Raw genomic sequence first — 110747 nt, 5'->3', positions numbered from 1 at the left:
GCGCGCGTCGATCAGCGCGAGCGACAACAACTCGCGACCGGCGCGGCGCATCGACGGCGAGTCGATCGAGTCAGGCAGGTCGGTGTAGGACGTGGGCATGGTGGGCCTGGCAATCAGGGCTGCATTCTGGACACGAACGCTTCCATGCGACCGCCGCCGAGGCGCGACAAGCGCAGTTGCGCGCGCTGGAAGCCCAGGTAGTCCGCATGGATCCTTTTCCACTCGGGGTTTTTCTGGTCGTTGTCGTCATGGACCTCCCTGGCCGCCGCGAACACGGCCCGGATCACCGCTGGCGGGATCGTCTGGACAACGACGCCGCGCGCCGCAAGGTCCTTCAGCGCAGCGGCGTTCGATACGTCATAGCGCGCCCGCATCGCCGCGCTCGCCTGCGCCGCGGCGGCGTCGACGATCGCCTTGTTTTCGGCCGACAACGTGGCCAGCGACTTCTGGTTGATCAGGAAACTCATGTTCAGGCCGCCCGGCCACCAGGCCGGCGCGTAGTAGTAGGGCACCGAGCCCGGCAGGCCCAGGGCCAGGTCGTCGGTCGGCCCCAGCCACTCTGCCGCATCGATGCGCCGCTTTGCCAGCGCCTGGCGCAGGTCGGCCGCGGCAACGGGCTGGGAAGCGGCGCCCAGGCGGGACATGACTGCGTCCATCGGCCCGCCGGTGGCGCGAACCTTGAGTTGCTGGAAGTCGCCCGCGCCACGGATCGGGCGGCGATACCAGCCGCTCATCTGCACGCCCGTGTTGCCTGCGTCGAACCCCACCATCGAATAGGCCGCGTAGAACCCGTTCATGAGCTTGCGGCCATTGCCCGCCTGCATCCAGGCGACCGTTTGCGCCGCGTCGAGCCCGAATGGCAGCCCCGCGCCGATCGCGAAGGCGGGGTCCTTCGCATAGAAGTACGACGGCAAGGTATGGGCCATCTCGATCGAGCCCCGCTGCACCGCGTCGAGCACGCCCAGCGGCGTCATGAGTTCGCCCCCCGCGTGCACCGAGATGTCGAAGCGGCCGCCCGACATGGCCCGCACCGCATCGGCGAACGCGACCGCTGCGCCGAAAAGGTTGGCGTTCGAGTTCGGAAAGCTCGATGCCAGGCGCCAGCGCACGGCCACCTGCGCATGGACGGCTGGCGCCAGTCCTGCGGCCAGCACGCCCGCCACCCCTGCGTTTCTCATCAGCCCGCGACGGTCCATTGAATCGTTCTCCAAGAATGTGGTTCGGGGCATTGCAGCACGCCGCATCATGAACGCTGCCCCGGCGGCGACGAGGGGATACCCCTGCAAGCCAATGCGCACTGGCGGACTTTGGCCCTGCAGGCCCGTCTTAAAATGTCAACCCGCTTATCTTCCAACTCTATCCAAAGTGCCTTCAAAGATGAACTCAACCCGATTCAGACCTGCGCTTCTCGCGGCCTTCGCTGCCACCGCATTCGTTGGCGCAGCGCAGGCTGCCGACATCAAGATCGGTGTCGCGGAAGCGCTGTCCGGCGGCGCCGCCCAGTACGGCACGGCCATCCGCAACGGCTTCCAGCTGGCCACCGACGAGATCAATGCCGCCGGCGGCATCAACGGCAACAAGATCGTGCTGGTGGTCGAGGATGAGCAGGGCAAGAAGGAAGACGCGATCAACGTCTTCAAGAAGCTGATCTTCCAGGACAACGTGCTGATGGTCTTCGGCCCCACGCTGTCGAACTCGGCCCAGGCCGCCGACCCGATCGCGCAAGCCGCCAAGACCGTGGCCTTCGGCACCTCCAACACCGCCGACGGCATCACCTCCATCGGCGACTACGTGTTCCGCAACTCGGTCACCGAAGCCGACGTGCTGCCCGAGACGCTGCGCGTGGCCGTCAAGCATGCCAACGTGAAGAAGGTCGCGGTGCTCTACGGCAACGACGACGTGTTCACCAAGAGCGGCTACGACAACTTCAAGAAGGCCCTCGAAGACGCGAAGATGCCGGTGACCACCACCGAGACCTTCGCCAAGGGCGACGTCGACTTCAAGGCGCAGCTGACCAAGATCAAGGCCACCAACCCTGACGCGATCGTGCTGTCGGCCCTGCTGGCCGAAGGCGCACCGATCATGGTGCAGGCACGCCAGCTGGGCATCAACGTGCCCTTCATCGGCGGCAACGGCATGAATTCGGTCAAGGTCTTCGAGCTGGCCAAGGGCGCTTCGGACAACCTGTACGTCGGCAGCCCCTGGTCGTCCAGCAACGCGACGCCGGAGAACAGCAAGTTCATCAAGGCCTACACCGCCAAGTACAGCACCGCGCCCGACCAGTTCGCGGCGCAGGCCTACGACGCCATGTACATCGCCACGCAGGCGCTGAAGACGGTCAAGCTGACCGGTACGCTGCCGGCCGACCGTGCCGCCCTGCGCGATGCGCTGCCCAACGCCAAGTGGACCGGCGCCACCGGCGCCTTCAGCTTCACGCGCGCCAACGACAAGGCCGGCAAGCCTGCTGGCTATGATGCAAAGCAGCAAGCCATCGTCAGCGTGACCAAGGGCACGCAGTTCGAAATCGAAAAGTAAGCCGCCCGTTTCGCAGGGTCGCACACGCGGCCTTGCGTTTCGCCCTTGCTTCTGGCGCAGACATCTGCGCCGTTTTCTTTTTTGTCAGGCCGCGGCGCGGTGCCGTGGCAGTCAGGAGCCCATCGTGCTCGATCAGCAACTCGTCAACGCCTTGTCGCTAGGGTGCGTCTACGCACTCTTTGCGCTGGGCTTCACCCTCATCTTCGGCGTGCTCGGCGTCATCAACCTGTCGCATGGCGCCATCTTCATGGTGGGCGCCTATGCGGCGGCCACCTTCATGCGCGTGTTCTCGCTGCCGCTGTGGACCGGCCTGCTCGCTGCGTTCCTGTTCAGCGGCCTGTTCGGCCTGTTGATCGACGTGCTGGTGCTCAAGCCGCTGCGCAAGCGCAACGCGCCCCACCTGATCCCGATGATCGCGACCATCGGCGTGGCGATCGTCCTCAACAACGGCGTGCAAGCCATCTTCGGCGCGGAGAACGTGCGCTTCCCGGCCGGCACCATTCCCGACAACGCGCTGGAGTTCGCGGGCATCCACGTCACCGTGCTGGAACTCGGCATCGTGCTGGTGTCCTTCGTGCTGATGGGCGTGCTGATGCTGGCGCTCAAGCGCACGCAGATGGGACGCGCGTTGCGCGCGATCGCGGAGTCGCCCAAGGCGGCGTACCTCGTCGGCGTGAACGTCGAAGGGCTGTTCTACCTGACGTCGTTCATCGCAGCCGGCCTCGGCGGCCTGGCCGGCGTGCTGATCGGCCTGTATTCGAACGCGCTGTTCCCGCTGATGGGCCAGCCGATGCTCGAGAAGGGCATCGCCGTGATCATCCTGGGCGGCATGGGCGACATCCGCGGCGCGATGCTGGCGGGCCTGTTCCTCGGCTTTGCGGAGGTGCTGTCGGTGGCGTACATCGGTTCCAGCATGCGCGACGCGGTGGCCTTCGGCTTGCTGTTCCTCGTGTTGCTGGTGCGGCCGAAAGGGTTGTTCGGCTCCTTGCAGGAGCGCAAGGTCTGATATGGCTTCACTCGACAACTTCTGGGCCGTCTACAGCAACCTGGTGCTCTCGCTGGGCATCAACGGACTGCTGGCGCTTTCGATCTGGCTGACGCTGGCCTGCGGCATGCTGTCCGTGGCCAACGCGGCCTTCATGGGCATCGGGGCGTACACCGCGTCCATCCTCACGATGAACTACGGCATGCCGTTCCCGGTCGCCATCCTCGGCGGCATGGCGGCGCCCGCGCTGGTCGCGGCCATCATGGGCGGGCCGACGCTGCGGCTGTCGGGCGTGTACCTGGCGATGGCCACCCTGGCCTTCGGCGAGGTGGTCCGCATCGCGGTGCTCAACACCGAATCCATCACCGGCGGCGCGCTGGGCCTCAATGGCATTCCGCAACTCACGCAGTGGTGGCATGTGCTGCTGGCGCTGGTGCTCACGCTGCTGCTGCTGTGGCGCCTGCGCCGCTCCAAGGTGGGCCGCGCTTTCGAGGCCATCAAGGAGGATGAGACGGCCGCCGGCCTGATGGGCATCGACGTGGCGCGCCACAAGATGCTGGCCTTCGTGCTCGGCGCCGCGATCGCGGGGCTGGCCGGCACGCTGAACGCGCACCTGACCTTCTTCATCGGCCCCGGCGAATACGGCTTCAACCGCGCGGTGGACATCCTCACGATGACCATCCTCGGCGGCATCAACGGCCTGACCGGCCCGGTGCTCGGCGGCGTGATCCTGACGATCCTGCCCGAGGTGCTGCGCGGACTCGGCGGCTTCCGCCTCGTGGTCAACGGGCTGGTGCTGGTGCTGATCGTGCTGTTCCTGCCCAAGGGCATCTGGGATCCGGCGCGCTTCCGCCAATGGTTCGGCCGCAAGGGAGAAGCCGCATGAGCGCAGCGCCAGCACCCATGACCGCTTCAAAGAACCTGCTCGAACTCACGAGCGTCTCGCGCCACTTCGGCGGCCTCAAGGTCCTGCAGGACGTGAACCTGGCCGTGCCCGACAAGGGCGTGTTCGGGCTGATCGGCCCCAACGGCGCCGGCAAGACGACCGTGTTCAACCTGATCACCGGCCTGCTTCCGCCCACCAGCGGCAGCATCCGTTTCGACGGGCAGGACCTGGTCGGCCGCAAGCCCTTCGAGATCACCCGTGGCGGCATCGCGCGCACCTTCCAGAACATCCGGGTGTTCAAGGAAATGTCGCTGACCGAGAACGTCATCGTCGGCATGGATGCGCACCTGCGCTACGGCGCCTTCGGGCTGCTGGCCAGCACGGGCATGTTCCGCAGCGAGGAGCGCCGCGCGCGCGACCGGGCGCGCGAACTGCTGAGCTGGGTCAAGCTCGACCACAAGGCCGACCAGCTCGCCGACAACCTCTCGTACGGTGACCAGCGCAAGCTCGAACTGGCCCGCGCCCTCGCCACCGAGCCCCGCCTGCTGCTGCTCGACGAACCCGTCGCCGGCATGAACAGCACCGAGAAAACGGATCTCATGCGCGAGATCGAGAACATTGCCCAACGCGGCTACACCATCTTCATGATCGAGCACGACATGCGCTTCGTGATGGGCTTGTGCGAGCAGATCGCCGTGCTCAACTTCGGCCGCATCATCGCGCGCGGCGGACCGGACCAGATCCGCAACGATCCGCAAGTCATCGAGGCCTACCTGGGCCGCGAGGACGACGAAGCGACCAACGACGAAGGAGCCGCCGCATGAGCGCACCCCTGCTGCAGGTCCAGGGCCTGAAGGTTTCCTTCGGCCACGTCGAGGCCGTCAAGGGCATCGACTTCCAGTTGCACGAGGGCCAGATCACCACGCTGGTCGGCGCCAATGGCGCGGGGAAGTCGACCACCCTCCTCGCGCTCTCGGGCCTGGTGAAGAAGACCGCGGGCCGCGTGACGTTCGATGGACACGACATCACCGGATTGGCACCGCACAAGATCGTCTCAGGCGGCGTGGTGCAGGTGGCCGAGGGCCGCGCCACGCTCACCACGCTGACGGTACGCGAGAACCTGGAGCTCGGGGCCTACACGCGTCGCGACGGGGCCGGCGCGCGTGCCGCGGACATGGAGCGCATCTTCACGCTGTTCCCGGTGCTGAAGGACCGGTCCGAAGGCCTGGCCGGCAACCTCTCCGGCGGCGAGCAGCAGATGCTGGCCATCGGCCGCGCCATGATGGCCAGGCCGCGCGTGCTGTTGCTTGACGAACCGTCGATGGGTCTGGCGCCGATCATCGTGCAGGACATCTTCCGCACGCTGCGCGAGATCAACAAGCAGGGCCTGACGATCTTCCTGGTGGAGCAGAACGTGCGCCAGGCGCTGAAGATCGCCGACCGCGCCTATGTCATCGAGACCGGCGCGATCGTGCTGGAAGGCAGTGGGCGCGAACTCCTCGGCAACCCGAGGGTCCAGGACGCCTACCTGGGCAGTTGAGCCGCAACCGGAGCCACTGATTCAAGGCGCGCTTTCGGGAAGCGCGCGCGGATGCTGGCTTCGATGCCCGCTGCATCCAGCCCCTGGAGGGCCAGCAACTTGGCCGGGTCGCCGTGCTCGATGAACTGGTCCGGCAGGCCCAGTTGCAGCACCGGCTTGAGCAGGCCGGCGGCGTTCAGCGCCTCGGTCACCGCACTGCCGGCGCCGCCCATGACCGCGCCCTCTTCCACCGTGACGATGGCCTCGTGCGACCTGGCGACCTGCAGCAGCAGTTCGACGTCGAGCGGCTTGACCCAGCGCATGTTGACCACCGTGGCGCCCAGCGCCTCGGCCGCCTGCATCGCCGGATAAAGCAAGGTGCCGAAGGCGAGGATCGCGACACGCTCGCCCTTGCGCCGGATCTCGCCCTTGCCGAAGGGCAGCGCATCCAGCGTGAGATGCGGCGTGACGCCCGCGCCGGCGCCACGCGGATAACGCACTGCGACCGGGTGGTTCTGCTGGTAGGCACTCGTCAGCAACTGCCGGCATTCGGCCTCGTCCGCCGGGCAGGCGATGCTCATGTTCGGTATGCAGCGCAGGAACGGGATGTCGTAGGCGCCCGCGTGCGTTGCACCATCGGCGCCGACCAGGCCGGCGCGGTCCAGCGCGAACACCACGGGCAGGTTCTGAATCGCCACGTCGTGGATCAGCTGGTCGTACGCACGCTGCAGGAAGGTCGAGTAGATCGCCACCACCGGCTTCAGGCCTTCGCAGGCCAGGCCGGCGGCGAAGGTCACCGCATGCTGCTCGGCGATGCCGACGTCGTAGTAGCGCCCCGGAAAGCGCTTCTCGAACTCGACCATGCCCGAGCCTTCGCGCATCGCCGGCGTGATGCCGACCAGCCGGCCGTCGTTCGCGGCCATGTCGCACAGCCATGTGCCAAAGACCTGCGTGAAGGTTTGCTTGGGCGCGGTCGCGGGCTTGACCAATCCGACTGACGGATCGAACTTGCCGGGCCCGTGATAGGCCACCGGATCTGCCTCCGCCAGCTTGTAGCCCTGCCCCTTCTTCGTGACCACGTGCAGGAACTGCGGGCCGTCGAGGTGCTTGAGGTTTTCCAGCGTGGGAATCAGTGAGTCGAGGTCGTGGCCATCGATCGGGCCGACGTAGTTGAAGCCGAACTTCTCGAACAGCGTGGCCGGCACCACCATGCCCTTGGCATGCTGCTCGAAGCGCTTGGCGAACTCGAACAGCGGCGGCGCACCACGCAGCACGCTCTTGCCGACGTTCTTGGCGGCTGCATAGAACTGGCCGCTCATGAGCTGCGCCAGGTAGCGGTTCAGTGCGCCGACCGGCGGGCTGATCGACATGTCGTTGTCGTTGAGGATGACGAGCAGCTTGCAGTCGCAGACGCCAGCGTTGTTGAGCGCCTCGAAGGCCATGCCCGCCGTGAGCGCGCCGTCGCCGATGATCGCGACCGAGTGCCGGTCCTCGCCCTTCTGCTTGGCCGCCATCGCCATGCCGAGCGCGGCCGAGATGCTGGTCGACGAGTGCGCGGTGCCGAAGGTGTCGTATTCGCTCTCGCCGCGCTGCGGGAAGCCCGACAGTCCGCCGAGCTGGCGCAGCGTCGGCATGCGCTCGCGCCGGCCGGTCAGGATCTTGTGGGGGTAGGTCTGGTGGCCCACGTCCCACACCAGCCGGTCGTGCGGCGTGTTGAAGACGTGGTGCAGGGCGACGGTCAGCTCGACCGTGCCGAGGTTCGAGCTGAGGTGGCCCCCGGTGCGCGACACGTTGTCGAGCACGCAGTCGCGCACCTCGTCGGCCAGTTGCTTGAGCTGGACGCGGTCGAAGCGGCGCAAGGCCGAGGGGTCGTGCAATGTGGGGAGGAGCGGAGCCATGTTTGTCTTTTATCGGTCGCGGTCCACGACCATGTGGGCCAGCGCGCGCAGCGCCGCCGTGTCGGGCAGCGTAGTGCGTCCCAGGGCGGCCAGTGCGTCGGACAGAAGCGCTTGTGCGCGGGCGCGGGCGCCGTCGAGGCCGAGCAGCGATACGTAGGTGGGCTTGTCGTTCTCGGCGTCCTTGCCCGCCGTCTTGCCGAGCGTGGCCGAATCGGCGACCACGTCGAGGATGTCGTCGACCACCTGGAAGGCCAGGCCGAGCGCCGCGCCGTACTCGCGCAAGGCGCGCATGGCTTCGGCGGGGACGCCTTCGGCGCATGAGGCGCCCATTTCGACGCTGGCCTGCAACAGCGCGCCGGTCTTGAGCTGGTGCATGCGCCGAAGTTGCGGCTCATCGAGAGCCACGCCGACGCTGGCCAGGTCGATGGCCTGGCCACCGGCCATGCCGTGGCTGCCGGCGGCCAGGGCCAGCAGCCGGCACAGGCGCGCCTGCACGCGATCGGCAACGCTGCCGTCGCCGGGGGTGAGGAGTTCGAAGGCCAGGGCCTGCAAGGCATCGCCGGCGAGCAGCGCATCGGCCTCGCCGAACTTCACGTGCACCGTCGGCTTGCCGCGGCGCAGCACGTCGTTGTCCATGCAGGGCAGGTCATCGTGGACCAGCGAATAGGCGTGGATCAACTCGGTCGAGCAGGCGGCGCGCAACGCGGCTTGAGGGTCGCCGCCAACCGCCTCGCTCGCGGCCAGCACCAGCAGCGGACGCAGGCGCTTGCCACCATCAAGCACGGCATAGCGCATCGCGTCGCCAAGCTGCGGCGGCCCGTCGACGCCGACCCAGCGCGACAGCGCCGCTTCGACCTCGGCAAGCAAGGGGTTGCACCAGGCGGCCAGGCGGGCGCCATTCCAGGACTCCAAGGATTCCAGTTGGCGCACTGTCATTCGGGTGTCCAGGCCTTCAGGCTGCCGGCATCCAGGACCTTGATCTGGTCCTCGACCGCTTGCAGCTTTTCGCGGCAGAACTGCAGCAGGACAGCGCCGCGCTGGTAGCTGCCGAGCAGTTCGTCCAGCGGCAACTGGCCCGATTCGAGGGCGGCCACCAGTTGTTCGAGTTCCTGCAGGCCGGCTTCGTAGCTGGCCGGCAGCGGCGCGGCCGGCGCGGACGCGGGAGGGGTTGGCTTGGGCATGCGGGGATCGTCGGTCAAACCGGGCATTTTAGGGTGGGGACCGCAATCGGGGCCGACCCGCGGGCGTCCCCCTCCGGTACCAGAGCGTGACGAACCGCATGGTACGACCGGCGGAGGCCGGAATGAAACCCGGCGGGTACAATCCGCCCTTCCTGCCCCGGCAGGTTGCCGATATCTTTTTTGGGCCGTTTCTTCCTTCGCGACGGCGTCTCCCGTTTCCATCTTTCTCCCTGTGGGGAGCTTGGTCAGGTCCTCATGTCTGATTTAAGTCTTCAACTGCAGCAGGCCTCAAGCCCTCTTCATGTTTCCTCGTATTTCGACGAGGCGCTCTACGCCCGCGAGATGGCCACGCTGTTTGCGGACAGCCCGCGCTACGTCGGCCATCAGCTCGCGGTGCCCGAACTGGGCAACTACCACACGCTGCCGCAGGAGCACGAAGGCCGCGCCCTGGTGCATACGCCCAAGGGCGTGGAGCTGATCTCCAACGTCTGCCGCCATCGCCAGGCCGTGATCCTGCAAGGCCGCGGCGCGCTCGACGCCAAGACCGGCGGCAACATCGTCTGCCCGCTGCACCGCTGGACCTATGCCGCGGCCGACCCGCGCACCACCGGCACGCTGATCGGCGCGCCGCACTTCGCCCAGGACCCCTGCCTGAACCTGCACAACTATCCGCTCGAGGCGTGGAACGGGCTGCTGTTCGAGACGCGCCCCGGCGGCAGCCGCCGCAGCATCGCGGCCGACCTGGCCACGCTCGGCCCGCGCGCCGACCTCGACTTCTCCGGCTACGCCTTCGACCGCGTCGAACTCCACGAGTGCAACTACAACTGGAAGACCTTCATCGAGGTCTACCTCGAGGACTACCACGTCGGTCCGTTCCACCCCGGCCTGGGCAGCTTCGTCACCTGCGACGACCTGCGCTGGGAGTTCGGCGACAAGTACTCGGTGCAGACCGTGGGCGTGGCCAACCGGCTCGGCCGCGCGGGCAGCCCGGTCTACCAGAAGTGGCAGGAGCAGTTGCTGCAATACCGCGAAGGCAAGCCGCCGAAGTACGGCGCGATCTGGTTGACCTGCTACCCGAACGTGATGGTCGAGTGGTACCCGCACGTGCTGACCGTGTCGACGCTGCACCCGATCGGGCCGCAGAAGACGCTCAACATGGTCGAGTTCTTCTACCCCGAGGAAATCGTCGCCTTCGAGCGCGAGTTCGTCGAGGCGCAGCAGGCTGCCTACATGGAGACCTGCGTGGAAGACGACGAGATCGCCGAACGCATGGATGCCGGCCGCCGCGCGCTGATGCTGCGCGGCGACGACGAGAGCGGCCCGTACCAGAGCCCGATGGAAGACGGCATGGAGCACTTCCACGAGTGGTATCGGCGCGCCATGTTGCCCGCGGACGCCTTGCCCCAGCAGGCCCTCTCGGCCTGACCCTGCGCGGCGCCGCCGCAACCGGCGCCGCTTCCTTTTCCTTTCGACGTTCGAGGCAAGATGCAAGCGCTCTGGATGGTGCTGGCCGCACTGATATTCGCGACCATGGGGGTCTGCGTGAAGATCGCCTCGGAATGGTTCAATCCGGCCGAACTGGTCTTCTACCGCGGCCTCATCGGCATCGTCTTCCTGGCGCTGCTGGCGCGCAGCCAGGGCGTGTCGCTGCGCACGCAGTATCCCGGCATGCATGCCTGGCGCAGTTTCATCGGCGTGGTGTCGCTGGGCGCCTGGTTCTACGCCATCGCCCACCTGCCGCTGGCCACCGCGATGACGCTCAACTACATGAGCAGCGTGTGGATTGCCGTGTTCCTGATCGGCGGCACCTTGCTCGCCTGGGTGCCGCTGCCCGGGCGCGACGGCCGCGTGCGGCGACCGCCGCTGCAAGGGGCGCTGATGCTCACCGTGGTCGCCGGCTTCGCCGGCGTGGTGATGATGCTGCGTCCGACGATCGGCGACCGCCAGGCTTTCGCCGGGCTGGTCGGCCTCATGTCGGGGCTGACGGCGGCCTTCGCCTACATGCAGGTGGTGGCGCTGTCGAAGATGGGCGAGCCGGAGTCGCGCACGGTCTTCTACTTTGCCGTGGGCTCGGCGGTGGCAGGCGGCATGGGCACGGTCGCGACCGGCTTCTCCGACTGGCCCGGCGGCCTGCACGCGATGTGGCTGTTGCCGGTCGGCGTGCTGGCCGCCCTCGGACAGCTTTGCATGACGCGCGCCTACTCACGGGCCAAGACGCCGGGCGGCACGCTGCTGGTCGCCAACCTGCAATATTCGGGCATCGTCTTCGCCGCGATCTACAGTGTGGCGTGGTTCGGCGACCGCATCGACGGGATGGGTTGGGGCGGCATGGCGATGATCGTGGGAAGCGGCATTGCCGCGACCATCCTGCGCCAGCGCGCCGTTCCCAGGGCACCGGCAGAAGAACATTGAACGAAGGACCGATCGCGATGTACACGACCCTGATCTCCGTCGAACAACTGAAGGCGCTGCAGGCCGCGGGCGCGCCGCTGATGGTGTTCGACTGCACCTTCGACCTGGCCCGGCCGCATGCCGGCGAACAGCAATACCGCGAAGCCCACATCCCCGGCGCGGTGTATGCCAACCTCGACACCGCCCTGAGCGCGCCGCACGGTGCGCCGGGCAAGGGCGGCACCGTGATCGCCGCGGACATGGGCCTGCCGGCCTCGGGCGGTCGCCATCCGCTGCCGAGCCGCGAACGCTTCGCCGAATGGCTGTCGAGCATCGGTTTCCGCAACGACATGCAGGCCGTGGTGTACGACCGCAACGGCCTCAACTACTGCGGCCGGCTCTGGTGGATGCTGCAATGGGTCGGGCATGAAGCCGTGGCCGTGCTCGACGGCGGGCTGCAGGCGTGGCAAGCCTCGGGCGGCGAGGTCACGGGGCGCGAGGAGCCGTCGCACTTCCAGTCGAACTTCGTGCTGGGGCCGGAACTGGCGCGGCTGGTCGTGACCGACACGGTGCTGCAGCGGCTGGGCGACAGCGGCCAGACCGTCATCGATGCGCGCGCCGCGCCGCGCTATCGCGGCGAAGTGGAGCCGCTCGATCCGGTGGCCGGCCACATCCCCGGTGCGCTGAACCGGCCCGTCAGCGAGAACCTCGGCGCCGACGGCCGCTTGAAGCCGGCCGCGCAACTACGCCAGGAATTCGATGCGCTGCTGGCCGGGCGCGACCCGGCCGGCGTGGTGCATCAATGCGGCAGCGGCGTGAGCGCCTTGCCGAACCTGCTGGCCATGCGCGTGGCGGGCTATGACGCGACCAGCCTCTATGCCGGTAGCTGGAGCGAATGGTGCAGCGATGCGGCGAGGCCGGTGGCCAGGGGCTGACGACGGTCACCCCGCGAACGGCGTTGCCACCGACAGCGAGGCCGCGGGAACCGCAAGCCCGCGGGGCGCTCCCATTGCAGTCACGCATCAACGCAAGCCGAAAGGCAGAGCTCGCATGAATCGATTCTTCCTTTGCGCCGCAGTGGCGCCCCTGGTGGTGCTTTGCATGCACGCGCAGGCACAACCCCGGCATGCCCACGTGCACGGCCAACTCAAGCTCGACGTCGCGATCGACGTGCGGGCCATCACGTTCCACGTCGATTCGCCGCTCGACAACATCGTCGGCTTCGAGCGTGCACCACGCACCGAGGCCGAGCGCAAGACTGCGCAGCAGGCCCTGGCCCAGCTCCGCTCGGCCGGCAAGCTGTTCACGATCGACCCGGCCGCCGGTTGTGCGCTGGCCCAGGTCGACCTCGACGCACCGGCGCTCGGGCTCGGCGATGCCGTGCCGGGCCAGGCGCAGGGTCATGGCGACGTCGAAGGCAACATCGTCTTCGAATGCCGCAGCCCGGTGCAGGCGCGCTACATCGATGTCGCGCTGTTCGAGGCCTTCCCCGGCGTGCGTCAGATCGACGTGCAGATCGCCGCGCCGGATGGCCAGTTCCAGCGCACGTTGAAGCGCCCCTCGGGCCGTCTCACCTGGGGCAGCAAGTGACGGCCGTCCTCGGCGTCGACCAACTGCGCTTCGCGTGGCCCGGCCACGCGGCGCCGGTGGTCGACATCGAGACGCTGACGGTGAGCGCGGGCGAGGCGCTGTTCCTGCACGGGCCGAGCGGCTGCGGCAAGAGCACGCTGCTGTCGCTGATGGCCGGCGTGCTCGTGGCCGACGCGGGCCAAGCGCGCCTGCTCGGGCACGACTGGGCGCAGCTCTCCCGCCGGCAGCGCGACCGCACGCGCGTGGCGCATGTGGGCTACATCTTCCAGCAGTTCAACCTGCTGCCCTACCTCAGCGTGATCGACAACGTGCTGCTGCCCTGCCGCTTCTCCCCGCGCCGCGCGGCACGGGCCGACGGTTCGCCGCGCGCACAGGCCGAGCAGTTGCTCACCCGCATGGGCCTCGACCAGCCGCTCTGGCAACGGCAGGCGCTGCAACTGTCGGTGGGCCAGCAGCAGCGCGTGGCGGCGGCACGCGCGCTCATCGGCCATCCCGAACTCGTCATCGCCGACGAGCCCACCTCCGCCCTCGACGAAGACCGGCGGGAGGCCTTCCTCGACACCTTGATGAGTGCTTGCCAGGCGAACCACAGCGCCCTGGTGTTCGTCAGCCACGACAGGCGCATCGCGCAGCGCTTTGGCCGGCATGTCTGGCTGCCCGACATCAACCGGGCCGGTCTCGCGAGCGAAGGCCGATGAACGAGCGGCGCGCCCCCGCTACGCGCAGCGCGAAGGTTGCCCGATGACCGCGCTGTTCGGCATCGCCTGGCGCAGCGCCTGGAACCGCCGCTTCACGCTGGCGCTCACGCTGCTGTCGATCACCCTGTCGACCTGCCTGCTGCTCGGCGTGGAGCGCATCCGCACCGAGCTGCGGCAGAACTTCGCCTCGTCCGTCTCGGGCACCGACCTGATCGTCGGCCCGCGCACCGGCTCGACGCAGCTGCTGCTGTATTCGGTGTTCCGCATCGGCGCGGCCACCAGCAACATGTCCTGGAAAAGCGTGCAGGCGCTGGCCGGGCACAAGGGCGTCGCCTGGGTCGTGCCGCTGTCGCTCGGCGACTCGCATCGAGGCTTTCCGGTGCTGGCCACCACGCCTGACTACTTCACGCACTTTCACTACGGCGACAGGCAGCCGCTGGCGCTTCAGGAAGGCAAGCCCTTCGGCGAGATCTTCGACGCCGTGATCGGCGCGGAGGTGGCGTCGCAGCTTGGCTATCGCCTGGGCGAGAAGATCACGCTGGCCCACGGCAGCGGCGAAATCGACGTCAATGCGCATGCCGACAAGCCCTTCACCGTGGTCGGCGTGCTTGCGCGCACCGGCACGCCGGTCGACCGCACGGTGCACATCGGATTGAGCGCGATGGAGGCCATCCATCTCGACTGGGCCGGCGGCGCGCCGATGCCAGCCGTGACGATTCCCGCCGATGCGGTTCGCAAGTTCGACCTCACGCCGAAGTCCGTGACGGCCGTGCTGGTCGGGCTGGAGAATCGCGCCGCGGTGTTCGCCGTGCAGCGCTGGGTGGCGAGCTATCCCGACGAGCCGCTGATGGCGATCCTGCCCGGCGTGGCGCTGGACGAGTTGTGGCGTGTCGTCGGTGTGGGCGAGAACGCGCTGCTGCTGATGTCGGCGCTGGTCGCACTGGTCAGCCTGGGCGGCCTGGTGTCGGTGGTGCTGGCCGGACTCAACGAGCGCCGGCGCGAGTTGGCGGTGCTGCGCGCCGTCGGCGCGGGCCTGCGCCATGTGCTGGCGCTGCTGGCCCTGGAAGGCGGCATCGTGACGCTGCTGGGCGTGCTGCTGGGTGTGCTCATGACCGCGCTGGGCATCGCCCTGCTGTCGCCGTGGCTGCAATCGCGGTTCGGCCTGGCGCTGCATCTGTCCAAACCTACACTCAACGAGTGGTGGCTGATGGGCAGCCTGCTGGTGGCCGGTTGGCTCGCCGGGCTGCTGCCCGGCATTCGCGCCTATCGCTTGTCGCTGGCCGACGGCCTCTCGCCACGCATTTGAACTGACTTGAACACCATGCCGCGTCGCCTCGCCCTTGCCCTGATCATCACGACACTCGGCGCTGCCGCCTGGGCTGGCGACCTCGCGCCTTCGGGAACCAGCGCCGCCAATCCGCTCGGCGGCAAGGCCGTGCCCGCCAAGATCGCGCCGGGGCAACCCCGCCTGATCGCCTGGGAAGAACTGGTGCCCAAGGACTGGGACCCGATGAAGGCCTTCAAGGGCATCGACTTCAGCAAGCTCGACGACAACGATCCGCGCGCCAACGAGATGCTGATGAAGCTGCAGAAGGCCTCCGACAACGCGCCCACCAACCCCGCGATGGACGGTGTCATGGTCAGGATCCCCGGCTACCTGGTGCCGCTCGAGGAGAAGAACGGCCAGGTCAGCGAGTTCCTGCTGGTGCCCTACTTCGGCGCCTGCATCCACACGCCGCCGCCACCGGCCAACCAGATCATCCATGTGCAAACCGCCAGCGCCGACAAGGGCCTGCGCGCGATGGACACGATCTGGGTCACCGGCAAGATGCAGACCCTGCGCAACGATTCCATGATGGGCACGAGCGGCTACCACGTCGCGGCGGACAGCGTCACCCGCTACACCGGCGGCGCGAAATAGCGGGCCGGAAGCGCTGCGCCGACAGGGCGCGGCGGCGCTGGCTGGCAGCCGGATGTCGTCGAACTGCGGACCATCCACGTTGAAAGCTGGGGAGGACCACGACCACACGCATGCGAATGACGCGATGACCTCTGCTCCCGCTCCCCTCCCTATCGGCCGCGTTGGCCCCGTTTCCAGGCTCCTGATCCTGGCGATCTGCGCGGGTGCCCTGGCGCTCGGCGGCTGCGACAAGCTCAAGGGCGTTCCCAACCCCACCGCGCCGCCAGCGCCTCCACCGACATCCGGGATGGCGCCGCCGCAGGCCGAACCGCCGCCGCAGCCCGTCGCCGTTGCAGCGCCGGCGCAGCCACCGGCCTACACGCCCCCCAGGGGGGAAGAGCTCGACCAGCTCGTCGCCCCGATCGCGCTGTATCCCGACAAGCTGGTCGCCCAGGTCCTGGCCGGCGCCACCTGGCCCGACCAGGTCAGCGCCGCCGACCATTGGCTGGACCAGAACCGGACGCTGAAGGCCGGCCCGCTCGCCGACGCCGCCGAATCGCAACCATGGGACCCGAGCATCAAGTCGCTGACCGCTTTCCGGCCCGTGCTCGACCAGATGGCGAACAACCTGCCATGGACCACGGCGCTCGGCCAGGCCTACTACAACGACCCGGACGGCACGCTGAACGCCATCCAGGCGATGCGCCAGCGCGCCTCGCGCGCCGGCAAGCTCAAGAGCACGCCGAAGCTCCGCGTCGCCGCCGCACCGGGTCCTGACCCCTACATCACCATTGCGCCGACCCAGCCCGACATGGTCTACGTGCCGAGCTATGACCCGCAAGTCATCTATGGCGAACCCGTTCCCGCGTACCCCGGCTATGCCTGGTCGCCTCCCGTCTACGCGGAGCCGCGCTACAGCAATGCGCAGATTGCCACGGCCGGCCTGCTGACTTTCGGCGCCGGGGTGATGGTCGGCAGCGCGCTGGAGCGGCACGACTGGGGCTGGCACGCGTGGAACATGAATTGGGGTCGGCCGGCGCCCTACCCACGCGGTGCGCTTCCGCGGCAAGCAATGGCGGTCCCAGAAAGGCCGGCCGTGATCTACAACCGCACAGCCTACGTGTCGCGCTCGGAAACGATGATCCAGAACAACACACGCAACAACTTCTTCAACAACAACGGCGCCAGGTCGCAGCAGATGCAGGCGCAACAGGCGCAGGAACGGCAGCAACAGGCCCAGCTTGACGAGATCCGCAAGCAACAGGCGGCGCAACAGGCGCAGGCGCAGCAGCAGGCATCGATGCGGCAGCAACAGCAACAGCAGCAGATGCGCCAGCAGCAGGAGCAGGCACGTCAACTCCAGACACAGCAGGCGCAACAGGCCAGGCAGGCGCAGGACGACGCTCGACAGGCGCAGCTTCGTCAACAGCAGGCGCAGCAGCAGGGCAAGCAGCAGGATGCGCAGCGGCAGCAGGTGCTGCAACAGCAGCAACAACAGCAACAGTTGCAAGCCCGGCAGGCGCAGCAGGACCAGGCCCACCAGCAGCAGGCCCAGCAGCTTCAGGAGCAGTCACGCCGCCAACAAGCACAAGCGCAACAGGCGCAGCAAGCACAGACCCGTCAGCTCCAGGCACAACAGCAGGACCAGGCACGGCACCAGCAGCAGTTGCAACAGCAGCAGGCGCAGCAACAACAAGCACAACACCAGCAGCAGATGCAGCAGCAAACGCAGCAACAACAGGCGCAGCGCCAGCAGCAAATGGCACAGCAACAGCAACAGCAGCAACACCAGCAACAGGCTCAGCAAGCCCAGCAGCTTGCCCAAGCCCAGGCCCGCCAGGCGCAGCAAGCACAAGCACAGCAGTCGCAACAGCATCGTCCACAGGAACAGCAGGCACACGGCGCCCCCGGCCGACCCGGCCAACGCCCCGACGACCCGAACAAACCGTGACGCCGCTCCCGTTCAATACGGCCTGGCGCCGGCCGGAATCGCACGGCATTACGAGGCGAGGACGCGAACTATCCCTTCCGCACGTGTTCCGGCCGCACGCCGATCCCGACCGCATAAGCCGGAATGCCCTGCAGGATCGGATAGCGCTGCGCGAGACGCAAGATCCACGGCACGGTGAATCGCTTGCCCTTTTCCGCGGCACCCTCCAGCACCGGCGCGAGCACGCGGTTCTGCACGGCCACCTGCACCGCCTGCGTCACCTTGGCCGGGAACTCGCGCCGTTCCTGGACCTGTGCCAGCAAGGTCGTGACGGCGTCGGCGTCCTTGTCGGGGTCGGCCAGCACGTCGCGCAGGATGTTGGCGGTGGCCACCGCGTCCTGCACCGCGAGGTTGATGCCCACGCCGCCCACCGGCGACATCGCATGTGCCGCATCGCCGATGCACAGCAGCCCCGGCTTCCACCATTTCTCCAGCCGGTCGACCGTCACGCTCAGCAGCTTCACATCGTCCCAGCTGCCGATCTGGTCCACGCGGTCCGCAAACGGCGGGACGATCGCGGCAACCTCCTTGCGGAAATTCTCGATCCCGCGCGCCTGCAGCGCCGCGATGCCGCCCTTCGCAATGACATAGGCGCACTGCCAGTAACTGGTGCGATCGATGGTCGCCATGAAGTGGCCCGCGTCGATGTAGCCGCCCGAGCCGTCCGGGTCGTCGGGGTGCTTGGGCAGGCGCATCCACAACACGTCGATCGGCGCACCGATGTCGCGCACCGTCAGTCCCGCCGCGCCGCGCAGCACCGAGCGGCGCCCATCGGCCGCCACCACCAGGTCGCAGTCGATCTGCGATGGCCCCTCCGCCGTGACGACCTTGACACCCACGACGCGTCCATCGCGCTCGACGAGCCCGATGGCCTCGGTGTTCAGCATCAGGCGGAACGCCGGGTAATGCTCGCTTTCGTCGCGGATGAAATCCAGGAAGTCCCATTGCGGCATCAATGCGATGAACTTGCAGTGTGTCGCCAAGTGCGAGAAGTCGGCCAGCCCCACCGTCTGCCCCGAGATGTGCGCGCGCAACTGATGCGCCTCGTCATGCGGCCGGGCCAGGAAGCGGTCGAGCAAGCCCAGTTCGGCCATCACGTCGAGCGTGGACGGATGTACCGTGTCACCGCGAAAGTCGCGCAGGAAGTCGCCGTGCTTCTCCAGCACGACCACGGGCACACCGGCGCGCGCGAGCAGGAAGCCGAGCATCATGCCGGCCGGTCCGCCGCCGACGATGCAGCAGCGCGTGGAATCGATGGGCGTCATCGGTGCAATCTCCAGCAGCCCTGCCGGATTGGGCCGCGGCGCGGCGCGCCTGTCTGTCGGCGTGCACTGACAGCCTCTTCGGTCATAAGATGCCCGTGATCAGCTTCCAACCCGACGGAGACACCATGAGCACGCACATCTACAAGCACATCGAACTCACCGGCTCGTCGCCCAACGGCAGCGACGACGCGGTGAAGAACGCCATCGCCAAGGCCAGCGAGTCGGTGCGCAACATCCAGTGGTTCGAGGTGCTCGAAACGCGCGGCCATGTGAAGGACGGCAAGGTCGCGCATTGGCAGGTGACGTTGAAGGTGGGCTTCACCCTCGAGTGATCGACAGAGCCCGACTCAGGGCTTGAAGCGCAGGCTGCGGAATGTGCGCTCGGCGGCCGGGCGGGCCTTGCATTCGACACCGCCGGTGGTCAGGCCGCCGTCGTCGCTGAGCAACTGCATCTCGCTGCTGCCGGGGATGGCGAACAGCGCCTCGGGCCGCAGGGTGCCGAGGTCCACCTGCTTCAATTGCACGGGCGCGTCCGCCGCCTGCCCAGACCAGCGAAACAGCGCAAACGTGCCCGCGTCGGCGGTCGGGCCGGCCACCAGCAGGTAGCCCGTGCTCGTCGTTTCCATGCTGCGCAGGCCGCGCTGGCCCAGCGCCAGCGTGATCGGCGCGCCCCATTCGGAGGGGCGGCCTTCCAGCACATCGAGCGGATTCAGCAGCGGCATCAGCAGCGCGTCACTGCCAATCAATGGATTGCGAAATCCCACCAGCAGCGGACCTTTCGGCGTGGCCGCCAGGCTCTCGATGTTGAAGCCGCCTTCCGCCTCCGGCGCGCGTTGGGCTGCTTGCGCCAGCCCCAGCCGCTGCCCTGCCGGCGTTGCCAGCAGGTCGGCCTGCAGCCCCGCATAAGCCTTGCCGGCCGGCCGCAGCGTGGGCTGCGTGGTCGACAGGTCGAAGTCGGTCGCGAAGAAGCGCTGGCGTGCCGGGCGCGGCTTGGCATTGCGGTTGCGCCCATGCGAGCTGATCCAGTAGATGCGATTGCCGACCGTGGCCGCGCCCTCGATGTCGGATTCCTCGTCGCCGCTCCCGAGGAATGCGGCCAATGGCAGCGTCGACACCGGCTCCGGTTGGCCGTGGCGGTAGATGCGCAGGATGTTGTCTTCGTCGCTCGCCACCACGAAGTGGTCGGGGCCCAGCGCAGAGGCGGCGGATGCATCGCAGGTGCCGCGGTAGACCTGCACCTCCTGCGTCGCCGCCGCGGCTGCAAACATGCTCGCAACGCTTGCGAGAGCGATGGAGAAGCCGCGCATCATGAAGCTCGTCATGTGCGGATGCTATGCCCCCCGCATGCCCACCGACTCCCTCGCGGAAGGGATGCCGAATCGCCCTGGCACGCGCACGCTACCGACACCATTCATCCCATGTTGACGGGCGGCAGTGTCATGTCTCGAAAAAAGGTCCTCTGGGTCGTCCACTATGACGATGTGCATGGCTTCCTGGAGAGCGCGCAGCAATACGGCGCCACCGGCGTGGCGATCCACACCGACAACAACGTGCGCAAGGCCATCGGCGTGTTCCACGCAGCGGGCATGGCGGTGTACGGATGGGGCCGTCCCTCGGCCCTGCGGGATCCGGCCATGCAGCAAGCGCAGCAGGCGGTCACCCTGTTCGCGCACGGCCTCGACGGCTACTACGTCGGCCCCGAGGGCGCGCCTGGACAGACCACCTGCGACTGGGACCGTCCCGGCCTGGCCGACTTGGCCAGCCGCTTCTGCGAGACCGTCTGCGGCGCGGCCAACGGCCGCCCCTTCGGCGTGACCTCGCACTATCGCGCGATGGCCCGACATCCGCACCTGCCTTGGGCCGCATTCTTCGAGCATGCGACGGTGCTGCTGCCGCAGGCATGGTGGCGCGGCGGCCGGGGCAAGGTGGACCATGGCGATCCCGCCGACAACTACGCCACCTCGATCAAGCTGTGGGAGGCCGCCGGCGCCGAGCACGACCTGATCGTGCCCGTGGCCGGCCCGCTGGACAAGGTGACGGCTGCGGAAATCAACGCCTACGCCGCCAAGGCGACATCGGAAGGCGTGGAAGACCTTCACTTCTACGCAGACCAGCCCTCCGTCAAGGCCGCCGTGCGCGCCGCCGTGCGCAGGGCCTGAAGCCGCTGCGGGCTGTCGGCGGAGCGGGGCCGATCAGTCAGGCGCCTGCATCACGCGGTCGAACTCCTCGTCCATCGGGACGTTGTCGGCATCGAGTTCGCTGGCATCGGTGAGGTCGATGCCGGTTTCTTCCTCGAGTTCGTCGGCCAGGTCGTCGTCCGACGCCTCCAGGCCATCGCCAAGCATGGGAACGTCAGGTGCGCCCGGAGGCGGCTTGACGGTACGGCGGGTGGATGGGGCCCTGCTCATGTTCGTGCTCCTTGGATTTCCTCTCAGACCCCCAATGGTGCGCCTGATTTGGGTTCAAAGGGTCAACAGCCGTTGAAATACGCTGGCATTCGATGCCGTCGGGCGAGACGCCGCGTGCGCCGCGCCATGGTCATGCCCGTGGCCGGGCTCATGCCCATGCCCGCCGTGCGCCAGCCGGCTCACGCCTGTGACAAGGACGATGCCGAGCGCCAGCCAGGCGATCTGCGCCACGGTCTGGCGCGTGGTCAGGCGTTTCTGCAATTGCGGGATCAGGTCGGCCAGCGCCACGTAGATGAAGCTGCTGCTGGCCAGCACCAGGAAGTACGGCAGCAGGCCGTGCAGCGAGTCGACCAGCGCCCAGCCGACCAGCCCGCCAAGAGCGGTCATGGTGCCGGCCAGCGACACCTTCACCAGTGCGGCACGCGGGTTGGCCGAGGTCTGGCGAAGCACCACCAGGTCGCCGATGTGATGCGGCACCTCGTGCGCCAGCACGGCCAGCGCGGCCACCATGCCCAGGCGCAGGTCCGCGATGAACGCCGAGGCGATCAGCACGCCGTCGCCGAAACAATGCACGCTGTCGCCGGTCAGCACGGCCCAGCTGCCGGAACGCGGCGCGTCATCGTGGTGGTGATGATGGTGCGCGTGGCCATGGTCGTGGCCCTGATGCGCGTCGTCGTGGTCATGGTGGTGTTCATGCCCGTGATGCCACAACTCCGCCTTGTCGAGCAGGAAGAAAACCACCAGCCCGAACAGCAGCATCGCGAACAGCGTGGCCGGCTCCAGGCCGCTTTCGAAGGCCTCGGGCAACAGGTGCATGAAGGCCGTGGCCAGCAGCGCCCCGGCCGCCAGGCTCAGCAGGTATTGCGCGCCTTGCGCGCTGTCGTTGCGCTGCACGCCCAGGCGCAGCAGCAGGGCCGCGATCCAGACGCTGCCGATGCCGGCAATCAGGGTAGCGACGAGGATGGCTATCAGGTTCATGGGTAAAACAAAAGCCGCCCCGAAGGACGGCTCGTATGCGCTCAGCGCGAATGCCGTGGTGGCGATTGTCGTCGTCAGCCCACGCCGTTGGCCGTGAACCACTCCAGCGCGCGCCGCCAGCCATCATTGGCCGCGCTCTTCACGTAGCTGGGGCGGTAGTCGGCATGGAAGGCGTGACCCGCTTCCGCGTACACGACGAGCTGCGAGGCCCTGGCAGCAGGCGTACCGATCGCCAGGACCGATTTCATCTTATCAATCGTGTCAAGCGGAATGCCTTGGTCCTGGCCGCCGTAGAGACCCAGCACCGGCGCCTGCAACATCGCGCCGACGTCGACCGGTTGCCGGGGTGTGAGCGCGCTCGCCTGTCCCACCAACCGGCCATACCAGGCTACGCCAGCCTTGACCTTGCCCGTGGCCGCATACAGCCACACGATGCGCCCACCCCAGCAGAACCCGGTGATGCCGGCCTTGGCCACGTTGCCGCCATTCGCGCCCGCGAAGTCGAGTGCGCCATCCAGGTCGGCCAGCACTTGCGCATCCGGCACCTTCGACACGATCTCGCCCATGAGCTTCGAGGTGTCGGCGAACTTGCGCGGATCCCCTTGGCGCGCATAGAGCTCCGGCGCGATCGCGAGAAAGCCCTGGTGCGCGAAGCGGCGGCAGGTGTCGGCGATGTAGTCGGTCACGCCGAACGCCTCCTGGACCACGAGGATCACCGGCAGGTCCGCCTTGCCGGCGGGCATGGCCATGTAGGCCGGCACGTCGAAGCCATTCACCGCGTACCTCACCGGCCCGGCTTTCAGGCCTTCGCCTGTCGTGTTGACCACGGTCTGCGCCGCGATCGGCAGCGTCGCCGCCGCATAGCCCACGCCGATCGCGATCTTGAGCGCGGTGCGGCGCGACGCGCCCGCCGCGCTGGAATCGCCGGGGTGCAGGGAATCGAATTCGTTCTTCAGGTCTGGGTGGAGCATCGACATTCCTTTGGCGTGGAATCACCGAGCCGATGAGAAAAAACAGGCGCTGTGACGGAAAGCGGCGCACGCCCCCGCGTGGTGAAGGAATGCACCTACTTCAGTCGTTGCAACGCGGTTCGAAAAGCGGACAGCCGAACGCAAGGAAGTCAAAAATACGCAAAAGTCGCAAAAGTCGCAAAAGAGAGATTCAAGAATTTTCTTGGTCTTCCCTTTGCGACTTCTGCGAAACCTTTGCGACTTCTGCGTTCGGCTGCCCGATCCCGCATTCGTGCGATGTCCTTTCCCAGGCCACCCGCACGAGCCGTTCAGTGCGCCTTGTCCCAGTTCGGCCCGAAGCCGATCTCGGCCAGCAGCGGCACCTTCAGCGCGGCCACGCCGGCCATGATGCGCGGGATCTCGCTACGCACCCAGTCGGCTTCGGTCTCGGGCACTTCGAACACCAGTTCGTCGTGCACCTGCATGATCATCTTCGTTCCGCGCTGCTCGGCATCGAGCACGCGCTGCACCTCGACCATGCTGAGCTTGATGAGGTCGGCCGCCGTGCCCTGCATCGGCGCGTTGATGGCGGCACGCTCGGCCCCGCCGCGCCGCGGGCCATTGGGTGAATTGATCTCCGGCAAGTAGAGGCGGCGGCCGAACACGGTCTCGACGTAGCCCTTCTCCTTGGCCAGCGCCTTGGTCTCGTCCATGTACACCTTCACACCGGGATAGCGCTGGAAGTAGCGGTCGATATACGCGGCCGCAGCCTTGGTCTCGATGCCGAGGTTGCGCGCCAGGCCGAAGCTGCTCATGCCGTAGATCAATCCGAAGTTGATCACCTTGGCATAGCGCCGCTGCTCGCTAGACACCTGCTCGGGCGTGCTGCCGAACACCTCCGCCGCGGTCGCGCGGTGCACGTCGATGCCCTCGGTGAAGGCGCGCAGCAGCGAAGCGTCATCGCTCAGGTGCGCCATGATGCGCAGCTCGATCTGCGAATAGTCGGCGCTCGCGATCACGCTGCCCGCCGGCGCCACGAAGGCCTCGCGCACGCGCCGGCCCTCCGGCGTGCGGATCGGGATGTTCTGCAGGTTGGGGTCGTTGCTGCTCAAGCGCCCCGTCACCGCCACCGCCTGCGCGTAGTGCGTGTGCACGCGGCCGCTGCGCGGGTTGGCGAGCTGGCCGAGCTTGTCGGTGTAGGTGCCCTTGAGCTTCGACAGGCCGCGGTGCTCGAGTATCTTGGCCGGCAGCGGATAGTCCTCCGCCAGCTTCTCCAGCACCTCTTCATCGGTGCTCGGCGCACCGCTCGGCGTCTTCTTGATCACCGGCAGGCCGAGCTTGTTGAAGAAGATGTCGCCGATCTGCTTCGGCGAGCCGAGGTTGAAGGGCTGCCCGGCGATCCCGTAGGCCTCCTGCTCCAGCGCCATGATGCGCGTGCCGAGTTCGTGGCTCTGCGCCGACAGCTGCGCCGCATCGATCAGCACACCGTTGCGTTCGACGCGATATAACGCCTCGCTGCTCTGCATCTCCAGCTGATAGATGAAGTTCAGCTTCTCGTCCGCCTGCAACTGCGGCCACAGCGCCAAATGAACGTCGAGCGTCTGGTCGCTGTCCTCGCATGAATATTCCGCTGCCTTGTCGATCGACACCTGGCTGAACGAGATCTGGTGAGCGCCCTTGCCGCAGAGGTCTTCGTAGTCGATGCCACTGCGGCCCAAGTGGCGCTCCGCCAGGCTGGCCAGGCCATGCGGCTTGTGCACTTCGAGCACATAGCTCTGCAGCATGGTGTCGTGCGCATAGCCCTGTACCTCGATGCCGTGGTTCGCGAAGACATGGCGGTCGTACTTGACGTGCTGGCCCAGCTTCTTCTTCGCGCCGTTCTCGAGCCAGGGCTTGAGCCTGGCGAGCACCTCGTCGCGCGGCAACTGCTCGGGCGCATCGGGGTAGTTGTGGCCCACCGGCACATAGGCGGCCTCGCCCGGTTTCACGCTGAAACTGACGCCGACGATCTCGGCGCGACTCTCGTCGAGCGAGGTGGTCTCGGTATCGATCGCAACCAGTTCCGCCGCCTCGATCTTCGCAAGCCACGCGTCGAACAGCGCCCAGGTCATGACGGTGTCATAGGCCAGGTTGCTGACCTTCTCGGCCGCCGCCATCGCCGGCTCGTCGAACAGGCCGGGGTTGGGGTCGGCGCTCTTCTGGCCCTTGTTGCTTTCCTCGATCAGCTCCGGCGGAACGGCATGCGTTTCAAGCGTCTTCACGAGGCTCTTGAAGCCGTATTTCTCGTAGAAGGTCTTCAGTTCCTCGACCTGCTGCGCACCGGGCACCAGCGCGTCGAGCGCAGGCAGGCCGGCCACGTGCTCCGCCAGGTCGCAGTCGGTGCGGATCGTCACGAGGCGCTTGCCCTGCGGCAACCAGTCCAGCGCCTTGCGCAGGTTCTCGCCGGCCTGTCCCTTGACCTCCCCCGCCCGCGCAATCAGCCCGTCGAGCGAGCCATATTCCAGCAGCCATTTGGCCGCTGTCTTGGGCCCGACCTTCTCAACCCCCGGCACGTTGTCCACCGAGTCGCCCACCAGCGTCTGGTAGTCGATCATCAGCTTGGGCGGCACGCCGAATTCCGCCGTCACGCCCGCCACGTCGCGCTTCTTGCCGTTCATCGTGTCGATGATGGTGATGTGCTCGTCGACCAACTGGCTCATGTCCTTGTCGCCGCTCGACACGATGACTTCAACGCCCTGGTCGGCGGCGGTGCGCGCCAGCGTGCCGATCACGTCGTCAGCCTCCACGCCCGGCACCACCATCACCGGCCAGCCGAGCAGCCGCACCACCTCGTAGATCGGCGCCACCTGGCTGCGCAGGTCGTCGGGCATGGGGGACCGGTTGGCCTTGTACTCGCCATACCAGTCGTCGCGGAAGGTCTTGCCCGGCGCATCGAAGACGCAGGCGGCGTAATCGGCCCGCACCTCGCGCCGCAGCGCCTGGGTCATGTTGATCATTCCCCGGATGGCGCCGGTGGCGGGGCTGGTGGCGTCGCCGGGCACGGCGCGCAGGTCCGGCATGGCGTGGAAGGCACGGTAAAGATAGCTCGATCCGTCGATGAGCAGCAGCGTTTTCTTGTCGGTCATCGGGCCATTTTGCCCCGCGCCGGAAGCGCCTCCGACAGGCGCTTGCCGCTGGCACCTTCTTACAACGCGGGCATGTGCAGCGGCCTACAATCCCGCTCATGCGCCGACTCCATTTGCTGCCCGTTCGCCATACCCTTGCGGTATTCGCCTGTGTATTGCCGCTGGCCGCCGTCCAGGCCCAGACCCCGCAGCCAGCGCCTGCAGAAGCCGCGCCGCAGCAGCGGCCCGTCCCAGAGGGCGCGTCGGGCCGGCAGAACCAGAAGATCGAGAACATCCACGTCGAAGACGGCAACGCCACGGTCGACGAGGTTCGCTACGGCGGCCAGACCCAGAGCATCACCGTCAAGCCCAAGGGCACCGCTCCCGAGTACGAGGTGCTGCCAGGCACCGGTGCCCGCGCGCAGCAGAACCAGCCTGGCCAATCCGACGCCGGGGGCAATGGCCCGCGGGTCTGGAACGTCTTCAAGTTCTGAGCGTCCGTGGCTGTCTTCACGGAAGTCGCGCCGGATGAAGCGCGCGCGTTGCTGCAACGCCTGGATCTCGGAGAACTGCGCGAGTTGCGCGGCATCCAGGGCGGTATCGAGAACACCAACTACTTCGCCACCACCGACCGTGGCGAATACGTGCTGACGCTGTTCGAGCGGCTGCACTTCGACCAGCTCCCCTACTACCTCTGCCTGATGCAGCACCTCGCGGAGCGCGGCATCCCGGTGCCCGCGCCAGCGGCCGATCCGGCCATCCATCTCGCGCCGATGGGCCATGCGCTGGAGCGCGCCGCCAACGCGCCTTGCGAACTGCTGCACACGGTGCAGGGCAAGCCGGCCGCCGTGGTGCAGAAGCTGACCGGCCACAGCGAACTCCAGCCGACTGCAGCGCATTGCACCGAGCTGGGTCGCTTGCTGGCCCGCATGCACATCGCCGCGCGCGACTTCCCGCGCATCCAGCCCAACCTGCGCGGACTGCCCTGGTGGAACGAGACCACCCCGGTCGTGCTGCCCTACCTCGACGCGCCGCAAGCCTCATTGCTGCAAGGCGAACTGGCCTACCAGAACCATGTGGCCGAGTCCTCCGCCTACCTCGCCCTGCCGCGCGGCCCGATCCATGCCGACCTGTTCCGCGACAACGCCATGTTCTCCGTGGACGAGGACGGCAAGCCGCGCCTGACCGGCGTGTTCGACTTCTACTTCGCCGGCACCGACACCTGGTTGTTCGACCTCGCCGTGTGCCTGAACGACTGGGCCATCGACCTGCCCACCGGCGCGCCCGACGCAGGCCGCTCCGCCGCCCTGCTCGACGCCTACTGCGCCGTACGCCCCCTGAACCCGTCCGAGCGCAAACTGCTGCCCGCCATGCTGCGCGCCGCCGCGCTGCGCTTCTGGATCTCGCGCCTGTGGGACTTCCACCTGCCGCGCGAAGCCAGCATGCTCAAGCCGCACGACCCGACGCACTTCGAGCGCGTCCTGCGCCAGCGTGTCCGGCAACTGGACGCCCCGCTGCAGGTGCGGCCCGCATTGCAAACCGCCTGCCCATGAAGCTCCACCTCGTACCAGCCCGCGCAGGAGTCGAATGGGTCCGGCTCGGCTTGCGCACCTTCTGGCGGCAGCCGCTGGCTTTCATCTCGCTGTTCTTCGCCTTGATGGCGCTGATCTCGATCGTCGCGCAAGTGCCGTTCCTCGGCGGCTTCCTGCCCTTCCTGTTCGTGCCGCTGCTGACGCTGGGCATGATGGTCGCAGCGTCGGTGGCGAGCAACGCCGAAACGCCAAAGCCCGTCGGTCCCGCCATGTTCTCCGCCGCCATCCAGGCCTTTCGCTTGCGCTGGCGACCGATGATGGTGCTGGGCGTCATCTCAGCTCTGTATTTCGCAGTGGTGGTCGGGGTTTCCGCGCTGATCGACGGCGGCCTGGTCGCGGGCGCCTACCTGTTCAACAGCAGCGTCACGCCGGAGGTCATGGCCGGCCGCCGGTTCCAGCTGGCGCAGTTGTTCGTGATGTGCCTGAACCTGCCGCTGTCGCTGGCCATGTGGCATGCGCCGGGGCTCGTGCACTGGCACGGCGTCGAGCCGGTCAAGAGCCTGTTCTTCAGCCTGGTGGCGCTGTTTCGCAACTTCAGCGCGTATGCGATGTTCCTGTTGTCGTGGTTCGGCGTCTGCATGCTCGCGGCCGTCGGCTTCGCGCTGATCGCCACGCTGCTGGTCGGCGTCGGCGCGCTGGCGCTGGGGGACGCGGCATCGGTGCTCGGCGGCGCGCTCATGATCGCCTGCGCCCTGTCGCTGGCGGCGATGCCGCTCAGTTCCACCTGGTTCAGTTTCCGCGATACCTTCGACGCGGACTGAATCTACCGGCCAGGGGCGCGGCCGGCGCGCCGCTCACACCGGCGTCAGCTTGGCCACCGACAGCGCCAGCCACTTGATGCCGTGCCGCGAGAACTTGATCTGCGCGCGCGCATCGTCCCCACTGCCTTCGAGCGCTACTACCGTGCCTTCGCCGAACTTGTTGTGGAACACCTGCTGGCTGATGCGCAGACCGTGCGAGGGCGCGGCTTTCTGGACCGGCACGGCGCCGCTGCCGTAGGTTTCCGGGGCGCGGCTGCCACCGCCGTAGCCGGAACCCGATCCGTAGCCCGAGCCCGAGCCCGAGCCGTAGCGATTGCCCGAAGCACCGCCGGCAGCACGTCCCGCGCCCGTCGAGCCGCCATATTGGCCAAAGCCCTGGTTCTTCGGCGTCAGCCACTTGAGCGCGCTCTCGGGCAACTCCTCGAAGAACCGGCTCTTGAGGTTGTAGCGCGTCTGGCCGTGCAGCATGCGCGTCTGCGAATGGCTCAGGTACAGGCGTTTGCGTGCGCGCGTGATCGCGACGTACATCAGGCGGCGCTCTTCCTCGAGGCTGTCGCGGTCGCTCATCGAGTTCTCGTGCGGGAACAGGCCCTCTTCCATGCCGGTGATGAACACGCAGTCGAACTCCAGGCCCTTGGCGGCGTGCACCGTCATGAGTTGCACGGCATCCTGTCCGGCCTTGGCCTGGTTGTCGCCGGACTCGAGCGCCGCATGCGTGAGGAAGGCGGCCAGCGGGCTCAGGGTTTCGCCGGTGTCCGCGTCGGGCGCAAGATCTGCCAGCGGGATGTCCAGCAGTGGCCGGCTGGAGTCGATGCCCTGGCTCGCGGCGCTCTGGCGCAACTCGTCGACCGGCAGCGCAACCGCGTCGCGGCCAAAGCCTTCCTGCGTGACGAAGCTCTCGGCGGCGTTCACCAGTTCGTCCAGGTTCTCCAGGCGGTCGGCGCCTTCGCGGTCCGCCTTGTAGTGTTCCAAGAGCCCACTGTGGTCGAGCACGAGCTCGATGATCTCCCGCAGCGAAATGCCCTGCGTCTGCTCGCGCAATACATCGATCTTCGCGACGAAGGCCGACAGGTTCGAGCCGGCCTTGCCGCCGAGCAAGCCCACCGCATCGTGCAGCGACTGCTCCCGCGCCCGCGCCGCGTCCTGCAACTGCTCGATGCTTCGCGCGCCGATGCCGCGCGGCGGAAAGTTGACGACGCGCAGGAAGCTCGTGTCATCGTCCTTGTTTTCCAGCAGCCGCAGGTAGGCCAGCGCATGCTTGATTTCCGCGCGCTCGAAGAAACGCAGGCCGCCGTACACGCGGTACGGCACCGACGCATTGAACAGCGCGGTCTCAATGACCCGGCTCTGCGCGTTGCTGCGATAGAGCACGGCCATTTCGCTGCGGTCGATGCCATCCCGCACCAGTTGCCGAATCTCGTCGACCATCCACTGGGCCTCGGCGAAATCGCTGGTCGATTCATACACGCGCACCGGCTCGCCCGGCCCCTGCTCGGTGCGCAGGTTCTTGCCGAGCCGCTTGGTGTTGTGTCCGATCAGCTCATTCGCCGAATCGAGGATGTTGCTGTAGCTGCGGTAGTTCTGCTCCAGCTTGATCTGCTGCTGCACATGGAACTCGCGCACGAAGTCGGCCATGTTGCCGACGCGCGCGCCGCGGAAGGCGTAGATGCTCTGGTCGTCGTCGCCCACCGCGATCACGCTGTTGCCGCCCGGCCGGAACGTGCCCTCGATGGTCGCACCCGAGAGCATCTTGATCCAGGCGTACTGCAGCCGGTTCGTGTCCTGGAACTCGTCGATGAGGATGTGGCGAAAGCGGCGCTGGTAGTGCTCGCGAATGGGATCGTTGTCGCGCAGCAGTTCGTAGCTGCGCAGCATGAGTTCGCCGAAGTCGACCACGCCCTCGCGCTGGCATTGCTCTTCGTAGAGTTGATACAGCTCGATCTTCTTGCGATCGTCTTCGCTGCGCGCCTCGACGTCGCGCGGACGCAGCCCGTCTTCCTTCGCACCGGCGATGAACCATTGCGTCTGCTTGGCCGGAAAGCGCTCGTCGTCGACGTTGAACTGCTTCATCAGCCGCTTGATGGCCGAGAGTTGGTCCTGCGTGTCGAGGATCTGGAAGGTCGAGGGCAAGCCGGCCAGTTTCCAGTGCGCGCGCAGGAAGCGGTTGCACAGGCCGTGGAAGGTGCCGATCCACATGCCGCGCACATTGACCGGAAGCATCGCCGACAGCCGCGTCATCATTTCCTTGGCGGCCTTGTTGGTGAAGGTCACGGCCAGGATGCCGCCCGGCGACACCTGTCCTGTCTGCATCAGCCACGCAATGCGGGTGGTCAGCACGCGGGTCTTGCCCGAGCCGGCGCCGGCCAGGATCAGCGCGTTGCCCGCCGGCAAGGTGACTGCGGCCAGTTGCTCCGGATTGAGGTTCTGGAGCAGGGGCGAGCCAGTCTGTGGCGCAAGATCGGTGAGCATCCGTCGATTGTAGGAAGCGCGCCCGCCCCGGTCGCTGCGCATCTGCGCTGCGAATAGGGGGTATACGAAGGCGCCTTCGATGCACCCGGCGCGGGGGCGTAGAATCAGACACCGGGCCCAAGTTTCTTGCGCCCGGTTTTTTGTGGGCGTCCCTCCGCGGGACGTCGCAAAGGCCGGCCGGACCAAGCGCTCATTCGTTCATTCAAACGATCCTCTCAAGGAGCCTGGTTCATCATGGAAATCTTCGACTACGACAACATCCTTTTGCTCCCGCGCAAGTGCCGCGTGGAAAGCCGTTCCGAGTGCGACGCCAGCGTCGAACTGGGCGGCCGCAGCTTCCGCATCCCGGTCGTGCCGGCCAACATGAAGACGGTGGTCGACGAGACCATCTGCCTCTGGCTGGCGCAAAACGGCTACTTCTACGTGATGCACCGCTTCGACCTCGACAACGTCAAGTTCGTCCAGGACATGCAGGGCAAGGGCGTGTTCGCCTCGATCTCGCTCGGCGTGAAGAAGGCCGACTACGAGACAGTCGACAAATTCGTCGCCAAGGGCCTCACGCCCGAGTACATCACCATCGACATCGCGCACGGCCATGCCGACAGCGTGAAGAACATGATCGGCTACCTCAAGGAGAAGCTGCCGAAGTCGTTCGTCATTGCCGGCAACGTCGGCACGCCTGAAGCCGTGATCGACCTGGAGAACTGGGGCGCGGACGCGACCAAGGTCGGCATCGGCCCGGGCAAGGTCTGCATCACCAAGCTCAAGACCGGCTTCGGCACCGGCGGCTGGCAACTCAGCGCGCTCAAGTGGTGCGCCCGTGTCGCCACCAAGCCGATCATTGCCGACGGTGGCATCCGCGACCACGGCGACATTGCCAAGAGCATCCGCTTCGGCGCCTCGATGGTGATGATCGGCTCGCTGTTCGCGGGCCACGAGGAATCGCCCGGCAAGACGGTCGAGGTGGACGGCGTGCTGTTCAAGGAGTACTACGGCTCGGCCAGCGACTTCAACAAGGGCGAGTACAAGCACGTCGAAGGCAAGCGCATCCTCGAGCCGATCAAGGGCAAGCTGGCCAACACGCTGGTCGAGATGGAGCAGGACGTGCAAAGCTCCATCAGCTACGCCGGCGGCAAGAAGTTGATGGACATCCGCAAGGTCAACTACGTCACCCTGGGCGGCGACAACGCCGGCGAACACCTGCTCATGTAGCCGAAAGCAGCTCCATCGCGAGCCGATGGAGCCTGTGGCCCGGCTCGGCCAGCGCATCGACGATGCTGAAGTGGTCGAGCCCGGATAACACCTCGCACACCGGCACGGCGTGCGCGCCCCAGGCCTCGCGGATCAGCATGTTGTGGCGCAGGAATTCCTCGCTCTCGCTGCCGCCGACCACGCTGTAGAGCTGGCCGATCGCAGGTGCCTGCCACAAGGCGGGACTGGCGCGGCGGACGTCTTCTTCGGTCAGGCGCAGTGCGCCCTTCAACGAGGGCGTGTGCATCAGCGGTCGCAGGTCATACAGCCCCGACAAGGACAGCGCATTGCGCACCGTGCCGGGCGGCAGCCCGAGCGCATCCCAATGGCAGGCCAGCAACATCGCCGCGAGATGCCCGCCAGCCGAGTGACCGGCGACAGTGATGAGTGCCGGATCGCCGCCGAATTCCGCAATGTGCCGCGAAGTCCAGACGAGCGCCTTGACCATCTGCAACGCGATGTCGGGAATGGTGACCGGCTGTTCGAGGGTGCCGGGGCAAAGGGCGTAGTTGGGCACAACCACGCAGGCGCCGCGCCCGTTGAAGGATGGCGCAAGGAACGAGTGGTCGCTCTTGTCGAGCGAACGCCAGTAGCCGCCATGGATGAACACCAGCACCGGGGCGCCCGACTTGGCAGCACGGAACACGTCGAGCGTCTCGTTGACGCCGCTGCCGTAGGGCAGGTCGACGCCATCCGGCTGGGCAGCCCGCACGCTCGCCGAGTTTTCCGCCCACCGGGCGAAATACGCGGGGTGTTCGGGCACGCGCGCCCGGTTGTTGTACATGCGGTCGAGCCAGTGCGGATCGTCGTACGGCGCCATGCGTCATTCCTTGTGCGAGCAGTGAGGACATGATCTTTGCACGCGCGCAAACTTCCCGTGAATCGCGCTACACTCGCACCGCGTTGGGGGGGTAGCTCAGCTGGGAGAGCGCCGCGTTCGCAATGCGGAGGTCGTGAGTTCGATCCTCATCCTCTCCACCAACGAATCGAGTGTCCTACGGAAACACGTTCCGCCATCGGCGGGACGACCGTGGGACACGCCGATGGCACCCATCGGCAAGCGGACCGGCCACACCGGCCGCACATCAATCCAACTCAACTCGCAGTCCTCGCCTTCCTGCCCGATCGCTGCGACGTCAACTTTGCGGTTGCACCCAGCGCACCCTCCACCTCCTCTCGCAGGAAGGCTGTAAAGCCCCGCACCAGCGGCCTGATCATGTGGCGATGCGGCAGGACTGCGTAGATCGTCTTGGCGCGGAGGGGATGTTGCGGCAGCACCTCGACAAGCATGCGCTTCGCCAGGCCTTCCGCGACATGGAAGCGATAGAAGTTGCCGATGCCCGCACCCGCAATGCACGCGCTCCTTAGCGCGTCGCCGTTGTCCGACAGAAGCACTGCGTTTGGCCGCATCGACTTCCACTCCTTGCCGGATCGCAAGTGCCACGTCTCGGCCACTTCAGAAAAGCGCGGGCACAAGCAGCGGTGTTGTTCAAGGTCGGCCAATGACAGCGGCGTGCCATTCGCTTTCAGGTATGCCGGCGACGCACACAGCACTTGAGGGCCTTCGGCCAGCACGACTTGCGCCTGCTTCGTAGGCAGTTCGTCCCCGATGAAGATGGCGAGATCCACCCGCTCGCGGACCAGATCGGGAACATCGCTGCTCACGACAAGGTCCACCGTGGCGCCGGGATGTTGCTCGAGGAACCTGGGCAATCCGGGCGCCAGGACTGCGGAGGCAAAGGACGGCGGCGCGGTCACGCGCAAGTGGCCTCCGGCTGCCTGCTCGCCAGCGATGCCGGCGACGGCGCCCTCGAGCTGTTCGAGGATGTCCACGCACCGTGCATAGAACGCCTCGCCAGCGTCGGTGACGCTGATGCGCCGCGTTGTCCGGTGGACCAGTGCTGCGCCCGTTGCACGCTCAAGAAGCTGCAGATGCTTGGTGACCGACGACGGCGCCATGCGCAGTTGACGAGCAGCAGTCGAGAAGCTGTTCGCATTCACGACCGCTACGAAGCATCGCAGCGAGAGCACGCTCGCCTGATTCAAGAAGTCGGGCATGGTGTGGCATTCCTCTCGTTCTGGAAAAAGTATCTTCTTTAGTTTCCGTATTGTGCATAAACGCCCGACTGTTGATCATCAGCACCAGGTTCAACAACAGTTCTGGAGACACAGGTGGCAAGACCCCCCGAAGCATGTGACCCGGTCGCCCAGCGGACGGCAACGGAGCGCCAATGAGCCGGCCGATCACGCTCACCTTCGACAACGGGCCGACCACGACGGTCACGCCTCACGTCCTCGATGTGCTGGCACGCTACGGCATCCGGGCAACCTTCTTCGTGCTCGGCCAGAACCTGATGTCCAGGGAAACCATGGCGCTGGCGCAACTAGCCGCTGAACAAGGCCACTGGATCGGCAATCACACGTACACCCACGATGTGCCTCTTGGCGAGACGACCGACCCCGATGCGCCCCTCAAGGAAATCGGCCGCACCCAAGACCTGATCGGTCGCATTGCCCACCCCGACAGGCTGTTCCGCCCGTTCGGCGGCGGCGGCGTGCTTGGAACGCATTTGCTCAGTCCGGAAGCATTCGAGCTTCTGAAGACGAATCGCTACACGTGCGTGTTCTGGAATTCCATCCCACGCGATTGGGAAGACCCGGACGGCTGGGTCGAAACGGCTCTTGCGCAAGCGCGCCGACTGGAATGGGCGCTCACGGTTTTGCACGACTACGAGACCGGCGCGATGCGAAACCTCGAGGCCTATCTTGACAAGGCCCTCGCGGAAGGATTCACCTTCCGGCAGGAGTTTCCGCCTGACTGCGTACCGATGGTGCGCGGCCGCCCGGTGCTTCCAATGGAAGCGTTCATTGCCACTTCCAGAACGACCCTTTCCCCACAGGAGACATAGCATGCAAACAGAGCACTTCAAGAGCGGCGGACTCATCGTCACGCCAGAGGAAGCGACCGCGATCAAGCCATTCGGACTCGACATGCAGGTGCTGCTCAGCAGCGAAGACACCGGCGGGACGATCTCCGTGATCATGGCGTGCCACAGGCCGGGCGAAGGACCGCCGGACCATCTGCACTTCACGCAGGAGGAGTGCTTCTTCATCGTGGAAGGCACCTACGAACTGACGGTAGGCGACGTCACGCGCACCGTGGGTCCGGGCAGCATCGTCTACCTGCCGCGAGGTGTCGTGCACCGCTTCAAGAACGCGGGCACCACCACGGCCCGCATGCTCGACTGGAGCGTACCGGGCGGACAGGACCGCTACTTCAAGGAGATCTCGGCGCTTGCCGGGCCAGGCTTCTCCGGCGAGAAGGTGGCGGAGATCAGCAAGAGGCACGACACCAACTTCCCCGCGCCGCACTGAGCAACCCCGCGTTTGCCCGGCATCCGGTACAGGCATTCCTGCCCCGGCTGGGCAGGCGCACGTCCAAAAAGGAGACCGCCATGATCGTTGAGCAACGGACCTACCGCGTCAAGGCCGGCACTGTCCGCGACTACCTGCGCACCTATGAGCACGAAGGCGGCCTTGGGTTGCAGCGAAAGTATCTCGGCCGACTCGTCGGCTACTTCAACACGGAGATCGGCCCCTTGAACGAGATCGTTCATCTCTGGGCCTACGACGACCTGAACGACCGCGAGCAGCGCCGTGCGGCCTTGTCTGCAGATCCGAAGTGGCAGGAATACGCGCCAAGGATCTTCCAGTACATCGAGACGCAGGAAACCAGGATTCTCAAACCGGCGCCATTCAGCCCGACCTACTAAACACCTCTTGTCCCACCGGAAATAACCATGCGATTTGTGACCTACACGACCCAGGCTGCGAAGTCCCCGCGCCTTGCGCTCCGTACTGCCTCGGGCCTGCGCGCCCTGAGCGAAAGCCAAGCCCATCGCCACCCCCAGGATCTGAAAGCGTTGATCGAGCAAGGCCCCGCAGCCATGCGCGCAGCGGCGATCGCCATCGAGCAAGAGGGTCAGCCGCTGGACGAAGCGGGCATCGAGTACCTTCCGCCCGTACCGAGCCCCACGAAGATCATCTGCGTCGGCCTGAACTACCTGGACCACACCAAGGAAAGCAAGTTCGAACAGCCGTCGTACCCGACGCTGTTCCTGCGCGTGGCGTCGAGCTTCGTGGGCCACGACGAGCCCATCGAGCGACCGCAGTGCTCGCAGCAATTCGACTATGAAGGGGAACTCGTCGCCTTCATCGGCAAGGGCGGCAGGCACATCGACAAGGCGTCTGCGCTGGACCATGTCGCGGGCTACTCCGTGTCCAACGAAGGCTCCGTGCGGGACTACCAGTTCAAGTCTCCGCAATGGACGATCGGCAAGAACTTCGACCGCTCGGGATCGATCGGACCGGAGTTCGTCTCGGCTGACGAGCTTCCCGCAGGTGGCGCCGGCCTGAAGATCGAGACGCGTGTGAACGGCGAGACGGTGCAGTCCGCCAACACATCGGAGATGGTCTTCGACACGGCAACAGTCGTCTCTCTCGTCAGCGAGGCGATGGCACTGGAACCCGGCGATGTCATCGTGATGGGCACACCCTCCGGCGTCGGGCTTGCCAGGACGCCCCAGCTCTTCCTGTTCGACGGCGACGTGGTTGAGGTGGAGGTCGAGAGTGTCGGGTTGCTGCGCAACCGCGTCATTGACGAGGTGAAGCAAAGGTGACTGCGCCGCTTCGCGTCAACGTCCTCGTGGGCGGCCGATCCGTCCAGGTGAAGCCTGCGCCGCGCATTGCCAGGGCACGGACAACGACGGTGCCCAGCTCCTTGCGGAACGCTGCGAGGCATTCGACAAGGGGATCCGCCCGTTCCACTCGCAACTCGATAGAAGCCCACAAAGGAGACAAGATGACCACCGCTTCCCTCATTCGCAAACTTCTCACCGCTACCTCGGTGGCAGCCGCCTGCGCAGGCGCATCGGCACAGGCGACGTGGCCGACCAAACCCATCAAGATCGTCATTGGCCTGCCTGCCGGACTGGCCGCGGACGTCATTGCACGCATGTACGGCGAAAAGCTCTCCAAGGCCCTCGGACAGCCGATCGTCGTCGACAACAGGCCAGGAGCGACCGGCAACATCGCGCAAGACGCGGTGGCCAAGGCGCCCGCGGATGGCTACACGCTGCTCTACGCCGTTTCAAATTCGTTTGTCAGCAACCCCTATGCCTTCAGCAAACTCCCGTTCGACGTCAACAAGGACTTCGTTCCCGTGGCCCAGACGGTACGCAATGGCCTCTACCTCGTGGTCAACAAGGACTTCCCTGCCAAGACCTTGCCCGAGGCGATGAAGCTGGCTCGCGCCGCCCCCGGAAAGTACAGCTACGCATCCTATGGGTTGGGAGGCTTTCCGCATCTGGTCATGGAATTCGTGCTCAACCAGGAAAAGGTGGACATGGTCCACGTCCCCTACAAAGGCGGGGCGCTGACGGATGTCGCCGGCGGCGTGGTCCCCATGGTGTGGGAACCTGCTGCGAACGCGATTCCCTTCATGAAGGAAGGGCGCGTGCGGGCCTTGGCCGTCTGGGGCTATGGCAAACGCAACGCTGCAACGCCCGACGTCCCGAACATCGCCGAGCTCGTCCCCGGCGCCGACGTCGCGAGCTTCCAAGGGTTCTGGGCACCCGCCGGGACGCCAAGAGACATCGTCATGCGACTGAACCAGGAAGTCTCCAAGTCGAGCCGCGATCCCGAACTGATCGAGAAGCTGAAACTGGCCTACGCCGAACCTGTCACGTCCACACCGGATGAGATGGCTGCGGAGGTCAAGAAGGAGTCCATTCGCTGGAGCCAGTTGATCAAGGAAAAGAACATACGTCTCGATTGATGCGCACGGTATCAAGGCTGACGCCTCGCACGCTCTTTTGTCAGGATCGTTGATCGACTGAACAAAAACAGGCGCACGCCTTCGCAATCTGGAGGACGTGCGTTCGATCCTCATCTTCTCCTGCAACGAATCAAGAAGGCCTCGGCATCTGCCTGGGCCTTTGCTTTTGTCAGTCCAGCAGCAGGTGCTGCCCATGCAGCGCCGCCGCACCCGCCGACGCAAGGTACGCGATGGTTTGCGCGGCGACTGCGGTGGACACCCAATCGGCAGGATTGGCGTCAGGCATCGCCTGCCGATTGGCCGGGGTGTCCAGGATCGTGGGCGCGATGCTATTGACGCGAATCCCGTGCGGCTTCAGTTCCACGGCCGACGCTTCCACCAGGCGCTGCAGCGCGCTCTTGGATGCCACATAGGCGGACATCGCGGCCAGGCCACGCGAGGCGGACCCGGCAGAGACCGCGACCACGCAACCACTCTTGCGTTCGATCATGGCCGGCACGAAAGCCTGGCTCACCGCGACGAAGGACCAGGCGTTGAGGTTCATCATCCGGTCCCAGCTCGCACGCTCCAGCGCCTGCACCGGCGCGCCCATCTCGAAGCCACCCGCCACGTGCACCAGGGTATCGACGTGCCGGAACGACTCTAGAACCTTCGCCGAAGTCTCATGCATCGATGGCGCAGAGGTCACGTCGCAGGCCATCAGCAAGTGCCGTGAATTGTCGAGTCCGGGAAAGGCATCGGCGAGCTTGTCGGCGTGGTGATCGAGCAAGGCAACGCGCGCACCCATGCTGAGGAACTGTTGTGCGACTGCGCGGCCAAGCGCGCCTGCGGCGCCGGTCAACACGACATGCGCGGGAGTGGAAGTAGGCTCGGTCATGGAGGCGTCCTTGAGGTGTAGCGGTGAAAGCGCGGGAAGGTGGGATGAGGCGCGCATCCTAGCGCCGCGCCCTGTCGCGACGAGGCAGGATGGATGCGCATGTCTGAAAGTTGCGAAGCGAGCCCGCGAGACACCGAACCTCTCCAAAAACCATGCTATACTAGCGGGCTTGGATGAACAGGATGTTGTTCTTGAACCGGATGCCGGCAATAGACACTTCCCACCCAATCCTGATCACAGCAATGTGAACTCAGGGGCTCTTAGCTCAGTTGGTAGAGCAGCGGACTCTTAATCCGTAGGTCGAGTGTTCGAGTCACTCAGGGCCCACCACCAACACTCGCGTCAGCGTTGAAAAGCCTGCTATCTCATCGGTAGCAGGCTTTTTTCATTGCCGAGCCTTCTGCGTAGTTCGGGTGCAATCGTGTCACGCCACCTTTGGCTCCAGCGTCAACTGCCCGATCTTGGCGTGCGGCGGGCTCAGGTCGACCGGTTCGGCTGGCGCCGCTGCGCCGCCGCCGAAGGCTTGGGCCGCGTGCCCGGGCAATTGCCGCTTCCGCTCCATGATTGGGATGCAACTCGAACTGCGTGGCAAGTTCGGCCGGAGTCTCGTCTTCACACAAAGTGGCCACCGCCGCCTGAGCCTTTAACGCCGGCGTGTGCGTGCGGCGGGTGCGCCGCGCCGATTTCTCGACCATCGAAACTCCTGTCGCGACCTTCCTCGGCCCGGCATCAAGCCCGGCGTTTCACTTAGAGCGCCGTTCAGATTCGCGGCGCCGCTTCTCACCGAGGAATTAACCGTGCGTTGCAATTGGCAGAGGGCAGAGGTAAAAAGTAGGCAGGATGCAGGCGGGGTTACTTCAAAGTTGCCGTGTTGAAACACTGTCAACGCACATTGAAGATCGCTCGTTGTCGGCATACCTCTCTGTTGATCAAGAGGTTCTTAAAACCAACTTCCGAAGGACATTTTTCATGAGCAAGTTTCTCGCCGTCATGATCGCCGGCCTTTTCGCAGCAGGTGCGTATGCCCAGAACCCTTCCGGCACCTCGGATGAGCAAGGCAACGCCACCAACAGCAAGTCGCAGCAACGCGCTGAGGCCAAGAAAAACTCGAAGGCCCAAGGTCAGGTGAAGGCTCCGGCCGGGGACATTGCCAAGACCCCTGAAGGCGGTGCAATCGGCACAGACAAGGCTGCAACCAGTGGCGAAGCGCGCGCCGAAACCCGCGACACGCGCCGCACCAACAAGGATGGCACCAAGAAGCGCCGTTCAACTCAGGGCGGCACGCCGAAGTAACGTCGTTGTGCGGGCAGCCCCGGGCTGCCTTCGGCCGAAGCCAACGACGACACAGTCGGCGAATTGTGCGCGGATGGCAGGCTTTCACGGGACCTCGATTCCTCAGAGCCCGGCTTTAATCTTGCGCTGGACTCCTTTACCCGCTTCGGCGGGTATTTTTTGGCGTGGCGCGCCGAGGCCATTGCCGCCCTACCGCCTCGGAAAGCGCTTGATCATGCTGCGCCCCAGCGATGTGATCGAAGCGACCACCGCTGGCGGTTGGTCGAAGCCGTCGAGCGTTCGCACCGGCTTTGGAATGGACGCCTTGACGTGCCCGGCAAGGGCGAGCACGCGCACCGAATCCACATCCCTGCCATGCGTGACGGCAACGGGAAGCTTTTGATCAGCCAGGCGATGCAAAAGGTTGAGGGGCACGGCGCCAGTATGCTGGCGAAAACAATGTTTCCTTGTCTAAACTTGATTCAACTGATCATGCTTGAGGGCCATTTCATTGAACTTGTTAACCAAAGACCACGGATACGAACCGGACATGCTGGAAGTCCGCATCTCCGAGCTGCTGGTGGCCACGCCGGAAGGCGCTGACGCCCTGATCAGCGACGTGGTTCCCGACGTCCTGCGCCTGCTGCGCGAGCACCTGAAGATGGACGTGGTGTTCGTCTCCGAGTTCGTGGACAACCGGCGTGTGTTCCGGCGCGTGGAGACCGGCACCCGCAAGCGCCCGATCGAAGTCGGCCAGTCCGATCCGCTCGAAGAAAGCTTCTGCCAGCGCGTCATCGACGGCCGCCTGCCGCGCATGGTGGCCAACGCAGCCGCCCATGCCCTCTCGGCGGACCTGCCCGCGACGCCCTTCCCCGTCGGCGCGCACCTGAGCACGCCGATCATCCTGAACGATGGCCGCGTGTACGGCACCCTCTGCTGCTTCAGCTACGCGCCGAACGACGAACTCACGAAGCGCGACCTGAAGAAGCTGGAGATGTCGGCCCAGCTTGCGGCGCGCCGCATCGACCAACAGAACGCACGCGAAGCCGAGAAGGCCATGGCCAACTGGTCACTCGAACCGCGCGAAGAACTGGCCCCTTGGCGTTGATTGACGCAATGCCGAATTGGAAAAGGCCCGCTCCTTTCGGCAGCGGGCCTTTTTCATGGTGCTATTCGCTGATCAGCGGCTGGGCTTGAAGCCACGCTTCTGCTGCGCGTCGCGCGGCACGAAGACCTTGCCAGCACCGCCGTTGCCGCGCGGTGCGCCGAAGCCTTCGTTGCGGCCACCGCCGCCGAAGTTGCCGCGCGGTGCGGCGTTGTCGCCCCAGCCCGGCTTGCGGCCGAAGCTGCCTTCATCACGGTCGCGGCCGCCACCAAAACCACGCGGTGCCGGGGCGCCGCCGCCCATCGGGGGACGCGCGCCACGGTCGTTGAAGCCGCTGGCGCCGGCATAGCCGCCGCTCGGGGCGCTGCGATGGCCACCGCCATTGCCGCCGCCGAACTTGCGGTCACGCGAATGGAAGTCGCCGCGCGGGGCGCCACGGTCGCGGTCGCCGCCGAAGCCTTGCGGGCGCGACTGCGGCATGCGTTGCTGTGGTTCCAGGCCAGGAATGGTCTCGGCCTTGAAGTTCTGGTGGCTGTAGTGCTCGATGTCCATGATCTTGCGGCGATCGCGGAACTCGGCGAACGTGACGGCGATGCCGTCGCGGCCAGCACGGCCGGTGCGGCCGATGCGGTGGGTGTAGTCCTCGGCCTTCATCGGCAGGCCGAAGTTGAACACGTGCGTGATGGTCGGCACGTCGATGCCGCGGGCAGCCACGTCGGTCGCGACGAGGATCTGCACCTGGCCTTGACGCAGCGCCATCAGGCGACGGTTGCGCAGGCCTTGGCTCAGCGCGCCGTGCAGTGCGACAGCGCTGAAGCCGTCTTGTTGCAGGTCGTTGGCGAGGCCGTCGCACTCGACTTGGGTGCTGGCGAAAACGATCGCCTGGTTGATGGTGGTGTCGCGCAGCCAGTGGTCGAGCATCTTGCGCTTGTGGACCATGTTGTCGGCCCAGAACAGCGACTGCTTGATGTTCGCGTGCTTCTCTTGCGGCGAATCGATCTGCACCTTTTGCGGCGCTCGCATCACGCGGGCGGCGAGTTGCTGGATGCGCGGCGCGAAGGTCGCGCTGAACATCATCGTCTGCTTGCGCTCGATGGTGAGTTGGTTGACTTCGGCGAGGTCGTCCGAGAAGCCCAGGTCGAGCATGCGGTCGGCTTCGTCGACGACCAGGAACTGGACCTGGTCGAGCTTGATCTGCATCGAGCGTTGCAGGTCCAGCAGGCGGCCGGGCGTTGCAACCACCAGGTTGGCGTTCTGCAGCTTGGCGATCTGCAGCTGGTACGGCATGCCGCCGACCACGCTGGCGACGCGCAGGCCGCGGCAATGGCGAACCAGGTCGATCGCGTCGTGCGCGACTTGCTGCGCGAGTTCGCGCGTCGGGCACAGGATCAGGGCGCCGGGGGTGGCGGCTTTGAAATTGCGCGTGTTGGTCGGGTCCTTGCGCTTGGCCTTCTTCGGCGGTGCTTCGCCGCGGGCGATGGCTTCGTCGGACTGGCGCTGGAACTCGGCCTTGGCGGCGGCTTCGGCTTCGGCTTCCTGCTTCAGCAGCGTGTGCAGAACGGGCAGCAGGAAGGCGGCGGTCTTGCCGCTGCCGGTCTGGCTCGAGACCATCAGGTCGATGAACTTGGCGGCGCCGTCGGCGCTGCCCATGGCCAGGGGAATGACCTTGTCCTGCACGGTGGTCGGCTGCTCGAAGCCGAGGTCGGCGACGGCGGCGACCAGTTCCTGGGCGAGGCCGAGGCGGATGAAGCCGTTGGGCGCCTTGGGTTCGTCGGCGGGCACTGCGGCCACGTCGAGCGTGTCGAGCAAGGTGATGTCGGAATGCGACTCCACGGGCGCGAAATCGTTGATGGATGCGGATGCGGATTGCACAGGCGCGAACTCGCCCTGCGCTTCAAAAGCGTCGGTCATGTAACTTTTTTCTCTACGCGAGCGCTGCCGCAGGCGGCGCCCCGTCGGGTGGTTAAAAACATCAACCATCCAACGACATACAGCGATCGCTTTCGCGAAGCCGGGCCCATTCGTTTGGGCGCTAGTGCAAGACGGGGAGATGCAAGAAGTCGCTACAACGTGTAGCGAAGCCCTAGATTGTGGCACGAATTCGGGTATTTACCTAATCATTCAAGATTCAGTAACGTTTCCCGATAGTGAACTAGTTCATCGATCGACTCATGAACATCGGCCAGCGCAGTGTGCGCCTGCTGCTTCTTGAAGCCGTTGTAGGCCGTCGGCTTCCATCGCTTGGCGATTTCCTTCAGGGTGCTGACGTCGAGGTTCCGATAGTGGAAGTAGGCCTCGAGCTTGGGCATGAACTTGACGAGGAAGCGGCGGTCCTGCCCGATGGTGTTGCCGCACATGGGCGAGCCCTGCTTGGGGATGTAGCCCTTGATGAACTCCAGCAACTGCTCTTCGGCGGCCGCTTCGTCCAGGGTGGAAGCCTTGACCTTGTCGATCAGGCCGCTGCGCCCATGCGTGCCCTTGTTCCAGGCGTCCATGGCGTCGAGCACCTCGTCAGTCTGGTGGATGACGAGCACCGGGCCTTCGATGCGCGGCGTCAGGTCGGGGCCGGTGACGACCACGGCGATTTCGAGGAGGCGTTCCTTCTCGGGGTCGAGCCCGCTCATCTCGCAGTCGAGCCAGACCAGGTTCTGGTCGCTTTTCTTCAGGGTCGGGGGAGTCTGTTCTGTCGATTCGGGCATCGTGGGATTGTCGTCGAAGGCTCGCCGGCTCCGGGCGCGACGACTAAACTCGGCGGCCCATGAATGCCTCACTCCTTTTCACTTCCGCCTTTGCGGCCGCCCTGCTGGTCGACTTGTTGCTGAAGTTCTGGCTGGCCTCAAGGCAGATCCGCCATGTGGCGAAAAACCGAAACGTCGTTCCGGCCGACTATGCCTCGGCCATCACGCTCGAGTCGCACCAGAAGGCAGCCGACTACACCATCGCCAAGGCCCGCTTCGGCCTGATCGAAGTGGCCTGGGGCGCCGCCCTGTTGCTGGCCTGGACGTTGCTCGGCGGCGTCGACCTGCTCAACAAGGCGCTGCTCGCCTGGCTGGGCGGCGGCATGGTGCAGCAACTGGCGCTGCTCGGCGCATTCACGGCCATCGGCAGCCTCCTCGAACTGCCGTTTGCGCTTTGGCGTACCTTCGTGCTCGAAGAACGCTTCGGCTTCAACAAGATGACGTGGAAGCGCTGGGTGCTGGATGCGCTGATCAAGGCGGGACTGTTCATCGCCTTCGGACTGCCGATCACCGCGCTGGTCCTGTGGCTCATGGGCGCCACCGGCGCCCTGTGGTGGATCTGGGCCTGGGGTGCGGTCGCCCTCTTCATGCTGCTCGCGCAACTGGTGTATCCCAACCTGATTGCGCCGCTCTTCAACAAGTTCAAGCCGCTGGACGACCCCACGATCAAGGCGCGCGTCACCGCGCTGCTGAAGCGCTGCGGCTTCGTCGCCAAGGGTTTGTTCGTGATGGATGGAAGCACGCGCAGCACCCATTCCAACGCCTACTTCACTGGCTTCGGCGCCAACAAGCGCGTCGTGTTCTACGACACGCTGCTGCGCCAGCTCAGCGCCGGCGAAATGGAAGCCGTGCTCGCGCATGAACTCGGCCACTACAAGCGGCACCACATCATCAAGGCCCTCGCCTTGTCGTTCACGATGAGCCTGATCGGATTCGCGTTGCTGGGGTGGCTCTGCGCGCAGTCCTGGTTCTATACCGGACTGGGCGTGCAGCCGAACATGGCCGCGCCCAACAACGGCCTCGCGCTGCTGCTGTTCATGCTGGCGATCCCGGTGTTCACCTTCCTCATCGGACCGTTGTTCGCGCAGTTCTCGCGGCGCAACGAGTTCGAGGCGGATGCCTATGCCGTGGCCCAGACCAACGGCAACGACCTGCGCGCCGCCCTGCTCAAGCTCTATGACGACAACAAGGCGACGCTGACACCCGATCCGGTGTTCGTGAAGTTCTACTACTCGCACCCCCCTGCGTCCGAGCGCCTCGCGCGCATGGCCGCCAGCTGATCCGAACGGAATCCCCGGGAATGTCCACCAGCATGTTCAAGGCCAAGGAATGGAAAGGCCATGCGCGCCGCGCGCTGAGCGCCACCGAAGTCGTGGCCAGCCTCGCGCGCCTCGACGGATGGAAGCTCGCCGGCGACGGCGCCAACGTTGCCATCGAGAAGACCTACACCTTCGCCAACTACTTCGAGACGATCGCCTTCGTCAATGCGCTGGCGATGATCGCGCACCGCGAAGACCATCATCCCGACCTCTCCGTGCACTACAACCGCTGCGTGGTCCGCTTCAACACGCACGATGTCGGCGGCATCTCGTCGAGCGACTTCGACTGCGCCACGCAAGCCGACGCGCTGCTCGCCCATTGAACGCCGCCGCAACCATGGAACAAGCCGGTGGCTAAGCAGCACAGCGCGCCGGCCATGGCCGAACTGGATGTCGGCATCGTGGTGGCCAGTCACGGCCGGCACTGCGTGGTCGAGACGCCCGAGGGCGAACAGGTGATCTGCCATCCGCGCGGCAAGAAGAGCCAGGCCGTCGTTGGCGACCGCGTGCGCTGGCAGGCGAGTGAGGACGAAGGCACGATCGAGCGCGTCGAGACGCGCCGCAACCTCTTCTACCGCCAGGACGAAATCCGCACCAAGTCCTTTGCCGCAAACCTGGACCATGTGCTGATCCTGATCGCGGCCGAACCGGAATTCTCCGAGCACCAACTGGCGCGCGCGCTCATCGCGGCCGAGGCCGAGCGCATCGCGCCGATCATCGCCCTCAACAAGAGCGACCTGGTCGTCCCCTTCGAACGCGCCTGGGCACGGCTGGCGCCCTACCGGCGCATGCACCACGGCGTACTGCCGCTGTCGCTGAAGGCATCCGGCGAGGTCGACCATGCGTCACTGCTCAAGCTGCTTGCCGGGAAGACAACGCTGGTGCTCGGCCCCTCCGGCGCAGGCAAGAGCACGCTGATCAACCTGCTGGTGCCCGGCGCGCTGGCCCAGACCGGCGAGATCTCGAAGGCGCTCAATTCCGGCAAGCACACGACCACCAGCACCAGTTGGTACTGGGTCGACAAGTACAGCGAGACGGCATTGATCGACTCACCGGGCTTCCAGGAATTCGGCCTCAATCACATCGAGCCGATGCGACTGGCCAGCCTGATGCCCGACATTGCCGAGCACGCATCGAACTGCAAGTTCTACAACTGCACGCATTTGCATGAACCCGGCTGCGGCGTGATTCCTCACGTGGAAACCGCCACGCAGCCCGGCCCGATCAGCGCAACGCGCTACCGGATCTACGGCGAGCTTTTTGCCGAATTGAGCCAGCGGCGCTTCCCCTGATACGACTTTGAAATCAAGCGCAGAACAAGGCGAGGCGCCGCAGACAGTGCTGTAGCACGGCAAGGCGACCCAACGCAGTCATGCGTTTGATCGCGAAGTCGTATGAGTCGATTCAGGGCGCGAGGATGCCGTTCAGTGCGTTGATCAGCGCACCGCACTGATCGCGCGTGCCGATGCTGATGCGCAGGTACTGGGCGATCCGCGGCGCGCCAAAGTGCCGCACCAGTACGGCGCGCTCGCGCAGCGCGGCGGCCATCTCGCCTGCGTCATGTTGCGGGTGCCGCACAAAGACGAAGTTCGCTTGCGATGGGAGCACCTCGAAGCCCAGGTCTTCCAGTTGCAGGCTCAAGCCTTCGCGCGTGTCCATGACGGCCTTGCAGGTCCGGTCGAACCAGGTTTCGTCCTGCAGCGCGGCCACGGCGCCGGCCAGCGCGGGGCGCCCCAGCGGGTACGAATTGAAAGTATTCTTGCCGCGCGTCATGGCCTCGATCAGGTGCACCTGGCCGCACGCGAACCCAACCCTCAGGCCCGCCAAGGCGCGCGACTTGGAAAGCGTCTGCACCACCAGCAGATTCGGATACCTCGCAACGAGCGGCAACGCACTTTCGCCGCCGAAATCGACGTACGCCTCATCGACCAGCACCACTCGACCCGGGCAAGCCTGCAGAAGGCGCTCGATCTGCGTGAGCGGCAGGCCGATGCCGGTTGGCGCATTCGGATTGGCCAGCACGATGCCGCCGCAGCCACGCGCGGCACGCGCGGCCAGCGCATCGACGTCGATGCGCATGCCATCGTCCACCGGAAGCAACTCGCAAGGGATGTCGTAGCGCTGTGCGTAGACGCGGTAGAAGCTGTAGGTCACATCCGGGAACAGCAGCGGCTCGCCCTGCCGGAAGAACGCGAAGAACGCATGCGCCAGCACTTCGTCGGAGCCGTTGCCGGCAAACACCTGATCGGCGTGGAGACCATGCCGCCGTGCCACCGCTTCACGCAATTCCAGCGACTCCGGATCGGGATAGCGCTCCAGCCCCGCCGCCGCAGCGCGTTGGACGGCATCGACAGCGAGCGGCGACGGCGGATACGGGTTCTCGTTGGTGTTGAGCTTGACCAAGCTCGCGATGCGCGGCTGCTCGCCGGGCACGTACGGCTCGAGCGCGGCGAGGCGCGGGCTGTAGAAGCTCGGCTGGGATGCGGACATCGATCAGCCCAGCAAGCGGGCCAGCGTGAGCAACGCAAGCAACAGCATCCACATCACGACCGAGCGCCAGACCAGCCCGACCACGCTGCGCAGGTGTCCCGGCTCGGGCTCGCGCCCCGGCGTGCTGCCGCTGTCCGGCCCATGGATGCTCGCGATCGACTCGCCCGCCTGGGCGCGCGAGAGCGGATCGGTCACAGGCGCGGGCCGCAGCCCGCCGCCGCCGAGCCGCACATTCACCGCGCCCGAGGTCGCGGCCAGGATCACGCCGTCGTTGGGATCCGGGAAACGCCGGGCATCATTGCGCCAGCAATCGATCGCGTCCTCGAAGCTGCCCACCACCGCAAAACCGAGCGCAGTGATGCGCGCCGGCACCCAGTCGATCGCATTCCAGGCGCCGGCCGACGAATGCTGGACCCACTTGCTCGACGGCTGCACCGATGCGCCATCCTTGTGGGCCCAGTACCGCGCCACGAACTCGCTCATGCGGTAGAACACCGCGCCAGCCGGCCCCAGGCCGAACGCCGCAAGAATCGAGAACCAGGCCAGCACGCCGAACACGTGCCGATGCGCCGCGATCACCGAATGCTCGATCACCCGCCGGATGACTTCGCTGCGCGACAGGTTGGCAGCATCGACCCGTTGCCACTGGGCCAGCAGCGATCGCGCGAGCGGATCATCGCCGCTGTCGAGGGCATCGCGAATGCCGGTGAAGTGGTGGCTGAACTGCCGGAATCCCAGCGTCGTATAGACCACTGCGATGCTCCAGACCACCGCAAAAGGCAGGCCCAGCGTGAGCACCAGCCCCCAGTAGATGCCAAATGAAAACAGCGTCGGCAAGCCGACCGCCAAGCCCCAGGCAATCCAGCCGTGGTGAGACTTGCCGGCGTCGAAGTTGCGACTGACCCAGCGCGTCCAGGCCAATACGGCACCGTAGACCGGGTTGTGATACGCAAGCGGCCGGACCTGCTCGATCAGCAAAGCGCACAGGATGGCGAAGAAACTCATGTTTCGATGATAGCGAGCACCGCTCGATTTCCGATCCAGCGCCCCTCGTCACGCGTCCCGGGAGTCAGGTAAAGAGCCCCTTCGTGGGTGCCCGCGGAAGGCGCGTTGCCGGGCTGCCGGGTGCGCACTCTCGAGGGAGCGCCGCAGGCACATTCGCGGGTGGGTTTCTTTCAGGCGATCAGGAAGCGATAGAGGTTGCGAAGCATCCCCGCTGTCGCACCCCACACGAAGCGCTCGTTCACCCCATCCTGGTAAGGCATCGAGTACCACTCGCGCGACTTGCGCTCGGCATCGGGCATCGCATGGCGGCGGTGATTGGCGGGGTCCATCAGGAACGCGAGCGGCACCTCGAAGGCATCGGCCACTTCGTCGGGGTTCGGCATCAGCGTGAAGCCCGGCTGCACCAGCGCCACCACCGGCGTGACGATGAATGAAGTCACGGTGGTGTAGGTCGGCAGGCTGCCGAGAATCTCGACATATCCAGCCGACAGCCCCACTTCTTCCCAGGCTTCGCGCAGCGCCGCGGCAGCGACGTTGGCATCTTCAGGGTCGACGCGCCCCCCCGGAAACGCGACCTGGCCCGAGTGCGTCGTCATGCGCGACGCGCGCTCGGTCAACAGCACCGTGGGCTCGCCGTCATGCAGCACGATCGGCACCAGCACCGCTGCCTGCGCCGGGGCCCGATCCATCAGACGGGGTTCGCGGCGCAGTTCCGGCACCCAATCGGGTGGCGCGGCAAAGCGTGCGCGCAGCGCCGCGGGCGTGAGTTCGGCACGAGCGACCGCCGGCAGACCGCGGTCGACGGCCACCACCGGCACTGCGCGCGGGTCGAAGGAAAGCAGGGACGCAGCCGCAATGGTGGTGGCGGGTTCGACAACGGCGGCGGATTCCATGGGGGATCGGTCGGTCAGTTGAGGCTCCTTGGAATTTCAATGCAAGACATGGGCCGGGCCCAATGCAAAAAGCCGCCTGGACTGGCGGCTTTTTGCACAACGGAAGGCGCAGCTTATTGGGCGGCGGCAGCGTTGGTCGACTTGCCCGGCAGCTTTTCCTTGATGCGTGCCGACCGGCCGCTGCGCTCGCGCAGGTAGTACAGCTTGGCACGGCGCACATCGCCACGACGCTTGACTTCGATGCCGGCGATCAACGGGCTGTAGGTCTGGAACGTACGCTCCACGCCTTCGCCGCTGGAGATCTTGCGCACGGTGAAGCCGCTGTTGAGGCCGCGATTGCGCTTGGCAATGACGACTCCTTCGTAGGCCTGCACGCGCTTGCGGGTGCCTTCGACGACGCTCACGCTCACGATGACGGTGTCACCAGGCATGAAATCGGGGATCTTCTTGTTGAGCCGGGCGATTTCTTCCTGCTCGAGGGTCTGGATGAGGTTCATGATTTCCTGTGATTGATCTTGTCCGCGCTGCACTAAAGGCGTTCGCTGATCGAATCCAGCAGAGTGGATGATTGCGGACGCGGCCGGCCAGAGGATCGGGGAACCAAAGATTATAGCTTTTTTTTGAGCACAGCTTCATCGACCTTGTCCAGGCGGCCTGCGGCGCGCGCCACCTCGATCAATTCGGGGCGGTGCGCAGAGGTGATAGCCAGGCTTTGGTCGCGTCGCCAGCGCTCGATCTTCGCATGATGGCCCGACATCAGCGGCGCCGGCACCGGCCGGCCCTGCCATTGCTCGGGCCGCGTGTAGTGGGGGCAGTCGAGCAGGCCGTCCAGTGCCGGATTGAAACTGTCCTGCACATGGCTCGCTTCGTCGCCCAGCACGCCCGGTTGCAGGCGCGCGACCGCATCGAGCAGGGCCATGGCGGGAATCTCGCCGCCCGACAGTACGAAGTCGCCCAGGCTGATCAGGTGCGTGACGCGGACGTCGATGAAGCGCTGGTCGATGCCCTCGTAGCGGCCGCAGACGAGCACCGCGCCAGCACTGCCGGACCATTGCTCGATTGCAGCGTGCTGCAGCTTTTCGCCGATGGGGGAGAACAGCACAACCGGCACTGGCGCTTCGCCGCGCGCAGCCAGCACGGCGTCCAGGCAGGCGGACAGCGGCTCCGCCATCATCACCATGCCCGGGCCGCCACCGAAGGGCCGGTCGTCCACACGCTTGTAGTTGCCTGCGGCAAAGTCGCGCGGATTCCACAGCACCACCTCGACCTGCTTCGATTCGTAGGCGCGGCGCGTCACGCCGCTCACGAGGAATGGAGCGAACAGTTCGGGGAAAAGCGTGATGACGTCGAAGCGCATGGATGCGCCGGCTGCGGGACGGCAGGCCGTTCAGTAGTCGGGCTGCCAGTCGACCGTGATGGTCCGGCCCGCCAGATTGACGCTGTCGACGAATGCCGAGACGAATGGCACCAGCCGCTCGACCGCGACGCCGCCCTCTTCCGCCGCCAGCACCAGCGTGGTCTGCGGACCCGCGGCGAGCAACTCGCGCACCGTGCCGAGCTTGACGCCTTCGCGGTTCACAACGTCCAGGCCGATCAGGTCGACCCAGTAGTACTCGTCAATGCCCGCCGTGGGAAAGCTCGAACGCGGCACGAACACGCGCGCGCCGCGCAGGGCCTCGGCCGCAGTGCGGTCCACTACCTCTTCCGAGCAGGCGACGATGCAGTCGGAATGGTCCTTCGCTTCCCGGATGGGCAAGCGGAAAACGCCGGCGGCTGCACCGGGGGCTTGCAGGAACCAGCGTTTGGAGGAGAAAAGCGCCTCGGGTCGGGCGCTGTGGGGCAGGACCTTGAACCAGCCCTTGATGCCCCAGGCATCGGCGATGCGCCCTACCTCGATCGCGTCCGCCGGGAGTTCGGCGGCTTCGAGCGTGGTCAGCATCGCCGGCGCGGCTTAGGCTGCCGCCGCGGGAGCCGCTGCGGCGGCTTGCTTGATCAGGCGTGCCACGGTGGGCGAAGCCTGGGCGCCGACGCTCTTCCAGTAGGTCAGGCGGTCTTGCGCAATGCGGATGCTTTCTTCGTTTTCCTTGGCAATCGGGTTGTAGAAACCCAGGCGCTCGATGAAACGGCCATCGCGGCGAACGCGCTTGTCCGACACGACGATGTTGAAGAACGGACGGCCCTTGGAGCCGCCGCGGGAGAGTCGAATGACGACCATGTTTTATCCTTGGGGTGGTGGAATTTCTTCCAGCGAGTTCTTTCAGCGTTGAGACACGCGCAATGACCACCCGGCCAGCGACACGCTGAAAAGCCTTCTATTATAGCCTGCTCCGGCAACAGGCCGTTTTTCTCGTTTTCCCCTTCCCCATGCTCACCATTCGCCCGAGCCGCGACGAAGACGTCGCAGCCATCACCGCCATCTACGCCCACCACGTGCTGCATGGCACCGGCTCCTTCGAAACCGAGCCACCGACCGAGGCCGACATGACCGGGCGCCGCACCGATGTGCTCTCCAAAAACCTGCCCTACCTTGTCGCCGAACAGGACGGCGAGGTGGTGGGCTTTGCCTATTGCAACTGGTTCAAGCCGCGTCCGGCCTATCGCTTCTCAGCGGAGGACTCCATCTACATCGCCGAATCAGCGCGCGGTCAGGGCCTGGGCGCGAAACTGCTCGCCGAACTGACGCTGGCAGCGGAAGCTGTCGGCGTGCGCAAGCTGATCGCGGTGATCGGCGATTCCGCAAACCTCGGCTCCGTCGGCGTGCATCGCGCGCAGGGCTTCGGCCACGTCGGGGTGCTCAAGGATTGCGGCTGGAAATTCGGCCAATGGCGCGACATCGTCCTGATGGAAAAAGTGATCGGCCAAGGCAGCACGACAAACCCCGAATGAAGAACAAGACCTTTGCCGCGTGGCTCGCCTTCCTGGGCGGGCCGCTGGGCCTGCACTGCTTCTACCTGCGCGGCCTCGGCAGCCTGCCCGGTTGGTTGCTGCCCATCCCGACTGCGCTCGGCGCCTACGGCCTGGAGCGCGCCCGGATGTACGGGATGGACGACGCATGGAGTTGGGTGCTGGTGCCGCTGCTCGGCTTCACCATCGCGGGCTGCGCCCTGACGGCCATCGTCTACGGCCTGATGACGCCGGAGAAGTGGAATGCCCGCTACAACGCCAGTGCGCCGCTCGACGCGCCGCCGGGCCGCACGCAGTGGCTGACGATCGGGGCGGTGGTCTTGGCGTTGCTGTTTGGCAGCACGATCCTGATGGCCAGCATCGCGTTCAGCTTCCAGCGCTACTTCGAATACCAGGTCGAGGAAGGCCGGAAGATTTCGCAGTAGGCCACGCAGCCCGTCAGGCGCACCAGGTCGCGATGACGGAAGCGGTTCGCGCAGACGTCTCGTCCGAATGCAGAGATGGTCAGAACAACTGCAAGCTGACCCAGTAAGCGATCGCGGCCACGAAGGCCGACGCCGGAATCGTGAAGATCCACGCCCACACGATCGTACCCGCCACGCCCCAGCGCACCGCGCTGGCGCGCTGCGCCGAGCCCACGCCGACGATGGCGCCGGTGATGGTGTGCGTCGTCGACACGGGAATGCCTAGCGCGGTCGCGAGGAAGAGTGTCAGCGCTCCACCCGTCTCGGCGCAAAAGCCGCCGACGGGCTTGAGCTTGGTGATCTTCTGCCCCATGGTCTTCACGATGCGCCAGCCGCCAAACATGGTGCCGAGCGCGATCGCGGTGTAGCAGCTCACGATGGTCCAGGTGGGCGGATTGGCATCGCTGGCAGTGGCATAGCCGGTGGCGATGAGCAGCATCCAGATGATGCCGATGGTTTTCTGCGCATCGTTGCCGCCGTGGCCCAGGCTGTAGGCACCGGCCGAGACCAGTTGCAGCCGCCGGAACCAGCGGTCCACGCGCGACGGTGTCGACTTGCGGAAGATCCAGGCCACCAGCACCATCATCATCGAGCCGAGGAAAAAGCCCAGCAGCGGCGACACGAAGATGAAGGCCACCGTCTTCCAGATGCCGCTGGCCACCAGTCCGCCGGAGCCGGACTTGGCAATCACCGCGCCGACGATGCCGCCGATCAGTGCATGCGACGAACTGCTCGGAATGCCGTAGTACCAGGTCACGAGGTTCCAGCTGATGGCCCCGACCAGCGCGCCGAACACCACGTGCACGTCGATGACGCCCGGGTCCGCGATGCCCTTGCCGACGGTCGCGGCCACGCTCAGGTGAAAGATGAAGATCGCAATCAGGTTGAAGAAGGCCGCAAACACCACCGCCTGGCCCGGCTTGAGCACGCCGGTGGACACCACGGTCGCGATCGAATTGGCCGCGTCGTGGAACCCGTTCATGAAGTCGAAGCCGATCGCCAGCGCGACCAGCAGGGCGACCACCCAGAAGCTGACCTGAACCGCTTCCATCAGGAGTTCTCGAGGATGATGCCTTCGATGACGTTGGCGACGTCCTCGCACTTGTCAGTGATGGTTTCCAGCAGTTCGTAGATCGCCTTGAGCTTGATCACTTCGCGAACGTCGGGCTCTTCGCGGAACAACTTGCTCATGGCGCTGCGCATGACGCGGTCGGCATCGGATTCGATGCGGTCGATTTCCTCGCAACCCTTGAGCGCAGCCTCGGCGATGGCCGGTTCGGCGATGCGGCCGAGGAACTTGACGGTGTCCTTCAGCTTGTCGCAGCACTTCACGCTCAGCGTGGTGAGGCGCACGATTTCATCGGTCATGTGGCGCACGTCGTACAGCGCCATGGTTTCGGCCGAGTCCTGGATCAGGTCAGCCACGTCGTCCATCGTGTTGATGAGTTTGTGGATCTGCTCGCGGTCGATCGGCGTGATGAAGGTCTTGTGCAGCAGGCGGTTGACGTCGTGGGTCACGCGATCGGCGGCACGCTCAGCGTTATCGACGTCGCGGTTGTACTGCTCGCGCAGGTGCACGTCGTTGTAGTTGGCAACCAGTTGCTCGAAAGCACGCGCCGCCTCCACGATGCGGTCGGCATGCTGGTTGAACATCTCGAAAAAATTCCCCTCGCGGGGCAGCAGCTTGCCGAACATGGCCTCTCCTGGGAGTGTTGCGGCTACCACATGTCCGTGACGCCGCTGTGAAAAACCGCGCAAGTGTAATAGGGTTAGGCCGTAGCCCGCGGACTGGACAAGGATCCGGATTTGGTGTAACAGATTGCGTCCTCTCGTCGCGAACCACTCGACCTCAAATGCGCTCTATCGCCTGGGTTGCCACCGCCGCGATCTGTTGCGGCGTGACCAGGTCTGGCGCGATCTCGGCAAGGGGCAGCAACACGAACGCGCGTTGCAGCATGCGCGGGTGCGGCAAGGTCAGCGCGGGCGTGTCGAGCGCGCAGGCGCCATGCAGCAGCAGGTCCAGGTCCAGCGTGCGCGGCGCATTGCGGTACGGGCGCTCACGGCCGGCCTGCGATTCGAGCCGCTGCAATTCGGCCAGCAGGGCGACCGGATCCAGGCCCGATTCGAGCGCCACGACGGCGTTGTAGAAGTCCGGCCCCGATGCCTCGAAGGGTGCGCTCCGGTACATGGACGAACGCGCCACGACGCGCGTTTGCGCGAGGCCATCCAGCGCTCCCATTGCCTGCTCCACGGTGGCCTTCGCGTCGCCCAGGTTGGCGCCGAGGGCGACGTAGGCACGCATGCTCACTCGCCCGAAGATGCGTTCTGATCGCCGCCGCCACCGCCCTCCGGGCGCGGCTTGCGGCGGCGCCGGCGCTTGCGCGGCGCGACAGCCTCGCCATCGGGTGGAACGGCAATCTCCGGCGCCGACGCGGACGTTGCGGCGGCACGAGGCTGCGACACCTCCTGCTTTGGCTGCTGCGACTGCGGCGCACGAACGCGCACGCGTGGCCCCTTCTTCTGCTCGTCGCGCACCTGGTCCATCAGGTCCTGCCGGCGCATGTCATCGGCGGTGCTGAACTCCTGCCACCACTCGCCGATTTCCTCGCTGACCTCGCCCACGTCCGCACGCAGGCGCATGAAATCGAAGCCAGCACGGAAGCGCGCCTGCTCAACCAGGCTGTAGGGCGTGGCGCCGACGCGCTTGTCGAAGCGCGGCTGCATCATCCAGATCTCGCGCATGTCGGCGGCCAGCTTGCCGCGGCCCGACACGTCGCCGATGCGCGAATTGAACACGTCATCGATCGCATCCTGCAGCGCCGGATACGAGGGCTGGCCGCGTTGTCCGTGCTGACCTGCGATGCGCGCGGCCCAGCCGTCGCGCACGTCGGCCCACAGCACGCAGGCGAGCAGGAAGCTCGGCGCGACAGGCTTGCCCTCGCCGACGCGGCGGTCGGTGTCCTGCAAGGCGGCGGTGACGAAGGGCTGGTCCGCGCGCTCGACGACGACGTCGAGCAGCGGATAGATGCCGGTGCTCAGGCCCAGCTTCTTGAGCTGCGCGATGGTCGCGATCGAGTGCCCGGTCTGCAGGAGCTTGAGCATTTCATCGAACAGCCTGCTCTGCGGCACGTCGGCCAAGAGCTTGCTCGAATCGACGAGCGGGGCCTTGGTCTTGGGCTCCAGCGAGAAGCCGAGCCCGGCGAGCTTGGCCGAGAAGCGGATGGCGCGAATGATGCGCACCGGGTCTTCGCGATAGCGCGTGGCCGGGTCGCCGATCATGCGCAGCGTGAGCTTCTTCGCGTCCTTGATGCCATTGTGGTAGTCGACCACGACCTGGTTGGCCGGGTCGTAATACATGGCATTCACGGTGAAGTCGCGACGCGCAGCGTCTTCGTCCTGCGGGCCCCAGACGTTGTCACGCAGCACGCGGCCCGACGAATCCACCGCATGCTTCATGCTCGCGAGCTCGCCCTTGCTGGTGCGCTCGTTGCCCTTGACCTGCTCGGCGGCGGCGTTGTCCATGTAGGCGCGGAAGGTCGAGACTTCGATGACTTCATGCTCACGGCCGCGCCCGTACACCACATGCACGATGCGAAAGCGCCGGCCGATGATGAAGGCGCGGCGGAACAGGCTCTTGACCTGCTCGGGCGTGGCGTTGGTCGCCACGTCGAAATCCTTGGGCCTCAGTCCCAGCAGCAGGTCGCGCACGGCGCCACCGACCACGTAGGCCTCGTAGCCCGCTTGCTGCAGCGTGGTGACGACGTTCTTCGCACGCTCGTCGACCAGCGCAGGGTCGATGCCGTGCACGCTGGCAGGGACTTCCTGGCGTTTGCCGAAGCGCGTGGCGCCGGAGGATTTGCCAAGGAGCTTGTCTATGAATTTCTTGATCATGGGTTCTGTTCGCGGCTCGCGCCGCTCATTCGTTCTCGAGCATCGCCCGGATCAGCGGGATCGTGATGGCGCGCTGGGTGCGCAATGCGAAGCCGTCGAGCTGGTCGAGCAACTCGATCAGGCTGCCCAGGTCGCGGCTGAAGCGGTGCAGCATGTAGTCGAGCACCTCGTCCGACAACATGACGCCGCGCGCGTCGGCGGCCCGGCGCAGCACCGCGCGACGCTCGGCCTCGCTCAACAGTTGCAACTGGAACACATGGCCCCAGCCGAGCCGGGTGCGCAGGTCTTCGCGCAGCGGCAGGTCGGCCGGCGGCAACGCACCGGCTGCCACCACGCCGCGCTGCAGGCTCTGTGCATTGACGAACCAGTTGAACGCGGCGTGCTGCTGCACCGCCGAGTACAGGTGCACATCGTCCATCAGCACGGCGACCCAGCGTTCGTCGAAATCCGGCGGCTCCGCGAGGTCCGCGTGCAGCCAGCCCACCGTGCCGCCCTGCTCATGAAGCGCCGAGGAAACCGCCTCCAGCAGATGCGTCTTGCCGCAACCGCCGTCGCCCCACAGGTAGGTGGGCACCGGCGAATGCAAGGCCTGCGCGCCCTCGCCGACCCACACCTGCAGGTGGCGCACGGCAGCCTCGTTCGGACCGGCGAAGAAGCCGGCCAGGGTCGGGCTGGTTGCCAGGCCGATATCGAGCGCGAGTTGTTTCATGCCCCGACGCGGCAACGCTGTACCGTGCCGTGACCGGCCAATTCAATCGTGGGCGCTGTGCTGAGGTTCATGGAGCAGGAAGAGGCGCGGGCCGGCGGCCCTTAAAATCGTGTCGAATTCTATCGGCCCGGGCATCGCGCCCGGCGCCCCTCCCCACTCCCTCGGCTTCCCGCTGTCCCCGCACACACCATGACCTCGAACTCGCCCGCCCCTCTCAGCTACAAGGATGCAGGAGTCGACATCGACGCGGGCGATGCCCTGGTCGACCGCATCAAGCCGCTTGCGAAGAAAACCATGCGCGAAGGCGTGCTGGCCGGCATCGGCGGGTTCGGCGCGCTGTTCGAAGTGCCCAAGCGCTACAAGGAACCGGTGCTGGTGAGCGGCACCGATGGCGTCGGCACCAAGCTCAAGCTGGCCTTCGAATGGAACATGCACGACACGGTCGGCATCGACCTGGTCGCGATGAGCGTGAACGACGTGCTGGTGCAAGGCGCCGAACCGTTGTTCTTCCTGGACTATTTCGCCTGCGGCAAGCTCGAAGTCGACACCGCTGCGGCGGTCATCGGCGGCATTGCGCGCGGTTGCGAATTGAGCGGCTGCGCACTGATCGGCGGCGAGACGGCGGAGATGCCCGGCATGTACCCGGCCGGCGAATACGACCTGGCGGGCTTCGCGGTCGGCGCGGTCGAGAAGTCGAAGATCCTCACCGGCGCCAGCGTGAAGCCGGGCGACGTGGTGCTGGGGCTTGCCTCCGCGGGCGTGCATTCGAACGGCTTCAGCCTGGTGCGCAAGGTGATCGAACGCGCGGGCAGCGACCTGCCTGCGACGCTGGATGGCCGGCCCTTCCGCCAGGCCGTGATGGCGCCGACGCGGCTCTACGTGAAGCCGGTGCTCGAGGCGCTCGGCCTGCACCCGATCAAGGCACTGGCCCACATCACCGGCGGCGGTTTGCTGGAGAACATCCCGCGTGTGCTGCCCGAGGGCATGGCCGCCCACTTGCAAAAGGGCAGCTGGCCGCAAACTGAGCTTTTCGCCTGGCTGCAGAAGGTGGCCGGCATCGACGACATCGAGATGAACCGTACTTTCAACAATGGCATCGGCATGGTGGTGGTGATCGACCCCGCGCACGCGGCGGCCTGCGCCGCGACGCTGCGCGCAGCCGGCGAATCGGTCCACGAAATTGGCGTGATCGCCGCTCGCGGCGAGGGCGCTGTGGTGGTGGTCCGCTGACGTGAAGGAACTCCGGCCGCAGCGCGTCCCGACACAGGAGAAACGCGCCTCCGCGGCGGCGAATCCTGACTTGCGCGAAGTGGCGGGCCGCGGCACGCCGGCCTCCCGCAACGTGGTGATCGCCAGCTACCTGCTGATCACCGGCGGCCTGTTGCTGGTGCTGTGGCAGAACTTGCTCCCGGGCTTGTTGTTCGTCTGCATCGGCTTCCTTGGCACGCGCCGTCTCTCGCGGCTCTTCCACGGCCTGCTGCGCCGCGCATGGACATTCGGCGACGGCACGAGACAGTCCTCCTGGGCCGGAGGCGCTGCCGCCGCGCTGGTGGTGCTGGCGCCCATCGGGCTGCTGGCGCTGGGCTACACGGAAGCGCGCGAGTTCGTGCTCAATGCACCTGAGCAATACCAGGAACTGCTCGATTACATCGCCCGCACCATCCTTGAATTGAAGCTCAAGCTGCCGCCGGAAGTGGCGATGTACCTGCCTGAAGGTTCCGGCGAGGTTCAACGCATGGTGGCGAACTATCTGCGCGCGCAGGCTGGCGCCCTGGCGAACACGGGACGGGCCTGGCTGGGTGGATTGCTGTTTTCATACGTCGGCCTGATCGTCGGTTCGCTGGCCGGATTGGCGCGCGACAGCAAGCTCCAGGGGCCGCTAGCCAATGAATTGCGCCGGCGCATCCGCTTGTTTGGCGAGGCTTTTCGGCAGATCGTGGCGGCGCAGTTCTGGATTGCAGCCTTCAACACGATGCTGACCGCGCTGTTCCTGTTGCTGATCCTGCCGCTCTGGGACTTGGAGTTGCCGTATGCGCCGGCGCTCATCACGCTGACCTTCGTGGCCGGACTGGTGCCGATCGTGGGCAACCTCCTGTGCAACGCGGTGCTCACGCTGGTGGGGCTGTCGGTGTCGCCGATGGCAGCGGCCGCGTGCCTGGTCTTCCTGATCCTGATCCACAAGGCGGAGTACGTGATCAACGCCAAGGTTGTAGGTAGCCGCACGCACATGGCCGTGTGGGAACTGCTGGCGGTGATGTTCGTGGCCGAGGCGGTGTTCGGCCCGGCCGGGCTGGTGGCGGCGCCGCTGTTCTACGCGTATCTCAAGAAAGAGCTCCAGGCGGCCAAGCTCGTTTGAACGCGCGACAGACGCTTGTTGTCCGTTATTGATCGGTTCGTGTCCTTCCCGGCTGGGACGGCGGGCTTGTCGCGAAGGAAGATCAGGCGCACCATCCACTTCGCCGAAAAGGGCGCGCCCATGAAAAGCTGTCTCATAGTGATCGACGTCCAGGAGTCGTTCCGCCATCGCCCCTATTCGACGGAACGCGACATGACGCCGTACCTGGCTGCGCAGAATGCGTTGATCGAGGGCTGCGTGGCGGCCGATGTGCCGGTCGTACGGGTGCTTCATTCGGACGGGCCGGAAGTCGCCGGCAACCCCTTTGCGCTGGCCTCGGGCCATGTGCGCCCGCTGGAAGGGCTCACCGATTTCGCACCCGCAGCCACCTTCACCAAGCATCGCCACAGCGCGCTCGTTGGCACCGGCCTGGACGTGTGGCTCACGCAGAACGGCATCGGCAAGATCATCGTCAGCGGCATCCGCACCGAGCAATGCTGCGAGACGACCACCCGCCACGCCTGGGACAGCGGCTGGCAGGTCGACTACGTGCTCGACGCCACCCTCACCTACGACATGGTGCAGCCGGACGGCCGGCCCTTGCCCGCCGCGGACATCAAGGCGCGCACCGCGACCGTGCTCGAAGGCCGCTTCGCCCATGTCTGCACGGTGTCGCAAGCGCTGGCCAGGCTGGGCTGACAGGTCAGGAAAGTCAGGACACCGATGGACTACTCGCTTTACGGGCATCCCGAATCCGGCCACTCGTTCAAGGTCAAGCTCGCGCTGGAAGTGGCCGACATCCCGCATGACTACGAGGTGGTCGACATCTCCGGGCCGCACCCCGAGCGCCCGGAGCCCTTCCGCAGCCTGGCGCGCTATGGCGAGGTGCCGGTGCTGGTGTACCGGCAGCAGGCCTATGTGCAGTCCAACGCGATCCTGCTCTTCCTGGCGGCGCAGACGCACCGCTTCGGCGGAGAGGACACTGCCCGCCTGGCGCGTGCGCAGGAGTGGCTGTTCTGGGAGGCCAACCGGCTGGGCCTGAGCCTGGCGCACCTGCGCTTCGCGCGGCGCTTCGATGCGCTGAGCTATCCGGAGGGCTCGCTGGTGTGGTTCGAGCGACGCTATGCGCACGACATCCATCGGCTGGACCAGGAGTTCCGCGATGGTCGCCGCTTCGTCCTCGACGACGCGCCGAGCGTTGCCGACTTCAGCCTGTGCGGCTACCTCTACTGGGCCGACCAGGCGCAGGTCGATGTGCCGCCGGGCGTGGCCGGCTGGCTCGAGCGCATCAGCCAGTTGCCCGGCTGGGCTGCGCCCGCCGACCTGCTCGCGGACAGGAAGGCGGCGGTCCATGTCTAAGGTGCTGATCCTGGCCTTCGATGGCGTGGAAGCGTTGGACTTCGCAGGACCGTTCGAGGTCTTCACCACAGCCACCCGCATGCACCAGCGCCTGCATCCCGATGCCGCGCCCTTGTTCTCCGTGGCCTCGGTGGCGGACGTTGCCGATACAGGGCAGGCGGTCGCCGCACGCGCCGGCCTGCGCCTGCTGCCGGACCACACCCTGGCCCAGAGCCCTCCGGCCGATGTGCTGATCGTGCCCGGCGGGGTCGTCGACACGCCGATGGCCAGCAGCGCCACGCTGGCCTGGATCGCAAGGCAGGCGGGCGCGGCGCGCATCACGGCCTCCGTATGCACCGGCGCCTTCCTGCTGGCCGCGGCCGGCGTGGCCGGCGATGGCGACATCGTCACGACGCACTGGGAAGACGTGGCTGATCTGCGTCGACAGTTTCCGGCGCTGCAGGTGCAGCAAGGCCCCCGCTGGGTGGACAACGGCCGCGTCGTCACATCGGCCGGCATCAGCGCGGGCATCGACATGAGCCTGCACCTGGTCGAACGCCTGGCCGGCCGCGCACTGGCCGAGCGCACGGCGCGTCAGATGGACTTCGAATGGACCGAGAACGAGACCCAAGAACCCGCGTAGTCTTCGTGCTGCAGGCCCGCAGCCTGGTGCTCGACTGGGCCGGGCCGGCCGAGGCCTTGCGTATCGCCAACCAGCAGCTGGTGGCTCGTGGCGACGCGGCCCGATTCGCGCTGGAATTCGTCAGTGCCGAGTCTGCATCGGTCACGTCCGTGGGCGTCGCATTGCAAGGCCTGGCGCCGCTGCCGACGCATTGGGACGATCGGGCCACCTGGGTGGTGCTGGTCGGGTTGCCGGGCGACGCCATTGACGTCGAGAACCCTGAGGCCCGCGCGCTGCTGCACTGGCTGCGTGGCCTGCGGCTGGAGGCCGGCCGGCTCGAACTGGTGACGGTCTGCGCAGGTGCCGTGCTCGCCGCGCACGCAGGCCATCTCGCCGGCCGGCGCGCCACCACGCACCACCATCACCTCGACGAGTTGCAACGTATCGAGCCACGCTGCGACGTGGTCGCCAATCGCGTGTTCGTGCTCGACGCGCCCCTCTACAGCAGCGCCGGCGTGACGACCGGCATCGACCTGGTGCTGCACCGCATCGGCGAGACCTGCGGGGAGGCGCTCGCGGCGCAGGTGGCGCAGACGATGGTGGTGGCGCTGCGACGCGGCCCGCACGACCCGGAGTTGTCGCCCTTCCTCGCCTATCGCAACCACATGCATGCCGCGTTGCACCGTGTGCAGGACGCGGTGAGCGAGCAACCCGGCAACAAGTGGGACGTGCCACGCATGGCCGGTGTCGCCCTGACGTCGCCGCGGCACCTGACGCGGCTGTTCGTCGAGCATGCAGGCGTGCCGCCGCTGGAGTACCTGCGCCGCATCCGCCTGGCCAGTGCACAGCTCGCGCTGGGCTCCGGCGCCACGGTCACGCGCGCGGCGGAGCGGGCGGGATTCAGTTCCGACACGCAACTGCGCCGCGCTTGGCGGCAGTTCGGACTGCCCGGGTCACCGTCCAGGCAGGCAGCGCCCGCACGGCGCTGACGCACGCCTACAGATAGCCGCAAAAACGCAGCACGTGGCCGTCCGGCTCGCGAATGGCGAATTCGCGCAAGCCCCAGGGCTGCGACGCAGGCGGCTCGACCACCTCGACGCCGCGCTTGAGGTAGGTCGCATGCAATCCATCGACGTCATAACCCACATGGATGACGATTTCGCCGCGCCACTGGCGCGTTTCCCGCGCATTGCATTGCCACAGGCGGATGTAGACGGCGTCGCCCTGGCCGTGGCCGTCCGGCACGATGGCGTGCCGGACGAGTCCATTTCCGCCGCTTCGAGCGTCCGCATCGAAGGCATCGAAAGCGGGCACATGCCGAACCCGCGCATAGCTCGGCGGCTCGCCGGCGATGAAGTCCAGCTCGAAGCCCAGCACGTCGCGAAAATAGCGCGCCGCGCGCGTCACGTCGGAAACCGGCAACACCGGCTGGATGCCATGGAATTGATGCCGGGCGCCCAGGCCGCCCGCGACACCGACGCCTGGCGCCGCCTCGGTCCTGCGCGGCAGCCCGAGGGGCCCGCCGTCGCGGTCCGCAGCCATCAGTTTTCGGCGCGGCGCAAGGCCGCGACACGCTCGGCAATCGCGTCGATGTCGAGCGCGTCTTCCACATGGGCCAGGTAGGTTTCGAGGTCGCGCACCGCGAGCGATGCATTGCCCTGCGCGGCATGCGCCAGGCCGCGGTCGCGATGCTCGCCCCAAGCCTCGGGCAGGAGCACGATCAGCCGGTCCTGCACCGCGATGGCGCGCTGCCAGTCTTCCTGCGTGCGATGCACTTCCTTCAGGTTGTGCAGCATGCGCGCGATGATGTCGCGCGGCGTGGCGGGCTGCAGGTAGAGGCCCAGCGGAACGTCGAAATCTCCCACCAGGCCGTTGCTGCGCTTGTAGGGCTCCAGCCGCTCGGTGAGTTCCTCGCGGGAGAGCGAGCGGCCGGTGAACGGATCGATCACCACCTGCCCCTTCGGCAGCGTGACCTTGAGCATGAAGTGCCCCGGAAACCCGACGCCGCGCGCCTGCAGGCCGAGGCCCTGCGCCAGTTCCATCCACAGCACGGCCAGCGAGATCGGTATGCCGCGGCGTGTGCGCAATACGGCGTTCAGGTAGCTGTTGTCGGGGTCGTAGTAGTCGTTGACGTTGCCGCCGAAGTTCAGGTCATGGAAAAAGAACTGGTTGAGCAGTCGCAACCGTTGCAAGGGCGCTGCATCGGCGGGCAGGCGGCGCTTCAAACGGGCCAGCAACTGATCGATGTCGCCTAGCACCTGCTGCACGTCGAGGTCGGGGTATTCGTCCTGCGCGAGGCTGGCAGCGGCCTCCAGGAGGGGGAAATGGTCGTCGCTCTCCACCAGGGTACGGAAGTACTCCAGGGCGGTGGGAGCGGAAAGGCTCAACGGCATGTGTCTTTGTAGTAGAGCGGGCGGGGAGCGTCAAGGCGGAGTACGCCAGCCGGCGCATTTGCAGCCATGTGCGGCCCTGTGCGGCCCTGTTGCGGGCCTCAGCGCCGCATGAAACTGCGCAGCTTGACGCCCGCCAGCGCCAGCGCCCCGAAATAGAGCGCAGCGGCGCCTGCGATCACGGCCGCCAGGAGGCCGATGCGCAGCAGGCGTTGCTCGCGCAGGCCGATCCAGTCGAAATGGCCATTGGCCCAGACCAGCAAGGCGCCCATCAACAGCGTGGCCGCGGTCACCTGCGCGATGAAGAGCCACCATCCCGGCCCCGGCTTGAAGCTGCCGACGCGGCGCAGCCCGATCAGCAACGCCGTGGCGTTGACCAGTTGCGCAATGCCGATCGAGAGCGTCAGCCCCGCATGCTGCAGGAAGGGCACCAGTGCGAGGTTGAGCAGTTGCGTCAGAGCCAGTGTGGCCAGGCTGATGCGCATTGGCGTGCGCATGTCGTGGCGCGCGTAGAAACCCGCCGCCAGCACCTTGATCGAGACGATGCCCAGGAGCCCGGTGCCATAGCCCATCAGCGCTTCGGCCGTGCGCAGCACGCTGGCGTCATCGAAGGCGCCGTTGTGAAACAGCACCGCCACCAGGGGCTTTGCGAACACCAGCAAGGCCAGCGCGCAGGGCACCGCCAGCAGCACGATGAGGCGCAGGCCCCAGTCGAGCATGGCGGAGAAGCGCTGGTCGTCCTTGGCGGCGCGTGCGCTGGCGAGTTGCGGCATCAGCACCACACCCAGCGCCACGCCCAGCATGGCGCTGGGGAATTCCATCAGGCGGTCGGCGGCGGTGATCCAGGTGACGCTGCCCTCGGCAAGGTGCGAGGCGATCTGGGTATTGATCAGCAACGAAATCTGCGCGCCGCTCACACCGATGAGCGCTGGCAGCATCAGCCGCAGGATCTTGCGCGTGCCCGGGTCAGCCCATGCCTCGCGAATGGCCGAGATGCGCACGCCGATGCGCGGCAGCATGCCGATCTTTTTCAGCGCCGGCAATTGCAGCGCCAGTTGCAGCACACCGCCCACCATGACCCCCACGCACTGCGCGTAGATCGGCTCGATGCCCCAGCGTGTGAACAGCGGCGCACCCACCACGATCGACGTGATGAGCGCGATGTTGAGCAGCACCGGCGACGCCGCCGGCACCACGAACTTGCGCCAGGTGTTCAGAATGCCGCCCGCCAGCGCCACCAGCGACATGAAGCCGATGTACGGGAACATCCAGCGCGTCATGATCACGGCGCCGTCGAAGCCGCCGGATTTCTGCAGCCCGCTCGCCATCGCCCACACCATGAGCGGCGCGCCGATCACCCCGGCAATGCACAGCACCACCAGCGTCCAGGTCAGCAGCGTGCCGACATGGTCCACCAGCTTCTTCGCCCCGGCCTCGCCCTCCTCCGTCTTGCAGGCCGCCAGCACCGGCACGAAGGCCTGGCTGAAAGCGCCCTCCCCCAATACCCGACGAAACAGGTTGGGTATGCGAAAGGCGACGTAGTAAGCATCCGTGAGGGCGTTGACGCCGAATACGGAGCTGAAAAGCACATCGCGGATGAGACCGGTGATGCGCGAAGCGAGCGTCAGCAGGGAGACGGTGGAGGCGGATTTGAATAGGGACACGGCGCGGGGGAGTGTAGGTGCACCTACCCGACGCACCCTGTGCAGGCAAGCGCCGCAAAGGCCGTTCGTGAAACACCATGGATCCGACTTCGCCGGGCCATTGGTGTTGCCCCCGGTAGGGGGTGAGAGCCGCCACGCGGCGACTTGGGGGCGAGCGACAGGTCTCGGGCTATAATCTTCGGCTTTGCTGCAACATCCCCAGACACCAAGGAACTAAATCATGGCATCCGCCAAGCCGAAGAAAAAGAACCCGCGCCTCGCGTCGGGCCGCAAACGCGTCCGCCAGGACGTCAAGCTCAACGCTGCGAACACCTCGCTGCGCTCCAAATACCGTACCGCTGTGAAGAACGTCGAAAAGGCCGTGCTGGCCGGCGACGTGACCAAGGCGAAAGACCTGTTCGCCAAGGCACAGAGCATTGTCGACCTCGTGGCCGACAAGGGCATCTTCCACAAGAACAAGGCAGCTCGCGACAAGAGCCGCCTGTCGGCCAAGGTCAAGGCGCTCGCCCTGGCCCCCGCAGCCGCCGCCTGACATATTTGTCGGGCCAAGCCCGGATGATCGCCACAGCGCTTTCATCCGCCGTTTGACAGGGGTGCGCTGTAGCAAAAGTGAAAAACCGCCTTCGGGCGGTTTTTTCATGGGCGTTTCGCCTTGTCCTATTCAGGCAGCATGCAGGCCTCGGCCACAGTGAGGTCGTTGTCGCGGGCGAAATTCATGACGAAGTCCCAGGCCATCACTTCGTAGTCGCGCAACTCGGGACTGACGATCACGCACTTGACGTTGTTGATGGTCGTGGGCACGCACCAGGGCGAGTAACTCAGGTAGCTGTCGGGCGTTGCGCCGCCGGGGCGAAACGAACTCATCACGCCGGCCAGGCGCTCGGCCCAGTCGCTCGGACGAAAAGTCCGGCCGTCGTGGGTGACGCCCTGGATGAAAAGTTTCTTGGTGCTGGGAATGTCCATGGGGCGGGTGGGCGGCCGGCAAATCGTTTTGCTGCGGCGCACAACGATTTTACTGGCAGCCTCGCATGTGCCGTGCCAGAGGGCATTGCTGTGATGCGCAATCCTCAGCAAAGCATGAGGGTGGCCGCCCTAGAATTCGCTTCCCTTTTCGGAGATCGAACAATGAGCGCCATTCCCCAGCCCACCGAGCCCCACGTCATGAGCACCTACGGTCGCCTGCCGATCGCGATGTCGCACGGGCAAGGCTGCCGAGTCTGGGACACCAACGGCAAGGCCTATCTCGACGGCTTGGGCGGCATCGCGGTGAACACGCTGGGCCACAACCACCCCGAATTGGTGCCTGCCCTGCAGGATCAGCTCACCAAGCTCATTCACAGCTCCAACTACTACTACGTACCGGGCCAGGAAGCGCTGGCGGCCAAGCTGACCGAACTCTCGGGCCTGACCAACGCCTTCTTCTGCTGCACCGGACTGGAAGCGAACGAGGCGGCGCTCAAGCTGGCACGCAAGTTCGGCCATGAGAAGGGCATCGAGAAGCCCGAGATCGTGGTCTACGAGAAGGCATTCCATGGCCGCTCGATCGCCACCTTGTCGGCCACCGGCAACCCGAAGATCCAGGCCGGTTTCGGCCCGCTGGTCGAAGGCTTCATCCGCGTGCCGCTGAACGACATCGACGCACTCAAGAAGGCCACCGAGGGCAATCCGAACGTGGTCGCGGTGTTCTTCGAGACCATCCAGGGCGAAGGTGGCATCAACCCGATGCGCTGGGACTACCTCAAGCAGGTGCGCGCCCTTTGCGACCAGAAGGACTGGCTCATGATGATCGACGAGGTGCAGTGCGGCATGGGCCGCACCGGCAAGTGGTTCGCGCACCAGTGGGCCGGCATCAAGCCGGACGTGATGCCGCTGGCCAAGGGCCTGGGCTCGGGCGTGCCGATCGGCGCGGTGGTCGCGGGACCGAAGGCGGCCAAGCTGTTCCAGCCGGGCAACCACGGCACGACCTTTGGCGGCAATCCGCTGGCAATGCGTGCGGGCATCGAGACCATCCGGATCATGGAAGAGCAGAAGCTGCTCGAGAACGCGGCCACCGTCGGCGCGCACCTCAAGTCGGCACTGGAGCGCGAGTTCTCGCGCATGTCGGGCGTGAAGGAAGTGCGCGGCCAGGGGCTGATGCTGGGCATCGAGTTGGATCGTCCGTGCGGCGTCATCCTCAACCGCGCGGCCGAGGCCGGCCTGCTGCTCAGCGTGACAGCCGACAGCGTGATCCGCCTGGTGCCGCCGCTGATCCTGACCATCGCCGAAGCTGACGAGATCGTGGCCATCCTCGCGCCGGTCGTGAAAGCCTTCCTGGCGGAGCCGCAGGCATGACGGAGGTCCGCCACTACCTGCAGTTCTCCGACTTCAGCGCCGACGAATACGCGCACGTGTTCGCACGCGCCGCCTTCATCAAGAAGAAGTTCAAGGCCTACGAGCGCCACCAGCCGCTGGTCGACCGCACGCTGGCGATGATTTTCGAGAAGGCCTCGACGCGCACGCGCGTGAGCTTCGAGGCCGGCATGTACCAGCTCGGCGGCAGCGTGGTGCACCTGACCACAGGGGACAGCCAGCTGGGCCGTGCCGAGCCCATCGACGACAGCGCCAAGGTCATCAGCCGCATGGTCGACCTGGTGATGATCCGCACCTTCGAGCAGACCAAGATCGAGAAGTTCGCCGAGCATTCGCGCGTGCCGGTCATCAACGGGCTGACCAACGAGTTCCATCCCTGCCAGATCCTGGCGGACATCTTCACCTACATCGAGCATCGCGGCTCGATCGCCGGCAAGACGGTGGCCTGGGTCGGCGACGGCAACAACATGGCCAACACCTGGCTTCAGGCCAGCGAGATCCTCGGCTTCAAGGTGCACCTGAGCACGCCGAGCGGCTACGAAGTCGACCAGTCGGTGGCGGGCATCCGCTCGAACGACAGCTACAAGGTCTTCAAGGACCCGATGGAAGCCTGCCGCGGCGCCGACCTGGTGACCACCGACGTCTGGACCAGCATGGGCTACGAGGCCGAGAACGAAGCGCGGCGCAAGGCCTTCGCCGACTGGTGCGTGGACTCCGAGATGATGGCCGTGGCCCAGCCCGACGCGCTCTTCATGCACTGCCTGCCCGCGCACCGTGGCGAGGAGGTCGAGGCGGATGTGATCGACGGGCCACAGTCGGTCGTCTGGGACGAGGCGGAAAACAGGATGCACGCGCAAAAGGCACTCATGGAGTTCCTTTTGCTCGGTCGGATCGCGTAGCGAGCCGGTGGCGCGGCAGCGCCAGCAGCGTGGCTGGACGTGCGCGACGCCGGATGACCGCGACGGCCGAAGGGCCTGCGCGCGCACGCTTTACGCCTTCATCGACGATGTGTACAGTGTTCACATCTCTCCACGGAGGTGCCGCTTGAACTACCCCGCCATCGTGTCGCGCCCCGAGTGGCAAGCCGGCCGCAACGACCTGCTCAAGGCAGAAAAGGAACTCATGCGCGCCCACGACGCGCTGAACGCACGGCGCCGCCGCCTGCCCATGACCGAGATCGTGCGCGACTACCGCTTCGCGTCGCCCACGCGCAACGACCTGCGCCTCGTCGACCTGTTCGAGGGCCGCGACCAACTCATCATCTATCACAACATGCTGAACCACGGCTCGGACCACATCTGCCCGGGCTGCTCCAAGTACAGCGACAACCTCATGAACAACTTCGCCCACCTGCATGCGCGGCGCACGTCCTTCACGATGGTGTCGCGCGCGAAGGTGCCGCAGATCGAGCGGGTGAAGGCGCGCATGGGCTGGACCTTTCCGTGGGTGTCCTGCCACGGCACGAGCTTCCATGAAGAGATGGTCACGGCGCAGGACAACGCGTCGTTCGGCCTGTCGGTGTTCATGCGCCAGGGCGACCGTGTGTTCCAGAGCTGGTTCACCTCGGGGCGCGGCGTGGAACAGGGCAGCAACACCTTCGGCCTGCTCGATCTCACGCCATGGGGACGCCAGGAAGCCTGGGAGCAGTCGCCACCCGGCTGGCCGCAGGAGCCGACCTACGGCTGGCTGCGTCTGCACGATGAATACCCCGACGACCCGGTCGCTCGCCGTCAAGGGGATCTCGCACCGCACGTCGTCCCCGGGTGACGCGACCCTGCGGCGAGCTTCGCTGCAATGTGGATTGTCTTCATTCGTCACCTCGACGTTGGAAATAACCGACACCACGAGGCCGCGAGCGGCGCTACCTTTGCGCCCATGACATTTCCCGCCCCCCGCATCTGGGACATCTCGCCGCCCGTGTACGTCGGCGCACCGGTGTTCCCCGGCGACACGCCCTACCAGCAGCGCTGGGCCGCGAGCATCGGGCCCGGCTGCCCGGTGAACGTCAGCGAGATCACGCTGTCGCCGCACGTCGGCGCGCATGCGGATGCGCCGCTGCACTATGACCCGGCCGGCGCGACGATCGGCGACGTGGACCTGTCGCCATACCTCGGCCCTTGCCGCGTCATCCATGCGATCGCGCGCGGCCCCTTGATCGAATGGGCGCACATCGAGCACGCCGTCGCCGACCTGCCGCAGCGCGTGCTGGTGCGCACCTACCAACACGCGCCCGTCCATCGATGGGACGGCGCCCTTGCCGCCTACGCGCCTTCGACCATCGAGCGCCTCGCCGCGCTCGGCGTGAAGCTGGTCGGCATCGACACCGCCAGCATCGACCCGGCCGACAGCAAGACGCTCGACAGCCACCAGGTCATCCGCCGCCTCGGCCTGCGCGTGCTCGAGAACCTGGTGCTCGACGACGTGCCCGAAGGCGATTACGAACTCATCGCGCTGCCGCTCAAGCTGGTCAGCGCCGATGCCTCCCCCGTCCGCGCGATTCTGCGCGGAACCTGACCCCCAACTTAAATGACCACCCTCGACGACTGCCGCGCACTCGATGCGCAAGACCCGCTGCGCGCGCTGCGCGACCAATTCATGCTGCCGGAAGGCGTGATCTACCTCGACGGCAATTCACTGGGCGTGCTGCCCAAGGCCGCACCCGCGCGCATTGCCGAAGTGGTGGCCAAGGAATGGGGCGAAGGCCTGATCCGCTCGTGGAACACCGCCGGCTGGTTCGACCTGCCGCAACGCCTCGGCGACAAGGTCGCACGCCTCGTCGGCGCCGCGCCGGGCGAAGTGGTGTGCACCGACAGCACGTCGATCAACCTGTACAAGGTGCTGTTCTCGGCCTTGTCGCAGCAGGCCGGCACGGCCCGCAAGCTCGTGATCAGCGAACGCAGCAACTTCCCGACCGATCTCTACATCGCCGAGTCGATGTGCCGCGAGCGCGGCTTCACGCTGAAGCTGATCGACGCGAGCGAACTGCCCGCGGTGTTGACCGGCGAAGTCGCAGTGCTGATGCTCACGCACGTCAACTACCGCACCGGCGCCATGCACGACATGAAGGCCATCACCGCCGCCGCGCATGCGGCGGGCGTGATCACCGTGTGGGACCTCGCGCACAGCGCGGGCGCGGTGCCGGTCGCGCTCAACGAAAGCAACGCAGACTACGCCATCGGCTGTGGCTACAAGTACCTGAACGGCGGCCCCGGCGCGCCCGCCTTCGCCTGGATCCATGCGCGGCATGCTGACAAGTTCGTGCAGCCGCTGTCCGGCTGGTGGGGCCATGCCGCGCCCTTCGAGTTCACGCCGCACTACCGCCCTGCGTCGGGCGTCGCGCGCTACCTGTGCGGCACGCAGCCCATCGTGGCGCTGGCCGGCCTCGAATGCGGGCTCGACACGGTGCTGGCAGCTGAACCGCATGGTGGCATGGCGGCACTGCGAACCAAGTCGCTCGCCCTCACGGACCTCTTCATCCGGCTCGTCGAAGAGTGCTGTGCCGGCCATGGCCTGTCGCTCGTCACGCCGCGCGCACATGCCGGCCGCGGCTCGCAGGTGTGCCTGAGCCGCGAAGAAGGTGCCTACGCCATCGTGCAGGCGTTGATCGCGCGCGGCGTGATCGGCGACTACCGCGCGGGCGACGACCAGATGCCGGACATCCTGCGCTTCGGTTTCACGCCGCTGTACCTGGGGTTCGAGGACGTGTGGAATTCGGTGGAGCACCTTTTGCAAGTCCTCGAAAGCCACGAGTGGCAACGCCCCGAGTTCAATGCGAAGAACGCAGTGACGTGAGCGACCCCATGAGCACCGAAAAGATCGTCCACGAAGAAAAGGCCCAGCTCGACTTCAGCGAGTCGATGAGCTATGGCGACTACCTGCACCTCGACGAAGTCCTGAACGCCCAGCATCCACTCTCCCCCGCGCACGACGAGATGCTGTTCATCGTGCAGCACCAGACCAGCGAACTCTGGATGAAGCTGTTGCTGCACGAACTGCATGCCGCCATTCGCTGCGTCGCCAACGAGCAGTTGCCCGATGCCTTCAAGATGCTGGCGCGCGTGACGCGGATCATGGAACAGTTGGTCGGCGCCTGGACCGTGCTGGCGACGATGACGCCGCCCGAATACAGCGCCATGCGGCCGTACCTCGCCAAGTCGAGCGGCTTCCAGAGTGCGCAGTACCGCTGCATCGAATTCGCGCTCGGCAACAAGAACGCGGCCATGCTGCAACCGCATGCGCATCGCCCCGACCTGCTCGCGCGCGTCGAGGCGGCGTACAAGGCGCCATCGCTCTACGACGAGGCACTGCGACTGCTCGCGCGGCGCGGGTTGGACGTGCCTGCCGATCGGCTCGATCGCGACTGGACCTTGCCCTACGAAGCCAGCGATGCGGTCGAGCAAGCCTGGCTGGTGGCCTACCGCGATCCGCACAAGTACTGGGACGTCTATCAGTTGGGCGAGAAACTCACCGACATCGAGGACGCCTTCCGCCTCTGGCGCTTCCGCCATGTGACGACGGTCGAGCGTGTGATCGGCTTCAAGCGAGGCACGGGTGGCACTGGCGGCGTGAGTTATCTGCGCAAGATGCTCGATGTGGTGTTGTTTCCGGAGATCTGGAAGCTGCGCACGGATCTCTGAGCTGCCCTCAGCCCTTGTACAACCAGGGCTGATCCAGCAACACCTTCCCCAGCATCCGCATCGCAACGTCCCGACCCACCCGCACCGGCCCGGTCGCGTGAAAGATCGTGCCGTTGCGCTGCGCCCGCGACTGCACGCGCGCATTGCGCTGCCAGCGCTCGGCGGCGTAGCGTGCGAAGGCCTGAGGCACGCCGGCAGCGTCGGTGCTGCCCAGCGCCTGCGCAAGCGCCACCGCATCCTCGATGGCCATGCCTGCTCCTTGGGCGAGGTACGGCAGCATGGGATGCGCGGCGTCGCCCAGCAGGGCGATGCGGCCGCTGGCCATCTGGTCGGCGCTCTTCAGTGGTGGGCGATCGCTCAGCGTCCAGGTGCGCCAGGCGGGCATCGCTTCGAGCAGCGCCTGCAAGCCGGCACCGCTGCGGCCGGTGGCCTGTTGCAGCGCGGCGAGGCTGCCGGCCTGGTCCCAGTCGCGGACATCACCAGTCGGTATCGACTCCGCGATGACGACCACATTGAGCAACCGGCCGCCGCGCACCGGATAGGCGACGGCATGCAGCCTGGGGCCGAGCCAGACCTCGACGCCATGGCAGCGCAAGGCCACCGGCAGCGCTTGCTGCGCAACGGTGGCGCGCCAGGCCATGTGGCCGGTCGCGCGCGGCGGCGCATCCGCCTCGATCACCTGATGGCGCACGAGGCTCCACAGACCGTCGGCGCCGACGAGCGCATCGCCTTCCCAGGCGCGCGCGTCGGCGCTGGCGACGCAGACGAAGTTGTCGTCGCGACGGACATCGACGATGCGTGCGCCGGTGCTCAGCGTCACCTGCTTGCGGGCGCGCACGGCCTTCAGCAACAGCGCATGCAGGTCGGCGCGATGCACGCAGTAGTACGGCGCGCGGTAGCGATGCTCGACCGCGCTGCCCAGTGGCATGCGGCCCAGCACCGCGTTGCTCGCGGCGCTGCGCACTGTGAGTGCGTCGGGCTTGGCGGCGATCGCGGCCAGCGGCTTGCCGAGCCCCAGCGCCAGCAGCCGGCGCGTTGCATTGGGACCCAGTTGTACGCCGGCGCCGATTTCAGTGAACGCGGGCGCCTGCTCGAGCAGCTCGATGCGATGCCCCTGGAGGGCCAACGCAAGCGCGGTCGCGAGTCCGCCGATGCCGCCACCGGCAACGATGATGTTGGCCGCCATGCGGCTCAGTGTACGGGCTTGGCGCTCTTGTCGGCGGGCTTGGCGTCACCGGTGCTGCAGGCGCCGCAGCTGTCGCACGCGCCGCAGCCCGAGGACTTCGAAAGCGACGCGGCAAGCTGCCTGGCCCGCTCCTCGTCGACCAGTCCGGCGCGCTGTCCGCCGGCGGCCAGCTTCTGCGCGGCACCGCGTCTCCAGCCAGCCGGCATCCAGCGCCAGGCGGCATAGATGGCGGCAGCGGCGACGATCAGCCCGACGATGATTTGTTGCGTCATGGTCTTCAACCCCAGCCCAGCGCGAGGGCAATCCGGTAGGTGACGAAGCAGGCCAGGTACGCCAGGCCGAACAGGTAGCCCGCCATGATCCAGACGTACTTCCATGAATTGGTCTCGCGCTTCACGGCCGCCAGCGTCGAGATGCATTGCGGCGCGAACACGTACCAGACCAGCAGCGACAGCGCCGTGGCCAACGACCAGCTCTGGGCGATCAATGGCTGCAACTGGCCGGCGACTTCCTCGCCGGTGGCCGAGAGCGCATATACGGTGCCCAGAGCACCGACGGCCACTTCACGTGCGGCCATGCCCGGCACCAGCGCAATGGAGATCTGCCAGTTGAAACCGATCGGCGCGAAGATGTGTTCCAGCCCGCGCCCCAGCATGCCGGCGAGGCTGTACTGGATGGCCGGGCCGGTCGCGCCTTCGGGCGGCGACGGGAAGGTCGAGAGGAACCACAGCAGGATCGTGAGCGTGAGGATGATGGTGCCCACGCGCTGCAGGAAGATCCAGGCCCGCTCGTAGAGGCCGAGCGCCAGGTTGCGCGGATTGGGCCAGCGGTAGGCGGGCAATTCCATCAGTAGCGGCGAATGCGACTGGTTGTCCCGGAAGCGCTTCATGACCCACGCCACCGCCATCGCTGAAACGATCCCGAAGGCATACAGCCCGAACAGCACGATGCCTTGCAGGTTGAACAGGCCGCCAATCGTCTTCTCGGGAATGAAGGCGGCGATCAGCAAGGCATAGACGGGCAGCCGCGCCGAACAGGTCATCAGCGGCGCGATCATGATCGTGGTGAGCCGGTCGCGCCAGTTGCTGATGGTGCGCGTCGCCATCACGCCCGGAATGGCGCAGGCAAAGCTCGACAGCAGAGGGATGAACGAGCGCCCCGACAAGCCCACCGTCCCCATCACGCGGTCGAGCAGGAACGCCGCACGCGGCAGGTAGCCCGAATCTTCCAGCGCGAGGATGAAGAAGAACAGGATCAGGATCTGCGGCAGGAAGACGATCACGCCGCCCACGCCCGCCACGATGCCATCGACCAGCAGGCTCTGCAGCATGCCCTCGGGCACGATGGCCTTGATGAGATTGCCGAAGGCTTCGGTGCCGGCCTTGATCCCGTCCATCGGCACGGTGGCCCAGCTGAACACGGCCTGGAACATCAGGAACAGCGTGACGCCCAGCACCAGCATGCCCCACAACGGGTGCAGCACCACGCGGTCGATCTTGTCGCTGGTGGCCAGGCTGCCGACCGGCTCGCGCACGGCCACGCCGAGGATGCGGCGCACTTCGCGCTGGGTGGCTAGCACGTCGGCCATGGCGGGCGCCTGCCAGGGCACGGGCGAGGCGCTCGCCACGGGCGCATCGAGTTGCTCGAGCAGGCTCTGCGCGCCGCCGGCATGCACGCCCACGGTTTCGATGACGGGCACGCCCAGTTCGCGCGACAAGGCGGCGGCATCGACCGTGATGCCCTGCTTCTTCGCCATGTCGGTCATGTTGAGCGCGACGACCATGGGCAAGCCGAGCTCGCGCGCTTCAAGCACCAGGCGCAGGTTCAGGCGCAGGTTGGTCGCGTCGGTGACGCACACCAGCAGGTCTGGCAAGGCTTCCTTGCTCTTGCCGGTGACAACATCGCGCGTCACGGCTTCATCGGCCGACAGCGCATTGAGGCTGTAGGCGCCCGGCAGGTCGAGCACGAACACGCGGCGGCCGCCCGCGGTGCGCAAGACGCCTTCCTTGCGCTCGACGGTGACGCCGGCGTAGTTGGCGACCTTCTGGCGGCTGCCGGTCAGCAGGTTGAACAGCGCGGTCTTGCCGCAGTTGGGGTTGCCGAGCAGCGCGATGCGGCCAGGCGGCGTGGTCGCCGTGCCGGTGGCACCGGGCTGGAAATTGAGCGTGGCTTCAACCATGTCCGACCACTCCTGGCATCACGCGGATGAAGGACGCCTCGTGGCGGCGCAGCGCGAAAGTCGTATGGCCCAGGCGCACGGCAATGGGTTCGCGCCCCGGCACGCCGGCGGCCACGATGCGCACGGCTTCTCCGGGCACGAAACCGATCTCGGTGAGGCGCAGCACCAGTTCGCGGTCTTCCGCCGCGTCAGGCAGCGTCAGGTCGACCACGGTGGCCCATTGGTTCATGGGCAACTGGTCGAGGCTCATGGCGGTCAAGGCCGCTCCATTCATTGTGGTCACCCTGGGGTCCAAGTCTGCAAAATGAGAATTATTCTCGAAAACTCGGCCATGCGGCAGGCCCAAGCAAAAACAGCCCTATGCAAAGGCATCATCCCGGCATGACAGAGGAACCTTCCGCGAATTCGCTGGCTGACGCCAGCCTGACCATGCCACCCGCAACACCGACGGTGCCAATGCGCGCCGGCATCCTGAAATGGATCACCGAAGGCCTGCGAAGCGCCCTGCTCCTGGCACCGCGCATCGGCGAGGCGGTGCCGTCGCCCTGGCAATTGCTGGTGATCGTGCTGCTGCCCAACCTGCTGCTGCTGGCCGCCGAACGCTTCGAGATCAAGGGGCCGGCCGTCCTCAATGCGCCGATCGCGTTCAACTACCTGTGGACAATCAGCGCCCTGCTGTGGCTGGGGTGGTGGACGCTGTCGGGGCGTGCGGCAGCAGGCGTAGCGGGACGCTTGCCGCGCTGGCTTGCGCTCGCCAGTTGGGCGGGAATTCCGGCCAGCCTGCTGATGGTCCTGCTGTCGATCGCCTTCGTGCGCGGCTGGCTGCCCAAGCCGCTGACCGGCGTGCGGGGCTTCTGGGCGGTCTACGGCGCGCTGCTTGGCTGGTCGGTGGCGGCGCAGATGCGGCTGATGGCCCGGTTCGCGACGTCGCGCGTCCGGCTCGCGCTGTTCGCGCCGGGCATGGCCATGATCCTGGGCCTCGGGTTGTGGCAGGCGCTCGAGGAGCAGACGCACGTCTGGGAAGCGGACCGCAGCGCCGCCTCCGACGAGCCCGAGCCTGCCCGCATGCGCCTCGATCAGGAGACCTTCGAGCAACAGCAGGCGCTGTGGCAACGCGCCGTCGACGGGTTGGCCGAACGGCGACCGGGTCATTCCAACGTCTACGCGCTGGTGTTCGCGCCCTATGCGACCGAGGACGTCTTCCTGCGCGAGAGCAACATGGTCACGCACCTGCTGGAAGACCGCTTCGACGCCAAGGGACGTGTGCTGCAACTGGTCAACCATGCGACCACCACCGACACCTTGCCGTGGGCCACGCCGCTGAACCTGAAGCGCGGCATCGCGGCGCTGGCCGACCGCATGGACCGCGAAGAAGATGTGCTCGTCATCTACCTGACCTCGCATGGCGCGAGCGACCACAAGCTTGCCGCGTCGCATTGGCCGCTGACGGTGCCGTGGCTCACGCCCGAGGATTTGCGCAAGGCGCTGGACGATGCCGGCGTGAAGCATCGCGTGGTCGCGATCTCAGCGTGTTTCTCGGGCGGATGGATCGATGCCATTGCCAGCGATGAAACGCTGGTGATGACGGCTGCCGATGCCACGCACACTTCCTACGGTTGCGGCCGGCTGTCGGAACTCACTTTCTTCGGCCGCGCGATGTTCGACGAGGAATTGCGCAAGACCCACTCGTTCGAGAAGGCCTTCGCTGCCGCCGTGCCGCTGATCCAGCGCCGCGAAATCGAGGCCGGCAAGGAGGACGGGTTCTCGAATCCGCAGATTCGCGTGGGGGAAAAGATCCGGCCGGTGCTGGAAGGGTTGGCGAAACGGCTGGATGGGCCTTGATGGGAGGGGGAGCCCTCACCCCAGCCCTCTCCCCGCGGGGAGAGGGGGCAAGACCGTCAAGCCGCGAGCAACTGCCGCAGCACGAACGGCAGGATGCCCCCGTGCTTGTAGTAGTCCACCTCGATCGGCGTGTCGATGCGCAGCCGCACGGTGACTTCCTGGTGCACGCCATCGAAGCGGCGGATCACCAGCTTCACGTCCATCTGCGGCTTGAGCTCGCCGCCGATCACCACGTCGACTTCCTCGTCGCCGGTGAGGCCCAGCGTCTGCCATGAGTCCGCCCCGCGGAACTGCAACGGCAGCACGCCCATGCCGACCAGGTTGGCGCGGTGGATGCGCTCGAAGCTGCGCGCGATCACGGCCTTGATGCCGAGCAGTTGCGTGCCCTTGGCGGCCCAGTCGCGCGAGGAGCCGGTGCCGTATTCCTCGCCGCCGAAGATCACCGTCGGCACGCGGGCCGCCATGTACTTCTGGGCGGCGTCGTAGATGAACATCTTCTCGTTGCCGGGCTGGAAGCGCGTGATGCCGCCCTCCTCCTGCGTGCCGTTCTCGTCCGGCGGGATCATCATGTTCTTGATGCGCACGTTGGCGAAGGTGCCGCGCATCATCACCTCGTGGTGGCCGCGGCGCGAGCCGTAGCTGTTGAAGTCGGCCTTGGCGACGCCGTGCGCCTTGAGCCAGATGCCGGCGGGCGAGCTTTCCTTGATGGCGCCGGCGGGCGAGATGTGGTCGGTGGTGATCGAGTCGCCGAACAGCGCCATGACCCGCGCATTGATGAAGCCCGCATCGGTCGCATGCGGCTGCATCTTGAAGCCCTCGAAGAACGGCGGCTCGGCGATGTAGGTCGATTGGGGCCAGTCGTAGACCTGCCCCTTGGTGCCCTTGATGCTCGTCCAGAACTTGCCGGGCTCGGTCTTGACCTTGTCGTAGTTGGCGCGGAAGGCCTTGGCGTTCATTGCGAAGCGCAGGTTGTCGTCGATCTCCTTCGGCGTCGGCCAGATGTCGCCGAGGTAGACGTCCTTGCCGCCCTTGCCCTTGCCGACCGGCTGCGTCATGAGGTCGACCATCACGTTGCCGGCGATCGCAAAGGCCACCACCAGTGGCGGCGAGGCCAGGAAGTTGGCCTTGAGGTTCGGGTGGATGCGCGCCTCGAAATTGCGGTTGCCCGACAGCACGGCCGCGCCCACGAGTTCGTTCTTGGTGATCGCCTCGTTGATCTCCGCCGTGAGGTCGCCCGCATTGCCGATGCAGGTGGTGCAGCCATAGCCGGCGAGGTAGAAGCCGAGCTTTTCGAGGTACGGCAGCAGGCCGGCCTTTGTGAGGTATTCAGTGACGATGCGCGAGCCGGGCGCGAGCGAGGTCTTGACGTGCGGCTTGACCTTGAGCCCCGCCTCGACGGCCTTCTTGGCGAGCAGGCCGGCCGCCAGCATCACGCTCGGGTTGGAGGTGTTGGTGCAGGAGGTGATGGCCGCGATCAGCACGTCGCCATTGCCGATGGTGGTGTCGGCTTCCTTCAGCGGATAGCGTTCCTTGAGCTTTTCGACGGGCTGGTTGAAGCCGTTGGCCTCCTGCGGCTTGCTGTAGAGCTCGGAGAACTTGGTCGACAGGTGGCCGAGGTCGATGCGGTCTTGCGGGCGCTTGGGGCCGGCCAGGCTGGGCGTGACGGTGCCGAGGTCCAGCTTGACGATCTTGGTGTAGTCGAGTTCGCCGACGGCCGGCATGCCGAACAGGCCCTGCGCCTTGTAGTAGGCCTCGAAACGTTCGATTTCCGCGTCGGTACGGCCGGTGCCCTTGAAATACGCCACCGTCATTTCATCGACCGGGAAGAAGCCCATGGTCGCGCCGTATTCGGGCGCCATGTTGCCGATGGTCGCGCGGTCGGGCACGGCGATGGACGCCGCGCCGGGGCCGAAGAATTCGACGAACTTGCCGACGACCTTTTCACCGCGCAGGATGGCCGTGACGTAGAGCACCAGGTCGGTCGCGGTGACGCCTTCACGCAGCTTGCCGGTCAGTTCGAAGCCGACCACGTCCGGCGTCAGCATGTAGACCGGCTGGCCGAGCATCGCTGCTTCCGCCTCGATGCCGCCCACGCCCCAGCCGACCACGCCGATGCCGTTGATCATGGTCGTGTGGCTGTCGGTGCCGACCAGCGAGTCGGGGTAGTAGACCGGCGCGTCGCTCTTGTCGTAGGGGCTCTTGTAGACGCCGCGCGCAAAGTATTCGAGGTTGACCTGGTGCACGATGCCGAAGCCCGGCGGCACAACGCCGAAGGTGTCGAAGGCCTGCATGCCCCACTTCATGAACTGGTAGCGCTCGTTGTTGCGCTGGAACTCCAGCTTCATGTTGAGGTCGAGCGCCTTGGGCGTGCCGTAGTAGTCGACCATCACCGAGTGATCCACCACCAGGTCGACCGGCACCAGCGGCTCGATGGCCTTCGGCGATTTGCCCAGCGACGCCGCCACGGATCGCATGGCGGCCAGGTCGGCCAGCAGCGGCACGCCGGTGAAGTCCTGCAGCACCACGCGCGTGACGACGAACGGAATCTCATCGACGCGCTCGGCGTTGGGCGCCCAGTTGGCCAGTTCCTCGATGTGCTGCGGCGTGACCTTCTGGCCATCGCAGTTGCGCAGCACCGACTCCAGCACGATGCGGATCGAGACCGGCAGCTTGTCGACGTTGGGATACTGCTTCGCGAGTTCGCGCAGCGAGAAGAACTTGCCCGACTTGCCGGACGCGGTCTTGAAGGTCTTGAGCGTGGGGGCAAAGGCGTGCGCCGAATCCTTGGTCATGAACAACTCCGTGGAAATCGTGGTGGGCGAAAGTGAACATAGCAGGGTTCCATGAACGCCGTCGTCGGTCAATCACTTCGAACATGACGTGCGGGGTCATGTTCGAAATGACGTGCAAGACCTAGCATCCGGTCCATGACACTCCGCACCGCCTCGCCGACTGCCGCCGACACCTTCGGCACCCACCTGCGCCACTGGCGCCAGCACCGTCGCCTGAGCCAGCTGGACCTGGCCCAGGAGGCTGACGTGTCGACCCGCCACCTCAGCTATGTAGAGACCGGCCGCGCCACGCCGAGCCGCGAGATGGTGCTGCGGCTGGCCGACCGGCTGGACGTGCCGCTGCGCGAGCGCAACGCCCTGCTGGTTGCGGCCGGCTTCGCGCCGATGTACCGGCAGCGTTCGCTCGACGACCCGGCGCTCGGGCCGGCGCGGCGTGCGGTCGACCTGGTGCTCAAGGGTCACGAGCCATTCCCTGCGCTGGCCGTGGACCGGCACTGGAACCTGGTGGCGCACAACGCCGTGGTGCCGCTGCTGATGGCGGGCGCGTCGGCCGAGTTGCTGAAGCCGCCGATCAACGTGTTGCGGCTGAGCTTGCATCCGGATGGCCTGGCCCCGCGCATCGCCAACCTGGGGCAATGGCGCGCCCACCTGCTGGAGCGCTTGCAACAGCAGATCGCGGCGACGGGCGACGCGGCGCTCACCGCATTGCACGATGAACTCGCGGCGTACCCGGTCGGTGTCGCAGGGCATGACGCGCCCCCGGCGGGCGGCGAACTGGCCGGCGTGGTCGTGCCCTTTCAGTTGGTCACGCCCAATGGGTTGCTGAGCTTCATCAGCACCACGACGATCTTCGGCACGCCAGTGGATGTGACGCTGCAGGAGCTGGCAGTGGAATCGTTCTTTCCGGCCGATGCGCAGACGGCGGCGGCGCTGTCGGCCCTGAAAACCTAGACCGGCAGCACTTTCAAGTCGAACACCCGCTCGACGAACCAGATCGCCGCAATGCCCATCGCCAGCGCCGACCCGCCACGCAGCACCAGCGGCGGGTAGCGCCTCTGCCAGCGCAGCGCCAGCAAGACGCTCAGCGCGATCGACACCACGATGAGCTGGCCGGCCTCGACGCCCAGGTTGAATTCCAGCAACGCCTTCACGAAGCTCGTCACCGGCAGGTCGAGTTCGGCGAGCACGTTGGCGAAGCCGAAGCCGTGGATCAGGCCGAACAGGAAAGTGAAGATGCGGCGCCGTCCGCGCAGCAGCGGCACGATGTTGTCGACCGCCGCCACGATGATCGTGAGCGCGATGGCGGGCTCGATGAGACGCGGCGACAGCGACACGATCTTCAACCCCGCGAGCGCCAGGGTGATCGAATGCCCCAGCGTGAACATCGTGACCGTCGAGACGATCGGCCACACCGCCTGCTGCCATCGCGCCACTGGCCGCCACTTGCCGTTGCTACGCACCAGCACGGCCGGCAACAGCAAGCTGATGAGGAACAGAATGTGGTCGTAGCCGATGAGGATGTGGTGGATGCCGTCCAGGAAGAAAGTCGCGCCGCCGGTGGTGGCTGCGTTCACGGTCGGTGCCGTGCCGGGTGCATCCGGCCCCACCTCGCCCGAAGCCGCACCGGCGCCGCCCGGCGGCATCGCGACCGACACCGCCCCGGCCGCCGGGTCGAGCGACTGCAACGCGGGCGGCTGGCCCTCGCCCGCGTCGACGCGCAACAGACCGCGATGCGTCGGGTCGACTTCGCGGAACAGGCTGTAGTCGATGCGCAGCCCGCCAGCCACGTCGCACGCGCCCTGCAACCGAAGCACGAGATAGCTTCCGTCGACGCGCTTTTCCAGGGCGGGCGGCTGCGCCTCGCCGAGTGTGCAACGGCCATCCTGCAGGCGCAGATGCGCCAGCGCATAGGCGCGAATGTCGTCCATGCGGCTGCGGACTTCACCCCAGCTCAGCTTCTGGTCTTCGTCCTGGTCGAGGTCGAGCACCGCATCGAGATCGCGCAGCGACACGTCCCAGCGCAGGTGCACGATGCCGTCGGCGCGGCTCAACTGGAGGTAGGCGTCGCTGGCCTTGTGCGCCAGCGCGGGCATGGCGACCATTGCCATCGCCGCCATCAACAAGGTGAGGAGGCGCTTCACGACGCACCCCCGAGCACCGCGTCGACACGCGCATCGCGCAGGCCGATCTGCTGCATCAGCGCCCTGACCTCATCGCGAGCGCCGTCGTCGCGCGCGGCCGCGGCGGCGCGCGCGAACACCAGCAGGTCGATCGGCTCCCGCTGCAACTGCACGTTCAGCCGTGCCAGCGCCAACGCCTGCGCCGCATCGCCCTGCACGTCGAGCGCGAACATCGCGTGCTCCCGCGCATGCAGTTGCGCGCTGCCGGGACGCAGTGCTGCCGCGTCGAAGCGTGCGGCCAGTTCGGCGGCATCGCGCTGCGCGGCCTCATGCAGCGGCGCTGGAAGCTTGCCCTGCGCCGCCAACCGCTTCTGCGCCATCACGATGCGCAGCAACACGGCATCGCTGCGCACCTCGCCCCTCAGCAAGGGCAACACCTCGGCCGCTCGATTGCGCTGCAGCAGGAAGTCGCTGTAGGCCAGCGCGACATAGCCGCCAGCGCCAGCGCCGAGGGCTTGCCGATAGGCCGCGTCTGCCTGGGCATCGCGGCCGGCGAGTTCGGCGATCTCGGCCTCGGTCGTCAGCAGCCATTGCCGCGTCGAGGCTTGCCGCTTCTCCTGCAGTAAGGGGTTCTCGAGCAGGGCCTGCAGGGATTGCTGCGCGGCCGGGTGGTCGCCACGCAGGCCGTTGTTCTCTGCGAGGCATGCCAACGCAAAGACGTTCTGGCGCAGGCGCACCAGCGAGCGGCAGGCGGTGTCGGATTCGTCGTAGCGACCGCGCACGCGCAGGATGGTCGCCAGCGTCAGCCAGCCTTGCGCGTCGTCGGGATGGCTGGCGAGCGCCATGCGCAAGGTGCGCTCCGCACCATCGAAATCATGGAGAAACTGCGCCACCGTCGCATGCATGACAAGGATCGCATTCGGGGTGCTGGCAGTGAGCGGCTGCCATGCCTGCAGCACGCCCAGCGCATGGCCGGCGTAGCGCGCATCGCCTTGCGAGCGGGCGAGGTCGAGATACGACTGCGCGGCGGTCAGCGCCACGCCCTCGTCGCGTGGCCGTGCGACGAGTTCACGGCGCAGCCGCCTTTCCTCGCGCGACCAGCCGGCCACGGCTGGCAGCGTTTCGACGATCTCGCTGTCGCTGGTGGGCACGCGCGGAACGGCACGCGCCGAAGGGCTGGCCACGAGCATGGCCAGCACCAGGAAGGAGATCGCACCGGCAAGGCGGTCGACAAAACGACCGAACAGGCGACCGGAACAGCGGCGGGCCATGAGGCCGGTGCGAATCGTGGTCACGATCAGGGCGTCGCGACGGCTTCTTTGGTGTCCGACGTGGCCGGCGGATCGAACTTCGACACGTCGGCCGCCTCAGCCGTCTCCGGCGCCATGCCGAGCAGGGCCATCACGTAAGAGATGAAGCCCGCGTAGGGATCGGCCGCGCCCGAGTCGCCGCCACCGTTGCCGGTGCTCGTCGTCGGCGGCAAGAAGCCCCCGCCGCCGCCTCCGCCACCACCGCAGGCCGACAGCAACAACACGGTCGTCAGCGACATGGCCACCGGAAGGGCCCAACGAAAGGATGTGTCTTTCATGATGATTCGCTCCTCACGGTGCCGCCGACACCGCGCCCGGCAGCGGCGTGTTGAGGTATGGGAACGCAGCCGGGAACTGCGCCGGGCTTTGCAGCGCGCCATCGGTCAGCGGCGCGGCGCCAGCGGGTGCATCCGATGGCCTGCAGCCGACCTTGAACTTGTCCTCCGTGCCGGTCAGCACGCACAGCGCGCCCATGGCCACGCGCAGCTCGATGTCGACGACGTCGTCGCCCGGACGCCGGCCGTTCGGGAAGCCCGCCAGGTCGCCGCCGGCCACGCCGAAGTTGCTCTGCTTGTCCTTCGTTGTCGGCGGGATCTTGGTCTCCAGCCGAAGCATTTCCGATGGCGTGCCATTGGCCGGCTTGTTCAGGCCCTCGATGCCGGTCAGGAACGCGGCCACGAGGTCGGTGCGCGGGAAGTTGGTCGGCGCCTTGGCGGACGGGAACAGCTTCTCGATCAGCGCCGGCAATGCCGGGTTGGTCACGTAGCTCAGGAACTGCGTGTCGTTCTTCGGCTGCGAGTTGTTGAACCTGTCCTTGTCCTTCAGGCCGATCACCACTTCGTTGACCAGCGGCATGCCGAGTCGCGACACCTGCGCCCACGGGCCTCCGTTGAGCGCGGCGGTCTGGTAGCCGCTCTTGGGCGGGCTGGCGATGAGCCGCCCCTGGCGCACGCTGGAGGTGGTCCAGCCGCCGATGATGGTGCTGCCGCCGGTCGTGAGGCAGGCGGTCGGCACTTCGAGTTCGAGCGAGGTGACGTTCTTGCCGGCCAGCGAGTCGGCGCCGGGCACGTCGGTGTTGCCGAGCGGATCCAGGTTGATCAGGTCGAAGATCGGGCCGAGCGCGACCACGAACGGGTCCTTGCGCTGGCCGACGAAGACCTTGGCCGGCGCACCGCAGCCGGGGATGTTCACGTCGTAGATGTGCTGGGCGGCATAGGCGGCGTAGGCGCCGCCGGTGCCGAAGGTCTTCTCGCCGATGTTGTCGGTGGGCTTGTCGAACTCGGAGCTGCCGTCGGACTTCGTCACCAGGCTGCCCTGGCTGCCGCGCCGGTCGCCGCGCACCACGCTCACGGTGTAGGTCTCGCGCAGGTTGCTGGTGGCCTGGTTGGGTGCGGTGATGCCGCCGGCCTGCACCAGCGGGATCGACGTGGACTTGCCTCCGATCGGCAGCGCGATGTCGCGCAGCGTGTTCTTGAAGCGGAACTGGAAGGTGATGTCTTCGCGGCCGTCGCCGTTGTTGTCGATGTGGATCTCGTAGAGCCCGTTCGGGTCCATCGCGAAGAAGTTCGGGCCGCCGGCGGGGCTCTGGTCGGGCTGGTAGTCGGCGATCAGCGTGGTGTAGTCGGCACGGGCCGGGTCGTAGCTGCGGAACATGTAGAAGTCCGTCGCGTCGAGCTTGGGCATGCCGGCAATCGACGGCGCCTCCCTGTGGCTCGATGCGAAGGCACCGCCCGCGACGACCGCGCAGAGCGCAGCCACGCAGGGCCTGACGGGGAACCTGGAAAGTCTCATGGGCGTCACCTCGAAGAGTGGAGTGAGTGGTCTCCGCTCGAAAAGAGCGAAGTACTGCACCTACGCGGCGACGCTTCCCATGGATTCAATGAAGTTGCTACTGAATGCAGCAACCGACGGACGGTAGCTGGTAGCTCAGGCGCGGATGGCTTCGAGGCCCTTCCAGTCGAACACGATGCCGTGGCCCGGCCGGTCGGGCGCGGTGGCAAAGCCGTCCCGGATCCGCAGCGGCTCGGCGAGGTAGGCATCCAGCCCGAACCCGTGCGCCTCCAGATATGAACGGTTGGGCACCGCGCCCAGCAGATGCACCGTCACGTCATGCGCGCCATGCGTGGTGACGGGCAGGTTGAAGGCCTCGGCCAGGTGGGCGATCTTCATGAAGGGCGTGATGCCGCCGCAGTTGGTCACGTCGGGCTCCGGAAAAGTTACGCCGCCGGCTGCTATCAGTTGCTTGAACTCCCACAGCGTGCGCAGGTTCTCGCCCGAGGCGATCGGGATGCCGCCCTCGCGCACCACGCGCGCCTGCCCGGCGACGTCATCGGGAATGAGCGGCTCCTCCAGCCACGTCAGGTCGAACGGGCGGAACGCGTGTGCCGCGCGGATGGCCTCGTCGGCGCTCCAGCGCATGTTGGCGTCGACCATCAGTGGAAAGCCATCGCCGAGGTGCTCGCGCATCGCCGCGACGCGGGCCACGTCCTCCGAGAGCTTGTCGCGCCCCACCTTCATCTTGATCGCGCGGAAGCCCTTGGCCAGGTTGCCATCGGTCTGCGCCAGCAGTTCGTCGAGCGGCAGTTGCAGGTCGATGCCGCCCGCATAGCAAGGCACGCGGGGATCGTTGCCGCCGAGCAGCTTCCACAGCGGCTGGGCGAGGCGCCGCGCCTTGAGGTCCCACAGCGCCATGTCCACGGCGGAGAGCGCCAGCACCGTCGGGCCGCCGCGGCCGCCATAGTGGGAGGCCCACCACAGCTTGTTCCAGAGATGCTCGATGCGGTCGGCGTCCTCGCCCACCAGCAACTCGGCGAAGTCCTTCGTCAGCACGGCTTCGATGGCGGCGCCGTTGCGCCCGCAGGTGTAGGTGTAGCCGGTGCCTTCCGCGCCCTCCGAGTCGCGCAGTCGCACGAGGTTGAGTTCGAAGGCGCGCATGTCGCCATGCATCGAGTCGGAGAGGATGCGGGGCAATGCGAGTCGGCAGTGCAGGGTCTCGATGGTCTGGATGCGGCGGCTCAATGGATTTCCTGGGTTCAGCGCTTTGGCGGCGGTGTGGCTGTGGCGGGCGCGGCCGGGTTCTTCCACGCGTATTCGACGAACCTGCGGATGACCAGGCAGCCCGGCGGCGAGTCGATCAGCGACACCGACGAGTTGGGCTCCTTCGGGTCGACGTAGACCGAGTAGATCGGCAGCAGCTTCGTCATCTGGTAGCCGGACAGTTCCTGCTGCGCGATGCTGGCGCAGGTGAAGGGCGCGACGGAGATGCGCTCCGCGGCGACGGTGCAGCTGCCATCGGCCTCCGGCAAGGTCGTGATCGACGCGGCCACGCCGGCGTTGGGGTATTCGATGCCGAGCATGGCGAAGGTCGCCCCGCCGTCGGGGCGCTTGCGGTCCCAGTCGAGCAGCAGGTCATGTGAACGCGCACCTTGCAGGCTCAATGCCGACAGGCGCTGGATGGCGGGGAGGCAGCGCTTGATGCCCAGGCTGCTGGCGGCGATGCTGAGCTTGTCTTGCGGCACGGCCTGCGGTGACGGCGCGAGCACGCCCTGTGCACACGCGAGGCCGCCCGCCAGGCTCGATGCCGCGGCAATCGACGACAGCAGGCGGATGTTCATGATGAGCGGTTGAAGAGCGCCTCGATCGCGGCAGTGTAGGCGCGTACGTTGGCTTCGTGTTCGGGGTCGAGCAGGGCCAGGAACCGGCGCGCCTGCGCGCGGTAAGCGGCAAGGTTGGCGTCATGCTCCGCGAAGGCGCGACGCAGCGCCTGGCCGCCTTCCTCGCAGTCGAAGCCGTGGTACCGGTAGCCGCACCCGCCCAGCAGGTGCGAGTTGTGGATCAGCGGGAAACCACCGTGCAGCGCCTCGTAGTAGAGGTAGTTCTGGCTGTTCTCCCAATGGTGCGCCATCACGGCATCGACGCTCGCGGGCATCACCTGGAACAGCGGGAATCGGCCTTCGAAACTGGCCAGGCCGTGCCGCACCACGTCCAGGCTCTGGGCGAAGCCGATGAAGGCCGGCTTGTCCTTCAGGTGGAAGCTGTTGTAGACCCACAGGTGCTCGATCAGCCGCGGCTGCGCGCGGTGCGCCACGTCGCAGGCGAGCATCGGCGTAAAGCAGGTCTTCACCATGCAGATGTTGGGCTCGAAGATGGCCACGCGCCATTGGGGTCGGCCGGGCGTGTACTCGAAGGGGGTCGCGGCGTCCATGCGCTCGCGCGCACGGTCGAGCACCAGCGGGCTCCACAGGTGCGGCATCAGTCGCACCGGCGCGCGGAACGCGGTCGCGAAATAGGGCGCGCAGATGCTCTCGTACTCAGGCAGCGTCCAGACTTCGTCGTAGGGCGCGCCGGTGATCAGCAGGCCGTGCGGCTTGTCGAAGATCATGCGCTCGATGTCGATCACGTAGTCGTTGCCCACCCGCATCGACGCGACGCGGCCACCCCGCGCGCGGAAGTCGATCATCCATTGCTTGTCGAGTTGCGCGCTCATCTCGATCATGAGGTCGAGCCTTTGCGCGGCCGCCGCCATGTCGATGATCGGCACCGGCGAATCGACGAGGAAGGTCGATGCATCCTGCGGGCCGCCGTCGCCACCGCCGGCCACCAGCACCACGTCTTCCACGATGGGCGAACGCATCAGCAGCAGCACCAGGAAGATGCAGTTCTGGAAGATGCCGTTCTCCCACAGGCTCTGCTCGCCCTTGCGGATGAAGATCGAGACGCCGACCTTCAGCTTGCGCGACGCGAGCGGGTTGCCTGCGCTGCTCATGAGGAAACCTTCGTGCTGTGCACTGCGGTGCGAGCTTGCTTGGGGCGGCCCGGCGCGGCGCTCATTCGGCCGCTCCCGCAAGTGCAACCGGCGCACTGGCCTTGAAGCCCTCGTCGCCGCCAACCAGGTGCAGCAAGCGGCGCGCATAGCCGACGACGTTCTCGACGGCAAACGGATCGACCGCTGCGAACACGCGCCGGGAGCGGGCGCGGTAGTCATCGATCTGCGCATCGTGGTCGCGCAATGCGTGCAACAGTTGCGCCCCGGCGGCGTCGGCGTCGAACTGCGGGTAGTAATAGCCCGCATCGCCCAGCCAGCGCGAGTTGTGGATGAGCGGGTACCCGCTCGTGCATAACGCTGCGCTTTGTCCGGACCTGGGCTACTACTACAAGGGCAACGACGTCAATGCCGGTGCCGCGCGCCTGCGCGAGGTCATCGACGGGCATGACGCGGACCATGCGGGTTACCGGGCACGGCAGCGCGCCCTGATTACCCGCTACCTCCCCGACAACGCCACGCTCGTCATGCGCTACGCCGAACTGCTCGACGAACTGGTGGCGCGGCCCGCGAGATGAAGCCCTGCGTCGGCGTTGGACGACATGCGCATGCGCGTTTGATCCGCGTGAGGGCTGCCGGTCGCGGCCTACGGTTGGCGTCCAGTCACACCGAAGGAGATCATCAACATGACCCAAACCGCGACCGCCAACGACCCGGGCAAGCTCTGGGACCTGATCAAGGGCACCCGCTTCGGCATGCTCACGCACCGCCACGAAGATGGCCTGCACAGCCACCCTCTGACCACGCAGAACAAGACCCTCGACGCCGATGGCAGGCTCTACTTCTTTGTCCCGAAGAACGGCGAGATCGCACGCCACCTGGTGCACGACGCCTCGGTGAACGTCGCCTATGCCAACACCGACGACGACACCTATGTCTCGGTCACCGGCCACGCCAAGCTCATCGAGGACCAGGCGCTGAAGGAATCGCTCTTCACCACCATGGCCAAGGCCTGGTTTCCGGAAGGCGCCAAGGATCCAAACCTCGGCCTGCTCGCCGTCGAGATCAGCAGCGCCGACTACTGGGACGTCGACGAGACGAAGGCCACGCAACTGTTCCGCATGCTGACCTCGGCCGTCACCGGCAAGCCGCCCACCGACATCGGCGAGCATGGGCGCGTGGTCATGAATTGAAGGCCCGCAAATACAAAAAAGCCCGCCTCTTTCGAAGCGGGCTTCCCTGGATGGCCGCTCAGGTCAGGCGTGAACCGTCGCTGCCGCCTCGGTGAACTCATCGATCTTGTCGAAGTTCAGGTACTGGTAGACCTGGTCGCTCGCAGCGGTGAGCACGCCCATGCCGGCCATGTACTCTTCCTTCGTCGGGATGCGGCCGAGCGTGGAAGCGATCGACGCGAGTTCGGCGCTGCTCAGGTACACGTTGGTGTTCTTGCCCAGGCGGTTCGGGAAGTTGCGCGTGCTGGTGGACACCACCGTCGCGCCTTCGCGCACCTGTGCCTGGTTGCCCATGCACAGCGAGCAGCCTGGCATTTCGGTGCGCGCACCCGCGTTGCCGAACACGCCGTAATGGCCTTCTTCCGTCAGTTGATTGGCGTCCATCTTGGTCGGCGGCGCGATCCACAGCTTGACCGGGATGTCGCGCTTGCCTTCGAGCAGCTTGGAGGCTGCACGGAAGTGGCCGATGTTGGTCATGCACGAACCGATGAACACTTCGTCGATCTTGACGCCGGCCACGTCGGACAGCGTCTTCACGTCGTCCGGGTCGTTGGGGCAGGCCAGGATCGGCTCGTGGATGTCGGCCAGGTCGATGTCGATCACGGCAGCGTATTCTGCGTCGGCGTCGGGTTGCAGCAGCTGCGGGTCCTTCAGCCAGGCTTCCTGCGCGGCGATGCGGCGCCCCAGCGTACGGGCGTCGGCATAGCCTTCCGAGATCATCCAGCGCATCAGCGTGATGTTGCTGTTGATGTATTCGATGATCGGGGCCTTGTCCAGGTGCACGGTGCAGCCGGCGGCCGAGCGTTCAGCCGAAGCGTCGCTCAATTCGAAGGCTTGCTCGACTTTCAGGTCCGGCAGGCCTTCGATTTCGAGGATGCGACCCGAGAAGATGTTCTTCTTGCCCTTCTTCTCGACCGTCAGCAGGCCGGCCTTGATGGCGTACAGCGGAATCGCGTTCACCAGGTCACGCAACGTGACGCCCGGTTGCATCTTGCCCTTGAAACGCACCAGAACCGATTCCGGCATGTCCAGCGGCATCACGCCCGTGGCCGCAGCAAAGGCCACGAGGCCGGAGCCGGCCGGGAAGCTGATGCCGATCGGGAAACGCGTGTGGCTGTCGCCGCCGGTGCCGACGGTGTCGGGCGTCAGCAGGCGGTTGAGCCAGCTGTGGATCACGCCGTCGCCCGGACGCAGCGAAACGCCGCCGCGGGTGCTGATGAAGTCCGGCAGCTCGTGGTGCATCTTCACGTCGACCTTCTTGGGATAGGCCGCCGTGTGGCAGAACGATTGCATGACCAGGTCGGCCGAGAAGCCCAGGCAGGCCAAGTCCTTCAGTTCGTCGCGGGTCATCGGGCCGGTCGTGTCCTGGGAGCCGACCGACGTCATCTTCGGTTCGCAATAGGTGCCGGGGCGGACGCCCTGCCCTTCCGGCAGCCCGCAGGCGCGGCCGACCATCTTCTGCGCGAGCGAGAAGCCCTTCCTGGTGTCCACCGGTGCTTGCGGCAGGCGGAACAAGGTCGAAGCGGGCAGGCCCAGCGCCTCGCGCGCCTTGGTCGTCAGGCCGCGGCCGATGATCAGCGGAATGCGGCCACCGGCGCGCACTTCGTCGAACAGCACGTCGCTCTTCACGGTGAACTCGGCGATGACCTGGCCGTCCTTGAGCGCCTTGCCTTCGTAGGGGCGCAGTTCGATCACATCGCCCATGTTCATGTTGTTGACGTCGAGTTCGATCGGCAGCGCGCCGGCGTCTTCCATCGTGTTGTAGAAGATCGGGGCGATCTTGGCGCCCAGGCACACCCCGCCGAAGCGCTTGTTCGGGATGAAGGGGATGTCCTGGCCGGTGAACCACAGCACGCTGTTGGTGGCGGACTTGCGCGAGGAGCCCGTGCCGACCACGTCACCGACATAGGCGACCAGGTGGCCCTTTTCCTTGAGCGATTCGATGAACTTCACCGGGCCGCGCTTGCCGTCCTCTTCCGGCGTGATGCCGGGGCGTGCGTTCTTCAGCATCGCCAGGGCGTGCATCGGGATATCGGGGCGGGTCGTCGCGTCAGGCGCGGGCGACAGGTCGTCGGTGTTGGTCTCGCCGGTCACCTTGAACACGGTGAGCGTCATGCTCTGCGGCACTTCCGGGCGGCTGGTGAACCATTCGGCATCGGCCCAGCTTTGCAGCACGGCCTTGGCGTGGGCATTGCCCGCGTCGGCCTTCTCCTTGACGTCATGGAACTGGTCGAACATCAGCAGCGTCTTCTTGAGCGCCTCCGCGGCCACGCCGCCGACTTCGGCGTCGTCCAGCAGGTCGATCAGCGGGCTGATGTTGTAGCCGCCCAGCATGGTGCCGAGCAGCTCGGTGGCGTGTGCGCGCGAGATCAGCAGGCTCTTCTCGGTGCCGTGCGCCACGGCCGCGAGGTAGCTGGCCTTGACCTTGGCCGCATCGTCCACGCCGGCGGGCACGCGGTGCGTGATCAGGTTGAGCAGGAATTCGCCATCGTTCTGGGTGGCGACCTTCAGCAGCTCGATCAGCTCGCTGGTCTGCTTGGCAGACAGCGGCAGCGGGGGGATGCCGAGCGCGGCGCGTTCGGCAACGTGTTCAACGTAGGCTTGCAACATTTTTCTCTCCGTGTGACGTGGGAACTGCAGGCGGCGCAGGTTTCAAGCAAGAGCCGCGCCGCGGGGATTTACTTTTTCGGTGCGTCGGCACCTTCGAAAAGGTCCTTCGGCGGGTTCTTCTTCATGCTCTCGGCGAACTCGGCCTGCGCGGCGGCCTGGCACTCGTCGGCCAGGCGCAGACCCTGCTTCTGGCTCATCAGCATCGACTTGTTGCCGAGCTGCAGCCACATGGCTTCCAGGCGCGGGTCTTCCAGGCGGATGGCGCCGGTGCGGCTTTCCACCGGGTGCAGGCGGTACTTCACCTTGTTGTGGGTGAGGTTGAAGAAGCCCGGCTTCTGCGGGTCGGCCTCGATGTCCACGCTGGCGCCGAGTTCGCACTTGATGTTGCCGGTCGCCACACGCTGGGCCACGGCCATGTCTTCGGGCGTCAGCACGATCTTGGTCTCATCGGAAATCGGCTGGGCTTCCTCGACCTTCTTGATGATCTTCTTCGGGACCACCTTCTGCGTGACCTTCTTGCCGGTCGACAGGGGCTTGGCCTTGGCCGCATCTTGCGCCGAGGCGGCAAGAGGTAGTGCCAGGGCCAGTGCCGCGATGAGTGCAATCTTCTTCATGGTGGATTCCTTCTGAGAGTGTTTTTGGAGCAGATCAGGATGTGGCGGGAACGCCAAACCATGCCTTGGCCCCGGAAGGCAAGGCACGGCCAGTGGCGTGCGCGCGCTCGAGCACGTGCCAATACAGGCGGTAGCTCGCGCGGTCGTGCAGCACGCCTTCGAAACTCACGGGCGCCCAGTTGGCGGCCTCGGCGGCGGCGACGATCTTCGCCGCCGTCTCGATCTGCCTTTCGCCCGGTGCGAAGGCATCGAGGATGGGGCGGATCTGGTTGGGATGGATGCTCCACATGCGCGTGTAGCCGAATTCGTTGGCCGCGCGCCTGGCGGCGGCGCGCATCGCGTCAATATCGTTGAATTCGGTGACAACACAATGAGACGGCACCTTGCCGTGCGCATGCGCGGCGGAGGCGATCTCGAGCTTGGCCCGCACCACCAGCGGATGCGTGAACTGCCCCGCCGCCGCCATGCCCTCGGCCGGAATCGCGCCCGCATGCGCGGAAACGAAGTCCATCAGGCCGAAGCTCAGCGACTGCACACGCGGATGCGAGGCAATGTCGAAGGCGTTGTGCACCGCCAGCGGCGATTCGATCAGCACCTGCAGCGGCAAGCCCTGCGCCCCGGCCGCGTCGAGCGCGGCGGCGGCTCGCACCACGTCGGCCAGCGACTCGACCTTCGGCACCATGATGTGGCTGAGCTTGTGGCCGGCTCGCCCGGCGATCGTGGCCACGTCGGCATCGAAGGCCGCGTGGTCCACCGGATGCACGCGCACACCAACTCGCATGCCGGGCGCCGCGGCCAGCGCGAGTTCGGTGACGAGCGCGGCATGCTCGGACTCGCCGCCGACCGGGGCGCCGTCCTCGCAATCGAGCGTGACGTCGAACACGCAGGCGCCGAACTCCTCGGCCATCTCGGCCTGGAGCGCGAGACTCTTCTTCATGCGCGCCTCGACGCCGCTGTAGTGGTCGCACACCGGGAGCACGACGGTGCCGGCCTGTGCGGCGCGCAGCACGTCGCCGGGGCGAAGGGCGGGGATCATTGGAGCCCCCACGCTCGGCACTTCGTGTCCTCGCTGCCCGCCGAGGGGGTGCGACCTTGCTTGGGGCGGCCCGGCGCTGCGGTCATGGTCATGCCTTCCGCGCCACGATGAACATGCGCGGAAACGCCAGCAGGCGCTTCTCGTCGGCACGTTCGGGGTAAGCCTGGTCGATGCGCCGCTCGTAGGCGGCCAGGTAGCTTTCCTGCAGCTCGGGCGACAGGCGGTCGACGAAGGGCTTCAGCCCGGTGCCACGGACCCAGTCGACGATGGCGGCCGGCGACTCCATCGGGTGCTGGTACGCCGTGCGCCAGACGTCGATGCTCTCCGCCAGGGGCGCGAGCAGGTCGTAGTAGCCGTCGAGCGGCAGCAGTTCGGTGCGAAAGCGCGAGAAATCGCCGATCGCCTTGGCCCACGGCGCCTTGGCCGCGAGTTCGCGCATCAGGCGGTGCGTGGGTTCGTCGCGGTTGTCCGGCATCTGGATGGCGAGCGTGCCGCCGGGCGCAAGCGCCTCCAGCAGTCGCGGGAACAGGGTCTCATGACCCGGCACCCATTGCAGCGAGGCATTGGCGTAGATCAGGTCGGGCGGTACTTCAGGCTGCCAGGTCCAGATGTCGCTGAGTTCGAACTTCGCCGCCGGCAGGCGCTCCCGCGCCTTGACCAGCATCGGTTCGGAGTTGTCCGTGCCGGTCACGAACGCCTGCGGAAAGCGTTCGACCAGCAGTTCGGTCGAGTTGCCCGGGCCGCAGCCCAGGTCGACCACGCTGGCGACGCCCGCCGGATCCATCGCCACTCGGGCGAGCAGGTCGCGCGCCGGGCGAGTGCGCTCGTCCTCGAAACGGGAATAGAGCGCGGGGTTCCAGTCGAGCATGCCGCGGTTTAGACCAGGTGGGCCACGCCAGCTTGTTCGCCCTGCAGCTCTTCCAGGGTCTTGTTGATGCGTTCCCGGCTGAAGGCGTCGATCTCGAGGCCCTCGACCAGCTTGTATTCACCGTTTTCGCAGGTGACCGGGAAACCGAACATGACATCCTTCGGAATGCCGTACTGGCCGTCCGACGGGATGCCCATCGTGACCCACTTGCCGTTGGTGCCCAGGGCCCAGTCGCGCATGTGGTCGATGGCGGCGTTGGCGGCCGATGCAGCCGACGACGAGCCACGCGCCTCGATGATGGCCGCGCCGCGCTTGCCGACGGTCGGCAGGAAGGTGTTGGCGTTCCACTCCTGGTCGTTGATCATCTTGGCAACGCTTTCGCCGCTGATGGTGGCGAAGCGGTAGTCGGCATACATCGTGGGCGAGTGGTTGCCCCAGACGGTCAGCTTCTCGATGTCGGCCACGGCCTTGCCGGTCTTGGCAGCGATCTGGCTGGCAGCGCGGTTGTGATCCAGGCGGAGCATGGCGGTGAAGTTCTTGCGGGGCAGGCCGGGCGCGCTCTTCATGGCGATGTAGGCGTTGGTGTTGGCGGGGTTGCCGACCACCAGCACCTTGACGTTGCGGCTGGCGACGGCGTCGAGCGCCTTGCCTTGGGCCGTGAAGATGGCGCCGTTGACGGCCAGCAGCTCGGCACGTTCCATGCCGGGGCCGCGCGGACGCGAGCCGACCAGCAGCGCGTAGTCGGCATCCTTGAACGCCGTCATTGGGTCACTGTGGGCTTCCATGCCGACCAGCAGCGGGAAGGCGCAGTCGTCGAGTTCCATCATCACGCCCTTGAGCGCCTTCTGCGGACCTTCGACCGGCACTTCGAGCAAATTCAGGATGACCGGCTGGTCCTTGCCCAGCATTTCGCCGGAGGCGATGCGGAACAGCAGGGCGTAGCCGATTTGGCCGGCGGCGCCGGTGACGGCAACGCGGACGGGTTTTTTGCTCATGGGAAGACTCCAGAAGGTGGTGAAAAAGAGAGGATTCGCACCGCGACTCCCCCGCAGACGTCGCGGGCATCGCCGGACCTGGGGCCCGCGCGCAAAACCGGCCGGCATTTTAGGCCCCAAACCGCAGTTTCATGGCGCATGTCTTATGTCTTATATAAGATAGGGGCCATTCCGGCGCCCTCGCCGCGCTTGCCCACGCCATGAACACGCCCCTTTCCGCCCTGCCAGATACGCCGACGCCCGCGTTCAGCCCGCTGTATCAGCAAATCAAGGCCCTGATCCTGCAGAACCTGAAGGCCGGCGAATGGAAGCCCGGCGAGCCCATTCCGAGCGAAATGGACCTGGCCGCGCGTTTTCGGGTGAGCCAGGGCACGGTACGCAAGGCCATCGACGAACTGGCCGCTGAGAACCTGCTCGTACGCCGCCAGGGCAAGGGCACCTTCGTCGCGACGCACACCGAGCACCACGTCCAGTACCGCTTCCTCAAGCTCGTGCCCGACAGCGGCGACCTCAACACCGAAGGCCCGGCCGAGCGCACCATCGTGGACTGCAAGCGCCTGCGCGCCGCCGCCGACGTGGCGCGCGCCCTGTCCTTGCGCACCGGTGATGCGGTGCTGCAGGTGCGCCGGGTGCTGGCCTACGGCGGCGTGCCGACCATCCTGGAAGACCTGTGGCTCCCCGGCGTACCGTTCAAGGGCCTGACGGCGGAGCGTCTCACAGCATGGCGCGGACCCATGTATTCGCTCTTCGAAGCCGAATTCGGCGTGCACATGATCCGCGCAGAGGAGAAAATCCGCGCGGTGCTGCCCGATGCCGCACAGGCCGAATTGCTCGCCGTCACCCACGCAACCCCGCTCCTGAGCGTCGAGCGCGTGGCCTACACCTACCACGACACCCCCATGGAGCTTCGACGCGGCCTGTACCGCACCGACACGCACCACTACCGGAACGAACTCGGATGATCTGCTCCGCGCCCAGTCGCTGCGCCCGCCGCAAGGCCGGTGGCCGCTGCTTTTTGCGCAAAACGGGCTGCCAGCGCGCGATACCTTCCCGGATTCAGGCTCGAGAGCCCGAGTTACGCACTGTGTCGATGCACGGCGCACCGATGCGTCATGGTGCATTGCAATACAATTTTTCGTTGTTTGCATTTGCCTCCAAGAAACAAGCCGTCCCCACGAAAAGCAACGAAAGCCTCCCATGACTGAGCTTGCCTCCACCCCCCGGCCACCGCGCCGCGAATTCCGCAACATCAACGCATTCACCGATCTCCGGACGTACCGCCTGCCGCCAGCCGGCATCGTCTCGATCCTGCACCGCGTCAGCGGCTTCCTGATGTTCCTGCTGCTGCCGTTCATCATCTGGATGTTCGACACCTCGATCAGTTCAGAGCTCTCCTTCGAAAAATTCAAGGCCGCCTTCAACAGCGGCCTTGGTTACGTTCCGGGCGTGCTGATCAAGCTGGTGGCGCTCGCACTCATCTGGGCCTACCTGCACCACTTCATCGCGGGCCTGCGCCACCTCTGGATGGACGTGAGCCATTCGGCGGTGAGCAAGGAATTCGGCAAGAGTTCAGCCATGATCACGCTGTTCCTGAGCATTGCGCTCACCGTCGTGCTCGGCGCCAAGCTGTTCGGCCTCTACTGATCGGGAGCACAAAAATGGCAGTGAACTACGGCTCCAAGCGCATCGTCGTCGGCGCGCACTACGGACTTCGCGACTGGCTCAGCCAGCGCATCACGGGCGGCCTGATGGCGCTCTTCACGATCATCCTGCTCGGCCAGGTGCTTTTCAGCGTCGGCCCCATCGGCTACGAGAAGTGGTCCGGCATCTTCTCGCAGCAGTGGATGAAGGTGCTGACATTCGCGGTCATCGTCTCGCTGCTGTACCACGTGTGGGTCGGCATGCGCGACATCTGGATGGACTACATCCAGCCCGTCAGCATCCGCCTGCTGCTGCAGATCTTCACGCTCGTCTGGCTTGTCGGTTGCGCGGGTTGGGCCATTCAAGTGCTCTGGAGAGTGTGATGCCCTCACTCTCTTCGTCCCACCCCATCGCCGCCTGACCCCATGACCTACACCAAAGACCAAATCACCAAGCGCAAGTTCGACGTCGTCATCGTCGGCGCCGGCGGCTCCGGCATGCGCGCCTCGCTGCAACTCGCTCGCGCCGGCCTCAACGTGGCCGTGCTCTCCAAGGTGTTCCCGACCCGCTCGCACACCGTCGCCGCACAAGGCGGCGTCGGTGCATCGCTCGGCAACATGAGCGAGGACAACTGGCACTACCACTTCTACGACACCATCAAGGGTTCGGATTGGCTGGGCGACCAGGACGCGATCGAATTCATGTGCCGCGAGGCACCGAAGGTCGTGTACGAGCTCGAACACTTCGGCATGCCCTTCGACCGCAACCCGGACGGCACGATCTACCAGCGCCCCTTCGGCGGCCACACCGCCAACTACGGCGAGAAGCCGGTGCAGCGCGCCTGCGCCGCGGCCGACCGCACCGGCCACGCGATGCTGCACACGCTCTACCAGAAGAACGTGGAAGCGCGCACACAGTTCTTCGTCGAATGGATGGCGCTCGACCTGATCCGTGACGAGGAAGGCGACGTCGTCGGCGTCACCGCGCTCGAAATGGAAACCGGCGACCTGCACATCCTGCAGGCCAAGACCGTGCTGCTCGCCACCGGCGGCGCCGGCCGCATCTTTGCCGCGTCGACCAACGCCTTCATCAACACCGGCGACGGCCTGGGCATGGCGGCGCGCTCGGGCATTCCGCTGCAGGACATGGAGTTCTGGCAGTTCCACCCGACCGGCGTGGCCGGCGCCGGCGTGCTGCTGACCGAAGGCTGCCGCGGCGAAGGCGCGATCCTGCTCAACAGCAACGGCGAACGCTTCATGGAGCGCTATGCGCCCACTTTGAAGGACCTGGCGCCGCGCGACTTCGTGTCCCGCTCGATGGACCAGGAAATCAAGGAAGGCCGCGGCTGCGGACCGAACAAGGACTACGTGCTGCTCAAGCTCGACCACCTCGGTGCCGAGACCATCCACAAGCGCCTGCCCTCGGTGTACGAGATCGGCGTCAACTTCGCCAATGTCGACATCACGAAGGAGCCGATTCCGGTCGTGCCGACCATCCATTACCAGATGGGTGGCATCCCGACCAATATCAACGGCCAGGTCGTCATCCAGCAGGGCGAGGAGAACAGCGCCGTGGTCAACGGCCTCTACGCGGTCGGCGAATGCTCCTGCGTGAGCGTGCACGGCGCCAACCGCCTGGGCACCAATTCGCTGCTCGACCTGCTGGTGTTCGGCCGTGCGGCCGGCAACCACATCGTCGAGTTCAACAACAAGAACAAGGAACACAAGCCGCTGCCGGAAGACGCCGCCGACCGCACGCTGGCCCGACTGAACGAACTGGAAGACTCCACCGACGGTCTGTACGCGCAGGACGTGGCAGCCGAGATCCGCGCCACGATGCAGCAGCATGCAGCCGTGTTCCGCAAGCAGGCCTCGATGGACGAAGGCGTCGAGAAGATCGCCGCCGTGCGCGAGCGCGTCCGCGCCGTCACGCTCAAGGACAAGTCGCGCGTCTTCAACACCGCGCGCATCGAGGCGCTGGAAGTCGACAACCTGATCGAAGTGGCGCAGGCCACCATGGTCTCCGCCGCCGCCCGTCGCGAATGCCGCGGCGCCCACACGGTGGAAGACTACGAACGTCCCGCGGACGATCCGGTCTCGCCGCTCGGCCGCGACGATGCCAACTGGATGAAGCACACGCTCTGGTACAGCGAAGGCAACCGCCTGTCGTACAAGCCGGTGAAGCTGCAGCCACTCACCGTCGCGTCGGTGCCCCCGAAGGTCCGGACCTTCTGAAGATCAAGAACAGGAATATCCACGATGAAGCGCACTTTCAAGATCTACCGCTACGACCCGGACAAGGATGCCAAGCCGTACATGCAGACCATCGAGATCGAACTCGACGGCCACGAACGCATGCTGCTCGACGCCCTGATGAAGCTCAAGGCGCAGGATCCCACGCTGTCGTTCCGCCGCTCCTGCCGCGAAGGCGTCTGCGGCTCCGACGCAATGAACATCAACGGCAAGAACGGCCTGGCCTGCCTGACCAACATGAACACGCTCAAGGGCGTGGTCGTGCTGAAGCCGCTGCCTGGCCTGCCGGTCATCCGCGACCTGATCGTCGACATGACGCAGTTCTTCAAGCAGTACAACTCGATCAAGCCGTACCTGCAGAACGACACCGTGCCGCCCGAGAAGGAACGCCTGCAGTCGCCTGAAGAACGCGACGAGCTGAACGGTCTCTACGAGTGCATCCTGTGCGCGAGTTGCTCGACGAGCTGCCCGAGCTTCTGGTGGAACCCCGACAAGTTCGTCGGCCCGGCCGGCTTGCTGCAGGCCTACCGCTTCATCGCCGACAGCCGCGACGAAGCCACCGCCGAGCGCCTGGACAACCTCGAAGACCCGTACCGCCTGTTCCGCTGCCACACCATCATGAATTGCGTCGACGTGTGCCCCAAGGGCTTGAACCCGACCAAGGCGATCGGCAAGATCAAGGAATTGATGGTCCGCCGCGCCATCTGACCTGAACAGCCATGCAAGCCACCGACAACCTCGACCAGCCCCTCGGCGCCCGTGCGCTGAGCAAGCTGAAATGGCGTTGCCGGCGCGGCCTGCTCGAAAATGACTTGTTCATCGCCCGCTTCTTCGAGCGGCATGAATCTCGCTTGACCGTCGGACAGGCACAGGCAATGGAAGCCCTGATGGACCTGTCGGACCATGATCTCCTCGACTTGTTGCTCAAGCGAAAAGAGCCGGAGCCTGCCTTGGCGGCGCCGGGCGTGGTCGATTTGTTGCATCTCCTGCGCGTCTGAACGCGCGCAAGCCTCCTTCCAGATTTATTTGAAGAAAGAAAGCCTCAATGAAAGCCTCTGACACCAAGGCCACGCTGTCGTTCAGCAACGGCACCGACAACATCGACCTGCCGATCTACAAGGGCTCGATCGGCCCGGATGTCATCGACATCCGCAAGCTGTACGCGCAGACCGGCATGTTCACCTATGACCCGGGCTTCATGTCGACCGCGTCGTGCCAGTCGGCCATCACTTACATCGACGGCGACAAGGGCGAACTGCTCTACCGCGGCTACCCCATCGAACAGCTCGCGACCAACTGCGACTTCATGGAAACCTGCCACCTGCTGCTGTACGGTGAACTGCCGAACGAAGCGCAAAAGGGCACCTTCACCAAGCTCGTGACCAACCACACCATGGTCAACGAGCAGATGCAGTTCTTCCTGCGCGGCTTCCGTCGCGACGCGCACCCGATGGCCATCATGACTGGCCTGGTCGGCGCCCTGTCGGCCTTCTATCACGACAGCACGGACATCAACAATCCGAAGCACCGCGAGATCGCCGCCATCCGCCTCATCGCGAAGATGCCGACGCTGGTCGCCATGGCCTACAAGTACACGATCGGCCAGCCGTACATGTACCCGAAGAACGAGCTGAGCTATGCCGGCAACTTCCTGCACATGATGTTCGCCACGCCGTGCGAAGAGTACAAGGTGAGCCCGGTGCTCGAGCGCGCGCTCGACCGCATCTTCATCCTGCACGCAGACCACGAGCAGAACGCTTCGACCTCGACCGTCCGCCTGTGCGGCTCGTCGGGCACCAACCCGTTCGCGGCGATCGCAGCCGGCGTGGCCTGCCTCTGGGGCCCCGCCCACGGTGGCGCCAACGAGGCGGCGCTCAACATGCTCTACGACATCCAGAAGGCTGGCGGCGTCGAGAAGATCGGCGAGTTCATCAAGCAGGTCAAGGACAAGAACTCGAACGTCAAGCTGATGGGCTTCGGGCACCGTGTCTACAAGAACTACGACCCACGCGCCAAGCTGATGCAGGAAACCTGCAAGGAAGTGCTGCACGAGTTGGGTCTCGAGAACGATCCGCTGTTCAAGCTGGCCATGGCGCTCGAGAAGATCGCCCTGGAAGACGAGTACTTCGTCTCGCGCAAGCTCTACCCGAACGTCGACTTCTACTCGGGCATCGTGCAGCGCGCCATCGGCATCCCGGTGCCGCTGTTCACCGCGATCTTCGCGCTGGCCCGTACCGTCGGGTGGATCGCCCAGCTGAACGAAATGATCGGCGACCCCGAGTACAAGATCGGTCGTCCGCGCCAGCTGTTCGAAGGCTCGGTCAAGCGCGACGTGCAACCGATCGCCACACGCTGAGCATCCGTCGGGGCCTCGCGCCTCACCTTTTGAAAGGCTGCCTTCGGGCAGCCTTTTTGCGTTTTGGCTGACAAGACGGCCCCGTGCATTTCCCTAATCTGCCGGTGCGGAGGGAAAACCGCCTCGCATTCCATTCAACCTACTGCTCCAAAGGAGTCTGATATGAGAAAAATCGCTGCATTGATGGCCGTCGCGTTCGCATTCGCCATTCCGCTGGCCGGCTGCAACACCATGAAGGGCGCAGGCCAGGACATGGAGAAGGCCGGCCAGAAGCTGGAAAGCTCCGCCGACAAGAACAAGTGACCTGGCGCCTTGCCGCCACCACTGGAAGCAGCGGGCCGAGCGCCCGCTTTTTTTCATCTTGAGGCAGCAACGGTGTCATCGTGTTTCACGATGACGGAAGGGTCAATTCCCTAGCAAAATAGCGCTCCGCTTCATCGCCTCCCGCGATGGCAGCCAGCGCACCGTGAACACCTCTGAACGCAGCTTTGCCCGCCGGATCGACCTGACCTCCCTGCAGCTCTTCGTGGCTGTATGCGAGTTGGGCAGCATCGGCCGCGCGGCGGAGCGCGAGTTCATCGCGGCGTCAGCCGTCAGCAAGCGCCTGTCGGACCTCGAAGCCACGCTCAACACCCCCCTGCTCTACCGCCATACGCGCGGCGTCGACCTGACGCCGGCCGGCGAGAGCCTGTTGCACCACGCCCGCTCGGTGCTCTACAGCCTCGAGAAGATGCAGGGCGAACTCAGCGAGTACGCCGACGGGGTGCGCGGCCATGTGCGCGTGCACGCCAACATCTCGGCCATCGTGCAGTTCCTGCCGGAAGACCTGGGCGCCTTCCGCCGCGCGCACGAGGCCATCAAGATCGACCTCGAAGAACACCTCAGCAGCGAGGTGCTGCGCGCGGTCCAGGAAGGCGCTTCGGACCTCGGCGTCTGTCATCTGGCCGACCACGACACCGAATTGCAGAGCCTGCCCTATCGCCACGACCACTTGGTGCTGATCGTGCCCGCCGGGCATCCGCTCGCGGGTGCGGGGCCCATCGATTTCGTCGATTCGCTGGAGCATGACCACGTCGGCCTGCACACCAACAGCTCGATCTATGTCGCCACGCGCCAGGCCGCGCTGGATGCCGGTCGCAGCATCAAGCTGCGCATCCACGTCACCGGCCTGGACGCCATGTGCCGGATGATCGAGAACGGCCTCGGCATCGGCGTGATGCCGGGCCAGGCATTCGACTTGATGCGCGGCGGTGTCGGCCGGCGGCTCACCAGCGTGGCACTCAAGGACGCCTGGGCGCAGCGCGAAATCCGCCTGGTCGCGCGCGACTTTTCCACACTGCCGGTCGCCGCCCGCACGCTCGTCCAGCACCTCCAAGCCTCCGGCGAAGCAGCCGCCCGCGAACCGGCCGAACTGGCCGCCTGAAACACAACGATCACCCCACGAAAGAAGACTGACATGGCACGCACGCTCTACGACAAGATCTGGGACGAACACGTCGTCCACACCGAGGAAGACGGCACCGCGATCCTCTACATCGACCGCCACCTGGTGCACGAAGTCACCAGCCCGCAAGCCTTCGAGGGCCTGCGCGAGGCCGGCCGCAAGCTGTGGCGCATCAGCTCGGTCGTGGCCACGGCCGACCACAACACGCCGACCACCGGATGGGAGCGCGGCTACGAAGGCATTGCCGACCCGACCAGCAAGGAGCAGATCACGACGCTCGACCACAACATCGCCGAATTCGGCGCGGCCGCGTTCTTCCCGTTCCTGAACAAGCGCCAGGGCATCGTGCACGTGATCGGCCCGGAATCGGGCGCGACGCTGCCGGGCATGACGGTCGTCTGCGGCGACTCGCACACCTCCACGCACGGCGCATTCGGCGCGCTCGCGCACGGCATCGGCACCAGCGAGGTCGAGCATGTGATGGCGACGCAGACGCTGCTCGGCAAGAAGGCGAAGAACATGCTGGTCAAGGTCGAAGGCAAGCTGCCGCTCGGCTGCACCGCCAAGGACATCGTGCTCGCGATCATCGGCAAGATCGGCACCGCTGGCGGCACCGGCTACACCATCGAATTCGCGGGCTCGGCGATCCGCGACCTGAGCATGGAAGGCCGCATGACGGTCTGCAACATGGCCATCGAAGCCGGCGCGCGCGCTGGCCTCGTGGCGGTCGATGAAAAGACGATCAGCTACGTCAAGGGCCGCCCGCTCGCACCCACCGGCGTGGAATGGGACCAGGCTGTCAGCTACTGGAAGACGCTGCAATCCGACCCCACTGCGCACTTCGATCTCGTCGTCGAACTCGACGCCACAAAGATCCCGCCGCAGGTCACCTGGGGCACCTCGCCCGAGATGGTCACGGAGATTAACGGCCGCGTGCCCGATCCCGACAAGGAAAAGGACGCCAACAAGCGCGGCGCCATCGAACGCGCGCTGACCTACATGGGACTGGAGCCGAACAAGGCGATGAACGACATCTTCGTCGACAAGGTGTTCATCGGCTCGTGCACGAACAGCCGCATCGAGGACATGCGCGAAGCCGCTGCCGTCGTGAAGAAGCTGGGCCAGAAGGTCGCGAAGAACGTCAAGCTCGCGATGGTCGTGCCCGGCTCCGGCCTGGTGAAGGAACAGGCCGAGCGCGAGGGCCTCGACGTGATCTTCAAGGCCGCAGGATTCGAATGGCGCGAGCCCGGTTGCTCGATGTGCCTGGCGATGAACGCCGACCGCCTCGAACCCGGCGAGCGCTGCGCCTCCACAAGCAACCGCAACTTCGAAGGCCGCCAGGGCGCCGGTGGCCGAACCCACCTCGTGAGCCCCGCGATGGCCGCTGCCGCCGCGGTGCACGGGCACTTCGTCGACGTGCGCACCTTCGCCTGAATACAAGAACAGCCGGCCGCGAAGGACGCGAAAAACTACGCGAAGAACGCGAAAGAAACCCCATGAATTTTGGCTGTTCTTTCGCGTCCTTCGCGCAATCTTCGCGTCCTCTGCGTCCGGCAGTCCGCTTTTGAATCTGGAGTCCTCACCATGCAGAAATTCACCGTACACAAGGGCCTCGTCGCCCCGATGGACCGCGAGAACGTCGACACCGACGCGATCATTCCCAAGCAGTTCCTGAAGTCGATCCGCAAGACCGGCTTCGGCCCCAATCTGTTCGACGCCTGGCGCTACCTCGACACCGGCGAACCGGGGCAAGACCCTGCCACCCGCAAGCCGAACCCCGATTTCGTGCTGAACCAGCCGCGCTATGTCGGCGCGTCGATCCTGATCGCGCGCCAGAACTTCGGCTGCGGCTCGTCGCGCGAGCACGCGCCGTGGGCACTCGACCAGTACGGCTTCCGCGCCATCATCGCGCCGAGCTACGCCGACATCTTCTTCAACAACAGCTTCAAGAGCGGCTTGCTGCCGATCGTGCTGCCCGAGGCGCAGGTCGCGAAACTGTTCGACGAAGTCTTCGCATTCCCCGGCTACCAGCTCACCATCGACCTGGGGCGCCAGGTGGTGGTGAAGCCCGATGGCACCGAACTCGCCTTCGACGTGCAAGCCTTCCGCAAGTACTGCCTCATCAACGGCCTCGACGACATCGGCCTGACGCTGCGCCACAAGGACAAAATCCAGGCCTTCGAGAAGGAACGCCTGGCCACCAAGCCGTGGCTCGCCCACACGATGGTGAGCTGACGCGATTGCCGCCATGCGTCGACTGTTCCAGCGCTGGGTGTTGTCGCGGCTGTGGCTGACCTTCATCGTCCTGTGCCTGAGCTTCTTTGCTTTCGGCGCGGGCACGTTGAACCTCATCTACCTGTTCCAGGCCAATGCGGCCTTCCTTGCCGAGCAGGGATGGCAGGCGGTCATGGACGGCGCGCTCGGTCAACTCTTTCATCTGCTGCTGAACGGCGTGCTGAGCATGGTGGCCTACGTGATCTTCAAGACCTGCGAGCATCGCTTGTCGCACTGGCTCGGCGACGAGCACTGACTTCCAACAATTAACAACCCTTCGACTCTCATGAAAATCGCAGTCCTCCCCGGTGATGGCATCGGCACCGAAATCGTCGCCGAAGCCGTTCGCGTGCTCGACGTCCTCGACCTGAAGTTCGAGATGGAAACCGCCCTGGTCGGCGGCGCCGCCTACGAAGCGCACGGCCATCCGCTGCCCGAGTCGACGCTCAAGCTCGCCAAGGAATCCGACGCTGTGCTGTTCGGCGCCGTCGGCGACTGGAAGTACGACAAGCTCGACCGCCCGCTGCGCCCGGAGCAGGCCATCCTGGGCCTGCGCAAGAACCTTGGCCTGTTCGCCAACTTCCGCCCTGCGATCTGCTACGAGCAACTGGTCGGCGCATCGAGCCTCAAGCCCGAACTCATCGCGGGCCTGGACATCCTCATCATCCGCGAACTGACCGGCGACATCTACTTCGGCGCACCGCGCGGCCGCCGCACCGCCGTCGACGGGCACTTTCCCGGCGCCGAGGAAGCCTTCGACACGATGCGCTACTCGCGCCCCGAGGTCGAGCGCATCGCCCGCGTCGCCTTCGAGGCCGCGCGCAAGCGCAGCAAGCGCGTGACCAGCGTCGACAAGGCCAACGTGCTTGAGACCTTCCAGTTCTGGAAGGACATCGTCACCGAGGTCGGCAAGGAATATCCGGACGTCGAACTCGACCACATGTACGTCGACAACGCGGCCATGCAACTCGTCAAGGCGCCGAAGAAGTTCGACGTGGTCGTCACCGGCAACATGTTCGGCGACATCCTCTCGGACGAGGCCGCGATGCTCACCGGCTCCATCGGCATGCTGCCCTCGGCCTCGCTGAATGCGAGCAACCAGGGCCTGTACGAACCGAGCCATGGCAGCGCGCCCGACATCGCCGGCAAGGGGGTTGCCAATCCATTGGCTACAATCCTCTCCGCTGCCATGATGCTCCGCTTCTCCCTCAACCAACCCGAAGCCGCCGCTCGTATCGAGTCGGCGGTCCAGCAGGTGCTGGCCGCAGGCCTTCGCACCGGCGACATCTGGTCGGAAGGCACGAAGCGCGTCGGCACCCGCGAAATGGGTGACGCGGTTGTTGCAGCAATCACCAAAAAGACGATTACCGGCTAACCGCAGCCCGCTTCGTCACGCCCCCCGGCTCGACGAGTCGGGCGCAAAGAGAAACCACTTTCTTTTTTGACTTAGGGCACTTTTCAAAATGGCGTACGCATCTCAACCTCTGGTCGGCCTCGTGGGCTGGCGTGGCATGGTCGGCTCGGTCCTGATGGACCGCATGCAGGCCGAAGGCGACTTCGGCCTCATCGAGCCGATGTTCTTCTCGACTTCCAACGCCGGCGGCAAGGCCCCGTCGATGGCCAAGAACGAGACCGCGCTGAAGGATGCGTTCGACATCGAAGCACTGAAGAAGTGCGACATCGTCATCACCGCCCAAGGCGGCGACTACACGAGCGAAGTCTTCCCCAAGCTGCGCGCAGCCGGCTGGAACGGCCACTGGATCGATGCCGCCTCGACGCTGCGCATGAAGGATGACGCGATCATCGTCCTCGACCCGGTGAACCTGCCCGTGATCCAGACCGCACTCAGCAAGGGCGGCAGGAACTGGATCGGCGGCAACTGCACCGTGAGCTGCATGCTGATGGGCGTGGGCGCGCTGTACAAGGCCGGCCTGGTCGAGTGGATGACCAGCATGACCTACCAGGCCGCATCAGGCGGCGGCGCACAGCACATGCGCGAGTTGCTGACGCAGTTCGGCACGCTGAATTCGGAAGTGAAGGCGCTGCTGGACGATCCGAAGTCGGCCATCCTGGAAATCGACCGCAAGGTGCTGCACAAGCAGCAGAACCTGTCGGCCGCGGAAACGGCCAACTTCGGCGCACCGCTGGGTGGCTCACTGATTCCGTGGATCGACAAGGACCTCGGCATCGGCAAGACGTCGCACGACGATGCCGAATGGGGCCTGTCCAAGGAAGAGTGGAAGGGCGGCGCCGAGACCAACAAGATCCTCGGCCAGGGCGCGGGCTTCGGCACCGCCGCCACGCCCGTCGATGGTTTCTGCGTGCGGGTCGGCGCGATGCGCTGCCACAGCCAGGCGCTGACCTTCAAGCTCAAGAAGAACGTGCCGACGGCGGACATCGAGGCGCTCATCGCGGCAGACAACGCCTGGGTCAAGGTCGTTCCGAACACGCGTGAAGCCACGCTCAAGGACCTGACGCCCGTCGCCGTCACCGGCACCATGAATATCCCTGTCGGCCGCATCCGCAAGCTGGCGATGGGTCCGGAATACGTCGGAGCGTTCACAATCGGCGACCAGCTCCTGTGGGGCGCGGCCGAGCCATTGCGTCGTATGCTGCGAATCCTGCTCGACGCCTGAAGCAGAGGGTGACGTTGCAAAACAGCCACGGAACTTTGCGGCCGAAGTTGGCACGCACTGGTCTGGTCTAAGCTGTTGCCTTGTCACTAGGGGGTGATGGTGTTAACGTTCTCTTACACTTCCGGGCCATGAAGCCCCCTATCAGCATGACCAGACCTCCGCTGCACGTGAACCTGAACCCGGTCACCCGGCCCACCCCGACGTCTTCGGGCAGCGGTCCAGTCTCACTGCTGAGCGCCGCCATCGCACTCGCATTGGGATTGGTGGTGAGCACGGATGCCAGCGCGCTGGCGCTGGGTCGGCTCAACGTGCAATCGGCCCTCGGCGAACCGCTGCGCGCCGAGATCGACGTCACCGAGATCAGTGCTGCCGAAGCTGACAGCATGAAGCTCAACATCGCGTCGCCCGAAGCCTTCCAGGCCGCGGGCGTCGCCTACAACACCGCCCTCGCCGACGTGCGCATGGTGCTGCAACGCCGCGCCGATGGCCGCTACGTCGTGCGCCTGGCCGGCAATCGCTCGCTCAACGATCCGTTCATCGACCTGCTGCTGGAAGCCAACTGGGGAGGCGGGCGCGTCGTGCGCGACTACACCGTGCTGCTCGATCCGCCGCGCAGCCGCCAGGCGGCCGCAACACCGATCAACCCGGTCGGGCCGCAGATCCAGATCGGCAACACCCCGCCGACGCGCATGGCCACGCCGCCCGCAGCGCCCCCGGTGGCGCAGGCAGCCCCGCCGCGTCCACGTCCGGCGCCTGTTCCCGCGCCCACGCCCGCACCGGCAGCCGAGCGCGCCGTGCGCACCGGCACCGGTGACGGCCAGCAAGTCGCGGTGCGCCCCGGCGACACTGCCAGCAAGATCGCCGGCGCCTACAAGCCGGCAGACGTGTCGCTCGACCAGATGCTGGTGGCGATGCTGCGGAGCAATCCGGATGCTTTCCTCGGCGGCAACGTCAACCGCATGAAGGCCGGCGCGGTCATCAACGTACCGAGCGCTGCGCAGGCCACCGCGACACCGCCCGACGAAGCCCGGCGCACCGTCACCGCGCAAAGCCGTGATTTCAACGACTATCGCCAGCGCCTGGCCGGCAACGCGCCGACCTCCCGGGTGGCTCGCGCGGATCGCCAGGCCGGAGGCAAGGTCCAGACCAATGTCCAGGACCGAAATGCCGCCGCAGCATCGCCCGACAAGCTCACCATTTCGCCAGGCACGTCGACCACGGCCGCCGACGAAAAGCTGGCGGCGGAACGCCAGGCCAAGGACACCAGCACCCGCGTGGCGGAGCTGTCGAAGAACATTTCGGAATTGAACAAGCTGCAGAGCGCGACCGCGCCTGCCGCCACTGCGCCCGCTGCATCGGCCGTTGCACCCTCTACACCCGCGACCCCGGCGGCAGCGCCTGCCGCCCCC

The 110747-nt window shown here is 66.2% G+C and carries 114 protein-coding genes, 2 tRNA genes and 1 pseudogene (1 of these 117 running past the window's edge); 65 read left to right on the top strand and 52 right to left on the bottom strand.

The features are described from left to right. Positions 1–99, bottom strand: the beginning of a protein-coding gene (locus HB681_RS14800) for an SUMF1/EgtB/PvdO family nonheme iron enzyme (protein WP_213955599.1). 1173 nt of this gene lie to the left of the window's left edge; 99 of the gene's 1272 nt are visible here — the first part of the coding sequence; its start codon is at positions 97–99; the stop codon falls past the left edge of the window. A gap of 14 nt (positions 100–113) precedes the next feature. After that, the gene (dctP, locus tag HB681_RS14795) at positions 114–1178 is read right to left on the bottom strand and encodes a TRAP transporter substrate-binding protein DctP (RefSeq protein ID WP_345944683.1); all 1065 of its coding nucleotides are present in this window, start codon (positions 1176–1178) and stop codon (positions 114–116) included. A 199-nt stretch (positions 1179–1377) separates the two neighbouring features. On the opposite strand from dctP, the gene HB681_RS14790 reads away from it, so the two are divergent. The 5 genes from HB681_RS14790 (at position 1378) to HB681_RS14770 (ending at position 5946) form a co-directional block, all read left to right on the top strand. Next, positions 1378–2535, top strand: a complete 1158-nt coding sequence (locus HB681_RS14790; protein WP_213955597.1) for an ABC transporter substrate-binding protein — start codon at positions 1378–1380, stop codon at positions 2533–2535. Positions 2536–2659: 124 nt separating this feature from the next. Beyond that, positions 2660–3541 (top strand): branched-chain amino acid ABC transporter permease, encoded by an 882-nt coding sequence (locus HB681_RS14785; protein ID WP_213955596.1) that lies wholly within the window; start codon positions 2660–2662, stop codon positions 3539–3541. Between the two features lies 1 nt (position 3542). Next, positions 3543–4406 carry a branched-chain amino acid ABC transporter permease gene (locus tag HB681_RS14780; RefSeq protein WP_213955595.1) on the top strand — a complete coding sequence of 288 codons (864 nt, stop codon included), beginning with the start codon at positions 3543–3545 and terminating at the stop codon, positions 4404–4406. Positions 4407–4441: 35 nt separating this feature from the next. Next, positions 4442–5230 (top strand): ABC transporter ATP-binding protein, encoded by a 789-nt coding sequence (locus tag HB681_RS14775; RefSeq protein WP_213955757.1) that lies wholly within the window; start codon positions 4442–4444, stop codon positions 5228–5230. After that, entirely contained in the window at positions 5227–5946 is a 720-nt protein-coding gene (locus HB681_RS14770) for an ABC transporter ATP-binding protein (RefSeq protein ID WP_213955594.1), read from the top strand. Before HB681_RS14775 ends, HB681_RS14770 begins: the two co-directional genes overlap by 4 nt. Here HB681_RS14770 and dxs read toward each other — a convergent pair. The 3 genes from dxs to xseB are packed head-to-tail and all read right to left on the bottom strand — an operon-like array spanning position 5931 to position 9004. Further along, entirely contained in the window at positions 5931–7823 is a 1893-nt protein-coding gene (gene dxs / locus HB681_RS14765) for a 1-deoxy-D-xylulose-5-phosphate synthase (RefSeq protein ID WP_213955593.1), read from the bottom strand. The two genes, HB681_RS14770 and dxs, sit on opposite strands and share 16 nt — an antisense overlap. A gap of 9 nt (positions 7824–7832) precedes the next feature. After that, complete coding sequence (locus tag HB681_RS14760; protein ID WP_345944686.1) at positions 7833–8753, bottom strand: polyprenyl synthetase family protein; 921 nt, start codon at positions 8751–8753, stop codon at positions 7833–7835. 2 nt (positions 8754–8755) lie between these two features. Beyond that, positions 8756–9004, bottom strand: coding sequence for an exodeoxyribonuclease VII small subunit (xseB, locus tag HB681_RS14755; protein WP_213955591.1), 249 nt, complete (start codon positions 9002–9004; stop codon positions 8756–8758). A 255-nt stretch (positions 9005–9259) separates the two neighbouring features. Between xseB and HB681_RS14750 the strand changes: the two genes are divergently transcribed. The 8 genes from HB681_RS14750 (at position 9260) to HB681_RS14715 (ending at position 17534) form a co-directional block, all read left to right on the top strand. After that, on the top strand, positions 9260–10429 hold the full coding sequence (locus HB681_RS14750) for an aromatic ring-hydroxylating dioxygenase subunit alpha (protein ID WP_213955590.1): 1170 nt from the start codon (positions 9260–9262) through the stop codon (positions 10427–10429). A 60-nt stretch (positions 10430–10489) separates the two neighbouring features. Beyond that, positions 10490–11416 (top strand): DMT family transporter, encoded by a 927-nt coding sequence (locus tag HB681_RS14745; protein WP_213955589.1) that lies wholly within the window; start codon positions 10490–10492, stop codon positions 11414–11416. Between the two features lie 17 nt (positions 11417–11433). Continuing rightward, on the top strand, positions 11434–12330 hold the full coding sequence (locus HB681_RS14740; protein ID WP_213955588.1) for a sulfurtransferase: 897 nt from the start codon (positions 11434–11436) through the stop codon (positions 12328–12330). A 115-nt stretch (positions 12331–12445) separates the two neighbouring features. After that, the gene (locus HB681_RS14735) at positions 12446–12985 is read left to right on the top strand and encodes a DUF2796 domain-containing protein (protein ID WP_256734949.1); all 540 of its coding nucleotides are present in this window, start codon (positions 12446–12448) and stop codon (positions 12983–12985) included. Further along, the gene (locus HB681_RS14730; RefSeq protein WP_213955587.1) at positions 12982–13683 is read left to right on the top strand and encodes an ABC transporter ATP-binding protein; all 702 of its coding nucleotides are present in this window, start codon (positions 12982–12984) and stop codon (positions 13681–13683) included. The genes HB681_RS14735 and HB681_RS14730 overlap by 4 nt, the downstream gene beginning before the upstream one ends. A 43-nt stretch (positions 13684–13726) precedes the next feature. Then, complete coding sequence (locus HB681_RS14725; RefSeq protein WP_213955586.1) at positions 13727–14989, top strand: ABC transporter permease; 1263 nt, start codon at positions 13727–13729, stop codon at positions 14987–14989. A gap of 15 nt (positions 14990–15004) precedes the next feature. Continuing rightward, a complete protein-coding gene (locus HB681_RS14720) occupies positions 15005–15604 on the top strand; it encodes a DUF3299 domain-containing protein (RefSeq protein ID WP_213955585.1) in 600 nt (199 codons plus the stop codon). A 124-nt stretch (positions 15605–15728) separates the two neighbouring features. After that, the gene (locus HB681_RS14715) at positions 15729–17534 is read left to right on the top strand and encodes a DUF3300 domain-containing protein (protein WP_213955584.1); all 1806 of its coding nucleotides are present in this window, start codon (positions 15729–15731) and stop codon (positions 17532–17534) included. A 68-nt stretch (positions 17535–17602) separates the two neighbouring features. Here HB681_RS14715 and HB681_RS14710 read toward each other — a convergent pair whose 3' ends face one another. Beyond that, a complete protein-coding gene (locus tag HB681_RS14710) occupies positions 17603–18838 on the bottom strand; it encodes an FAD-dependent oxidoreductase (protein WP_213955583.1) in 1236 nt (411 codons plus the stop codon). A 125-nt stretch (positions 18839–18963) separates the two neighbouring features. On the opposite strand from HB681_RS14710, the gene HB681_RS14705 reads away from it, so the two are divergent. After that, entirely contained in the window at positions 18964–19170 is a 207-nt protein-coding gene (locus HB681_RS14705) for a dodecin (protein WP_213955582.1), read from the top strand. A gap of 15 nt (positions 19171–19185) precedes the next feature. Here HB681_RS14705 and HB681_RS14700 read toward each other — a convergent pair whose 3' ends face one another. Then, positions 19186–20160: a DUF3616 domain-containing protein gene (locus tag HB681_RS14700; protein ID WP_213955581.1), complete on the bottom strand. Its 975-nt coding sequence runs from the start codon at positions 20158–20160 to the stop codon at positions 19186–19188. Between the two features lie 117 nt (positions 20161–20277). On the opposite strand from HB681_RS14700, the gene HB681_RS14695 reads away from it, so the two are divergent. Continuing rightward, on the top strand, positions 20278–20997 hold the full coding sequence (locus HB681_RS14695; protein WP_213955580.1) for a hypothetical protein: 720 nt from the start codon (positions 20278–20280) through the stop codon (positions 20995–20997). A gap of 33 nt (positions 20998–21030) precedes the next feature. On the opposite strand, the gene HB681_RS14690 is transcribed toward HB681_RS14695, so the two are convergent. The 4 genes from HB681_RS14690 to polA form a co-directional block, all read right to left on the bottom strand. After that, positions 21031–21246, bottom strand: a complete 216-nt coding sequence (locus HB681_RS14690) for a hypothetical protein (RefSeq protein WP_213955579.1) — start codon at positions 21244–21246, stop codon at positions 21031–21033. Positions 21247–21300: 54 nt separating this feature from the next. Next, on the bottom strand, positions 21301–22224 hold the full coding sequence (locus HB681_RS14685) for a ZIP family metal transporter (RefSeq protein WP_213955578.1): 924 nt from the start codon (positions 22222–22224) through the stop codon (positions 21301–21303). 74 nt (positions 22225–22298) lie between these two features. Continuing rightward, a complete protein-coding gene (locus tag HB681_RS14680; protein WP_213955577.1) occupies positions 22299–23195 on the bottom strand; it encodes a dienelactone hydrolase family protein in 897 nt (298 codons plus the stop codon). 308 nt (positions 23196–23503) lie between these two features. Next, positions 23504–26299, bottom strand: a complete 2796-nt coding sequence (gene polA, locus HB681_RS14675) for a DNA polymerase I (RefSeq protein ID WP_213955576.1) — start codon at positions 26297–26299, stop codon at positions 23504–23506. Positions 26300–26397: 98 nt separating this feature from the next. Between polA and HB681_RS14670 the strand changes: the two genes are divergently transcribed. Genes HB681_RS14670 through HB681_RS14660 form a run of 3 tightly spaced genes read left to right on the top strand, consistent with a single transcriptional unit; the run spans position 26398 to position 28631 of the window. Beyond that, entirely contained in the window at positions 26398–26772 is a 375-nt protein-coding gene (locus tag HB681_RS14670; RefSeq protein ID WP_213955575.1) for a hypothetical protein, read from the top strand. Between the two features lie 6 nt (positions 26773–26778). Next, positions 26779–27831 (top strand): homoserine kinase, encoded by a 1053-nt coding sequence (locus tag HB681_RS14665; RefSeq protein WP_213955574.1) that lies wholly within the window; start codon positions 26779–26781, stop codon positions 27829–27831. Next, the gene (locus HB681_RS14660) at positions 27828–28631 is read left to right on the top strand and encodes a BPSS1780 family membrane protein (protein WP_213955573.1); all 804 of its coding nucleotides are present in this window, start codon (positions 27828–27830) and stop codon (positions 28629–28631) included. Before HB681_RS14665 ends, HB681_RS14660 begins: the two co-directional genes overlap by 4 nt. A 33-nt stretch (positions 28632–28664) precedes the next feature. Here the strand turns inward: HB681_RS14660 and HB681_RS14655 are convergent, their stop codons facing one another. Continuing rightward, the gene (locus tag HB681_RS14655; RefSeq protein WP_213955572.1) at positions 28665–31100 is read right to left on the bottom strand and encodes a UvrD-helicase domain-containing protein; all 2436 of its coding nucleotides are present in this window, start codon (positions 31098–31100) and stop codon (positions 28665–28667) included. Positions 31101–31334: 234 nt separating this feature from the next. On the opposite strand from HB681_RS14655, the gene HB681_RS14650 reads away from it, so the two are divergent. Further along, complete coding sequence (locus tag HB681_RS14650; RefSeq protein WP_213955571.1) at positions 31335–32312, top strand: GMP reductase; 978 nt, start codon at positions 31335–31337, stop codon at positions 32310–32312. On the opposite strand, the gene HB681_RS14645 is transcribed toward HB681_RS14650, so the two are convergent. Beyond that, entirely contained in the window at positions 32305–33171 is an 867-nt protein-coding gene (locus tag HB681_RS14645; protein ID WP_213955570.1) for an alpha/beta hydrolase, read from the bottom strand. The two genes, HB681_RS14650 and HB681_RS14645, sit on opposite strands and share 8 nt — an antisense overlap. Before the next feature lie 85 nt (positions 33172–33256). Here HB681_RS14645 and HB681_RS14640 point away from each other — a divergent pair. Next, a tRNA-Ala gene (locus tag HB681_RS14640) sits at positions 33257–33332 on the top strand. 114 nt (positions 33333–33446) lie between these two features. Here HB681_RS14640 and HB681_RS14635 read toward each other — a convergent pair. Then, positions 33447–34409 carry a LysR family transcriptional regulator gene (locus HB681_RS14635; RefSeq protein ID WP_213955569.1) on the bottom strand — a complete coding sequence of 321 codons (963 nt, stop codon included), beginning with the start codon at positions 34407–34409 and terminating at the stop codon, positions 33447–33449. A 173-nt stretch (positions 34410–34582) separates the two neighbouring features. Here HB681_RS14635 and HB681_RS14630 point away from each other — a divergent pair, with 173 nt between their 5' ends. The 5 genes from HB681_RS14630 (at position 34583) to HB681_RS14610 (ending at position 38187) form a co-directional block, all read left to right on the top strand. Further along, a complete protein-coding gene (locus tag HB681_RS14630; RefSeq protein WP_213955568.1) occupies positions 34583–35260 on the top strand; it encodes a polysaccharide deacetylase family protein in 678 nt (225 codons plus the stop codon). 1 nt (position 35261) lies between these two features. Beyond that, the gene (locus HB681_RS14625) at positions 35262–35726 is read left to right on the top strand and encodes a cupin domain-containing protein (protein ID WP_213955567.1); all 465 of its coding nucleotides are present in this window, start codon (positions 35262–35264) and stop codon (positions 35724–35726) included. Between the two features lie 80 nt (positions 35727–35806). Beyond that, a complete protein-coding gene (locus HB681_RS14620) occupies positions 35807–36124 on the top strand; it encodes an NIPSNAP family protein (protein WP_213955566.1) in 318 nt (105 codons plus the stop codon). Positions 36125–36151: 27 nt separating this feature from the next. After that, on the top strand, positions 36152–37030 hold the full coding sequence (locus HB681_RS14615) for a fumarylacetoacetate hydrolase family protein (protein WP_213955565.1): 879 nt from the start codon (positions 36152–36154) through the stop codon (positions 37028–37030). Continuing rightward, the gene (locus tag HB681_RS14610; RefSeq protein ID WP_213955564.1) at positions 37027–38187 is read left to right on the top strand and encodes a tripartite tricarboxylate transporter substrate binding protein; all 1161 of its coding nucleotides are present in this window, start codon (positions 37027–37029) and stop codon (positions 38185–38187) included. The genes HB681_RS14615 and HB681_RS14610 overlap by 4 nt, the downstream gene beginning before the upstream one ends. Before the next feature lie 169 nt (positions 38188–38356). Here HB681_RS14610 and HB681_RS14605 read toward each other — a convergent pair whose 3' ends face one another. Next, positions 38357–39064 (bottom strand): SDR family NAD(P)-dependent oxidoreductase, encoded by a 708-nt coding sequence (locus tag HB681_RS14605; protein WP_213955563.1) that lies wholly within the window; start codon positions 39062–39064, stop codon positions 38357–38359. A 254-nt stretch (positions 39065–39318) separates the two neighbouring features. Between HB681_RS14605 and HB681_RS14600 the strand changes: the two genes are divergently transcribed. Then, positions 39319–39394 (top strand) — tRNA-Lys (locus HB681_RS14600). A gap of 639 nt (positions 39395–40033) precedes the next feature. Next, a complete protein-coding gene (locus HB681_RS14595; protein ID WP_213955562.1) occupies positions 40034–40357 on the top strand; it encodes a cell envelope biogenesis protein TolA in 324 nt (107 codons plus the stop codon). Positions 40358–40546: 189 nt separating this feature from the next. Here the strand turns inward: HB681_RS14595 and HB681_RS14590 are convergent, their stop codons facing one another. Next, the gene (locus HB681_RS14590) at positions 40547–40771 is read right to left on the bottom strand and encodes a hypothetical protein (RefSeq protein ID WP_213955561.1); all 225 of its coding nucleotides are present in this window, start codon (positions 40769–40771) and stop codon (positions 40547–40549) included. 115 nt (positions 40772–40886) lie between these two features. Here HB681_RS14590 and HB681_RS14585 point away from each other — a divergent pair, with 115 nt between their 5' ends. Beyond that, a complete protein-coding gene (locus HB681_RS14585; protein WP_213955560.1) occupies positions 40887–41444 on the top strand; it encodes a GAF domain-containing protein in 558 nt (185 codons plus the stop codon). Between the two features lie 72 nt (positions 41445–41516). Here the strand turns inward: HB681_RS14585 and HB681_RS14580 are convergent, their stop codons facing one another. Continuing rightward, positions 41517–43352 (bottom strand): DEAD/DEAH box helicase, encoded by a 1836-nt coding sequence (locus HB681_RS14580; protein WP_213955559.1) that lies wholly within the window; start codon positions 43350–43352, stop codon positions 41517–41519. Between the two features lie 206 nt (positions 43353–43558). Beyond that, positions 43559–44140: an oligoribonuclease gene (gene orn / locus HB681_RS14575; protein ID WP_213955558.1), complete on the bottom strand. Its 582-nt coding sequence runs from the start codon at positions 44138–44140 to the stop codon at positions 43559–43561. Between the two features lie 59 nt (positions 44141–44199). Here orn and HB681_RS14570 point away from each other — a divergent pair, with 59 nt between their 5' ends. Genes HB681_RS14570 through rsgA form a run of 3 tightly spaced genes read left to right on the top strand, consistent with a single transcriptional unit; the run spans position 44200 to position 46790 of the window. Further along, a complete protein-coding gene (locus HB681_RS14570; RefSeq protein WP_213955557.1) occupies positions 44200–45459 on the top strand; it encodes a M48 family metallopeptidase in 1260 nt (419 codons plus the stop codon). 20 nt (positions 45460–45479) lie between these two features. Then, on the top strand, positions 45480–45821 hold the full coding sequence (locus HB681_RS14565; protein ID WP_213955556.1) for a 4a-hydroxytetrahydrobiopterin dehydratase: 342 nt from the start codon (positions 45480–45482) through the stop codon (positions 45819–45821). Between the two features lie 54 nt (positions 45822–45875). Beyond that, positions 45876–46790, top strand: coding sequence for a ribosome small subunit-dependent GTPase A (gene rsgA / locus HB681_RS14560; protein WP_213955755.1), 915 nt, complete (start codon positions 45876–45878; stop codon positions 46788–46790). A 112-nt stretch (positions 46791–46902) separates the two neighbouring features. Here the strand turns inward: rsgA and hisC are convergent, their stop codons facing one another. From hisC to rpsP, 7 genes are all read right to left on the bottom strand, one after another. Continuing rightward, positions 46903–47988: a histidinol-phosphate transaminase gene (hisC, locus tag HB681_RS14555; RefSeq protein WP_213955555.1), complete on the bottom strand. Its 1086-nt coding sequence runs from the start codon at positions 47986–47988 to the stop codon at positions 46903–46905. A 3-nt stretch (positions 47989–47991) separates the two neighbouring features. Then, the gene (locus HB681_RS14550; protein ID WP_213955554.1) at positions 47992–48993 is read right to left on the bottom strand and encodes a CobD/CbiB family protein; all 1002 of its coding nucleotides are present in this window, start codon (positions 48991–48993) and stop codon (positions 47992–47994) included. A gap of 170 nt (positions 48994–49163) precedes the next feature. Then, entirely contained in the window at positions 49164–49886 is a 723-nt protein-coding gene (locus tag HB681_RS14545) for a CoA pyrophosphatase (protein WP_213955553.1), read from the bottom strand. Between the two features lie 113 nt (positions 49887–49999). Beyond that, positions 50000–50383, bottom strand: coding sequence for a 50S ribosomal protein L19 (gene rplS, locus HB681_RS14540; RefSeq protein WP_213955552.1), 384 nt, complete (start codon positions 50381–50383; stop codon positions 50000–50002). A 110-nt stretch (positions 50384–50493) separates the two neighbouring features. Next, positions 50494–51243, bottom strand: a complete 750-nt coding sequence (trmD, locus tag HB681_RS14535; protein ID WP_213955551.1) for a tRNA (guanosine(37)-N1)-methyltransferase TrmD — start codon at positions 51241–51243, stop codon at positions 50494–50496. Positions 51244–51273: 30 nt separating this feature from the next. Next, positions 51274–51825 carry a ribosome maturation factor RimM gene (gene rimM / locus HB681_RS14530; RefSeq protein ID WP_213955550.1) on the bottom strand — a complete coding sequence of 184 codons (552 nt, stop codon included), beginning with the start codon at positions 51823–51825 and terminating at the stop codon, positions 51274–51276. A 12-nt stretch (positions 51826–51837) separates the two neighbouring features. Continuing rightward, on the bottom strand, positions 51838–52101 hold the full coding sequence (gene rpsP / locus HB681_RS14525) for a 30S ribosomal protein S16 (protein WP_213955549.1): 264 nt from the start codon (positions 52099–52101) through the stop codon (positions 51838–51840). Positions 52102–52250: 149 nt separating this feature from the next. Between rpsP and HB681_RS14520 the strand changes: the two genes are divergently transcribed. Together HB681_RS14520 and HB681_RS14515 are read left to right on the top strand one after the other, a co-directional pair. Then, entirely contained in the window at positions 52251–52772 is a 522-nt protein-coding gene (locus tag HB681_RS14520) for a GNAT family N-acetyltransferase (protein ID WP_213955548.1), read from the top strand. Beyond that, positions 52769–53215 (top strand): hypothetical protein, encoded by a 447-nt coding sequence (locus HB681_RS14515; protein ID WP_213955547.1) that lies wholly within the window; start codon positions 52769–52771, stop codon positions 53213–53215. The genes HB681_RS14520 and HB681_RS14515 overlap by 4 nt, the downstream gene beginning before the upstream one ends. A 79-nt stretch (positions 53216–53294) precedes the next feature. Here the strand turns inward: HB681_RS14515 and HB681_RS14510 are convergent, their stop codons facing one another. The 5 genes from HB681_RS14510 to hda form a co-directional block, all read right to left on the bottom strand. Next, positions 53295–54305 carry an inorganic phosphate transporter gene (locus HB681_RS14510; protein ID WP_213955546.1) on the bottom strand — a complete coding sequence of 337 codons (1011 nt, stop codon included), beginning with the start codon at positions 54303–54305 and terminating at the stop codon, positions 53295–53297. Next, on the bottom strand, positions 54305–54949 hold the full coding sequence (locus tag HB681_RS14505; RefSeq protein WP_213955545.1) for a DUF47 domain-containing protein: 645 nt from the start codon (positions 54947–54949) through the stop codon (positions 54305–54307). The genes HB681_RS14510 and HB681_RS14505 overlap by 1 nt, the downstream gene beginning before the upstream one ends. 154 nt (positions 54950–55103) lie before the next feature. Next, a complete protein-coding gene (gene folK / locus HB681_RS14500) occupies positions 55104–55556 on the bottom strand; it encodes a 2-amino-4-hydroxy-6-hydroxymethyldihydropteridine diphosphokinase (RefSeq protein WP_213955544.1) in 453 nt (150 codons plus the stop codon). A 2-nt stretch (positions 55557–55558) separates the two neighbouring features. Beyond that, on the bottom strand, positions 55559–57145 hold the full coding sequence (gene pcnB, locus HB681_RS14495) for a polynucleotide adenylyltransferase PcnB (protein ID WP_213955543.1): 1587 nt from the start codon (positions 57143–57145) through the stop codon (positions 55559–55561). 25 nt (positions 57146–57170) lie between these two features. Further along, on the bottom strand, positions 57171–57854 hold the full coding sequence (gene hda, locus HB681_RS14490) for a DnaA regulatory inactivator Hda (protein WP_213955542.1): 684 nt from the start codon (positions 57852–57854) through the stop codon (positions 57171–57173). Positions 57855–58043: 189 nt separating this feature from the next. Between hda and purM the strand changes: the two genes are divergently transcribed. The 6 genes from purM (at position 58044) to HB681_RS14460 (ending at position 63138) form a co-directional block, all read left to right on the top strand. Beyond that, positions 58044–59084 (top strand): phosphoribosylformylglycinamidine cyclo-ligase, encoded by a 1041-nt coding sequence (gene purM, locus HB681_RS14485; protein ID WP_213955541.1) that lies wholly within the window; start codon positions 58044–58046, stop codon positions 59082–59084. A 70-nt stretch (positions 59085–59154) separates the two neighbouring features. Beyond that, a complete protein-coding gene (locus HB681_RS14480; RefSeq protein ID WP_213955540.1) occupies positions 59155–60210 on the top strand; it encodes an AI-2E family transporter in 1056 nt (351 codons plus the stop codon). Between the two features lie 120 nt (positions 60211–60330). Further along, the gene (locus HB681_RS14475; RefSeq protein WP_213955539.1) at positions 60331–60888 is read left to right on the top strand and encodes an isochorismatase family protein; all 558 of its coding nucleotides are present in this window, start codon (positions 60331–60333) and stop codon (positions 60886–60888) included. A gap of 24 nt (positions 60889–60912) precedes the next feature. Then, positions 60913–61548, top strand: a complete 636-nt coding sequence (locus tag HB681_RS14470; protein ID WP_213955538.1) for a glutathione S-transferase family protein — start codon at positions 60913–60915, stop codon at positions 61546–61548. Further along, on the top strand, positions 61541–62170 hold the full coding sequence (locus HB681_RS14465) for a DJ-1/PfpI family protein (RefSeq protein WP_213955537.1): 630 nt from the start codon (positions 61541–61543) through the stop codon (positions 62168–62170). The genes HB681_RS14470 and HB681_RS14465 overlap by 8 nt, the downstream gene beginning before the upstream one ends. After that, positions 62137–63138: a helix-turn-helix domain-containing protein gene (locus tag HB681_RS14460; RefSeq protein WP_213955536.1), complete on the top strand. Its 1002-nt coding sequence runs from the start codon at positions 62137–62139 to the stop codon at positions 63136–63138. The genes HB681_RS14465 and HB681_RS14460 overlap by 34 nt, the downstream gene beginning before the upstream one ends. Positions 63139–63145: 7 nt before the next feature. Here HB681_RS14460 and HB681_RS14455 read toward each other — a convergent pair whose 3' ends face one another. From HB681_RS14455 to murJ, 3 genes are all read right to left on the bottom strand, one after another. Continuing rightward, positions 63146–63691 (bottom strand): VOC family protein, encoded by a 546-nt coding sequence (locus tag HB681_RS14455; RefSeq protein ID WP_213955535.1) that lies wholly within the window; start codon positions 63689–63691, stop codon positions 63146–63148. Then, complete coding sequence (locus HB681_RS14450) at positions 63691–64542, bottom strand: tetratricopeptide repeat protein (RefSeq protein WP_213955534.1); 852 nt, start codon at positions 64540–64542, stop codon at positions 63691–63693. The genes HB681_RS14455 and HB681_RS14450 overlap by 1 nt, the downstream gene beginning before the upstream one ends. Before the next feature lie 98 nt (positions 64543–64640). Continuing rightward, complete coding sequence (gene murJ / locus HB681_RS14445; protein ID WP_213955533.1) at positions 64641–66203, bottom strand: murein biosynthesis integral membrane protein MurJ; 1563 nt, start codon at positions 66201–66203, stop codon at positions 64641–64643. 220 nt (positions 66204–66423) lie between these two features. Here murJ and rpsT point away from each other — a divergent pair, with 220 nt between their 5' ends. Continuing rightward, positions 66424–66735 carry a 30S ribosomal protein S20 gene (gene rpsT / locus HB681_RS14440; RefSeq protein ID WP_213955532.1) on the top strand — a complete coding sequence of 104 codons (312 nt, stop codon included), beginning with the start codon at positions 66424–66426 and terminating at the stop codon, positions 66733–66735. Between the two features lie 125 nt (positions 66736–66860). Here rpsT and HB681_RS14435 read toward each other — a convergent pair whose 3' ends face one another. After that, positions 66861–67166, bottom strand: a complete 306-nt coding sequence (locus HB681_RS14435; RefSeq protein WP_213955531.1) for a DUF3579 domain-containing protein — start codon at positions 67164–67166, stop codon at positions 66861–66863. 162 nt (positions 67167–67328) lie between these two features. Between HB681_RS14435 and HB681_RS14430 the strand changes: the two genes are divergently transcribed. The 6 genes from HB681_RS14430 to kynA all read left to right on the top strand — a co-directional run bounded on the left by HB681_RS14430 (position 67329) and on the right by kynA (position 73189). Then, positions 67329–68534: an aspartate aminotransferase family protein gene (locus HB681_RS14430; protein ID WP_213955530.1), complete on the top strand. Its 1206-nt coding sequence runs from the start codon at positions 67329–67331 to the stop codon at positions 68532–68534. Continuing rightward, positions 68531–69451: an ornithine carbamoyltransferase gene (gene argF, locus HB681_RS14425; protein ID WP_213955529.1), complete on the top strand. Its 921-nt coding sequence runs from the start codon at positions 68531–68533 to the stop codon at positions 69449–69451. The genes HB681_RS14430 and argF overlap by 4 nt, the downstream gene beginning before the upstream one ends. A 145-nt stretch (positions 69452–69596) precedes the next feature. Continuing rightward, positions 69597–70319, top strand: coding sequence for a DUF899 family protein (locus HB681_RS14420; protein WP_213955528.1), 723 nt, complete (start codon positions 69597–69599; stop codon positions 70317–70319). A gap of 108 nt (positions 70320–70427) precedes the next feature. Next, positions 70428–71066: an arylformamidase gene (gene kynB, locus HB681_RS14415; protein ID WP_213955527.1), complete on the top strand. Its 639-nt coding sequence runs from the start codon at positions 70428–70430 to the stop codon at positions 71064–71066. Positions 71067–71078: 12 nt separating this feature from the next. Then, on the top strand, positions 71079–72344 hold the full coding sequence (gene kynU / locus HB681_RS14410) for a kynureninase (RefSeq protein ID WP_213955526.1): 1266 nt from the start codon (positions 71079–71081) through the stop codon (positions 72342–72344). An 8-nt stretch (positions 72345–72352) separates the two neighbouring features. Then, positions 72353–73189 carry a tryptophan 2,3-dioxygenase gene (gene kynA / locus HB681_RS14405; protein ID WP_213955525.1) on the top strand — a complete coding sequence of 279 codons (837 nt, stop codon included), beginning with the start codon at positions 72353–72355 and terminating at the stop codon, positions 73187–73189. Positions 73190–73196: 7 nt separating this feature from the next. Here kynA and HB681_RS14400 read toward each other — a convergent pair whose 3' ends face one another. Genes HB681_RS14400 through HB681_RS14385 form a run of 4 tightly spaced genes read right to left on the bottom strand, consistent with a single transcriptional unit; the run spans position 73197 to position 76804 of the window. Continuing rightward, entirely contained in the window at positions 73197–74375 is a 1179-nt protein-coding gene (locus HB681_RS14400; protein WP_213955524.1) for an FAD-dependent monooxygenase, read from the bottom strand. Positions 74376–74380: 5 nt separating this feature from the next. Continuing rightward, positions 74381–74647 carry a DUF6587 family protein gene (locus HB681_RS14395; RefSeq protein WP_213955523.1) on the bottom strand — a complete coding sequence of 89 codons (267 nt, stop codon included), beginning with the start codon at positions 74645–74647 and terminating at the stop codon, positions 74381–74383. 5 nt (positions 74648–74652) lie between these two features. After that, positions 74653–76554 (bottom strand): ferrous iron transporter B, encoded by a 1902-nt coding sequence (locus HB681_RS14390; protein ID WP_213955522.1) that lies wholly within the window; start codon positions 76552–76554, stop codon positions 74653–74655. Then, positions 76547–76804 (bottom strand): FeoA family protein, encoded by a 258-nt coding sequence (locus HB681_RS14385; protein WP_256734953.1) that lies wholly within the window; start codon positions 76802–76804, stop codon positions 76547–76549. Before HB681_RS14385 ends, HB681_RS14390 begins: the two co-directional genes overlap by 8 nt. Positions 76805–76935: 131 nt before the next feature. On the opposite strand from HB681_RS14385, the gene HB681_RS14380 reads away from it, so the two are divergent. After that, positions 76936–78396, top strand: a complete 1461-nt coding sequence (locus HB681_RS14380) for a C13 family peptidase (RefSeq protein ID WP_256354086.1) — start codon at positions 76936–76938, stop codon at positions 78394–78396. 56 nt (positions 78397–78452) lie between these two features. On the opposite strand, the gene acnA is transcribed toward HB681_RS14380, so the two are convergent. Continuing rightward, on the bottom strand, positions 78453–81188 hold the full coding sequence (gene acnA, locus HB681_RS14375) for an aconitate hydratase AcnA (RefSeq protein WP_213955520.1): 2736 nt from the start codon (positions 81186–81188) through the stop codon (positions 78453–78455). Between the two features lie 135 nt (positions 81189–81323). Between acnA and HB681_RS14370 the strand changes: the two genes are divergently transcribed. Beyond that, entirely contained in the window at positions 81324–82139 is an 816-nt protein-coding gene (locus HB681_RS14370; RefSeq protein WP_213955519.1) for a helix-turn-helix transcriptional regulator, read from the top strand. Here HB681_RS14370 and HB681_RS14365 read toward each other — a convergent pair. The 8 genes from HB681_RS14365 to HB681_RS14330 form a co-directional block, all read right to left on the bottom strand. Beyond that, positions 82136–83329, bottom strand: a complete 1194-nt coding sequence (locus HB681_RS14365; RefSeq protein WP_345944682.1) for a HupE/UreJ family protein — start codon at positions 83327–83329, stop codon at positions 82136–82138. The two genes, HB681_RS14370 and HB681_RS14365, sit on opposite strands and share 4 nt — an antisense overlap. After that, on the bottom strand, positions 83326–84603 hold the full coding sequence (locus HB681_RS14360; RefSeq protein ID WP_345944681.1) for a hypothetical protein: 1278 nt from the start codon (positions 84601–84603) through the stop codon (positions 83326–83328). The genes HB681_RS14365 and HB681_RS14360 overlap by 4 nt, the downstream gene beginning before the upstream one ends. A gap of 2 nt (positions 84604–84605) precedes the next feature. Continuing rightward, a complete protein-coding gene (locus HB681_RS14355) occupies positions 84606–84896 on the bottom strand; it encodes a hypothetical protein (protein ID WP_256734948.1) in 291 nt (96 codons plus the stop codon). 13 nt (positions 84897–84909) lie between these two features. Beyond that, on the bottom strand, positions 84910–86409 hold the full coding sequence (locus HB681_RS14350) for a DUF4331 domain-containing protein (protein WP_213955518.1): 1500 nt from the start codon (positions 86407–86409) through the stop codon (positions 84910–84912). 135 nt (positions 86410–86544) lie between these two features. Continuing rightward, entirely contained in the window at positions 86545–87636 is a 1092-nt protein-coding gene (locus tag HB681_RS14345; RefSeq protein ID WP_213955517.1) for a mandelate racemase/muconate lactonizing enzyme family protein, read from the bottom strand. A gap of 14 nt (positions 87637–87650) precedes the next feature. Then, entirely contained in the window at positions 87651–88232 is a 582-nt protein-coding gene (locus HB681_RS14340; protein ID WP_213955516.1) for a hypothetical protein, read from the bottom strand. After that, positions 88229–89383: a DUF2827 domain-containing protein gene (locus tag HB681_RS14335; protein WP_213955515.1), complete on the bottom strand. Its 1155-nt coding sequence runs from the start codon at positions 89381–89383 to the stop codon at positions 88229–88231. The genes HB681_RS14340 and HB681_RS14335 overlap by 4 nt, the downstream gene beginning before the upstream one ends. A 61-nt stretch (positions 89384–89444) precedes the next feature. After that, positions 89445–89696, bottom strand: coding sequence for a DUF2827 family protein (locus HB681_RS14330; protein WP_218628225.1), 252 nt, complete (start codon positions 89694–89696; stop codon positions 89445–89447). Between the two features lie 22 nt (positions 89697–89718). On the opposite strand from HB681_RS14330, the pseudogene HB681_RS14325 reads away from it, so the two are divergent. Next, positions 89719–89958, top strand: a pseudogene (locus HB681_RS14325) (DUF2827 family protein); the annotation flags it as partial. Between the two features lie 108 nt (positions 89959–90066). Continuing rightward, on the top strand, positions 90067–90573 hold the full coding sequence (locus HB681_RS14320; RefSeq protein ID WP_213955513.1) for a pyridoxamine 5'-phosphate oxidase family protein: 507 nt from the start codon (positions 90067–90069) through the stop codon (positions 90571–90573). Positions 90574–90636: 63 nt separating this feature from the next. Here the strand turns inward: HB681_RS14320 and acnB are convergent, their stop codons facing one another. The 5 genes from acnB to HB681_RS14295 all read right to left on the bottom strand — a co-directional run bounded on the left by acnB (position 90637) and on the right by HB681_RS14295 (position 96735). After that, positions 90637–93222, bottom strand: a complete 2586-nt coding sequence (gene acnB / locus HB681_RS14315) for a bifunctional aconitate hydratase 2/2-methylisocitrate dehydratase (protein WP_213955512.1) — start codon at positions 93220–93222, stop codon at positions 90637–90639. A gap of 68 nt (positions 93223–93290) precedes the next feature. Then, positions 93291–93836 carry a hypothetical protein gene (locus tag HB681_RS14310; RefSeq protein WP_213955511.1) on the bottom strand — a complete coding sequence of 182 codons (546 nt, stop codon included), beginning with the start codon at positions 93834–93836 and terminating at the stop codon, positions 93291–93293. Positions 93837–93870: 34 nt separating this feature from the next. Then, positions 93871–94872, bottom strand: a complete 1002-nt coding sequence (locus HB681_RS14305; protein WP_213955510.1) for an aldolase/citrate lyase family protein — start codon at positions 94870–94872, stop codon at positions 93871–93873. Between the two features lie 88 nt (positions 94873–94960). Beyond that, complete coding sequence (tam, locus tag HB681_RS14300) at positions 94961–95740, bottom strand: trans-aconitate 2-methyltransferase (RefSeq protein WP_213955509.1); 780 nt, start codon at positions 95738–95740, stop codon at positions 94961–94963. 8 nt (positions 95741–95748) lie between these two features. Further along, the gene (locus tag HB681_RS14295) at positions 95749–96735 is read right to left on the bottom strand and encodes a malate dehydrogenase (RefSeq protein WP_213955508.1); all 987 of its coding nucleotides are present in this window, start codon (positions 96733–96735) and stop codon (positions 95749–95751) included. 200 nt (positions 96736–96935) lie between these two features. Between HB681_RS14295 and HB681_RS14290 the strand changes: the two genes are divergently transcribed. From HB681_RS14290 to HB681_RS14220, 15 genes are all read left to right on the top strand, one after another. Then, the gene (locus HB681_RS14290; protein ID WP_213955507.1) at positions 96936–97697 is read left to right on the top strand and encodes a GntR family transcriptional regulator; all 762 of its coding nucleotides are present in this window, start codon (positions 96936–96938) and stop codon (positions 97695–97697) included. Positions 97698–97932: 235 nt separating this feature from the next. Next, the gene (gene sdhC / locus HB681_RS14285) at positions 97933–98379 is read left to right on the top strand and encodes a succinate dehydrogenase, cytochrome b556 subunit (protein ID WP_213955506.1); all 447 of its coding nucleotides are present in this window, start codon (positions 97933–97935) and stop codon (positions 98377–98379) included. 14 nt (positions 98380–98393) lie between these two features. Then, a complete protein-coding gene (gene sdhD, locus HB681_RS14280; RefSeq protein WP_213955505.1) occupies positions 98394–98759 on the top strand; it encodes a succinate dehydrogenase, hydrophobic membrane anchor protein in 366 nt (121 codons plus the stop codon). A gap of 42 nt (positions 98760–98801) precedes the next feature. After that, positions 98802–100610, top strand: coding sequence for a succinate dehydrogenase flavoprotein subunit (gene sdhA, locus HB681_RS14275; protein WP_213955504.1), 1809 nt, complete (start codon positions 98802–98804; stop codon positions 100608–100610). A gap of 24 nt (positions 100611–100634) precedes the next feature. After that, positions 100635–101336: a succinate dehydrogenase iron-sulfur subunit gene (locus HB681_RS14270; protein WP_213955503.1), complete on the top strand. Its 702-nt coding sequence runs from the start codon at positions 100635–100637 to the stop codon at positions 101334–101336. An 11-nt stretch (positions 101337–101347) separates the two neighbouring features. Next, positions 101348–101626, top strand: a complete 279-nt coding sequence (locus HB681_RS14265; RefSeq protein WP_213955502.1) for a succinate dehydrogenase assembly factor 2 — start codon at positions 101348–101350, stop codon at positions 101624–101626. A gap of 47 nt (positions 101627–101673) precedes the next feature. Further along, the gene (gene gltA / locus HB681_RS14260) at positions 101674–102984 is read left to right on the top strand and encodes a citrate synthase (RefSeq protein ID WP_213955501.1); all 1311 of its coding nucleotides are present in this window, start codon (positions 101674–101676) and stop codon (positions 102982–102984) included. Positions 102985–103146: 162 nt separating this feature from the next. Next, positions 103147–103287, top strand: coding sequence for an entericidin A/B family lipoprotein (locus tag HB681_RS14255; protein WP_213955500.1), 141 nt, complete (start codon positions 103147–103149; stop codon positions 103285–103287). A 163-nt stretch (positions 103288–103450) separates the two neighbouring features. Further along, positions 103451–104407, top strand: a complete 957-nt coding sequence (locus tag HB681_RS14250; protein ID WP_213955499.1) for a LysR family transcriptional regulator — start codon at positions 103451–103453, stop codon at positions 104405–104407. Between the two features lie 33 nt (positions 104408–104440). Continuing rightward, the gene (gene leuC / locus HB681_RS14245) at positions 104441–105862 is read left to right on the top strand and encodes a 3-isopropylmalate dehydratase large subunit (protein WP_213955498.1); all 1422 of its coding nucleotides are present in this window, start codon (positions 104441–104443) and stop codon (positions 105860–105862) included. 150 nt (positions 105863–106012) lie between these two features. Next, the gene (gene leuD / locus HB681_RS14240; protein ID WP_213955497.1) at positions 106013–106663 is read left to right on the top strand and encodes a 3-isopropylmalate dehydratase small subunit; all 651 of its coding nucleotides are present in this window, start codon (positions 106013–106015) and stop codon (positions 106661–106663) included. Positions 106664–106676: 13 nt separating this feature from the next. After that, the gene (locus HB681_RS14235) at positions 106677–106958 is read left to right on the top strand and encodes a hypothetical protein (RefSeq protein WP_213955496.1); all 282 of its coding nucleotides are present in this window, start codon (positions 106677–106679) and stop codon (positions 106956–106958) included. 30 nt (positions 106959–106988) lie between these two features. Next, positions 106989–108077, top strand: coding sequence for a 3-isopropylmalate dehydrogenase (leuB, locus tag HB681_RS14230; RefSeq protein WP_213955495.1), 1089 nt, complete (start codon positions 106989–106991; stop codon positions 108075–108077). Positions 108078–108165: 88 nt separating this feature from the next. Continuing rightward, on the top strand, positions 108166–109338 hold the full coding sequence (asd, locus tag HB681_RS14225; protein WP_213955494.1) for an aspartate-semialdehyde dehydrogenase: 1173 nt from the start codon (positions 108166–108168) through the stop codon (positions 109336–109338). 146 nt (positions 109339–109484) lie between these two features. Next, positions 109485–110747 (top strand): FimV/HubP family polar landmark protein (locus HB681_RS14220; RefSeq protein ID WP_275946407.1); only part of this gene is annotated, 1263 nt, incomplete at its 3' end.

This window comes from Variovorax sp. dw_954, from assembly GCF_018449755.1.
Classification (GTDB): domain Bacteria; phylum Pseudomonadota; class Gammaproteobacteria; order Burkholderiales; family Burkholderiaceae_C; genus Variovorax.
This window is presented reverse-complemented; position numbering and strand designations above follow the sequence as displayed.

What these genes read in the sequence shown, in the direction of transcription:
- dctP (WP_345944683.1), bottom strand. Translation starts at nt 1,178, where the DNA reads ATGAGAAACGCAGGGGTGGCGGGCGTGCTGGCCGCAGGACTGGCGCCA.
- HB681_RS14790 (WP_213955597.1), top strand. Translation starts at nt 1,378, where the DNA reads ATGAACTCAACCCGATTCAGACCTGCGCTTCTCGCGGCCTTCGCTGCC.
- HB681_RS14780 (WP_213955595.1), top strand. Translation starts at nt 3,543, where the DNA reads ATGGCTTCACTCGACAACTTCTGGGCCGTCTACAGCAACCTGGTGCTC.
- HB681_RS14770 (WP_213955594.1), top strand. Translation starts at nt 5,227, where the DNA reads ATGAGCGCACCCCTGCTGCAGGTCCAGGGCCTGAAGGTTTCCTTCGGC.
- dxs (WP_213955593.1), bottom strand. Translation starts at nt 7,823, where the DNA reads ATGGCTCCGCTCCTCCCCACATTGCACGACCCCTCGGCCTTGCGCCGC.
- xseB (WP_213955591.1), bottom strand. Translation starts at nt 9,004, where the DNA reads ATGCCCAAGCCAACCCCTCCCGCGTCCGCGCCGGCCGCGCCGCTGCCG.
- HB681_RS14750 (WP_213955590.1), top strand. Translation starts at nt 9,260, where the DNA reads ATGTCTGATTTAAGTCTTCAACTGCAGCAGGCCTCAAGCCCTCTTCAT.
- HB681_RS14745 (WP_213955589.1), top strand. Translation starts at nt 10,490, where the DNA reads ATGCAAGCGCTCTGGATGGTGCTGGCCGCACTGATATTCGCGACCATG.
- HB681_RS14740 (WP_213955588.1), top strand. Translation starts at nt 11,434, where the DNA reads ATGTACACGACCCTGATCTCCGTCGAACAACTGAAGGCGCTGCAGGCC.
- HB681_RS14735 (WP_256734949.1), top strand. Translation starts at nt 12,446, where the DNA reads ATGAATCGATTCTTCCTTTGCGCCGCAGTGGCGCCCCTGGTGGTGCTT.
- HB681_RS14725 (WP_213955586.1), top strand. Translation starts at nt 13,727, where the DNA reads ATGACCGCGCTGTTCGGCATCGCCTGGCGCAGCGCCTGGAACCGCCGC.
- HB681_RS14720 (WP_213955585.1), top strand. Translation starts at nt 15,005, where the DNA reads ATGCCGCGTCGCCTCGCCCTTGCCCTGATCATCACGACACTCGGCGCT.
- HB681_RS14715 (WP_213955584.1), top strand. Translation starts at nt 15,729, where the DNA reads ATGACCTCTGCTCCCGCTCCCCTCCCTATCGGCCGCGTTGGCCCCGTT.
- HB681_RS14710 (WP_213955583.1), bottom strand. Translation starts at nt 18,838, where the DNA reads ATGACGCCCATCGATTCCACGCGCTGCTGCATCGTCGGCGGCGGACCG.
- HB681_RS14705 (WP_213955582.1), top strand. Translation starts at nt 18,964, where the DNA reads ATGAGCACGCACATCTACAAGCACATCGAACTCACCGGCTCGTCGCCC.
- HB681_RS14700 (WP_213955581.1), bottom strand. Translation starts at nt 20,160, where the DNA reads ATGACGAGCTTCATGATGCGCGGCTTCTCCATCGCTCTCGCAAGCGTT.
- HB681_RS14695 (WP_213955580.1), top strand. Translation starts at nt 20,278, where the DNA reads ATGTCTCGAAAAAAGGTCCTCTGGGTCGTCCACTATGACGATGTGCAT.
- HB681_RS14690 (WP_213955579.1), bottom strand. Translation starts at nt 21,246, where the DNA reads ATGAGCAGGGCCCCATCCACCCGCCGTACCGTCAAGCCGCCTCCGGGC.
- HB681_RS14685 (WP_213955578.1), bottom strand. Translation starts at nt 22,224, where the DNA reads ATGAACCTGATAGCCATCCTCGTCGCTACCCTGATTGCCGGCATCGGC.
- HB681_RS14680 (WP_213955577.1), bottom strand. Translation starts at nt 23,195, where the DNA reads ATGCTCCACCCAGACCTGAAGAACGAATTCGATTCCCTGCACCCCGGC.
- polA (WP_213955576.1), bottom strand. Translation starts at nt 26,299, where the DNA reads ATGACCGACAAGAAAACGCTGCTGCTCATCGACGGATCGAGCTATCTT.
- HB681_RS14670 (WP_213955575.1), top strand. Translation starts at nt 26,398, where the DNA reads ATGCGCCGACTCCATTTGCTGCCCGTTCGCCATACCCTTGCGGTATTC.
- HB681_RS14660 (WP_213955573.1), top strand. Translation starts at nt 27,828, where the DNA reads ATGAAGCTCCACCTCGTACCAGCCCGCGCAGGAGTCGAATGGGTCCGG.
- HB681_RS14655 (WP_213955572.1), bottom strand. Translation starts at nt 31,100, where the DNA reads ATGCTCACCGATCTTGCGCCACAGACTGGCTCGCCCCTGCTCCAGAAC.
- HB681_RS14650 (WP_213955571.1), top strand. Translation starts at nt 31,335, where the DNA reads ATGGAAATCTTCGACTACGACAACATCCTTTTGCTCCCGCGCAAGTGC.
- HB681_RS14645 (WP_213955570.1), bottom strand. Translation starts at nt 33,171, where the DNA reads ATGGCGCCGTACGACGATCCGCACTGGCTCGACCGCATGTACAACAAC.
- HB681_RS14635 (WP_213955569.1), bottom strand. Translation starts at nt 34,409, where the DNA reads ATGCCCGACTTCTTGAATCAGGCGAGCGTGCTCTCGCTGCGATGCTTC.
- HB681_RS14630 (WP_213955568.1), top strand. Translation starts at nt 34,583, where the DNA reads ATGAGCCGGCCGATCACGCTCACCTTCGACAACGGGCCGACCACGACG.
- HB681_RS14625 (WP_213955567.1), top strand. Translation starts at nt 35,262, where the DNA reads ATGCAAACAGAGCACTTCAAGAGCGGCGGACTCATCGTCACGCCAGAG.
- HB681_RS14620 (WP_213955566.1), top strand. Translation starts at nt 35,807, where the DNA reads ATGATCGTTGAGCAACGGACCTACCGCGTCAAGGCCGGCACTGTCCGC.
- HB681_RS14615 (WP_213955565.1), top strand. Translation starts at nt 36,152, where the DNA reads ATGCGATTTGTGACCTACACGACCCAGGCTGCGAAGTCCCCGCGCCTT.
- HB681_RS14605 (WP_213955563.1), bottom strand. Translation starts at nt 39,064, where the DNA reads ATGACCGAGCCTACTTCCACTCCCGCGCATGTCGTGTTGACCGGCGCC.
- HB681_RS14595 (WP_213955562.1), top strand. Translation starts at nt 40,034, where the DNA reads ATGAGCAAGTTTCTCGCCGTCATGATCGCCGGCCTTTTCGCAGCAGGT.
- HB681_RS14585 (WP_213955560.1), top strand. Translation starts at nt 40,887, where the DNA reads ATGCTGGAAGTCCGCATCTCCGAGCTGCTGGTGGCCACGCCGGAAGGC.
- HB681_RS14580 (WP_213955559.1), bottom strand. Translation starts at nt 43,352, where the DNA reads ATGACCGACGCTTTTGAAGCGCAGGGCGAGTTCGCGCCTGTGCAATCC.
- orn (WP_213955558.1), bottom strand. Translation starts at nt 44,140, where the DNA reads ATGCCCGAATCGACAGAACAGACTCCCCCGACCCTGAAGAAAAGCGAC.
- HB681_RS14570 (WP_213955557.1), top strand. Translation starts at nt 44,200, where the DNA reads ATGAATGCCTCACTCCTTTTCACTTCCGCCTTTGCGGCCGCCCTGCTG.
- HB681_RS14565 (WP_213955556.1), top strand. Translation starts at nt 45,480, where the DNA reads ATGTCCACCAGCATGTTCAAGGCCAAGGAATGGAAAGGCCATGCGCGC.
- rsgA (WP_213955755.1), top strand. Translation starts at nt 45,876, where the DNA reads ATGGCCGAACTGGATGTCGGCATCGTGGTGGCCAGTCACGGCCGGCAC.
- hisC (WP_213955555.1), bottom strand. Translation starts at nt 47,988, where the DNA reads ATGTCCGCATCCCAGCCGAGCTTCTACAGCCCGCGCCTCGCCGCGCTC.
- HB681_RS14550 (WP_213955554.1), bottom strand. Translation starts at nt 48,993, where the DNA reads ATGAGTTTCTTCGCCATCCTGTGCGCTTTGCTGATCGAGCAGGTCCGG.
- HB681_RS14545 (WP_213955553.1), bottom strand. Translation starts at nt 49,886, where the DNA reads ATGGAATCCGCCGCCGTTGTCGAACCCGCCACCACCATTGCGGCTGCG.
- rplS (WP_213955552.1), bottom strand. Translation starts at nt 50,383, where the DNA reads ATGAACCTCATCCAGACCCTCGAGCAGGAAGAAATCGCCCGGCTCAAC.
- trmD (WP_213955551.1), bottom strand. Translation starts at nt 51,243, where the DNA reads ATGCGCTTCGACGTCATCACGCTTTTCCCCGAACTGTTCGCTCCATTC.
- rimM (WP_213955550.1), bottom strand. Translation starts at nt 51,825, where the DNA reads ATGCTGACCACGCTCGAAGCCGCCGAACTCCCGGCGGACGCGATCGAG.
- rpsP (WP_213955549.1), bottom strand. Translation starts at nt 52,101, where the DNA reads ATGGTCGTCATTCGACTCTCCCGCGGCGGCTCCAAGGGCCGTCCGTTC.
- HB681_RS14520 (WP_213955548.1), top strand. Translation starts at nt 52,251, where the DNA reads ATGCTCACCATTCGCCCGAGCCGCGACGAAGACGTCGCAGCCATCACC.
- HB681_RS14515 (WP_213955547.1), top strand. Translation starts at nt 52,769, where the DNA reads ATGAAGAACAAGACCTTTGCCGCGTGGCTCGCCTTCCTGGGCGGGCCG.
- HB681_RS14510 (WP_213955546.1), bottom strand. Translation starts at nt 54,305, where the DNA reads ATGGAAGCGGTTCAGGTCAGCTTCTGGGTGGTCGCCCTGCTGGTCGCG.
- HB681_RS14505 (WP_213955545.1), bottom strand. Translation starts at nt 54,949, where the DNA reads ATGTTCGGCAAGCTGCTGCCCCGCGAGGGGAATTTTTTCGAGATGTTC.
- folK (WP_213955544.1), bottom strand. Translation starts at nt 55,556, where the DNA reads ATGCGTGCCTACGTCGCCCTCGGCGCCAACCTGGGCGACGCGAAGGCC.
- pcnB (WP_213955543.1), bottom strand. Translation starts at nt 57,145, where the DNA reads ATGATCAAGAAATTCATAGACAAGCTCCTTGGCAAATCCTCCGGCGCC.
- hda (WP_213955542.1), bottom strand. Translation starts at nt 57,854, where the DNA reads ATGAAACAACTCGCGCTCGATATCGGCCTGGCAACCAGCCCGACCCTG.
- purM (WP_213955541.1), top strand. Translation starts at nt 58,044, where the DNA reads ATGACCTCGAACTCGCCCGCCCCTCTCAGCTACAAGGATGCAGGAGTC.
- HB681_RS14475 (WP_213955539.1), top strand. Translation starts at nt 60,331, where the DNA reads ATGAAAAGCTGTCTCATAGTGATCGACGTCCAGGAGTCGTTCCGCCAT.
- HB681_RS14470 (WP_213955538.1), top strand. Translation starts at nt 60,913, where the DNA reads ATGGACTACTCGCTTTACGGGCATCCCGAATCCGGCCACTCGTTCAAG.
- HB681_RS14465 (WP_213955537.1), top strand. Translation starts at nt 61,541, where the DNA reads ATGTCTAAGGTGCTGATCCTGGCCTTCGATGGCGTGGAAGCGTTGGAC.
- HB681_RS14460 (WP_213955536.1), top strand. Translation starts at nt 62,137, where the DNA reads ATGGACCGAGAACGAGACCCAAGAACCCGCGTAGTCTTCGTGCTGCAG.
- HB681_RS14455 (WP_213955535.1), bottom strand. Translation starts at nt 63,691, where the DNA reads ATGGCTGCGGACCGCGACGGCGGGCCCCTCGGGCTGCCGCGCAGGACC.
- HB681_RS14450 (WP_213955534.1), bottom strand. Translation starts at nt 64,542, where the DNA reads ATGCCGTTGAGCCTTTCCGCTCCCACCGCCCTGGAGTACTTCCGTACC.
- rpsT (WP_213955532.1), top strand. Translation starts at nt 66,424, where the DNA reads ATGGCATCCGCCAAGCCGAAGAAAAAGAACCCGCGCCTCGCGTCGGGC.
- HB681_RS14435 (WP_213955531.1), bottom strand. Translation starts at nt 67,166, where the DNA reads ATGGACATTCCCAGCACCAAGAAACTTTTCATCCAGGGCGTCACCCAC.
- HB681_RS14430 (WP_213955530.1), top strand. Translation starts at nt 67,329, where the DNA reads ATGAGCGCCATTCCCCAGCCCACCGAGCCCCACGTCATGAGCACCTAC.
- argF (WP_213955529.1), top strand. Translation starts at nt 68,531, where the DNA reads ATGACGGAGGTCCGCCACTACCTGCAGTTCTCCGACTTCAGCGCCGAC.
- kynB (WP_213955527.1), top strand. Translation starts at nt 70,428, where the DNA reads ATGACATTTCCCGCCCCCCGCATCTGGGACATCTCGCCGCCCGTGTAC.
- kynU (WP_213955526.1), top strand. Translation starts at nt 71,079, where the DNA reads ATGACCACCCTCGACGACTGCCGCGCACTCGATGCGCAAGACCCGCTG.
- kynA (WP_213955525.1), top strand. Translation starts at nt 72,353, where the DNA reads ATGAGCACCGAAAAGATCGTCCACGAAGAAAAGGCCCAGCTCGACTTC.
- HB681_RS14400 (WP_213955524.1), bottom strand. Translation starts at nt 74,375, where the DNA reads ATGGCGGCCAACATCATCGTTGCCGGTGGCGGCATCGGCGGACTCGCG.
- HB681_RS14395 (WP_213955523.1), bottom strand. Translation starts at nt 74,647, where the DNA reads ATGACGCAACAAATCATCGTCGGGCTGATCGTCGCCGCTGCCGCCATC.
- HB681_RS14390 (WP_213955522.1), bottom strand. Translation starts at nt 76,554, where the DNA reads ATGGTTGAAGCCACGCTCAATTTCCAGCCCGGTGCCACCGGCACGGCG.
- HB681_RS14385 (WP_256734953.1), bottom strand. Translation starts at nt 76,804, where the DNA reads ATGAGCCTCGACCAGTTGCCCATGAACCAATGGGCCACCGTGGTCGAC.
- HB681_RS14380 (WP_256354086.1), top strand. Translation starts at nt 76,936, where the DNA reads ATGACAGAGGAACCTTCCGCGAATTCGCTGGCTGACGCCAGCCTGACC.
- acnA (WP_213955520.1), bottom strand. Translation starts at nt 81,188, where the DNA reads ATGACCAAGGATTCGGCGCACGCCTTTGCCCCCACGCTCAAGACCTTC.
- HB681_RS14370 (WP_213955519.1), top strand. Translation starts at nt 81,324, where the DNA reads ATGACACTCCGCACCGCCTCGCCGACTGCCGCCGACACCTTCGGCACC.
- HB681_RS14355 (WP_256734948.1), bottom strand. Translation starts at nt 84,896, where the DNA reads ATGAAAGACACATCCTTTCGTTGGGCCCTTCCGGTGGCCATGTCGCTG.
- HB681_RS14350 (WP_213955518.1), bottom strand. Translation starts at nt 86,409, where the DNA reads ATGAGACTTTCCAGGTTCCCCGTCAGGCCCTGCGTGGCTGCGCTCTGC.
- HB681_RS14340 (WP_213955516.1), bottom strand. Translation starts at nt 88,232, where the DNA reads ATGAACATCCGCCTGCTGTCGTCGATTGCCGCGGCATCGAGCCTGGCG.
- HB681_RS14335 (WP_213955515.1), bottom strand. Translation starts at nt 89,383, where the DNA reads ATGAGCAGCGCAGGCAACCCGCTCGCGTCGCGCAAGCTGAAGGTCGGC.
- HB681_RS14320 (WP_213955513.1), top strand. Translation starts at nt 90,067, where the DNA reads ATGACCCAAACCGCGACCGCCAACGACCCGGGCAAGCTCTGGGACCTG.
- acnB (WP_213955512.1), bottom strand. Translation starts at nt 93,222, where the DNA reads ATGTTGCAAGCCTACGTTGAACACGTTGCCGAACGCGCCGCGCTCGGC.
- HB681_RS14310 (WP_213955511.1), bottom strand. Translation starts at nt 93,836, where the DNA reads ATGAAGAAGATTGCACTCATCGCGGCACTGGCCCTGGCACTACCTCTT.
- HB681_RS14305 (WP_213955510.1), bottom strand. Translation starts at nt 94,872, where the DNA reads ATGATCCCCGCCCTTCGCCCCGGCGACGTGCTGCGCGCCGCACAGGCC.
- tam (WP_213955509.1), bottom strand. Translation starts at nt 95,740, where the DNA reads ATGCTCGACTGGAACCCCGCGCTCTATTCCCGTTTCGAGGACGAGCGC.
- HB681_RS14295 (WP_213955508.1), bottom strand. Translation starts at nt 96,735, where the DNA reads ATGAGCAAAAAACCCGTCCGCGTTGCCGTCACCGGCGCCGCCGGCCAA.
- HB681_RS14290 (WP_213955507.1), top strand. Translation starts at nt 96,936, where the DNA reads ATGAACACGCCCCTTTCCGCCCTGCCAGATACGCCGACGCCCGCGTTC.
- sdhC (WP_213955506.1), top strand. Translation starts at nt 97,933, where the DNA reads ATGACTGAGCTTGCCTCCACCCCCCGGCCACCGCGCCGCGAATTCCGC.
- sdhD (WP_213955505.1), top strand. Translation starts at nt 98,394, where the DNA reads ATGGCAGTGAACTACGGCTCCAAGCGCATCGTCGTCGGCGCGCACTAC.
- sdhA (WP_213955504.1), top strand. Translation starts at nt 98,802, where the DNA reads ATGACCTACACCAAAGACCAAATCACCAAGCGCAAGTTCGACGTCGTC.
- HB681_RS14270 (WP_213955503.1), top strand. Translation starts at nt 100,635, where the DNA reads ATGAAGCGCACTTTCAAGATCTACCGCTACGACCCGGACAAGGATGCC.
- HB681_RS14265 (WP_213955502.1), top strand. Translation starts at nt 101,348, where the DNA reads ATGCAAGCCACCGACAACCTCGACCAGCCCCTCGGCGCCCGTGCGCTG.
- gltA (WP_213955501.1), top strand. Translation starts at nt 101,674, where the DNA reads ATGAAAGCCTCTGACACCAAGGCCACGCTGTCGTTCAGCAACGGCACC.
- HB681_RS14255 (WP_213955500.1), top strand. Translation starts at nt 103,147, where the DNA reads ATGAGAAAAATCGCTGCATTGATGGCCGTCGCGTTCGCATTCGCCATT.
- leuC (WP_213955498.1), top strand. Translation starts at nt 104,441, where the DNA reads ATGGCACGCACGCTCTACGACAAGATCTGGGACGAACACGTCGTCCAC.
- leuD (WP_213955497.1), top strand. Translation starts at nt 106,013, where the DNA reads ATGCAGAAATTCACCGTACACAAGGGCCTCGTCGCCCCGATGGACCGC.
- HB681_RS14235 (WP_213955496.1), top strand. Translation starts at nt 106,677, where the DNA reads ATGCGTCGACTGTTCCAGCGCTGGGTGTTGTCGCGGCTGTGGCTGACC.
- leuB (WP_213955495.1), top strand. Translation starts at nt 106,989, where the DNA reads ATGAAAATCGCAGTCCTCCCCGGTGATGGCATCGGCACCGAAATCGTC.
- asd (WP_213955494.1), top strand. Translation starts at nt 108,166, where the DNA reads ATGGCGTACGCATCTCAACCTCTGGTCGGCCTCGTGGGCTGGCGTGGC.